Source organism: Pseudomonas fluorescens NCIMB 11764 (assembly GCF_000293885.2).
Classification (GTDB): domain Bacteria; phylum Pseudomonadota; class Gammaproteobacteria; order Pseudomonadales; family Pseudomonadaceae; genus Aquipseudomonas; species Aquipseudomonas fluorescens_B.
On the sequence record NZ_CP010945.1, the window covers coordinates 3,378,923 to 3,494,265 of the forward strand.

Annotated in this window: 97 protein-coding genes, 12 tRNA genes and 2 pseudogenes (1 of these 111 cut by a window edge); 71 read left to right on the forward strand and 40 right to left on the reverse strand. The window is 60.0% G+C overall.

Annotation, left to right across the window (positions count from 1 at the left end; all coding sequences use genetic code 11):
* Nucleotides 1-133 precede the first annotated feature (133 nt).
* The 3 genes and pseudogenes from B723_RS15505 to B723_RS15515 all read left to right on the forward strand — a co-directional run bounded on the left by B723_RS15505 (nt 134) and on the right by B723_RS15515 (nt 1,397).
* Nucleotides 134-860, forward strand: a pseudogene (locus tag B723_RS15505) (peptidase C39 family protein).
* 95 nt (nt 861-955) lie between these two features.
* Nucleotides 956-1,162 (forward strand): DUF6021 family protein, encoded by a 207-nt coding sequence (locus tag B723_RS15510; RefSeq protein ID WP_017337580.1) that lies wholly within the window; start codon nt 956-958, stop codon nt 1,160-1,162.
* Nucleotides 1,163-1,181: 19 nt separating this feature from the next.
* On the forward strand, nt 1,182-1,397 hold the full coding sequence (locus tag B723_RS15515) for a hypothetical protein (RefSeq protein ID WP_017337581.1): 216 nt from the start codon (nt 1,182-1,184) through the stop codon (nt 1,395-1,397).
* Between the two features lie 50 nt (nt 1,398-1,447).
* Here B723_RS15515 and pbpG read toward each other — a convergent pair whose 3' ends face one another.
* Both pbpG and folD read right to left on the reverse strand, forming a co-directional pair.
* Nucleotides 1,448-2,386: a D-alanyl-D-alanine endopeptidase gene (gene pbpG / locus B723_RS15520; RefSeq protein WP_017337582.1), complete on the reverse strand. Its 939-nt coding sequence runs from the start codon at nt 2,384-2,386 to the stop codon at nt 1,448-1,450.
* Nucleotides 2,387-2,625: 239 nt separating this feature from the next.
* The gene (folD, locus tag B723_RS15525; protein WP_017337583.1) at nt 2,626-3,480 is read right to left on the reverse strand and encodes a bifunctional methylenetetrahydrofolate dehydrogenase/methenyltetrahydrofolate cyclohydrolase FolD; all 855 of its coding nucleotides are present in this window, start codon (nt 3,478-3,480) and stop codon (nt 2,626-2,628) included.
* Between the two features lie 275 nt (nt 3,481-3,755).
* Between folD and B723_RS15530 the strand changes: the two genes are divergently transcribed.
* The 12 genes from B723_RS15530 (at nt 3,756) to B723_RS33465 (ending at nt 14,538) form a co-directional block, all read left to right on the forward strand.
* Nucleotides 3,756-3,832, forward strand: a tRNA-Arg gene (locus B723_RS15530).
* Between the two features lie 32 nt (nt 3,833-3,864).
* Nucleotides 3,865-3,940, forward strand: a tRNA-His gene (locus B723_RS15535).
* Between the two features lie 54 nt (nt 3,941-3,994).
* Nucleotides 3,995-4,079: transfer RNA gene (locus B723_RS15540), tRNA-Leu, on the forward strand.
* Nucleotides 4,080-4,157: 78 nt separating this feature from the next.
* Nucleotides 4,158-4,233 (forward strand) — tRNA-His (locus B723_RS15545).
* A 400-nt stretch (nt 4,234-4,633) separates the two neighbouring features.
* Complete coding sequence (tig, locus tag B723_RS15550; RefSeq protein WP_017339699.1) at nt 4,634-5,944, forward strand: trigger factor; 1,311 nt, start codon at nt 4,634-4,636, stop codon at nt 5,942-5,944.
* 93 nt (nt 5,945-6,037) lie between these two features.
* Nucleotides 6,038-6,673 carry an ATP-dependent Clp endopeptidase proteolytic subunit ClpP gene (gene clpP, locus B723_RS15555; protein WP_017339698.1) on the forward strand — a complete coding sequence of 212 codons (636 nt, stop codon included), beginning with the start codon at nt 6,038-6,040 and terminating at the stop codon, nt 6,671-6,673.
* 112 nt (nt 6,674-6,785) lie between these two features.
* Nucleotides 6,786-8,069 carry an ATP-dependent Clp protease ATP-binding subunit ClpX gene (gene clpX, locus B723_RS15560; RefSeq protein WP_007946893.1) on the forward strand — a complete coding sequence of 428 codons (1,284 nt, stop codon included), beginning with the start codon at nt 6,786-6,788 and terminating at the stop codon, nt 8,067-8,069.
* A 161-nt stretch (nt 8,070-8,230) separates the two neighbouring features.
* A complete protein-coding gene (gene lon, locus B723_RS15565) occupies nt 8,231-10,627 on the forward strand; it encodes an endopeptidase La (RefSeq protein WP_052909694.1) in 2,397 nt (798 codons plus the stop codon).
* Nucleotides 10,628-10,774: 147 nt separating this feature from the next.
* Nucleotides 10,775-11,047 (forward strand): HU family DNA-binding protein, encoded by a 273-nt coding sequence (locus tag B723_RS15570; protein ID WP_002552737.1) that lies wholly within the window; start codon nt 10,775-10,777, stop codon nt 11,045-11,047.
* A gap of 233 nt (nt 11,048-11,280) precedes the next feature.
* Nucleotides 11,281-13,152, forward strand: a complete 1,872-nt coding sequence (locus B723_RS15575; RefSeq protein ID WP_017339695.1) for a SurA N-terminal domain-containing protein — start codon at nt 11,281-11,283, stop codon at nt 13,150-13,152.
* Between the two features lie 232 nt (nt 13,153-13,384).
* Complete coding sequence (locus B723_RS15580) at nt 13,385-14,194, forward strand: DUF2242 domain-containing protein (protein WP_017339694.1); 810 nt, start codon at nt 13,385-13,387, stop codon at nt 14,192-14,194.
* Nucleotides 14,195-14,391: 197 nt separating this feature from the next.
* Entirely contained in the window at nt 14,392-14,538 is a 147-nt protein-coding gene (locus tag B723_RS33465; protein WP_191623712.1) for a hypothetical protein, read from the forward strand.
* Nucleotides 14,539-14,541: 3 nt separating this feature from the next.
* Here the strand turns inward: B723_RS33465 and B723_RS15585 are convergent, their stop codons facing one another.
* Together B723_RS15585 and B723_RS15590 are read right to left on the reverse strand one after the other, a co-directional pair.
* Nucleotides 14,542-15,582, reverse strand: coding sequence for an AraC family transcriptional regulator (locus tag B723_RS15585; RefSeq protein ID WP_017339693.1), 1,041 nt, complete (start codon nt 15,580-15,582; stop codon nt 14,542-14,544).
* A 3-nt stretch (nt 15,583-15,585) separates the two neighbouring features.
* Nucleotides 15,586-16,716 carry a carbon-nitrogen hydrolase family protein gene (locus B723_RS15590; protein ID WP_017339692.1) on the reverse strand — a complete coding sequence of 377 codons (1,131 nt, stop codon included), beginning with the start codon at nt 16,714-16,716 and terminating at the stop codon, nt 15,586-15,588.
* Nucleotides 16,717-16,926: 210 nt separating this feature from the next.
* On the opposite strand from B723_RS15590, the gene B723_RS15595 reads away from it, so the two are divergent.
* Nucleotides 16,927-18,966: an FAD-dependent oxidoreductase gene (locus B723_RS15595; RefSeq protein ID WP_017339691.1), complete on the forward strand. Its 2,040-nt coding sequence runs from the start codon at nt 16,927-16,929 to the stop codon at nt 18,964-18,966.
* A 189-nt stretch (nt 18,967-19,155) separates the two neighbouring features.
* Nucleotides 19,156-20,073, forward strand: coding sequence for a 1-aminocyclopropane-1-carboxylate deaminase/D-cysteine desulfhydrase (locus B723_RS15600; RefSeq protein ID WP_017339690.1), 918 nt, complete (start codon nt 19,156-19,158; stop codon nt 20,071-20,073).
* Between the two features lie 7 nt (nt 20,074-20,080).
* Here the strand turns inward: B723_RS15600 and B723_RS15605 are convergent, their stop codons facing one another.
* The 3 genes from B723_RS15605 to B723_RS15615 form a co-directional block, all read right to left on the reverse strand.
* Nucleotides 20,081-20,629, reverse strand: coding sequence for a cytochrome b (locus B723_RS15605; protein ID WP_017339689.1), 549 nt, complete (start codon nt 20,627-20,629; stop codon nt 20,081-20,083).
* Between the two features lie 178 nt (nt 20,630-20,807).
* Entirely contained in the window at nt 20,808-21,635 is an 828-nt protein-coding gene (phnX, locus tag B723_RS15610; protein WP_017339688.1) for a phosphonoacetaldehyde hydrolase, read from the reverse strand.
* 166 nt (nt 21,636-21,801) lie between these two features.
* Nucleotides 21,802-22,911 carry a 2-aminoethylphosphonate--pyruvate transaminase gene (locus B723_RS15615; protein WP_017339687.1) on the reverse strand — a complete coding sequence of 370 codons (1,110 nt, stop codon included), beginning with the start codon at nt 22,909-22,911 and terminating at the stop codon, nt 21,802-21,804.
* Nucleotides 22,912-23,020: 109 nt separating this feature from the next.
* On the opposite strand from B723_RS15615, the gene B723_RS15620 reads away from it, so the two are divergent.
* A complete protein-coding gene (locus B723_RS15620) occupies nt 23,021-23,878 on the forward strand; it encodes a LysR substrate-binding domain-containing protein (RefSeq protein WP_017339686.1) in 858 nt (285 codons plus the stop codon).
* A gap of 115 nt (nt 23,879-23,993) precedes the next feature.
* On the opposite strand, the gene B723_RS15625 is transcribed toward B723_RS15620, so the two are convergent.
* Nucleotides 23,994-24,698, reverse strand: coding sequence for a murein L,D-transpeptidase catalytic domain family protein (locus B723_RS15625; protein WP_017339685.1), 705 nt, complete (start codon nt 24,696-24,698; stop codon nt 23,994-23,996).
* 81 nt (nt 24,699-24,779) lie between these two features.
* Between B723_RS15625 and B723_RS15630 the strand changes: the two genes are divergently transcribed.
* Together B723_RS15630 and B723_RS15635 are read left to right on the forward strand one after the other, a co-directional pair.
* Nucleotides 24,780-26,522 carry a L,D-transpeptidase family protein gene (locus tag B723_RS15630; RefSeq protein WP_031319028.1) on the forward strand — a complete coding sequence of 581 codons (1,743 nt, stop codon included), beginning with the start codon at nt 24,780-24,782 and terminating at the stop codon, nt 26,520-26,522.
* Between the two features lie 107 nt (nt 26,523-26,629).
* A complete protein-coding gene (locus B723_RS15635) occupies nt 26,630-27,031 on the forward strand; it encodes a hypothetical protein (protein ID WP_017339683.1) in 402 nt (133 codons plus the stop codon).
* A 51-nt stretch (nt 27,032-27,082) separates the two neighbouring features.
* Here the strand turns inward: B723_RS15635 and B723_RS15640 are convergent, their stop codons facing one another.
* Nucleotides 27,083-27,925, reverse strand: a complete 843-nt coding sequence (locus B723_RS15640) for a LysR family transcriptional regulator (RefSeq protein ID WP_017339682.1) — start codon at nt 27,923-27,925, stop codon at nt 27,083-27,085.
* 109 nt (nt 27,926-28,034) lie between these two features.
* On the opposite strand from B723_RS15640, the gene B723_RS15645 reads away from it, so the two are divergent.
* The 5 genes from B723_RS15645 (at nt 28,035) to B723_RS15665 (ending at nt 33,172) form a co-directional block, all read left to right on the forward strand.
* Entirely contained in the window at nt 28,035-28,739 is a 705-nt protein-coding gene (locus B723_RS15645) for a haloacid dehalogenase type II (RefSeq protein WP_017339681.1), read from the forward strand.
* 17 nt (nt 28,740-28,756) lie between these two features.
* Entirely contained in the window at nt 28,757-29,548 is a 792-nt protein-coding gene (locus B723_RS15650) for an aldolase (protein ID WP_017339680.1), read from the forward strand.
* Between the two features lie 65 nt (nt 29,549-29,613).
* A complete protein-coding gene (locus B723_RS15655) occupies nt 29,614-31,185 on the forward strand; it encodes a sensor domain-containing diguanylate cyclase (protein ID WP_017339679.1) in 1,572 nt (523 codons plus the stop codon).
* A gap of 253 nt (nt 31,186-31,438) precedes the next feature.
* Nucleotides 31,439-32,233, forward strand: coding sequence for an exodeoxyribonuclease III (locus B723_RS15660; RefSeq protein ID WP_017339678.1), 795 nt, complete (start codon nt 31,439-31,441; stop codon nt 32,231-32,233).
* A 111-nt stretch (nt 32,234-32,344) separates the two neighbouring features.
* Nucleotides 32,345-33,172 (forward strand): arylamine N-acetyltransferase family protein, encoded by an 828-nt coding sequence (locus tag B723_RS15665; RefSeq protein WP_017339677.1) that lies wholly within the window; start codon nt 32,345-32,347, stop codon nt 33,170-33,172.
* Here the strand turns inward: B723_RS15665 and B723_RS15670 are convergent.
* Both B723_RS15670 and B723_RS15675 read right to left on the reverse strand, forming a co-directional pair.
* Nucleotides 33,169-33,486, reverse strand: coding sequence for a BrnA antitoxin family protein (locus B723_RS15670; RefSeq protein ID WP_017339676.1), 318 nt, complete (start codon nt 33,484-33,486; stop codon nt 33,169-33,171). The genes B723_RS15665 and B723_RS15670 overlap by 4 nt on opposite strands.
* A 3-nt stretch (nt 33,487-33,489) precedes the next feature.
* Complete coding sequence (locus B723_RS15675) at nt 33,490-33,771, reverse strand: BrnT family toxin (RefSeq protein WP_017339675.1); 282 nt, start codon at nt 33,769-33,771, stop codon at nt 33,490-33,492.
* 245 nt (nt 33,772-34,016) lie between these two features.
* Between B723_RS15675 and B723_RS15680 the strand changes: the two genes are divergently transcribed.
* Nucleotides 34,017-35,534 carry a nucleobase:cation symporter-2 family protein gene (locus B723_RS15680; RefSeq protein WP_017339674.1) on the forward strand — a complete coding sequence of 506 codons (1,518 nt, stop codon included), beginning with the start codon at nt 34,017-34,019 and terminating at the stop codon, nt 35,532-35,534.
* 72 nt (nt 35,535-35,606) lie between these two features.
* On the opposite strand, the gene B723_RS15685 is transcribed toward B723_RS15680, so the two are convergent.
* The 15 genes from B723_RS15685 to antA form a co-directional block, all read right to left on the reverse strand.
* Nucleotides 35,607-36,842: a dienelactone hydrolase family protein gene (locus tag B723_RS15685; protein ID WP_017339673.1), complete on the reverse strand. Its 1,236-nt coding sequence runs from the start codon at nt 36,840-36,842 to the stop codon at nt 35,607-35,609.
* A gap of 28 nt (nt 36,843-36,870) precedes the next feature.
* A complete protein-coding gene (locus B723_RS15690) occupies nt 36,871-37,659 on the reverse strand; it encodes an SDR family oxidoreductase (RefSeq protein WP_017339672.1) in 789 nt (262 codons plus the stop codon).
* The gene (locus B723_RS15695) at nt 37,656-38,249 is read right to left on the reverse strand and encodes a cysteine hydrolase family protein (protein ID WP_017339671.1); all 594 of its coding nucleotides are present in this window, start codon (nt 38,247-38,249) and stop codon (nt 37,656-37,658) included. Before B723_RS15695 ends, B723_RS15690 begins: the two co-directional genes overlap by 4 nt.
* Nucleotides 38,249-38,782 (reverse strand): aromatic-ring-hydroxylating dioxygenase subunit beta, encoded by a 534-nt coding sequence (locus tag B723_RS15700; protein ID WP_017339670.1) that lies wholly within the window; start codon nt 38,780-38,782, stop codon nt 38,249-38,251. Before B723_RS15700 ends, B723_RS15695 begins: the two co-directional genes overlap by 1 nt.
* A complete protein-coding gene (locus tag B723_RS15705) occupies nt 38,772-40,103 on the reverse strand; it encodes an aromatic ring-hydroxylating dioxygenase subunit alpha (protein WP_017339669.1) in 1,332 nt (443 codons plus the stop codon). Before B723_RS15705 ends, B723_RS15700 begins: the two co-directional genes overlap by 11 nt.
* A gap of 17 nt (nt 40,104-40,120) precedes the next feature.
* Nucleotides 40,121-41,065 carry a PDR/VanB family oxidoreductase gene (locus B723_RS15710; protein WP_017339668.1) on the reverse strand — a complete coding sequence of 315 codons (945 nt, stop codon included), beginning with the start codon at nt 41,063-41,065 and terminating at the stop codon, nt 40,121-40,123.
* 129 nt (nt 41,066-41,194) lie between these two features.
* Nucleotides 41,195-41,989: an alpha/beta hydrolase gene (locus tag B723_RS15715; RefSeq protein WP_017339667.1), complete on the reverse strand. Its 795-nt coding sequence runs from the start codon at nt 41,987-41,989 to the stop codon at nt 41,195-41,197.
* Nucleotides 41,990-41,995: 6 nt separating this feature from the next.
* Nucleotides 41,996-42,682, reverse strand: coding sequence for an ABC transporter ATP-binding protein (locus B723_RS15720; protein ID WP_017339666.1), 687 nt, complete (start codon nt 42,680-42,682; stop codon nt 41,996-41,998).
* The gene (locus B723_RS15725; protein ID WP_017339665.1) at nt 42,675-43,424 is read right to left on the reverse strand and encodes an ABC transporter ATP-binding protein; all 750 of its coding nucleotides are present in this window, start codon (nt 43,422-43,424) and stop codon (nt 42,675-42,677) included. Before B723_RS15725 ends, B723_RS15720 begins: the two co-directional genes overlap by 8 nt.
* On the reverse strand, nt 43,421-44,437 hold the full coding sequence (locus B723_RS15730) for a branched-chain amino acid ABC transporter permease (RefSeq protein ID WP_017339664.1): 1,017 nt from the start codon (nt 44,435-44,437) through the stop codon (nt 43,421-43,423). Before B723_RS15730 ends, B723_RS15725 begins: the two co-directional genes overlap by 4 nt.
* 10 nt (nt 44,438-44,447) lie before the next feature.
* The gene (locus B723_RS15735; RefSeq protein WP_017339663.1) at nt 44,448-45,359 is read right to left on the reverse strand and encodes a branched-chain amino acid ABC transporter permease; all 912 of its coding nucleotides are present in this window, start codon (nt 45,357-45,359) and stop codon (nt 44,448-44,450) included.
* A 66-nt stretch (nt 45,360-45,425) separates the two neighbouring features.
* On the reverse strand, nt 45,426-46,586 hold the full coding sequence (locus tag B723_RS15740) for an ABC transporter substrate-binding protein (protein ID WP_017339662.1): 1,161 nt from the start codon (nt 46,584-46,586) through the stop codon (nt 45,426-45,428).
* A gap of 104 nt (nt 46,587-46,690) precedes the next feature.
* The gene (gene antC, locus B723_RS15745; protein WP_017339661.1) at nt 46,691-47,713 is read right to left on the reverse strand and encodes an anthranilate 1,2-dioxygenase electron transfer component AntC; all 1,023 of its coding nucleotides are present in this window, start codon (nt 47,711-47,713) and stop codon (nt 46,691-46,693) included.
* Nucleotides 47,714-47,732: 19 nt separating this feature from the next.
* Complete coding sequence (gene antB, locus B723_RS15750; RefSeq protein WP_017339660.1) at nt 47,733-48,224, reverse strand: anthranilate 1,2-dioxygenase small subunit; 492 nt, start codon at nt 48,222-48,224, stop codon at nt 47,733-47,735.
* 2 nt (nt 48,225-48,226) lie between these two features.
* The gene (gene antA / locus B723_RS15755) at nt 48,227-49,630 is read right to left on the reverse strand and encodes an anthranilate 1,2-dioxygenase large subunit (protein ID WP_017339659.1); all 1,404 of its coding nucleotides are present in this window, start codon (nt 49,628-49,630) and stop codon (nt 48,227-48,229) included.
* A 359-nt stretch (nt 49,631-49,989) separates the two neighbouring features.
* Between antA and B723_RS15760 the strand changes: the two genes are divergently transcribed.
* From B723_RS15760 to B723_RS15770, 3 genes are all read left to right on the forward strand, one after another.
* Complete coding sequence (locus tag B723_RS15760) at nt 49,990-51,240, forward strand: OprD family porin (protein ID WP_031319027.1); 1,251 nt, start codon at nt 49,990-49,992, stop codon at nt 51,238-51,240.
* A gap of 259 nt (nt 51,241-51,499) precedes the next feature.
* The gene (locus tag B723_RS15765) at nt 51,500-52,513 is read left to right on the forward strand and encodes an AraC family transcriptional regulator (protein ID WP_017339657.1); all 1,014 of its coding nucleotides are present in this window, start codon (nt 51,500-51,502) and stop codon (nt 52,511-52,513) included.
* Nucleotide 52,514: 1 nt separating this feature from the next.
* Entirely contained in the window at nt 52,515-53,510 is a 996-nt protein-coding gene (locus tag B723_RS15770; RefSeq protein ID WP_017339656.1) for an AraC family transcriptional regulator, read from the forward strand.
* Between the two features lie 242 nt (nt 53,511-53,752).
* On the opposite strand, the gene B723_RS15775 is transcribed toward B723_RS15770, so the two are convergent.
* Nucleotides 53,753-55,270: an efflux transporter outer membrane subunit gene (locus B723_RS15775; RefSeq protein WP_050558261.1), complete on the reverse strand. Its 1,518-nt coding sequence runs from the start codon at nt 55,268-55,270 to the stop codon at nt 53,753-53,755.
* Between the two features lie 87 nt (nt 55,271-55,357).
* On the opposite strand from B723_RS15775, the gene B723_RS15780 reads away from it, so the two are divergent.
* From B723_RS15780 to B723_RS15790, 3 genes are all read left to right on the forward strand, one after another.
* Nucleotides 55,358-55,978 (forward strand): TetR/AcrR family transcriptional regulator, encoded by a 621-nt coding sequence (locus tag B723_RS15780; RefSeq protein ID WP_017339654.1) that lies wholly within the window; start codon nt 55,358-55,360, stop codon nt 55,976-55,978.
* 177 nt (nt 55,979-56,155) lie between these two features.
* Complete coding sequence (locus tag B723_RS15785) at nt 56,156-57,277, forward strand: efflux RND transporter periplasmic adaptor subunit (protein WP_017339653.1); 1,122 nt, start codon at nt 56,156-56,158, stop codon at nt 57,275-57,277.
* Nucleotides 57,274-60,360: an efflux RND transporter permease subunit gene (locus B723_RS15790; RefSeq protein WP_017339652.1), complete on the forward strand. Its 3,087-nt coding sequence runs from the start codon at nt 57,274-57,276 to the stop codon at nt 60,358-60,360. The genes B723_RS15785 and B723_RS15790 overlap by 4 nt, the downstream gene beginning before the upstream one ends.
* Before the next feature lie 297 nt (nt 60,361-60,657).
* Here the strand turns inward: B723_RS15790 and B723_RS15795 are convergent.
* A pseudogene (locus B723_RS15795) lies at nt 60,658-61,284 on the reverse strand (tyrosine-type recombinase/integrase); the annotation flags it as partial.
* Between the two features lie 158 nt (nt 61,285-61,442).
* Nucleotides 61,443-61,518: transfer RNA gene (locus B723_RS15800), tRNA-Asn, on the reverse strand.
* A gap of 227 nt (nt 61,519-61,745) precedes the next feature.
* Between B723_RS15800 and B723_RS15805 the strand changes: the two genes are divergently transcribed.
* Nucleotides 61,746-61,976 (forward strand): hypothetical protein, encoded by a 231-nt coding sequence (locus B723_RS15805; protein WP_008007186.1) that lies wholly within the window; start codon nt 61,746-61,748, stop codon nt 61,974-61,976.
* Here B723_RS15805 and B723_RS15810 read toward each other — a convergent pair.
* Both B723_RS15810 and B723_RS15815 read right to left on the reverse strand, forming a co-directional pair.
* Entirely contained in the window at nt 61,973-62,182 is a 210-nt protein-coding gene (locus B723_RS15810) for a hypothetical protein (protein WP_017339649.1), read from the reverse strand. The two genes, B723_RS15805 and B723_RS15810, sit on opposite strands and share 4 nt — an antisense overlap.
* 238 nt (nt 62,183-62,420) lie before the next feature.
* Nucleotides 62,421-63,617, reverse strand: coding sequence for an amino acid aminotransferase (locus tag B723_RS15815; RefSeq protein WP_017339648.1), 1,197 nt, complete (start codon nt 63,615-63,617; stop codon nt 62,421-62,423).
* Between the two features lie 338 nt (nt 63,618-63,955).
* Here B723_RS15815 and uvrB point away from each other — a divergent pair, with 338 nt between their 5' ends.
* A complete protein-coding gene (uvrB, locus tag B723_RS15820) occupies nt 63,956-65,971 on the forward strand; it encodes an excinuclease ABC subunit UvrB (protein ID WP_017339647.1) in 2,016 nt (671 codons plus the stop codon).
* Between the two features lie 126 nt (nt 65,972-66,097).
* On the opposite strand, the gene B723_RS15825 is transcribed toward uvrB, so the two are convergent.
* Both B723_RS15825 and B723_RS15830 read right to left on the reverse strand, forming a co-directional pair.
* On the reverse strand, nt 66,098-67,588 hold the full coding sequence (locus B723_RS15825) for an MDR family MFS transporter (RefSeq protein WP_193393025.1): 1,491 nt from the start codon (nt 67,586-67,588) through the stop codon (nt 66,098-66,100).
* A gap of 49 nt (nt 67,589-67,637) precedes the next feature.
* Nucleotides 67,638-68,687: an HlyD family secretion protein gene (locus tag B723_RS15830; protein ID WP_017339645.1), complete on the reverse strand. Its 1,050-nt coding sequence runs from the start codon at nt 68,685-68,687 to the stop codon at nt 67,638-67,640.
* A gap of 220 nt (nt 68,688-68,907) precedes the next feature.
* Between B723_RS15830 and gltX the strand changes: the two genes are divergently transcribed.
* The 10 genes from gltX to B723_RS15880 all read left to right on the forward strand — a co-directional run bounded on the left by gltX (nt 68,908) and on the right by B723_RS15880 (nt 74,852).
* The gene (gltX, locus tag B723_RS15835) at nt 68,908-70,389 is read left to right on the forward strand and encodes a glutamate--tRNA ligase (protein WP_017339644.1); all 1,482 of its coding nucleotides are present in this window, start codon (nt 68,908-68,910) and stop codon (nt 70,387-70,389) included.
* A gap of 236 nt (nt 70,390-70,625) precedes the next feature.
* A tRNA-Ala gene (locus B723_RS15840) sits at nt 70,626-70,701 on the forward strand.
* Nucleotides 70,702-70,780: 79 nt separating this feature from the next.
* Nucleotides 70,781-70,856, forward strand: a tRNA-Glu gene (locus tag B723_RS15845).
* A 53-nt stretch (nt 70,857-70,909) separates the two neighbouring features.
* A tRNA-Ala gene (locus B723_RS15850) sits at nt 70,910-70,985 on the forward strand.
* An 80-nt stretch (nt 70,986-71,065) separates the two neighbouring features.
* Nucleotides 71,066-71,141: transfer RNA gene (locus B723_RS15855), tRNA-Glu, on the forward strand.
* Between the two features lie 184 nt (nt 71,142-71,325).
* Nucleotides 71,326-71,865 carry a TetR/AcrR family transcriptional regulator gene (locus tag B723_RS15860; protein ID WP_017337622.1) on the forward strand — a complete coding sequence of 180 codons (540 nt, stop codon included), beginning with the start codon at nt 71,326-71,328 and terminating at the stop codon, nt 71,863-71,865.
* Nucleotides 71,866-71,896: 31 nt separating this feature from the next.
* On the forward strand, nt 71,897-72,730 hold the full coding sequence (locus B723_RS15865) for an alpha/beta fold hydrolase (protein WP_017337623.1): 834 nt from the start codon (nt 71,897-71,899) through the stop codon (nt 72,728-72,730).
* A 48-nt stretch (nt 72,731-72,778) separates the two neighbouring features.
* Nucleotides 72,779-73,216 (forward strand): acyl-CoA thioesterase, encoded by a 438-nt coding sequence (locus B723_RS15870; RefSeq protein ID WP_017337624.1) that lies wholly within the window; start codon nt 72,779-72,781, stop codon nt 73,214-73,216.
* A gap of 109 nt (nt 73,217-73,325) precedes the next feature.
* On the forward strand, nt 73,326-74,285 hold the full coding sequence (locus tag B723_RS15875; RefSeq protein ID WP_017337625.1) for a tRNA dihydrouridine synthase: 960 nt from the start codon (nt 73,326-73,328) through the stop codon (nt 74,283-74,285).
* A gap of 120 nt (nt 74,286-74,405) precedes the next feature.
* Entirely contained in the window at nt 74,406-74,852 is a 447-nt protein-coding gene (locus B723_RS15880; protein WP_017337626.1) for an Hsp20 family protein, read from the forward strand.
* Nucleotides 74,853-74,940: 88 nt separating this feature from the next.
* Here the strand turns inward: B723_RS15880 and B723_RS15885 are convergent, their stop codons facing one another.
* Together B723_RS15885 and B723_RS15890 are read right to left on the reverse strand one after the other, a co-directional pair.
* Entirely contained in the window at nt 74,941-78,219 is a 3,279-nt protein-coding gene (locus B723_RS15885; RefSeq protein ID WP_017337627.1) for a PAS domain S-box protein, read from the reverse strand.
* Between the two features lie 66 nt (nt 78,220-78,285).
* Nucleotides 78,286-79,176: a LysR family transcriptional regulator gene (locus B723_RS15890; protein WP_017337628.1), complete on the reverse strand. Its 891-nt coding sequence runs from the start codon at nt 79,174-79,176 to the stop codon at nt 78,286-78,288.
* Between the two features lie 147 nt (nt 79,177-79,323).
* On the opposite strand from B723_RS15890, the gene leuC reads away from it, so the two are divergent.
* From leuC to B723_RS16000, 22 genes are all read left to right on the forward strand, one after another.
* A complete protein-coding gene (leuC, locus tag B723_RS15895; protein WP_017337629.1) occupies nt 79,324-80,742 on the forward strand; it encodes a 3-isopropylmalate dehydratase large subunit in 1,419 nt (472 codons plus the stop codon).
* Between the two features lie 10 nt (nt 80,743-80,752).
* On the forward strand, nt 80,753-81,397 hold the full coding sequence (gene leuD, locus B723_RS15900) for a 3-isopropylmalate dehydratase small subunit (protein WP_017337630.1): 645 nt from the start codon (nt 80,753-80,755) through the stop codon (nt 81,395-81,397).
* A gap of 135 nt (nt 81,398-81,532) precedes the next feature.
* A complete protein-coding gene (locus B723_RS15905) occupies nt 81,533-82,300 on the forward strand; it encodes a class I SAM-dependent methyltransferase (RefSeq protein ID WP_017337631.1) in 768 nt (255 codons plus the stop codon).
* A gap of 51 nt (nt 82,301-82,351) precedes the next feature.
* Complete coding sequence (gene leuB / locus B723_RS15910) at nt 82,352-83,434, forward strand: 3-isopropylmalate dehydrogenase (RefSeq protein WP_017337632.1); 1,083 nt, start codon at nt 82,352-82,354, stop codon at nt 83,432-83,434.
* Between the two features lie 68 nt (nt 83,435-83,502).
* Nucleotides 83,503-84,615, forward strand: coding sequence for an aspartate-semialdehyde dehydrogenase (asd, locus tag B723_RS15915; RefSeq protein ID WP_017337633.1), 1,113 nt, complete (start codon nt 83,503-83,505; stop codon nt 84,613-84,615).
* Between the two features lie 244 nt (nt 84,616-84,859).
* Entirely contained in the window at nt 84,860-85,870 is a 1,011-nt protein-coding gene (locus B723_RS15920) for an aspartate-semialdehyde dehydrogenase (RefSeq protein WP_017337634.1), read from the forward strand.
* A 206-nt stretch (nt 85,871-86,076) separates the two neighbouring features.
* The gene (locus B723_RS15925) at nt 86,077-88,713 is read left to right on the forward strand and encodes a FimV/HubP family polar landmark protein (RefSeq protein ID WP_017337635.1); all 2,637 of its coding nucleotides are present in this window, start codon (nt 86,077-86,079) and stop codon (nt 88,711-88,713) included.
* Between the two features lie 309 nt (nt 88,714-89,022).
* Nucleotides 89,023-89,847: a tRNA pseudouridine(38-40) synthase TruA gene (gene truA / locus B723_RS15930; protein WP_031318628.1), complete on the forward strand. Its 825-nt coding sequence runs from the start codon at nt 89,023-89,025 to the stop codon at nt 89,845-89,847.
* A 63-nt stretch (nt 89,848-89,910) separates the two neighbouring features.
* Entirely contained in the window at nt 89,911-90,534 is a 624-nt protein-coding gene (locus tag B723_RS15935) for a phosphoribosylanthranilate isomerase (protein ID WP_017337637.1), read from the forward strand.
* Nucleotides 90,535-90,743: 209 nt separating this feature from the next.
* Nucleotides 90,744-91,664, forward strand: coding sequence for an acetyl-CoA carboxylase, carboxyltransferase subunit beta (accD, locus tag B723_RS15940; RefSeq protein WP_008028281.1), 921 nt, complete (start codon nt 90,744-90,746; stop codon nt 91,662-91,664).
* A complete protein-coding gene (gene folC, locus B723_RS15945) occupies nt 91,661-92,968 on the forward strand; it encodes a bifunctional tetrahydrofolate synthase/dihydrofolate synthase (RefSeq protein WP_017337638.1) in 1,308 nt (435 codons plus the stop codon). The genes accD and folC overlap by 4 nt, the downstream gene beginning before the upstream one ends.
* Nucleotides 92,952-93,623: an SPOR domain-containing protein gene (locus tag B723_RS15950; RefSeq protein ID WP_017337639.1), complete on the forward strand. Its 672-nt coding sequence runs from the start codon at nt 92,952-92,954 to the stop codon at nt 93,621-93,623. The genes folC and B723_RS15950 overlap by 17 nt, the downstream gene beginning before the upstream one ends.
* Nucleotides 93,624-93,722: 99 nt before the next feature.
* Nucleotides 93,723-94,283 carry a CvpA family protein gene (locus B723_RS15955; RefSeq protein WP_017337640.1) on the forward strand — a complete coding sequence of 187 codons (561 nt, stop codon included), beginning with the start codon at nt 93,723-93,725 and terminating at the stop codon, nt 94,281-94,283.
* A 41-nt stretch (nt 94,284-94,324) separates the two neighbouring features.
* Entirely contained in the window at nt 94,325-95,830 is a 1,506-nt protein-coding gene (gene purF, locus B723_RS15960) for an amidophosphoribosyltransferase (protein WP_007905939.1), read from the forward strand.
* 64 nt (nt 95,831-95,894) lie between these two features.
* Nucleotides 95,895-97,106 carry an O-succinylhomoserine sulfhydrylase gene (locus B723_RS15965; protein ID WP_017337641.1) on the forward strand — a complete coding sequence of 404 codons (1,212 nt, stop codon included), beginning with the start codon at nt 95,895-95,897 and terminating at the stop codon, nt 97,104-97,106.
* On the forward strand, nt 97,103-97,879 hold the full coding sequence (locus B723_RS15970) for an SDR family oxidoreductase (RefSeq protein ID WP_017337642.1): 777 nt from the start codon (nt 97,103-97,105) through the stop codon (nt 97,877-97,879). The genes B723_RS15965 and B723_RS15970 overlap by 4 nt, the downstream gene beginning before the upstream one ends.
* Before the next feature lie 115 nt (nt 97,880-97,994).
* Nucleotides 97,995-98,070 (forward strand) — tRNA-Val (locus tag B723_RS15975).
* Nucleotides 98,071-98,124: 54 nt separating this feature from the next.
* Nucleotides 98,125-98,201: transfer RNA gene (locus B723_RS15980), tRNA-Asp, on the forward strand.
* 88 nt (nt 98,202-98,289) lie between these two features.
* Nucleotides 98,290-98,366: transfer RNA gene (locus B723_RS15985), tRNA-Asp, on the forward strand.
* 250 nt (nt 98,367-98,616) lie between these two features.
* Nucleotides 98,617-99,126, forward strand: a complete 510-nt coding sequence (locus B723_RS15990; protein WP_017337643.1) for a sigma-70 family RNA polymerase sigma factor — start codon at nt 98,617-98,619, stop codon at nt 99,124-99,126.
* Nucleotides 99,123-100,067: a FecR domain-containing protein gene (locus tag B723_RS15995; RefSeq protein WP_017337644.1), complete on the forward strand. Its 945-nt coding sequence runs from the start codon at nt 99,123-99,125 to the stop codon at nt 100,065-100,067. Before B723_RS15990 ends, B723_RS15995 begins: the two co-directional genes overlap by 4 nt.
* Before the next feature lie 67 nt (nt 100,068-100,134).
* On the forward strand, nt 100,135-102,552 hold the full coding sequence (locus tag B723_RS16000; protein ID WP_017337645.1) for a TonB-dependent receptor: 2,418 nt from the start codon (nt 100,135-100,137) through the stop codon (nt 102,550-102,552).
* A gap of 118 nt (nt 102,553-102,670) precedes the next feature.
* On the opposite strand, the gene aldA is transcribed toward B723_RS16000, so the two are convergent.
* The 4 genes from aldA to B723_RS16020 are packed head-to-tail and all read right to left on the reverse strand — an operon-like array spanning nt 102,671 to nt 107,424.
* Nucleotides 102,671-104,095 (reverse strand): aldehyde dehydrogenase, encoded by a 1,425-nt coding sequence (aldA, locus tag B723_RS16005; protein WP_017337646.1) that lies wholly within the window; start codon nt 104,093-104,095, stop codon nt 102,671-102,673.
* 16 nt (nt 104,096-104,111) lie between these two features.
* Nucleotides 104,112-104,912: an aldolase/citrate lyase family protein gene (locus tag B723_RS16010; protein WP_017337647.1), complete on the reverse strand. Its 801-nt coding sequence runs from the start codon at nt 104,910-104,912 to the stop codon at nt 104,112-104,114.
* A gap of 14 nt (nt 104,913-104,926) precedes the next feature.
* A complete protein-coding gene (rhmD, locus tag B723_RS16015) occupies nt 104,927-106,111 on the reverse strand; it encodes an L-rhamnonate dehydratase (protein ID WP_008067008.1) in 1,185 nt (394 codons plus the stop codon).
* Between the two features lie 17 nt (nt 106,112-106,128).
* Nucleotides 106,129-107,424, reverse strand: a complete 1,296-nt coding sequence (locus B723_RS16020) for an MFS transporter (protein WP_017337648.1) — start codon at nt 107,422-107,424, stop codon at nt 106,129-106,131.
* Nucleotides 107,425-107,548: 124 nt separating this feature from the next.
* Here B723_RS16020 and B723_RS16025 point away from each other — a divergent pair, with 124 nt between their 5' ends.
* The 5 genes from B723_RS16025 (at nt 107,549) to B723_RS16045 (ending at nt 114,249) form a co-directional block, all read left to right on the forward strand.
* Complete coding sequence (locus B723_RS16025) at nt 107,549-108,490, forward strand: LysR family transcriptional regulator (protein WP_017337649.1); 942 nt, start codon at nt 107,549-107,551, stop codon at nt 108,488-108,490.
* A gap of 184 nt (nt 108,491-108,674) precedes the next feature.
* Complete coding sequence (locus B723_RS16030) at nt 108,675-111,506, forward strand: xanthine dehydrogenase family protein molybdopterin-binding subunit (RefSeq protein ID WP_017337650.1); 2,832 nt, start codon at nt 108,675-108,677, stop codon at nt 111,504-111,506.
* Nucleotides 111,499-112,038, forward strand: a complete 540-nt coding sequence (locus B723_RS16035) for a (2Fe-2S)-binding protein (protein ID WP_017337651.1) — start codon at nt 111,499-111,501, stop codon at nt 112,036-112,038. Before B723_RS16030 ends, B723_RS16035 begins: the two co-directional genes overlap by 8 nt.
* A 2-nt stretch (nt 112,039-112,040) precedes the next feature.
* Nucleotides 112,041-113,276: a cytochrome c gene (locus B723_RS16040; RefSeq protein ID WP_017337652.1), complete on the forward strand. Its 1,236-nt coding sequence runs from the start codon at nt 112,041-112,043 to the stop codon at nt 113,274-113,276.
* 1 nt (nt 113,277) lies between these two features.
* A complete protein-coding gene (locus B723_RS16045; protein WP_017337653.1) occupies nt 113,278-114,249 on the forward strand; it encodes an XdhC family protein in 972 nt (323 codons plus the stop codon).
* A gap of 119 nt (nt 114,250-114,368) precedes the next feature.
* On the opposite strand, the gene B723_RS16050 is transcribed toward B723_RS16045, so the two are convergent.
* A protein-coding gene (locus B723_RS16050) for an NAD(P)/FAD-dependent oxidoreductase (protein WP_017337654.1) crosses the window boundary here: on the reverse strand, nt 114,369-115,343 show its 3' portion. 309 nt of this gene lie beyond the right edge of the window; the window shows 975 of its 1,284 coding nt (coding positions 310-1,284); the start codon falls outside the window, past its right edge — the gene reads right to left on this strand; it ends in the stop codon at nt 114,369-114,371.

Here is a 115,343-nt window from a genome sequence, read left to right on the forward strand (position 1 = left end):
ACTCTCTGCAAGTGACAGTCTAGTCGCTGCCATGTTTCAGGCTATTGACCAAAGGTCGCCTTCATCAACCAGTTCGCTCTATCGAATGCACTGAACTGCCGGTTAAGGCTATACCGCTGCTGCGTGGCGTCCTATGATCGACGGCCAGGCCGGGAGCAGAATGACGGCGATTGAACAACGGAGTGATGAGGGTGCGGGTAATGTCGCGAATTCGAATGGCAGCACTGATTGCCGGTTGTGTTGCGGGTCTGGCCGGCTGCGCGGGAAGCGTTGCGCCTGAGGTCAAGCGGCTGCCGGAACGGGTTGAGCTCAGCGGCACGTTCTACCGCGGGCAAGATTATCAAAGCGGACCGCAGGTCCTGGCGAGCATGCTGTCGCAACAGGGCATTGTGATTACACCGGGTTTGCTCGAAAAACCCCTGCACGTACCGGGCGCCGAAGCGCAATTGCAACAGAACATGCAAAACCTCGCCCGCGAGTACGGCATGGTCGTTTATCCCCTCGACAGCCATTTGCCTGCGCTGCTGACCCAGGTCGCGGCAGGCTATCCGGTGATGGTGCGTTTCACCGAGGGCTCGGCCTTTTGGGCGGAACCGCGTTACGCGATTCTCGCCGGGTACAACCGTCAGAAGCGGACCGTCCTGCTGCGCGCCGGGATGAATCGTCGGGAATTGATGAGCTTCGGTTCGTTTGAGTCGGCTTTCAAGGACGCCGGCGGTTGGGCGGTGCTGATCCAGAAACCGAACCAGATTCCGGCCAATGTCGATCAGCAACGCTGGTTGAAAGCGGCGAGTGACCTGGCTCAGGCCGGTCAGGAGCAAGCGGCGGCTCGTGCGAAGAAGGCACTGGGCGCTCAGTAGCTTTCCGTTCGTCATCTGCATTGCACTGCTGCGCGCGGTTGGCCTCTGAGGAATAAGGGCCCGGATTTTTCCGGGCCAGTTCCAAGGAGGCATTCATGACAAATCCCACTGCACCCACCGGCCCGCATTCGTCTGAGCATTCATCAGGCGACGAGTTGGGTTTTGACCCTGATTCGCCGGACCTCGCCGATCCGCAGGTCGATCCTGTCGGCCCGGCCAAGGCGCCCAAGGATGTAAAGCCTGGCGAGGATACCAAGGCCCCCGCGAAACCTTACGACCCGCTGGCAAATCTGAAACCCTGACGTTCAGTGCGAGGTGTATATGTCGACCGATTCGAGTTTTGACGACAAGCGTCCGGACAGTGTTCCCACCACCCCCGAAGACGACATTGATCCGGTGATGGACCCTGACAGCCCGATGCGCGACCCATTGGCCAGGCCTGTGGTGGTGCCGACCGAACATCCGCAGGGCAGAAGGGATCCGAGTGCCGGCGATGGCATTCCGGATGACGACCAGATGCCGCTGCCGAATGATTAACGCGGACGAAAAAAAGCCCCGACTGATCGGGGCTTTTGCTGTCAGCGTCGTTACTTCGAGGCTTCAACCACACCGCTCTGACGGTGCTTGAGGTTCTTTTCCGATTTGTATTGCAGGGCCACGGAAGGAACGTCGGCGCCCTTGCCGGTCTCGACCCAGTTGCGAATGCGACTGGCATCGGCAAAGTGCGTGTACTTGCCGAAGGCGTCGAGAATCACCAGCGCCACCGGACGATTGCCCATGCTGGTCACCAGCACGAGACAATGGCCGGCCTCGTTGGTGAAGCCGGTTTTCGTCAGCTTGATGTCCCAGTTCGGCTTGCCGACCAAATGGTCGGTATTGCGGAAGCCCAGGCTGTAGTTGGGTTTGCGGAACGAGACGGTTTTTTCCTTGGTGGTGCTCAACTCGGTCAATAACGGGTACTTGTGCGCGGCGATCAGCAATTTGCTCAGGTCGCGGGCGGTAGAGACGTTACGAGGGGAGAGGCCGGTTGGTTCGACGAAGTGGGTGCTGGTCATGCCCAACGCCTTGGCCTTGGCGTTCATCGCGGCAATGAATGCGACATAGCCGCCCGGATAGTGGTGGGCCAGGCTTGCGGCGGCGCGGTTTTCCGAGGACATCAGGGCGATCAGCAGCATTTCCCGGCGCGGCAATTCGCTTTTGAGTTTCACCCTGGAAAATACGCCTTTCATTTCTGGCGTATCGCTGATGTTGATATTGATGTACTCGTCCATGTTCTGCCTGGCTTCGACCACCACGAGACCGGTCATCAATTTGCTGACGGAGGCGATAGGGACAACCACATCGGGGTTGCTGGCATAGATGACTTTGTTGGTCTGCATATCCAGCAGCAACGAGCTGCCGGAAGCCAGCTTGAGTTGTTTCGTATCTCGAGGTGCCGCGGTGGTATCGGCAGCATTGACCGTTGGCGTGATGAACGTCCCTGTAATTGCAAAAAATAGGCTCAGGATGGAAAGACGGATTTTCACGCTGGCAGACTCATAAGGTGTGGATTTGCCGTTCTGTAACGGGCTGTTTCTTGAAAACCGACGCATTTTAGGAGTATGGCTGAAGAACTGTCGATGGTTGTTCAATCAACCGGTGAAAGTCCTTGAACCCCCCCACAAAACAGCGGGTTTCCGGCGAATGGTAGCGTTCATTCTCCGGGCAAAAAGAACCCCGCCATTGGCGGGGTTCTTTTGTTCATCGCTGATGCTCAAGCGTGAACTCAGCTGTGCAGGGTTTCTGCCGCGTACAGCGTGTTTTCCAGCAGGCAGGCGCGGGTCATCGGGCCCACGCCACCGGGTACTGGCGTGATCCAGCCAGCGCGGGGCAGGGCGGTTTCGTAGATGACGTCGCCGACCAGTTTGCCGTCTTCCTGACGGTTGATGCCGACGTCGATCACGATGGCCCCTTCCTTGATCCACTCACCCTTGACCAGGCCCGGTTTGCCGGCGGCGACAACCACCAGATCGGCGCGACCGACGTGGCCCGCCAGATCCTTGGTGAAACGGTGGGTGACAGTCACGGTGCAACCGGCCAGCAGCAATTCCATTGCCATCGGACGGCCAACAATGTTGGAGGCGCCGACAACCACGGCGTCCATCCCGTAAAGATCGGCACCGGTGCTTTCCAGCAGTGTCATGATCCCTTTTGGCGTGCACGGGCGCAGCAGCGGAATACGCTGGGCGAGGCGGCCGACGTTATAAGGATGGAAGCCGTCGACGTCTTTGTCCGGACGGATGCGCTCCAGCAATTTGGAAGCATCCAGGTGTTCAGGCAAAGGCAGCTGAAGCAGAACGCCGTCGATTGCCGGGTCGTCGTTCAGGCGATCGATCAGATCGGTCAGCGCTTCTTGAGTGGTTTCGGAAGGCAGGTCGTAGGCTTGGGAAATGAAGCCGACCTCTTCACAGTCTTTACGCTTGTGCGAGACATAAACCTGAGAGGCGGGATCGCTGCCGACCAGGATCACCGCGAGGCCCGGCGTGCGCAGGCCTTGCTGGCGACGCTCGGTAACGCGTTTGGCGATCTGCTGGCGCAGGCTGGCGGCGATCGATTTGCCGTCGATTAGTTGTGCAGTCATTGCGCGTGATTAACCATCGAGAGGGGAAAAAAAGAGAACGCATTCTCGCATGTCATGAGGTGAGGGCAAAGGCGCTTGGTCTGCAAATTCCCCTAACCCCTTTAATTAAATGAATTTTTTTTAAAAAGGATTTGACGACCCCCGGGGGGCTCTATACTATTCGTCGCACTTGTCGGGCACAGCCTAGCACTGGTTAAGAAGGCTGCGCGGAATTACGGTTCTGCAAAGCTGAAAAGCACTTAGTTTGTAGTCCTCCAAGAGTACAGATTAATAAGGCGCCCGTAGCTCAGCTGGATAGAGCATCCGCCTTCTAAGCGGATGGTCGCAGGTTCGAGTCCTGCCGGGTGCGCCATTAGGCAGCTTTGGCACAAGTAGCGCGATATGGTGGGCGTAGCTCAGTTGGTAGAGCACGGGATTGTGACTCCCGTTGTCGTGGGTTCGATCCCCATCGTCCACCCCATATTTCGAAAGGCGCCAGATTAACAGTCTGGCGCCTTTGCTTTAACGGCTATACGCGGATGTGGTGGAATTGGTAGACACACTGGATTTAGGTTCCAGCGCCGCGAGGCGTAAGAGTTCGAGTCTCTTCATCCGCACCAAATAAAGCTTCTCTCATGCCGGTTGGCCTGGTTGGAGCTCAACAAAGAAGTTGTTTGGCTTTTTTGTTACGCAATATGGTGGGCGTAGCTCAGTTGGTAGAGCACGGGATTGTGACTCCCGTTGTCGTGGGTTCGATCCCCATCGTCCACCCCATATTTCGAAAGGCGCCAGATTTAACAGTCTGGCGCCTTTTTTGTTTCAGTGTTTTGAGTATCGGCGGCTGCGGTTCCGGGTCGCAAGGGCAGGGCGTTTCGTCGTATTTATGTTTCTCGATGATGCCGCGTTGCCCGCCGGCCTTGCTTGCAGGGTTGGCTGTCAGGGCGATGATCGGCAACCGCTTCTATATATAGAAGGGTTGGCGCAGAGCCTTGGCGTGATGGGTTGTATTTGCCACCGGGGCGAGATGCATTCGTGCATTCGTCCCTCTAAATTGCCTGCTGCGTTTTTACCCGTTTTCAGTAGGGTGACTTCTTGAGTTTGACCTACTAGAATGCATGCCCTTGATTCTGGGGTCGGAAACGGCCGGCCAACGTCTGTGCAACGAGGAATATCCATGCAAGTTTCTGTTGAAAATACTTCTGCTCTTGAGCGCCGCATGAGCATCACCGTGCCGGCTGAGCGCATCGAGACTCAGGTCAACAAGCGTCTGCAGCAGACCGCCCAAAAGGCCAAGATCGCTGGTTTCCGTCCGGGCAAAGTGCCAATGAGCGAAATCAAGCGCCGTTTTGGTGCTGATGCGCGTCAGGAAGCTGTCGGCGACGTCATCCAGTCCTCGTTCTACGAAGCTGTTGTCGAGCAAAAGCTGAACCCGGCTGGCGCTCCTTCCATCGAGCCAAAATCCCTGGAAGCTGGCAAAGACCTGGAATACGTCGCGATTTTCGAAGTGTTCCCTGAGTTCACCGTTGCCGGTTTCGAAGGCATCACCGTAGAGCGCCTGAGCGCTGACGTGGCTGACGCTGACCTGGACAAAATGCTGGACGTCCTGCGCAAGCAGAACACCCGTTTCGAAGTGGCCGATCGCGCTGCCCAGAACGATGACCAGCTGAACATCGATTTCGTCGGCAAGGTCGACGGTGAAGTGTTCGCTGGCGGTTCCGCCAAAGGTACTCAGCTGGTTCTGGGTTCCGGCCGCATGATTCCTGGTTTCGAAGACGGTCTGGTTGGCGCTAAGGCCGGCGAAGAGCGCGTTCTGAACCTGACGTTCCCAGAGGACTATCAGAACCTCGACCTGGCGGGCAAAACCGCCGAGTTCACCGTGACCGTGAACACTGTTTCCGAGCCGAAACTGCCAGAACTGAACGAAGAATTCTTCGCTCAATTCGGCATCAAGGAAACCGGTCTGGAAGGCTTCCGCGCCGAAGTTCGCAAGAACATGGAGCGTGAACTGCGTCAGGCGATCAAATCCAAGGTCAAGAATCAGGTAATGGACGGTCTGCTGTCCACCAACCCGATTGAAGTGCCAAAGGCTCTGCTGTCCAACGAAGTTGACCGTCTGCGCGTGCAGGCTGTTCAGCAGTTCGGCGGCAACATCAAGCCAGACCAACTGCCGGCCGAGCTGTTTGAAGAACAAGCCAAGCGCCGCGTTGTACTGGGTCTGATCGTGGCTGAAGTGGTCAAGCAATTCGACCTCAAGCCTGACGAAGCTCGCGTTCGCGAAATGATTCAGGAAATGGCTTCGGCTTATCAAGAGCCTGAGCAGGTTGTGTCCTGGTACTACAAGAACGACCAGCAACTGAACGAAGTCCGTTCGGTTGTGCTGGAAGAACAAGTTGTGGATACTGTTCTGCAGAAAGCTAGCGTGACCGACAAATCGGTCTCTTACGAAGAAGCAGTCAAGCCGGTAGAAGCTCCACAAGCCGACTGATCGTTTTTGCGGTAGGAACTACACACCATAAGCCAGCCTTCGTGCTGGCTTATGCGTATTCAAGACATAACTATTTGGGAGTGACTGCAGAGCATGTTCCGTAATTCGTATATTCAGCAGAACTCTGATATCCAGGCCGCAGGCGGCCTGGTCCCGATGGTTGTCGAGCAGTCCGCTCGTGGCGAGCGCGCCTACGATATTTACTCGCGTCTTCTCAAGGAGCGAGTGATCTTTCTGGTTGGTCCGGTAGAGGACTACATGGCCAACCTGATTTGTGCGCAACTGCTGTTCCTTGAAGCGGAAAACCCGGACAAGGACATCCATCTCTATATCAACTCCCCGGGCGGTTCGGTGACGGCGGGCATGTCGATCTATGACACCATGCAGTTCATCAAGCCAAACGTGTCGACCACCTGTATCGGTCAAGCGTGCAGCATGGGCGCGTTCCTGCTGACGGCCGGTGCTCCGGGCAAGCGTTTCTGCCTGCCGAACTCGCGTGTGATGATTCACCAGCCACTGGGCGGTTTCCAGGGCCAGGCATCGGATATCGAAATCCATGCCAAGGAAATCCTCTTCATTCGCGAGCGTCTCAACACGCTGATGGCCAAGCATAGCGGGCGCACGCTCGAAGAAATCGAGCGCGATACCAACCGCGACAATTTCATGAGCGCAGAAGCCGCGCGTGAGTACGGCTTGATCGATGAAGTGATCACCCAGCGCCCCGCTTAAAATAAGCAGCTCAAAATAAGGTGGGTCGGCTGGTCCGATCACCAGCGGGCTTGAAAAAGCCCGCAATAGCCTTCATCTTGTGTTGCAAGCCTATCGGATTTGGATCGAACGAATGACTGACACCCGCAACGGCGAGGACAACGGCAAGCTGCTCTATTGCTCCTTCTGTGGCAAAAGCCAGCATGAAGTGCGCAAATTGATTGCCGGCCCCTCGGTCTTTATCTGCGACGAGTGCGTCGACCTGTGCAATGACATCATCCGAGAGGAGGTGCAGGAAGCCCAGGCTGAAAGCAGCGCGCATAAATTGCCTTCGCCTAAAGAAATCAGCGGCATCCTTGATCAGTACGTGATTGGTCAGGAGCGTGCGAAAAAGGTTCTGGCCGTAGCGGTGTACAACCACTACAAACGCCTGAACCAGCGTGACAAAAAGAATGACGACGTCGAACTCGGCAAAAGCAACATCTTGCTGATCGGCCCGACAGGCTCGGGTAAAACCCTGCTTGCCGAAACACTGGCCCGCTTGTTGAATGTTCCGTTCACCATCGCCGACGCAACCACCCTCACCGAGGCGGGTTACGTGGGTGAAGACGTCGAGAACATCATTCAGAAGCTGCTGCAGAAGTGCGATTACGACGTGGAAAAAGCCCAGATGGGCATTGTCTACATCGATGAGATCGACAAGATCTCGCGCAAGTCTGACAACCCGTCGATCACCCGGGACGTTTCCGGTGAAGGCGTGCAGCAGGCCCTGCTCAAGTTGATCGAAGGCACGGTCGCTTCTGTTCCGCCCCAAGGTGGTCGCAAGCATCCGCAGCAGGAATTCCTTCAGGTCGACACCCGTAACATCCTGTTCATCTGTGGCGGTGCGTTCTCCGGTCTGGAAAAGGTTATTCAAAACCGTTCCACCAAGGGCGGCATCGGTTTCAACGCAGAAGTGCGCAGCAAGGAAGAAGGCAAGAAAGTCGGTGAATCCCTGCGTGAAGTCGAGCCTGACGATCTGGTCAAGTTCGGTCTGATCCCGGAATTCGTCGGTCGTCTGCCGGTCCTTGCCACGCTGGACGAGCTTGATGAAGCTGCATTGATGCAGATCCTCACCGAGCCGAAAAATGCTCTGACCAAGCAGTACGCCAAGTTGTTCGAGATGGAAGGTGTGGACCTGGAATTCCGGGCCGACGCACTGAAATCGGTCGCCAAACGTGCCCTGGAACGCAAAACCGGTGCCCGTGGACTGCGTTCGATTCTCGAAGGTGTATTGCTCGACACTATGTATGAAATCCCCTCGCAGTCCGAGGTGAGTAAAGTAGTGATCGATGAAAGCGTTATAGAAGGCAAGTCCAAGCCACTGTATATCTACGAAAACAGTGAGCCGGCTGCCAAGGCCGCGCCAGACGCTTAAGCGTCACGCAGCTGGAATAAAGAAGGGGCCTTCGGGCCCCTTTGCTTTTTGCGCGTTTTAACCCTGTCTTTGCGCTTGTTTTTTTTGAAGGCAGCCCCCATCTTGGTTTCAAGCTTACTTCCATCTGTTTACGGCCTTATGGCCGCCGTAGAGGCGAAATCATGAAGACAACCATCGAATTGCCTCTCCTGCCATTGCGTGATGTTGTGGTTTATCCGCACATGGTTATCCCGCTGTTCGTGGGGCGCGAGAAATCCATCGAAGCCCTCGAGGCTGCGATGACGGGCGACAAGCAGATCCTTCTGCTGGCTCAGAGAAATCCTGCTGACGATGATCCCGGTGAAGATGCACTCTATCGCGTAGGTACGATTGCTACCGTTCTGCAGCTGCTCAAGCTGCCTGACGGCACGGTCAAGGTTCTGGTCGAAGGTGAGCAGCGGGGCGCTGTGGAGCGCTTCAGCGAAGTGGACGGCCACTGCCGTGCCGAAGTCTCATTGATCGACGAAGTCGACGCGCCTGAACGCGAGTCGGAAGTGTTTGTCCGCAGCCTGCTGGCTCAGTTCGAACAATATGTGCAGCTGGGCAAGAAAGTCCCCGCTGAGGTCCTGTCGTCGCTCAACAGCATCGACGAGCCAGGCCGCCTGGTCGACACCATGGCCGCACATATGGCCCTGAAAATCGAGCAGAAGCAGGAGATCCTCGAAATCATCGATTTGTCGGCCCGGGTCGAGCACGTCCTGGCGTTGCTGGATGCCGAGATCGATCTGCTGCAAGTCGAAAAGCGCATTCGCGGCCGCGTCAAAAAACAAATGGAGCGCAGCCAGCGCGAGTACTACCTGAATGAGCAGATGAAGGCCATTCAGAAAGAACTCGGCGACAGCGACGAAGGCCACAACGAAATCGAAGAGCTGAAAAAGCGCATCGATGCTGCTGGCCTGCCGAAAGATGCCCTGGCCAAGGCCCAGGGCGAACTGAACAAGCTGAAACAGATGTCGCCAATGTCCGCGGAAGCCACCGTGGTGCGTTCGTATATCGACTGGCTGGTTCAGGTGCCGTGGAAGGCGCAGAGCAAAGTGCGCCTGGACCTGGCACGTGCTGAAGATATCCTCGACGCGGACCACTACGGTCTGGAAGAAGTCAAAGAGCGGATCCTCGAGTACCTCGCCGTGCAAAAGCGCGTGAAGAAGATTCGAGGTCCTGTGTTGTGCCTGGTCGGTCCTCCTGGTGTGGGTAAAACCTCCCTGGCGGAGTCGATTGCTCATGCGACCAACCGCAAATTCGTACGCATGGCCCTCGGCGGTGTGCGCGATGAAGCGGAAATCCGTGGTCATCGCCGGACTTATATCGGTTCGATGCCAGGAAGATTGATTCAAAAAATGACAAAAGTGGGCGTCCGCAACCCGCTGTTCCTGCTCGATGAAATCGACAAAATGGGCAGCGACATGCGCGGCGATCCAGCGTCGGCGTTGCTGGAAGTGCTCGATCCGGAGCAGAACCACAACTTCAACGATCACTATCTGGAAGTCGACTACGACCTGTCCGATGTGATGTTCCTGTGCACCTCGAACTCCATGAACATTCCGCCGGCGCTGCTCGACCGGATGGAAGTGATTCGTCTGCCGGGCTACACCGAAGACGAAAAGATCAACATCGCCGTCAAATACCTTTCGCCGAAGCAGATCACGGCCAACGGTCTGAAGAAAGGCGAGCTGGAATTCGACGCCGAAGCGATCCGCGACATCATCCGCTACTACACCCGCGAAGCCGGTGTACGTGGACTGGAGCGCCAGATTGCCAAGGTTTGCCGCAAGGCGGTCAAAGAGCATGCGCTGGAAAAACGCTTCTCGGTGAAGGTCACTGCCGACATGCTGGAACACTTCCTCGGCGTGCGCAAATTCCGCTATGGCCTGGCTGAATCGCAGGATCAGATCGGTCAAGTGACCGGGCTGGCATGGACTCAAGTGGGCGGCGAGTTGCTGACCATCGAAGCCGCTGTGGTACCAGGCAAAGGGCAACTGATAAAGACCGGTTCGCTGGGTGACGTGATGGTCGAATCGATCACTGCCGCGTTGACCGTTGTCCGCAGCCGCGCGAAGAGCCTGGGGATTCCCCTGGACTTCCACGAGAAGCGCGACACGCACATCCACATGCCGGAAGGGGCCACCCCGAAGGATGGCCCTAGCGCCGGTGTAGGCATGTGCACGGCCCTGGTGTCGGCATTGACCGGCATTCCGGTGCGTGCTGACGTGGCCATGACGGGTGAAATCACCCTGCGCGGTCAAGTGCTGGCGATTGGTGGTCTGAAAGAAAAACTGCTTGCGGCTCACCGTGGCGGGATCAAAACGGTGATCATTCCTGAAGAGAACGTACGCGATCTGAAGGAAATTCCTGACAATATCAAGCAAGATCTGCAGATTAAACCGGTTAAATGGATTGACGAGGTCCTGCAAATTGCGCTGCAATACGCGCCGGAGCCCTTGCCCGATGTAGCTCCGGAGATAGTTGCAAAGGATGAAAAACGCGAGTCTGACTCTAAGGAAAGAATTAGCACGCATTAGTACGCATTTGCCTGGGGGGCTTGTTGACAGCTTTTTAGAGCCCTTGTTATAAAGCGGCTCTTAAGTGTCTGTAGGCCATTCAGCACTCGTTTTTGCTTTCACCAAAAAACTTAGAATCATACTCAAATAGATATAAGGGGACTTAGAGTGAACAAGTCGGAACTGATTGATGCTATCGCTGCATCCGCTGATATCCCGAAAGCTGCTGCTGGCCGTGCGCTGGACGCTGTAATCGAATCCGTCACTGGCGCTCTCAAGGCTGGCGACTCTGTTGTTCTGGTTGGTTTCGGTACTTTCTCCGTGACTGATCGTCCAGCTCGCATTGGTCGTAACCCACAGACCGGTAAGACACTGGAAATCGCAGCAGCCAAAAAACCAGGTTTCAAAGCCGGTAAAGCACTGAAAGAAGCTGTCAACTAAGTTCGATTCAGGTTTTTGCCTATCCGGGTCGGGGTCATGCCTGACCTGGCAGCGGAGCGGTAGTCCAGTCGGCGAGTCGCCGGTCCGAGACGCCGAGGGTCGCAAGTTCGAACCCTTGGTCCGTTCCGCCAGTTACGAGAAGGCGCATCCTCGGATGCGCCTTTCTTCTATCCGGATTCTACCCACGCTCCACGGTTGCCTAATTTTGAAGTTCAACCGTTTCTGGGGGACGCATGCTGCAGAATATCAGGGACAATTCACAAGGCTGGATTGCCAAGACCATTATCGGGGTCATCGTTGCACTGATGGCTTTGACCGGTTTCGACGCCATTTTTCAGGCCACTACCCATCGTAACGATGCGGCCAAGGTCAACGGCGAGGAAATCAGCCAGAACGAGCTGAGCCAGGCGGTCGATATGCAACGCCGTCAGCTCATGCAACAGCTGGGCAAGGATTTCGATGCTTCCTTGCTCGACGAAAAAATGCTGCGCGAATCGGCCCTCAAAGGCTTGATCGACCGCAAACTGCTGCTGCAAGGCGCAGAAAACTCGAAATTCGCTTTTTCCGAAGCGGCTTTGGACCAAGTGATCCTGCAAACCCCTGAGTTCCAGGTGGACGGCAAGTTCAGCTCCGAGCGTTTCGATCAGGTTATTCGTCAGCTCGGCTACAGCCGCATGCAATTCCGCCAGATGCTGGCTCAGGAAATGCTGATCGGTCAGCTGCGCGCGGGTCTGGCAGGTAGCGGTTTCGTCACCGACGCACAGGTTCTGGCCTTCGCCCGTCTGGAAAAACAGACCCGCGATTTCGCGACCCTGAACGTCAAGGCTGACCCGGCGGCTGTGAAGCTGACCGACGATGAGGTCAAGGCCTACTACGACGAACACGCCAAGGAGTTCATGACGCCGGATCAGGTGATCATTGATTACCTCGAGTTGAAGAAGTCTTCCTTCTTCGATCAGGTCACCGTCAAGGACGAAGACCTGCAGGCGGCGTATCAGAAAGAAATCGCGAACCTGTCCGAGCAACGCCGGGCGGCGCACATTCTGATCGAAGTGAACGATAAGGTGACCGAGGCGCAAGCCAAGGCCAAAATCGAAGAAGTCCAGGCCCGTCTGGCCAAAGGCGAGAAGTTCGAAGCCCTGGCCAAGGAGTTCTCCCAGGACCCGGGTTCGGCGAACAACGGTGGTGACCTCGGCTACGCAGGTCCTGGTGTCTACGATCCGGCCTTCGAAACAGCGCTGTACGCGTTGGCCAAGGATCAGGTTTCGGCACCGGTCCGCACTGATTTCGGTTTCCACCTGATCAAGCTGTTGGGCGTCGAGGCTCCGGAAGTTCCGACCCTCGCCAGCCTGAAAGACAAGCTGACCCGTGAACTGAAAACCCAGCAGGTCGAGCAGCGTTTCGTCGAGGCGACCAAGCAGCTGGAAGACTCGTCGTTTGAGTCCTCCGATCTGGCTCAGCCGGCACAGGACCTGAAACTGACCATTCACACCTCCAAGCCGTTCGGCCGGGAAGGTGGCGAAGGCGTGACAGCCAACCGTGCGGTGATCACTGCCGCGTTCAGTCCTGAAGTGCTGGATGAGGGTGCCAACAGCACCGCCATCGAACTCGATCCGGAAACCGTGATCGTGTTGCGCGCCAAGGAGCACTTGAAGCCTGCGCAATTGCCGCTGGAAAGCGTGTCTGCCGCCATCCGAGGGCAATTGGCCAAGGAGCACGCCAGTGCTGCCGCCAAGACCAAGGCTGACGAGCTGATCGCCAGCCTGCGCGAAGGCAAGGCGCCACTGGACAAGGCGATTGAGGGTCAGAGCTGGAAAGTCACCGCAGCAGCGACACGCGCTCAGGAAGGGATCGACCCGACTGTGCTGCAAGCGCTGTTCCGCATGCCTAAACCAGCCGCCAAAGACAAGCCGACCTTCGGCAGCGTGACCCTGGCCGATGGTAGCCTGGTGATCGTGCGCCTGAACGGCGTCAATGAAGCCGCTGCGCCGACCGAAGAAGAGAAGGCTCAATACCGTCGCTTCCTCGCCTCGCGCATTGGCCAGCAAGACTTTGCGGCTTACCGCAAGCAGCTGGAAGCCGAAGCGGACATCAAGCGTTTCTGATGCCTGACTGAGTTTCCCGCGCAACACAAAGACCCCGGCCGAAAATCCGGGGTTTTTTGTGGGTGACGGAAAAGTGGGCAGGCGCTCCCCGTCGCCTGGTTTTTTACTGAACGACTTTTTCCTGTAAATGGCAGTCATTACACTTGTAACTGTTTCAAGACACTAATCGGTGCGACGCTAAGCATCGATCTGTTGCACAATACGCCCCGGACCGTTTTCTTCAGGATGTTCAATGTTTAAATCATTTCCCGTGCGGGTTGTCGGGCTGGCTCTGGTGCTGGCGGCCGCGGCCGGTTGCTCGTCGAAAAAAGCCCCCATCTATGAGCATGAGAACTTCGACGACTCCGGAACGTTTTCGCGCAACTATCCGGTGACCGATGCGCAAACCTGCGAAGCCGCCCGTCGGGCGTTGCTCAGTCAGGGCTACATCATTACCAGCAGCGATCCGAAACTGATCAGTGGTCACAAAAGCTTCCAGCAGACTGGCGATACCCACATGGAGATCAGTTTCAGTGTGGTCTGTGCCGATGATGGCAGCGAAGGTCACCACGCCACCATGTTTGCCAACGCACTGCAGGATCGCTATGCGCTGAAGAAAACCAACAATTCCGCCAGCCTTGGCGTGGGCGTGCTGGGTTCGGTATCGATGCCGATCGGCTCGTCCGATGATTCGATGGTCAAGGTTGCCAGCGAAACCGTATCGTCGGCGAAGTTCTACGAGCGCTTCTTCACCCTGGTGGAATTGTTCCTGCCGCCGGAAGCGAAAAAAGCCGCGCACATCGTCGAGAAGCCGAAAACCGACCTGGGCGTGCCTGAAACCAAGGCCGCACCGGCGGCATTGGCGCCGGAGCCTGCGCCCGCCGCAGAACCTGCACCGGCACCAGCCGCGGAGCCGGTTGCACCCCCACCAGAACCCGCACCGGTTGCCCCGGCCGAAAACACTGAATCGGCGCCGTCGACGGAAAACGTCACGCCACCGCCGCAGTCGGATTTGCCTCCTCCGAGCGAACCGATTCCAGCCATGCCGGTCACCAGCCAGTAATCGCTCCTGACGTTCCGGGATCAGCCCACAGCTCGTTGATCCCGGAACAGCGTTCAATTGATCCGCGTCAACCCAGGCCGTATTCCTGCAGCCTGTATCGAAAAAATCCTGTGATAAATTCCTGACCGCCTGCTACGTTTTATTCAGTAGCGACGAAGCGTCGTGCCTGCGTCATTTTTCTTTCACTCGGGCACTTTATGCTCAAGGCGCTGGTCATTTATTCAAGCGTTTTTTCAATGAGCTGTGGGAGATTCACAATGGACGATTATCAAGAAGAGCTGCTCGAGTTTCAGGCGTTTGAACTGGACCCGCTGGAACCCGCCGAAGACGCTACCGAGCTGTAAGCGTCAGGCGGATTGGCGGTGACTGCGGCGAAATTCGCCGGGAGTCTGGCCGCTCCAGCGTTTGAAAGCGCGTTGAAACGCTTCCGCTGAGGCAAAGCCCAGCAGGTAGGCGATTTCACCGAACGCCAGTTCGGTGTCACGAATGTAGGTCATGGCCAGGTCGCGACGGGTGTCGTTGAGAATTGCACGAAACTGCGTGCCTTCCTCGGCGAGTTTGCGGCGCAAGGTCCAGGTAGGCAGCTTCAGGCGTGCCGCCACTTCTTCCAGGTCGGGTTCCCGGCCACCATTGAGCAACGGCCCCAGTAACTGAGTGATGCGTTCACGCAGGCTGCGGGTGCGTGTCAGTTGTTCCAGTTCCCGTTCACACAGTTGCAACAGGTGCCGCCACGTACTCGGGCAGTGCAGCGGGTTGCGCTGGGCGAGGCTGTCCAGGCTCAGGCGCAGCTGGTTCTGTTCGGCGCTGAACTGGATTGGGCAATCGCCCAGCACCGCATAAGCGTCGTGGTAATCCGGTTCGTCGAATTCGATTTCGATGCGTTCGGCGCTCAAGGGAACAGGGCTGACGCTGGACAATTGCTGCAACCATCCGGCGATGATCGAATCCACCACGAAGCGGTTGTAGGCGTTGTAAGGACTGATGGAATAGAACCGCAGCCAGGCGCCTTGGGCGTCTTCGTGGAAGCTCGATTGACCGCGATAGTTGGAGCCGTACAAGGCTTCGAAGCGAATCAGGCAACGTGCCGCTTCCCGTACTGTCGGCGCCTGCGCGGCGGTGACTCCGGCCAGGCCGGCCTGGCTCAGACGGCTGAGCTGGCCCATGCGCAAACCCAGCGCCGGGTTGTCGGTCAGTTGAATCGCGCCGTGGCCCAGGCGCATGTAACGCGGGATCGACAGCCGGGCGCAGGCTTCGCCAAGCCGCGCGGGGTCGAGGCCATACTGGTCGAGCAGGGGCTGAGGATCGATGCCGTGACTGCGCACCGCGTCGGCCAGGCTATGAACAAAGCCGACCGACAAATCGCCCAGACGCATCGGCAACGGTTTCATGGCTTACAACCAAAGATTCAGCAAGCGCGCGCCACGGACATTTCCACCGACGAAATGCTGGCCGTTGCTGCTGAGAAAGCTCTGCCCGGCGCTGCCCTGATCCCAGAATTGCCCGCGCAGGAACACACTCACGCCGGCAATGGCCTGGCTGCTGGGCGGTTGAGCGGTCAGTGTCAGGCGATGCCAGGCCTGGCCTTCGCTGAGCTCGCCAGCCTTGAGACTGACGGAGCCGGGCGTCGACAAACCTTTGTAACCGCGCCATGGCTTGTCCCAGGTCCCGCGACCACTGACGAACGCCGGTACCGCGACCAACTGCGCACCCTGATCGTCGAGTTTGCGGTAGTTGCCCGGGTACCAACTGTCGCTACCGATCAGCACGCCCAGACGGCCGGCCGGGGTGTCGACGACGCTGAGCGTGTGTTCGCCATTTGCTTCGATTACATCATGCTCGGCGAAAATCGGGTGCATCTGGCGCTGTGGCTGGCCAATCGGCAGACCATCGCGACCGAACACCACGCTGCTGTTGTACAGCGCGCCGCGACCGATTTTCAGGGTGCCGTCGATGATGCTCGGCTCAGGCAGCACGATGGAGCCCGCCACCAGTGTCACGTGAAATTCTTTCGCCAGACCACCGAACAGCGCCTGGTACTCCTTGGCCATGCCTTTGGCTTTCATGCGCAGGTGCGCATCGTCCAGGCGGTTGTCGCCCTTGGCGCTGATCAGGGCGCGGACGAACTGCAAGGGATTGCTCACCGCCAGCCAGTTCATGGCTTCCTTGATGGTGGTGGCCTGGTACAGCTCGTCTTTTTCGCCACTGACCATCAACCAGGTGCCGACATGTTCAGGCAGCACGACGATGGTTTTTTCATTCAACAAGCCCTGTTCCTGGGCTTTCTGCAGATAGGCCGCGAGTTTGCGGTGCAGGCGTTCGGCGCTTTGATAGTCGGTGGGGAAGAGTTCCGGCTGGATGCCCAGCAGGTTGCCGCGATCGGCAGGGGTGCCTTGATCGATGGCGAGATCGATTCGCAGGTCCGACAGGTAATGACCCACCGGACGGTCCGCGGCCCACATGGCGTAGGTTGTCAGGGCGGCAATCAATGCCATGGAGAAAGTCAGGTACAGAAGTTTGCGCATGGGAAAACAGTCGACGGCCGTTTGCAGGGTTCGCTGACTAGGGTAGGGCTCATGTCGGCGCTTGCCAAGGGCTGCTGCGCATTTGGATCAATAAGTTGTCAGTTACGGTCATTGAGCGGCCGGGGGAGTGCTCATAGTCTGTTACACAAGACAGAGGGGCGCCAAAGAGCGCCCACACTTTTTCCGTGATCGCTCGTTGTGGAGTTACCGATGACCGCCGCTCATTACCCGCACCTGTTGGCCCCGCTTGACCTGGGTTTTACCACGCTGCGCAACCGTACCCTGATGGGCTCGATGCACACTGGTCTGGAGGAGAAACCCGGCGGTTTCGAGCGTATGGCTGCCTACTTCGCCGAACGTGCCCGTGGCGGCGTTGGCCTGATGGTCACGGGGGGTATCGGCCCGAACGACGAAGGCGGTGTGTACTCTGGCGCGGCCAAGCTGACCACTGAAGAAGAAGCGCTCAAACACCAGATCGTGACCCGAGCGGTGCACGAGGCGGGCGGCAAGATCTGCATGCAGATTCTTCACGCCGGTCGTTATGCCTACAGCCCGAAACAGGTTGCGCCGAGCGCCATCCAGGCGCCGATCAACCCGTTCAAGCCCAAGGAGCTGGACGAGGAGGGCATCGAGAAGCAGATCAACGATTTCGTCACCTGCTCGGCCCTGGCGCAAAAAGCCGAGTACGACGGCGTCGAGATCATGGGCTCCGAAGGTTATTTCATTAACCAGTTCCTCGCGGCCCACACCAACCACCGCACCGACCGTTGGGGCGGCAGCTACGAAAACCGTATGCGCCTGCCGGTGGAAATCGTCCGTCGCGTGCGCGAAGCCGTTGGCCCGAATTTCATCATTATCTTCCGTCTGTCGATGCTCGACCTAGTGGAGGGCGGCAGCACCTGGGAAGAAATCGTGACGCTGGCCAAGGCCATCGAGCAGGCCGGCGCGACCCTCATCAACACCGGTATCGGCTGGCACGAAGCGCGGATTCCGACCATCGCCACCAAAGTGCCGCGTGGGGCGTTCAGCAAGGTCACCGCCAAATTGCGTGGCTCGGTGAGCATTCCGCTGATCACCACCAACCGTATCAACACCCCGGAAGTGGCCGAGCAGATATTGGCGGAAGGCGATGCCGACATGGTGTCGATGGCGCGGCCATTCCTGGCCGACCCGGACTTCGTCAACAAGGCCGCCGCGGGCCGTGCCGATGAAATCAACACCTGCATCGGTTGCAACCAGGCGTGCCTCGATCACACGTTCGGCGGCAAGTTGACCACGTGCCTGGTCAACCCGCGGGCCTGTCATGAGACCGAACTCAATTACCTGCCGGTGCAGCAGATCAAGAAGGTCGCGGTGGTCGGTGCCGGCCCTGCGGGTCTGTCGGCTGCAACCGTGGCTGCCGAACGTGGCCATCAGGTGACGCTGTTCGATTCGGCCAGCGAAATCGGCGGCCAGTTCAACATCGCCAAGCGCGTGCCGGGCAAGGAAGAGTTCTTTGAAACCCTGCGCTACTTCAACCGCAAGTTGCAGACCACCAACGTCGAGGTCTGCCTGAACACCCGCGTTGACGTGGCGAAACTGGTGGAAGGCGGTTACGACGAGATCATTCTGGCGACCGGTATTGCTCCAAGAACGCCGGCGATTCCGGGTGTCGAGAACGCCAAGGTGCTGAACTACCTCGATGTGATTCTGCAACGCAAACCGGTGGGTAAACGTGTCGCGGTCATCGGCGCGGGCGGTATCGGTTTTGATGTGTCGGAATTCCTGGTGCATCAAGGCGTGGCCACCAGCCTCGACCGCGAAGCGTTCTGGAAAGAGTGGGGCATCGACACGCATCTGGAAGCCCGTGGTGGTGTGGCCGGCGTCAAGGCCGAAGTGCATGCGCCGGCCCGTGAAGTGTTCCTGCTGCAACGCAAGAAATCCAAGGTCGGCGACGGCCTGGGCAAGACCACCGGCTGGATTCACCGCACGGGTCTGAAGAACAAGCAGGTGCAGATGCTCAACAGCGTCGAATACTTGAAGATCGATGACGAAGGCTTGCACATTCGCATTGGTGAAACCGGCGAGCCGCAAGTGCTGGCGGTGGACAACATCGTGATTTGCGCCGGGCAGGATCCGTTGCGTGAGTTGCACGACGGGTTGGTCGCGGCCGGGCAGAACGTGCATTTGATTGGCGGCGCGGACGTGGCGGCAGAGCTGGACGCGAAGCGGGCGATCAATCAGGGCTCGCGGTTGGCTGCGCAGTTGTAATCACCGCAATCCCTGTGGCGAGGGAGCTTGCTCGCGCTCGGCTGCGCAGCAGCCGTAAATCAGTGATGGTGATTAACCTGACACAACACCATTGCTGATAAAAGGAGTCCTTCGGACTCCAGCGGGCGCAAGCTCCCTCGCCACAAATTGGCTGCTAAGATGCTGGCTGTTTACCCAGAGCCGGCATCGATGTTTCTCCCTCCCAGTGACTGGCTACCCCAAGCCCCGCTCGAACCCCTTCGTCTTGATTGGCTAAGCCGATCGAGCATCGAACTCGCCATCCTGCGCCTCGACCAGATCGACCCTCTGATCAGCGGCAACAAGTGGTTCAAGCTCATCGAACACCTCAAAGCCGCCGACCTCGCCGGTGCCGAAGGCATCATCAGCCTGGGCGGTGCTCATTCCAATCATCTGCATGCACTGGCGGCTGCCGGCAAACGCTTCGGGTTCAAAACGGTGGGTTTGCTGCGCGGTCATCCGCAAGAAACCCCTACGGTCAAAGACTTGCAAGCATTCGGCATGCAGTTGCACTGGCTCGGTTATGGTGGTTATCGCGCGCGGCACGAGGCGGGTTTCTGGGAACCCTGGCGGGCGCAATATCCCGATCTGCTTCCGGTGCCCGAAGGTGGCGGAGGATTGCCCGGCGCAAAGGGCTGCATGCGGCTGAAGGTGATGGCCAGTGAGCAACTGAACAGTCTGGGCTGGAGCGGCTACGACGGTTGGTGGCTCGCCTGTGGAACCGGCACCACGCTGGCCGGCCTGGTGCTGGCCGAAGCGGGGGAGCATCCGGTTTACGGCGCGCTTGCTGTGCCCGACGACCATGGTGTGGCGCAGCAGGTCGAATCGATTGTGCAAGAAGCAGGCTTGCGCGACCCGGTGTGTGAACTGTTTGACGCCAGTCGCGGCGGCTTCGCCAAAGTCGATCCGTTGTTACTGGACTTCATCGCGCAGACCGAACAGGCCAGCGGCATTCCCCTCGAGCCGCTGTATACGGGCAAAGCGCTGTTGGCGCTCAAACAGCACGTCGAGGCGGGTCGATTTGCCAAGGGCACTCGCCTGATCTTTGTCCACACCGGCGGCTTGCAGGGCCGCCGCGGGCTTCAATAAAAGGCGTTCAACCGCGCTTGGGCATCATCCGCAACAAGGTGTTATCGCCCACCACATAGTGATGATAGAGCCCCGCCACGGCGTGCAGCCCGATCAGCCAATAACCGATGGTGCCGCCGAGCACATGCCAGCCTTCGATCTGCCTGGCCAGCGCCTTGTCCTCTGACACCAGCAGCGGCAAGTCAAAGCCATAGAACATCACCTGATGCCCCTTGGCACTGGTGACCAGCCAACCGAGGATCGGCATCGCGATCATGAAAATGTACAGCGCCCAGTGCATCAACCTGGCGAGGATGGTTTGCCAGTGCGGTGAGGCGGGGAAGATCTGCGGTGCCGGGCCGAGGCTGCGGGCGAACAATCTGAGCCAGACCAGCACGAATACAGTCAGCCCCAGCATGAAGTGCGATTCGGTGATCAGCGTTCGGCCACCGCTGCCTTTAGGAAAGATCCCGCGAAATTCGATGCAGGCATACACCAGCGCCAGCAGGACCAGCATCAACCAGTGCAGGGTGATCGAGACGGTGCTGTAGCGTGAATCGGAGTTTTTCCACGGCATTCGGTGTTCCTCACAGGTCGGGTCAAGCCACCGTTCTTGGTCGACGGTGCACTTTCACTGTAATCCTGTTTCGCCGGGTTTGCCTGACGCCAGTGGCGGTTCAATGCTCTAGATCAGGTGATCGAGCAAAAAAAAGCGCCGCGTTCCCTTGTAGGAACGCGGCACTTTGGCTGGTGAATCAGTAGCTTTGCGGCATTTCACCCTTGGCCAGACGCTTGTTGATGTCGGCGATCACTTCCGGCAAATCGGTGATGGTGTCGATCATGTAGTGCGGGCGCGAACCTTCGAACAGCGCGTGGATACGCTTGCGCTCGCTCGCCAGTTGATCGCTGCCGAGGGCGCGATAACCTTCGTAGTCAAGGCCCAGCGCGTTGCCCGAGCAGATCAGCGCGACGGTCCACATACCGGCGCGACGGCCCTCGAGAATGCCGGGCACGGTGTCGTCGATCTTCACGCAAGCAGCAACATCGTCGATGCCCAGGGCGATGACGTTGGCCAACGCCTGAGCCGGCCATGGACGGCCGTTAGGCACTTCGTCGGTAGCCACCACGTGATCAGCGATGTAGCCGTTGGTGGCAGCCAGCTCGACCACTTTGTCCATGACCTGTTTCGGGTAACCGGAGCACGAGCCGATCTTGATCCCTTGCTGGCGCAGGTTGGCAATAGTGTCCAGCGCGCCCGGAATCAGTGCCGAGTGCTCGGCGATTTTCTCGATCTGCAACGGCATGAAGCGCTGGTAGATGGCGGTGACGTCATCATCGGTCGGCGTGCGGCCGAATGCCTTGCGATAGCGTTCGGCGACTGCCGGCTGATCGCACAGGGTGCGGATGTGATCCCACTTGCCCATGCCCATGGGACCACGGGCTTCTTCGATGGACACCTGGACGTCGAATTCGGCGAAGGCCTCGACAAAAATCTGCGTGGGAGCGAAGGAACCGAAGTCGACGACGGTACCGGCCCAGTCGAGGATGGCGGCCTGGAGTTTGGTTGGGTTTGTGTAGTTCATGGTGATCAAATCCTGTGGCAACTGATTAATGAGGAGCTGCTTTTGGTGGGAGCGGCGGTGCGACGATTCGACTTGCTCGCGAAAGCGGTGCAGCGAGCGACATTTATGTTGAATGTCAGTCCGTATTCGCGAGCAAGCCCGCTCCTCCAGGGGAAATCGGTGTGGTTTAGATCTCTAACACTTCCATCTCGCGCAGCACGTCGGCAATCGCCGCCACGGCCGCGTGCATCTCGGTCTGGTTGACGTGGCCGATGCAGCCGACGCGGAAGGTTTCGACCTGGGTCAATTTGCCGGGGTACAGAATGAAACCCTTGGCCTTGACGCGTTCGTAGAATTCCTTGAACTGGTAGCGCGGGTCTTTCGGCGCGTGAAAAGTGACGATGATCGGCGCCTGGATGGCGGCGGGCAGGAAGCTGCGCAAGCCAAGTTTCGCCATGTCATCGAGCAACACTTTGCAGTTGTCGGCGTAGCGCTGATGCCGGACCGGCAAGCCACCTTCTTCGTTGTATTGCAGCAGGGCCTCGTGCAGCGCGGCGACCACGTGGGTCGGCGGTGTGAAGCGCCACTGGCCGGTCTTGGCCATGTAGGTGTGCTGGTCGAAAAGGTCCATCGCCAGCGAGTGCGAGTTACCGGCGGCATTGGCCAGCGATGCTTTGCGAGCGAAGACGAAACCCATCCCCGGTACGCCTTCCAGGCATTTGCCCGAAGCGGCGATCAGCGCGTCGAACGGCACCTGTTGCGCATCCACCGGCAGCGCGCCGAAAGAACTCATGGCGTCGATGATCAGGCGTTTGCCATGTTGCGCAATGACCTGGGCGATTTCCGGCAGCGGGTTGAGGATGCCGGTGCTGGTTTCGCAGTGAATCAGCGCGACGTGGGTAATGCTGGCGTCGGCCCGCAGCAGACGGTCAACGTCGGCGGCAGTGGTGGGTTCGTCTTCGGCGGTTTCAAACGTGCTGAAGGAACGGCCGAGCACTTCGCAGATTTTCGCCAGGCGTTTGCCGTAGGCGCCGTTGATCAGCACCAGGACTTTGCCGTCACGCGGCACCAGCGTGCCGATTGCCGCTTCGACCGCGAAGGTGCCGCTGCCTTGCAGAGGCACGCAGTGGTGGCTGTCGCCGCCGTTGATGATCGCCAGCAATTGCTCGCAGAGGCTGGCGGTCAGTTGATTGAAGCGGTCATCCCATGAACCCCAGTCGACCATCATCGCCTGGCGGGTGCGGGCCGAAGTCGTCAACGGGCCGGGGGTGAGCAGGATGGGTTCGGCAGTACTCATTCTCGTGTCCTCGCAATCGATGGGATGAAGCTACGGGGCTTAAATTGCAATTTGCCGTGCTATCAATCAAATTGTTTGTTGTTATGCCAGCCATCAGTGAGGGTTATTCATGAACCTGTTCCAGCTCCGCGCCTTTGATGCGGTGGCCCGCGAGGGCAGCTTCACCCGGGCCGCCGCGCGGCTGTTCATTAGCCAGCCGGCAGTCACCGGGCACATCAAGGCGTTGGAGGAGCACTACCAGATCACTTTGCTGCGGCGCACCGCCCGTCGGGTGGAGCTGACGGAGGAGGGCACCAAACTCGCAGCGATCACTCGGGCGATGTTTGGTCTGGCTGAAGAAGCGCAGGTAATGCTGGAGGCCAATCGTCAGTTGCTCACCGGCCGCCTGGAAGTGGCGGCGGACGGGCCGCACATGGTCATGCCGATGCTGGCCAGTTTGCGCGTGCGTTATCCGGGGATCACCGTGAACCTGCGCCTGGGCAATGCCCAGGAAACCCTCGCGGCGTTGTTATCGGAACATGCCGACGTGGCAGTGCTGACGGAGGTCGAGCCGCGCAAGGGTTTGCATTTGCAGGCACTGAGCGAGTCGCGGATATGTGCGCTGGTGCCCGCCGGTCATCCGTGGGCACAAAAGTCGAAGGGCGTGCAGCTCAAGGAACTGGATCAGGTCATCATGGTATTGCGCGAGCCAGGTTCGATCACCCGGCGCACGTTTGATGAAGCCTGTGTTCAGGCCAAGGTAAACCCGCGGGTGTTGCTGGAGCTGGACAGTCGCGAGGCCGTGACCGAGGCGGTCGCGGCGCAATTGGGGGTCGGGGTGGTGTCATCGGTGGAAGTCAGCCATGACCCTCGGGTAGCGGCGGTGCCGATCATGGGTGAGGGATTGGTGAATCGGCACATGATCGGGTGTATGGAGCGGCGCAGGGACTTGAGGTTGATACAGGCGTTTTTCGGGTTGGCGCCGTAGGTGCTGTCTTCTGCAGCTTCTACAAAGGGGCTGCCCACCACCGATTATTTTGTCGTGTTGGGGAGCTTGGATCGTCGCGGGTACCGGTCACTCGTTGTCACTTGGACAGTAAGCGTCAACGGTTGGTTGTGGATTTCGACGCCGTGGCCACGGTCCCGCTACCGCAATTGATGTACGAAGATTTCTTCAACCAGCGCTGATCCGGGTAGTACGAAAACAGCAACTGCCCGTCTTTCATCGAATCAATCAGCTTGTGTGCAATCGCCGGCCGTACCGCCGGGCAGCCCAGGCTTCTGCCGATTCGGCCATTGGCCCGTGCAAGCACCGGGCTGACGTAAGGCGCTCCATGAATCACGATTGCCCGGTCAAACGCATTGTCGTTGAAACCCGGCTCCAGGCCTTCCATGCGCAGCGAATAACCGTTTTGCCCGACATAGCTCTGTTGCGTGCGATACAGCCCGAGACTGGTGGCAAAGCTTTCATTTTGATTGGAGAAATTGACGGCCATGTTCTCGCCGCTGTTGCGGCCGTGGGCGACCAGTTCATGAAACAGCAACTTGCGCTTCTTCAAATCGAACACCCACAGGCGCTGTTCGGTCGAGGGCAGGGAATAATCGATCACCGCAAGTCTTTGGACAGGCGCAGCGCCTTGGGCGATGCTGCATTGCGAGGCGCGAACGGCGAGGTTAATGACGTTGGCGTTGGCTTTCGGGGCCGCTTTGATGAGGGCGGCCGCGAGCGAATCGGCGTAGGCTAACGGTACGGACATTGCAGTCAATAGCAGGGCCGGCAGCAGATAGCCAATACGTAGTGGCGCCATATAGATGTCTCATCATGTTAAGTTCGAGTCTAGCAGTGCATTGAAAGCCAGGCGTTGAATGCGGGAGATTAAGGATTATCCATGGTGCTTTTAACAAGGTTATTCGTCATAAGCCGCGTATTTTTTATGGGCTTTCTGATCAGCGGCACAGCGCTTGCGGAAACTTCGCCGATTGAGCCGACAATTGCGCCTAGCTCCGTTATCGAGGCGGAAGCAGGCGATAACGTCGGTCAGGCGATTCAGACCTCGCTTGAGCCGCTGAAAACCGCGTTTCCGCCGTTGCTGACCGCGCCGCGTCATCGGCGGGTGGATGTCAGCCGTCTGGTGATGGATTTTTATACGCATCGCGCTTATCGCGCAGCGTGGACCGATGACCGCGACGTCGCACAATTGATCGCCAGCTTGAGCGCGACTGACGCCGATGGTTTGAACCCGACGGATTTTCATATTGATGAGCTGATCCGATCCCGGACCACGATGCAGACTACGCCCGTCACCCCCGAGCAACGGGCGGCCTTTGATTTGGCGACGACGCATACATTTATTACCGCGCTGCTGCAGCTGCGGCGGGGCAAGGTCGATCCCGCGCGGCTCGACATTCATTGGAATTTTGACGCCGATGGCGTCGACCCGCGCGACGACGTCAATGCTTTCTTCGCGGCGCTCGACAATCACGATGTAGCGAAGGCATTTGCCATCGCTCCGCCGCAAGAAGCGGTGTACGTGGGATTGCGTCAGGCGCTGGCGCAATTGCGTGGTATTCGGGACCGGGGCGGCTGGCCGCAAGTGGTTGGAGACCATTCGCTCAAGCCTGGCATGGACGAACCGGCTGTCGCGCAGTTGCGCGCGAGGATGGTCGCGGCAGGTTTTCTCGATCCGCGATTGATCCATGGTACGAAGTACGATGGCGCCGTCACCGCCGCAGTGAAAAAGTATCAGAACGAGCAATACCTCGGAGCGGATGGGATAGCGGGGGCGACGACGCTGGCGGCTTTGAATGTGCCCGTTGACGCACGCATTGATCAGGTTCGGGTGAACATGGAGCGGGCGCGCTGGCTGCTTTACAAGCTTCAAGGCACGTTCGTTATCGTTGATATTGCCGGCTACAAAGTAGCGATGTACCGCGATGGTCAGCCGATCTGGCGATCCCGGGTGCAGGTTGGTAAAGCGGCGCGCAATACGCCTATCTTTCAGGCGCAGATCACCTACGTCACGTTTAATCCGACCTGGACGGTGCCGCCGACGATCCTCAAGGAAGACGTGCTGCCGAAGATCCAGAGCAATCCCGGCTACCTGGCCGCCAACCGTATTCGTGTGATCGATCGCGAAGGCCACGAACTGGATCCTGCGGCCGTTGACTGGACCAACCCGCGTGGCATCAGTTTGCGCCAGGATGCCGGGCCCGATAGCTCATTGGGCCAGGTGGTCATCCGCTTTCCCAACAACTACGCGATTTATCTTCACGACACGCCGCATCGCGAGCTGTTTGCCAAGACTGTCCGCGCGACCAGTTCGGGCTGCATCCGGGTGGAGAACCCGCTGCAACTGGTGGAGTTGCTGTTCAACGACCCGGTTAAGTGGAACAGCGCCGGTATTCAGAAACAGCTGGCCAATGGCAAGACCGAGAATATTCGGCTACCGGTGAAAGTGCCGGTGTTGTTGGCCTATTGGACAGTCGATCTGGGCAGCGACGGGCGCGTCTCATTCAAACCGGATGTGTATGGCTACGATGAACCCTTGCTGCGGGCATTGAATCGACCTTCGCAAATGCCGGTGTTGAATCTACATGCGGCGACAGCATCGGCGGGAACTGGGCAGCCGTAGGGGAAATGGCCGTCAACCGTTCGGCACTTGCGCCGGGGCGCCAAAACAGCATCGCCTAATCTTTGATTTACTGGAAATTCTTCCGGTACTTACAAGGAAGGTGTGGCATGACTTCATTAAAGTTCGGCGCGTCCATCCTGTTGGTCTGCCTGGCAGGCTGCGCAACCACTCCGCGTAGTAACTACGAGCCACCGCCGGTGCCTGCATCGGCGGTGGCCCTTGATGACGCGCAGATAACCAGCACGCTGGTGGGAAGGAAATTTTACGGAACCACCCGAGAAGGCAGTCACCCTTATTCGATGAGTTTTGCGCCGAACGGAGTCGAGACATTCGAGATGGCGCCCTACAAACCGGAGAAGGAAAAGTGGACGCTGAAGGACGGGGTGATTTGTATTGAAGCGAAAGGCTACCCAACCGAATGCGGTCAGGTGAAGACCGCTAACAATGAGTATTGGTTTGTCGATCCGAAGAGCGGCAGAGTCAACGCGCACTTGAAACTGACGCCTTGAGGTTGAGCCGCATAGAGAAACGGGCGTTCATCTCACGCCCATTTCTCCTGTTCATGCCTTGCCCAGCGCCTCCCGCAAAAACTCCACCAGCCCTCGCTGCAATCCGGTCAGCGCGCCTTCGCGACTGATCAGCGCCAATTCTGTCGGCGGTAATTCGGGCAGATCAGTGCACACGGTGTGCTCTGGCAACACCGCCGAAGCGGGCAGCACCGACAGGCCCAATCCGGACGCCACCGCCGCCTGAATTCCCGTCAGGCTGTGGCTGCCAAACGCAACCCGCCACGGTCGCTGTGCCACATCCAGCAGGCGGATTGCCCGTTGCCGATAAATGCAGCCTTGTGGGAACAGCGCCAATGGCAAGACGCCCTGGGCGGAGTCGACCCCCGCACCTTTGACCCACACCAGCGCTTCCGGCCACGCCGCCCAGCTTGGGCCGCTGTCCGGTTCACGCTTGACCAGTGCAATGTCGATGGCGCCCGTCGCGAGCTTTTGCTTGAGATCGGTGCTCATGCCGCTGACGGTTTCCAGCCGCGCTTCAGGTCGGCTGCGGTTGAAGCCGGCGAGGATCACAGCCATACGCCGTGCATCGAAATCCTCCGGTACGCCAATGCGCAGTATTTCCAGGTCGAGATCACTGGCGAGGGCTTCCACCGCCTCCGAGGACAGGGCCAACAGCCGCCGGGCATAGTGAATCAGCAGCTCGCCGTGCTCGGTGACGCTGATGTTCTGTCCTGTGCGGTCGCGAAGCAGCAGCGCATGCCCGACCAGTTCTTCCAGTTTGCGAATCTGTTGGCTCACGGTGGATTGGGTGCGGTGTACGCGTTCTGCAGCGCGGGTGAAGCTGCCTTCGTCCACCACGCAGACGAAGCTCTTGAGCAGTTCGAGATCGAGCATGGCGGGCTCCTTTGATATTCGATTTATCACTGACGAGTCGATATTAATTTAATTTCACACTATCACCGTTCGCTCGTAACCTGAAGATCACTTTTCAGAGGATATGACCATGGCACTCAAAAACGCTCCACGCCCCGAGTGGCTGACCTTCGATTGCTACGGCACGCTGATTCAATGGGATGAAGGTTTGAAAGCCGTGGTCGCGCAGATCCTGCGCGACAAGGGTGATCACACCGTCGATGTCGATCGCCTGATCGAGGTGTATGACCGGCACGAACACCGGCTGGAGCAGACACCGCCGCATCGTGCGTTCCGGCAGTTGAGCAGCCTTGGGTTGCAAATGGCGCTGGAGGATCTGGGGTTGGCGAGCTCGGACGAAGACAGTCAACGGCTGGCAGCGGCAATCCCGAAAATGCCGCCGTTTCCCGAGGTGATCGACACGCTTGCCCGGCTCAAGACGATGGGCTTCAAGTTGTGCATCGTGTCCAACACCGATGACGACATCATCGCCGGCAACGTGGCGCAACTCGGTGGCCACATCGATCGGGTCATCACCGCCCAGCAGGCCGGCGCCTACAAGCCCGATCCGCGGTTGTTCGACTACGCTCACGCGCAGCTGGGCGTCAGTCGTGATCAGGTGGTGCACATCTGCGCGAGCCCGACGCTGGACCACACCGCCGCGCGCGATATGCATTTTCGCTGCGTGTGGATCGACCGCGGCACCGGTCGCCAATTGCTGCCCGACTATCAACCCGATGCGATATTGAGCGCGCTGGATCAAGTCCTGCCCTTGTTCGAATCCCTTGGCTGGTAAACCCCGGAGTCATTGTCATGGCACACACTCTTGCAGGCGGTTCCCGTTCCGCCCGTTACACCGACCTGAACCTGGACTTGCCGGCTGTCATCACGGCGCGCTCGGAATTGGCGGCGTGCTTTCAACTGGCGGCACTGCATGGGCTGGAGGAGGGGATCTGCAATCACTTTTCCGCCATGGTGCCGGGGCGCGATGATCTGTTTTTCGTGAACCCCTACGGCTACGCGTTTGCAGAAGTCACTGCGGACAACCTGTTGGTCTGCGACTTCCACGGCAACGTCGTGGCCGGCGAAGGCCAGCCCGAGGCGACCGCGTTTTACATCCATGCGCGCCTGCACAAACTGCTGCCGAGGGTCAAAGTGGCGTTCCACACGCACATGCCCCACGCCACGGCGTTGTGCTTACTGCAAGGCCCGCCGCTATTGTGGCTGGGGCAAACAGCGTTGAAATTCTACGGGCGTACGGCGGTGGACGAGGATTACAACGGCCTGGCCCTCGATGAGTCCGAAGGTGACCGGATTGCCAGCGTCATGGGCAATGCCGACGTCCTGTTTTTGAAGAACCACGGCGTGATCATCGCAGGGCCGACCATCGCCGAAGCCTGGGATGATCTGTATTACCTGGAACGCGCCGCCCAGGTGCAATTGATGGCGATGGCGACCCAGCGCGATCTCAAGCCAGTGCCTCCCGCCATTGCGCAACGTGCCTACGAACAAATGCGCCTGGGAGATGCAGAAAGTGCTCAAGCACATTTGCGCAGTGCAATGCGACGCCTGCCCAAAGGACAATTGCCCCGCACCATCCCGTAGACTAAGCTCGCAAACATTAAGGGTTTTGGGCCTTCGCCCATGCCTTACCCTTGCAGGACGAGCTTTTGCCTATCTCCGGTGACGACCCGCGCGACGCCAGTGGCGTCAATTTGAAACGGTTACCCCTGCGCAAGGCGGCGGTGCTGTTTATTGTCGTGGTGTGTCTGTGCCTGTGCGGTTTGCTTTATCTGCAACTGGAGCAATCGCGCCGGCACGATCTGGCGGTGGCCGAAGTGGCGTCTTCGAACCTCACCCGCGCCATGGCCCAGCAGGCTGAAGACACGTTCATGAAGGCCGACCTGGTACTGACCAGCCTGGCGGACTGGATTCAGGTTGACGGGTTCGTCCCGGCGCAGATCCCGCGTCTACAGAAAACGTTTGCCCGACGGGTACAGACACTCAGTCAGTTGCACGGGATCTTCCTGTTCGATCAAAAGGGGCAATGGGTCGTCACCTCATTCGAGGATCTGCCCCGCGGCCCCGGCGTGGCGGACCGCGACTATTTCCTGTTTCACCAGCAGAACGTATCGTCCCTGGCGCACATCGGCCCGGCGATTCGCAGTCGCGTGAATGGCGAATGGATCATTCCGGTTTCCAAGCGGGTGAATGACAAGGACGGCCATTTCCAGGGCGTGTTGCTGGCCGGCATCAAAATGTCCTACTTCGATCAGTTTTTCAAAAGCTTCAGCATCGATGACGACGGCTCTATTTTTCTGGCGCTGACTGACGGAACGCTGCTGGCGCGACGGCCGTTTGTGGAAGCGCAGATTGGCCAGTCACTAGCCAAAGGGGAGATTTTCAGCAAGTACCTGGCAGGCGCAATGTCCGGCAACGCCATGATCAGTTCTGTACTCGATGGCACTGTCCGCTTGCAAGGCTACCGGCAACTCGACGCCTATCCGCTGGTGGTGTCCGCGGCCTCGTCCCGGGATTCGATTCTCAAGGGCTGGTATGACACGGCGTTTAAATCCAGCGTCATTGTGGCGCTGGTTGTGCTGGGCGTGGGGCTGTTCGGTTGGGTGTTCGTGCGCCAGGTGCGCCTCGGTGAACGGGTCGAGAAGGATTTGCGCAAGGCCAAGGAGGCGCTGAAGCTGATCGCGACCCATGACAGTCTCACCGGCCTGGCCAATCGCCGACTGTTCGAACAAGCGCTGGACCTCGAGTTTGGCCGTGGAATCCGGCAGTCGAGTTCGTTGAGCCTGATCATGCTCGATATCGATTACTTCAAGCGCTACAACGACGCTTACGGCCATGTCGCGGGTGACCATTGCCTGGCCGAAGTGGCGAGGGTGGTGAAGAGTTGCTGCCATCGAACCACCGATCTGGCGGTGCGTTACGGCGGCGAGGAATTCGCTGTGTTGCTGCCGAATACGGATATTCAGGGTGCGATGGTCATTGCCGAGCAGATCCGCCGCAGCGTCATGACCCGGAACATCAATCACAGCGCCGCGCCCAGTGGTTATGTGACGGTCAGTCTCGGTTGTTATGCCTTCGTACCGACGCGCCTGGACAGCACCGAAGTGCTCATTGAACGCGCGGACGCGGCGTTGTATCAGGCCAAGCATTCCGGACGAAACCGTTCGGCGGTGCTGTCGATGGACGGCGGTGTCGGGGAACTGATGCGCTCGGATCGTTGAGATGAGGTCGGCTTGCGCGCGGTCAGCTACCGCCAGTTTCGCCTCCCGCACCTGAGCGACTGGAGCTGCCCGTTTCGCCGGAGCTGTCGCGTGAAGAGCCCGAGCCGCCATCGCCCTTATTGCCGCCGTCGCTGCTGTGGCCGCCGGAAGGCTCACCGGGATTATTGTTGGGCGCCATCGTCGATCCGGCCGACGCAACCACCGGAATGCGTGGATGTCACACACTGAACACACATGTCCGGAGCGCTGGCCCATGAAGAATCTGCGAGTCGCAACGTTCAACGTCAATGGCATGCGCGCCCGGCTGCCAAACCTGCTGGCCTGGCTGGAGCGGGAGAAACCGGACATCGCCTGCCTGCAGGAGCTCAAGTCGGTGGACAGTGCATTTCCTGCCGCAGAGCTTGAGGCTGCCGGCTACGGCGCGATATGGCAGGGTCAAGCCTCGTGGAACGGGGTGGCGATTCTGGCCCGGGATGCGCAACCGCTGGAGAGTCGCCGTGGTTTGCCGGGTGACGACGGTGATACCCACAGTCGGTATCTGGAGGCTGCTGTGCACGGTGTCCTGGTGGGCTGCCTGTATCTGCCAAACGGCAATCCGCAGCCGGGGCCGAAGTTCGATTACAAGCTGGCCTGGTTCGAGCGGCTGATTGCCTACGCCAAGGATCTCCAGAGCAGCGAACACCCGGTGGTGCTGGCCGGTGACTACAACGTGGTGCCGACTGACCTGGATATCTATAACCCACGGTCCTGGCTCAAGGATGCGCTGCTGCAACCGGAAAGCCGCGAGTGTTATCAACGGTTGCTGGATCAGGGGTGGACCGACGCCCTGCGCCATCTGTATCCGGAGGATCGGCTCTACACCTTCTGGGACTATTTCCGACAGCATTGGCAGAAAAATTCCGGGTTGCGCATCGATCATCTGTTGCTCAACCCGGCGCTGAGCCCTTATCTGCAAGACGCGGGTGTCGATGCGTGGGTGCGCAACGAGCCACATGCCAGCGACCATGCCCCGACGTGGATTCAACTGGGTTCACGCAAGCGCCGTTGATTGTATATGCGTGGCTATTGGCGAAATCAATTGTCGGGCGGACCGCTTTTTCCCTTATACATGGCGCCCATCGGCGGAGAGATCCGCGGCCCCATGCATAAGGATCGAGCAATGAGCGAGCTACGTCTGAGCAATCTTGCGTTGTACCTGCAACGTCTGGGTTTCGACGCGCCACCGGCGCCAACCCTGGAAACCCTGCGTCAGCTGCAGTTTCGTCACACCGCTGCGTTCCCGTTCGAAAACCTCACCACGTTGTCTGGCGAGCCGGTACTCATCGACTTGCCGTCCATCGAGCAAAAAGTCCTGCACGATGGCCGCGGTGGTTACTGCTATGAACTCAACAACCTGTTCCTGGCCCTGCTTCAGGCGCTGGGTTTCGACGCTTGCGGCATTTCCGGCCGCGTGGTCATGGGCCAGCCCGAGGGGGCGTGGACCGCGCGTACGCACCGCTTGAGCCTGGTCACCCTGGGGGGCGTGCGCTACATCACCGATGTGGGATTCGGCGGTATGGTCCCCACCGCGCCGCTGCTGCTCGACACTCCGGAGGAGCAACTCACGCCTCATGAACCTTATCGGATTGAACGCCACGCAGACGGCTACACCCTGCGCGCCAATGTCGCTGGTGAGTGGCGCGCGATGTACATCTTCGACCTGCAACGCCAGGAAGACATCGATTACGCCGTCGGCAACTGGTATGTCTCAACCCATCCCGAATCATCTTTTGCCAAACAGCTTATGGTGGCGCGGACAGGGGAAGGGTGGCGCCGTACGCTGAACAATGGCAGTTTTGCCATCCACCGGATCGGCAGCGAGAGCGAGCGGCGGCAGATCACTGAGGTGGCTGATCTGGTCCGGTTGCTGGCGAGCGAGTTCGGGATCCGGGTGCCTGAGCACGCACATTTGAAGCAGGTGCTTGGGCGGTTGATCGAACAGGACTAGGGGCGGACGTCAGGCTCCATCAATTGACGGATTTCGCTGACGGCATCCAGCAACTTCTTTTCCAGGCTTTTCAGATCGGAGGGCGTTATGCCCTTTTTGAGATGCCCGGTCCCGGCAGGTGTGTTTCTGTCGCTGAGCAACGCGTGTCGCAGTGTGTTGTTGATCACCGTCTGGTAGCCATACCCCTCGCTTTCCGCAAGCGTGCGAGCGGCTTCTATGACCGTTTCATCCAGCATGATGGTAATGCGGGTCTTGCCTTTGCCGGGGGCAACCGCCCCACGCTTGGCATTGCTGAAGTCGTATTCATCTTTCATTACTCAAGCCTCCAAATATTGGCGACGCTCGTTTTTTGTGGCGAGACGCGCGGAAATGATTCGAACGAAATTCGGCTCACGGTAGGTGTACGCGACGACCAGCAGGCGACCTTTGGCGTCCAGCCCCATGATGATCCATCGTTGCTCGTCATGAAGATCATCCTGGAGCGTCAGCGCCCGTTCGTCATGGAACACGGCGTCAGTCTCTGCGAGGCTGATGCCTTGGTGCTTCAGTTTGTTCGCCGCGTTTTTTGCCTTGTGATACTGAATTTCGAATGGCTTCATTATGCATACTTTATATGTATAAAAAAGGGAGCGACGCTACCGGTGGTCGCCAGGAACTCAAAAGACTAGCGGGGGAGCGAACGAGGCTCGGGACGGATATATTTCAAGGTTTATTGAAGGATGCTGCGGGTGGGGATGGACACCTGTCCATAATCTGACTGGTGAGTTGTATACAACTCTATAGACATTTGTCCTGAGTCTTGCATACAGTGTGCGCATAACAAAAACCAGGGAACCCCCCAACCATGAAAACGCCCCATGTTTCACACCAACGGCCTGAGGACGAAAACCTCGGAGTCGGCGCGAATATGGCTTACGGCCTGCAACATGTTCTGACCATGTATGGCGGTATCGTCGCGGTGCCTTTGATCATCGGCCAGGCGGCCGGGCTCTCGCCGGCGGACATCGGCTTGTTGATTGCTGCTTCATTGTTTGCGGGGGGCTTGGCGACGTTGCTGCAGACCCTCGGTTTACCGTTTTTCGGTTGCCAGTTGCCGCTGGTGCAGGGCGTGTCGTTCTCTGGCGTCGCGACGATGGTGGCGATCGTCAGCAGTGGTGGCGAGGGCGGGTTTCAGTCGATTCTCGGGGCGGTGATTGCCGCGTCGTTGATCGGATTGCTGATCACGCCGGTGTTCTCGCGCATCACCAAATTCTTCCCACCGCTGGTGACGGGCATCGTGATCACGACCATTGGCCTGACGCTGATGCCGGTGGCCGCGCGCTGGGCCATGGGTGGCAACAGTCATGCACCAGACTTCGGCAGCATGGCGAACATCGGTCTGGCGGCAGTGACGCTGGTGCTGGTGCTGTTGCTGAGCAAGGTTGGCAGCGCGACCATTTCCCGGCTCTCGATTCTGTTGGCGATGGTGATCGGCACAGTCATCGCGGTGTTTCTCGGCATGGCAGACTTCTCGTCCGTCACCCAGGGCCCGATGTTCGGCTTCCCTACACCGTTCCACTTCGGCATGCCGACCTTCCACTTCGCAGCGATCCTGTCGATGTGCATCGTGGTCATGGTGACACTGGTGGAAACCTCGGCGGACATCCTCGCCGTCGGTGAAATCATCGACACCAAGGTCGACTCCAAACGCCTGGGCAATGGCCTGCGCGCCGACATGCTGTCGAGCATGATCGCGCCGATCTTCGGCTCCTTCACCCAAAGCGCGTTCGCCCAGAACGTCGGCCTGGTGGCGGTGACCGGGATCAAGAGCCGTTTCGTGGTGGCCACCGGCGGCTTGTTTCTGGTGATCCTCGGCCTGCTGCCATTCATGGGCCGAGTCATCGCCGCCGTGCCGACTTCCGTGCTGGGTGGTGCCGGAATCGTGCTGTTTGGCACCGTGGCGGCCAGCGGCATTCGCACACTGTCCAAGGTCGACTACCGCAACAACGTCAACCTGATCATCGTCGCCACCTCCATCGGTTTCGGCATGATCCCCATCGCTGCGCCGAATTTCTACGACCATTTCCCAAGCTGGTTCGCGACGATCTTCCACTCGGGCATCAGCTCTTCGGCGATCATGGCCATCGTGCTGAACCTGACCTTCAACCACCTTACTGCCGGTAACTCGGATCAGCAGTCGGTGTTTGCGGCGGGTACTGAACGGGTCCTGCGTTATCAGGATCTGGCCGCGCTGCGCGAAGGGGATTACTTCAGCGAAGGCAAGTTGCACGACTGCGACGGTAAAGAGGTCCCGGTGGTGGAGGTGGATCATGGGCATGGAGAACCACGGGCGGTGCCTGCGAAAAGCAGTGAGCATGTCTGACGTTTGAGCGTATGAAAAAAGGCCGATCTGTTGAGCGACAGATCGGCCTTTTTACAGATCAGAAGGTCGCAGTCATTCTTGCTCGCTTTGCGTCCAGCGCCCCATCAACGTATTGGACGGCAGTTGTTCATCCAATAGCTTTCTTGCCGTTTCCACTCCCGCCACCGGCAGCCCTTCAGGGTTCAACAAGCCAATCTGCACCAGCACACTGGCCTGGTCCCAGTAGATGTGCTCGTGGTACAGCTTGTCCCCGCGGAACTTGATCACACCCAGCATCGGAATCTCGACGTACCGGCCGGTCGGTGCGACGTTGGGCAGCATCCAGTCAATTTCAGTGCTGTGGGTGAAACACATGATGAACTCATCCACGATCTGCAATGCGCCGATGGTGCGGGAAATCGGGATGAGCTTCATGTCTGGCGGATTGCCGTGGACAAAATGGTGTTGATAGAAGCGGCTGAGTTCCCTGGCGCCGACGCCGCCGGTCATGGTCGGGATATGGTTGACGTAGGGTTCGGCGACCATGGTAGCCATGGTGGCGGGTACGTCGCGGGTCTCGAATTCGTGGCGGATGTGTTCTTCCCACAGGGCTGACAGGTTGAAGTGGGGGCCGATCTCGCGCTTGAGTGCGGCGATGCTGCGTTCATGGGCCATCAGCGTGGCAGGCTTGTCATAGTGTGAGCCCCCGGCCCTGGCGAAGGCATGGTCGACGCCTGGGTATACGTAGATTTCGGCTTTGTCGTTGCCGGCCAGGTGCTCGCTGATCCGGGCGCGGGCATTGGCGTCGCAGTAGCCATCATTCTCGGCAAAATGCAGTACCAGCCGGCCCTTCAGGTTTTTCGATTCGTGCAGCAGGTGTTCGATACCCATGCCGTAGTAGCCGACCGAGCAGGCCACATCGGTACGCGCGGCGGTCAGCCAGGCCAGTTTGCCACCCATGCAGAAGCCGACATAACCCAGGCCCGAACCTTCGACTTCAGGCAGGGCACGCAGGGCTTTGAAGCTGGCGTCGATGTCGGTGATGGCCTTGTCCACGTCCAGACGCTGAAACAGGTCGATGGCAACGGCGAAATCCGCTTCGGTGTAGCCCAGGTCAACGCCCGGTTGCAGGCGCCAGAACAGGTCCGGCACCAGTGCCACGTAGCCCTCTTCGGCATAGAAATCGGCCACCGCGCGCATATTGGCGTTGACACCGAAAATCTCCTGGCCGATCACCACCCCGGGGCCCTTGCCGCTGGCTGGCAGAGCCAGGTAACCGCCGAACGTGGCGTTGCTGTCCGTTGCCCGTATCTCAATCATCTTGCCCATGTTTTCTACCTCACTCGGTTATCAGGTTTTATTGGCTGTCACGGTGTTGTTGAAACCACACTCGCGGCGACACGCCACGGTCTGGCCCGAGGATCGAAAAGCCGCCGTCCACCGGCACGTCGACACCGGTCATCCAGCCGGCGCCGGCACTGCATAGAAAAGCCACCACGCTTGCGATCTCATGACCCCGGCCAATGCGCCCGAGCGGATGGAAAGGTGCCCCGACCCGATCGGCCAAGTGCGGATCGTTGTCGCTGAGGTCGGCGACGCTGGGCGACCAGGTCCAGGCCGGGGATACGCTCAGCACCCGGACTTGCTCCGGGGCCAGGGTCACGGCCAGGTTTTTCGTCAGTTGCAGGATGCCGGCCTTGGAGGCGGGGTAGAGTGCACGCCCGGCTGCGCCGAATTTACCGCCGGTGCTGCCAATGTTGATCACTACGCCGCCGCTGGGCAGATGCACCGCGGCCTTTTGGGTAAAGATCGCCGCCGATACCAGATTGACGTTCAGGGTTTTCAGCCACTGTGCGCGGTCAGAGGCCAGTCCCTGATCGGCGTACAGGCACGCGTTGTTGACCAGAATGTCGAGCCTGCCGAAGTGGGCCAGCGTGGCCGTGATGCACGCGTCGATATCTTCGTCGCGCTCCACGTCGCAGGCTGAAAACCCGCATCCCATTGCTTGCGCCAATGCTTGACCGCTATCGGCGTTACGCCCCACCAGCATCACCTGAGCGCCCTCGGCCAAGAGCTGTCGAGCGATGTCCATACCCAGTCCCTGAGTGCTGCCGGTCACAATCGCCACTTTGCCTTCGAGCATCATGCCCAGTCCTCCAGTGCTTCGTTGACGTGACTGATACGGGCGATCAGCGCCATGCTCGCCAGCGAGGCCGCATGCGTGCCGCTGTCCGCACTGGCGCAGGCATCTGCCGCCACCGTCACTTCGAATCCGCAATCCACCGCATGGCGCACTGTGCTTTCCACCACCGAGTGTGTCGCCACGCCAGCGATTAGCAGGTGCGTAGGGTTGAACTGGCGCACCACGGTTTCCAGCGGTGAGCCATAAAAAGCATTGATCCGGTTGTGGGTGACGACGAATTCATGGCGGCTGTCCAGCGGCGCCAGGGCGCTGAAAAACTCCGCTCCCCAACTGCCTTCCCGGGCAGCGCCAAGGGTGGCGACAGTGCGCAGAATCGGCGCGTTCTGGATCAGGTCGGCATAGTCCGGTCGGAACGCCACGCGCACGTGAACGATCGGCCATCCCTTGGCGCGTGCGCCGGCCAGTAATCTGCCGGCGGCATCGAGCAGTGCAGCACGCAGGCTGTCATCGGACCCCAGCCCGACCCTTATCTTGCCGTCGGGGTGCAACACGTCATTCTGATAGTGCAGGGCGATCACCACCGGGGCGTTCATCACACGAAGACCTCAAGGTTGGCGAACACATCGTTGCAGTTGATGAGGTCGACGCGCTTGAGCTGGATCTGCCAGCCACCATTGTCCTGAACGGCCAATTTATAGGTGTAGCGACCCGCGAGTTGACGTTGCTCCAGGCGCCACTCGCTGTACTGGAAGCTGGCGCTGACCACCAGCAGCCCCTGGGTGTCGAGACCCTCGACCATCACATTGCCGACCAGGTGCGCGGTCTGGGTTTGCGGTTGCTGGGACCAGTTGCGGGCGTTTTCCACCCGCCGAATCCGCACCTCGCGCAGCATGCGGTTTTCCCAGAACAGCGAGATATGATCGAACGGGTTGGCTTGCTCATGCTTGTGCGGCACCCAGTACATGCCGGTGTCGGTAAACAGCTTGTCCCACTCCCAGAAACGCCGCTCGTCCAGCAGGCGCGCCTCGCGGTAAAGAAACTGTTCGATCTGGCGCAGGGTCTCGACGGGAACCTGGGCGGGGGTCAACTGGCGCGTGTCGACGTCGATTCGGCGGTCAAGCAGCATGGGTGCTCTCCTTGGCGATCAGGGTGGCGGTCATGAACTGTTTCCAGGCGGCAAACTGGTTGCGCATCGGCAGTTCGCTGGTGCCGTTGGTGGACACCGCGCCGTCCTCCAGCGGCCTGTCGGTGCCAACATAGCGGTGCATGCTGATCCACTCGCCACCGCGGGTCATGTTGCCTTCCTGGCAGCGGGCATAGACTTCGACATCGTCGGGCATCACGTTGGAGGAGGGCGAGTTGATGACGTTGGCGTAGGTCAGCGCGCGGTCGAACACGGCATCCGGAGCACCCTTGCAGCGGAAGGTCTGGATCTCGACCATGGTCCGGTCCACGGCGATGGGGCGGATCACCCGGAACTGCATGAACACTGTGTGCGGCGAGCCGCTGCCGTAGATCACCGTGTTGTGACGGTTCATGCCCAGGATTTCCTTGGCGCGTTGCTCGCCGTAGGCCTGGCTCAGGCATTCGAAGTGAGCGCGGGAGACCTCGTCGCGTTCGGCAGCGCCCGGGTCGAAGATCGCTTCCATGTAGCCGTGGCCGTTATGGTAGGCGCGCAGTTCGAGTTTTTCCCAGAAGTCGTAGGGTTCGCCATTGCCGTCCATGATCAGCAGCTCGAAGGGCATTTCACCGATGGCCTGGGCTTCGTCACGCGCAGCGTCTACCGACGATTCATGGGTCACACGGGCGTGCATGGTGTCGTGCAGGTTCTCGTAGAACACCTTCCAGTTTGAGCGCTGCTGAACACGGAAGATGCCGCCGGCCACCTCGACTTCGCCGACCGGTGAACGGTCGCAGAGGTTGTCGATGGAGGTGATGACGCCACCCAGAAATGCTTTCAGGTCCGGTCCGAACGCCGCCTGGCTGGCGAACACGAAGCCGCGATAGGTCTCGACGCGGGCAAGGCTGACCATGGAGAAATCCGGGTGTTTGGGGTCGTAGCAGGTGCCTTCGAAACCGCTCTTGAGCGGTGCCGACAAATGCTGGCCGTCGAGTTTGAAGGTCCAGGCGTGATACGGGCAGCGGAAGAATTTGCCGACACTGCCATCACCGTCGGCCACCAGTTTGGCGCCCTTGTGCGGGCAGCGGTTGTACAGCACGCTGACCTGCTGGTTGGCGCCGCGCACCATGATCACGTCCTGATCACCGATACGCGTGGTGTGGTAGTCGCCGGGGTTCTTGACCTGGCTTTCATGGCCGACGTAGATCCAGGCGTTGCCGTAGATGCGCTCCATCTCCAGCTTGAACAGGGTCGGGTCGGTGTAGACGCTCTTGTGGACGCTGTCCTCACGGATCAAGGCAGCAATTTGCTCGTTGGTCGGTATCACGGGATGTCCTCGGTTTGTCACAGATCGAGCACCAGCAGCGCGCTGCGGGCACGGGAGACACAAGTGCAAAAACTGCCGCTGGCGCGGTCACGCTCCGACAGGCAGATATCGCGGTGATCGGGTTGCCCGTCGATGACCTGGGCGACGCACACGCCACAGTCACCCCGTCGGCAGTCGAACATCGGGTCCAGGCCGGCCTGGAGCATGGCGTCCAGTACGCTTTGCCCGGCGGCCACTTGCAGGCTCACGCCGCTTTCGCGCAGGTGCACCTCAAAACCTTGATCGCCGGCCATTTCCAGGGCGCCGCTGAACAGTTCGTAATGCAGGTGATCTTCTGCCCAACCCTGTTCTCGAGCGCAGGCCAGCACGCTGTTGAGCAGGGCGGTAGGGCCGCAGATGTAGAGGTGCAGGCCGGGTCTTGGCGCGCTCAGGATTGCAGCGGCCGGAAGGCGCTTTTGCGGGTCGCCGCCGCTGATCCAGCAATGGTTGTCCTGGCAGGCGCGGGCCTCTGGCAGATAGGCCATCTGTGCTTCATCGCGACCGGCGTAGTGCAGGGTGAAGGGCTTGCCCGCTGCTCGCAGCGACCGGGCCATGCCAAGCATGGGCGTGATGCCGATGCCGCCGGCGATCAGCAGTGCATGTTCGGTGTGCTCATGCAGTGGAAAGTGGTTGCGTGGCGATTCGGCCAGCAGTTCATCGCCGACCTTGAGCGAGTGCACCCAACGCGATCCACCTGTACTCGACACTTCGAGCTGGACGGCGATTTCGTAGTGCTCGCCGTCGGGCAGGTTGACCAGCGAATAGGCCCGGCGTTGAGTGCGATTGCCGGGTACGTGCAACTCAAGGTGCGCCCCGGCGGTGAAACCCGGCAGTGGCCGGGCGTCGCAGGATACCAGCAGGACGCGGCGGATTCTGGGGGTCAATAGCTCGATGTGTTCGACCCTGAGCGAGAGGCTGGACATACGCAATTCCTGTCTGAATTCGTAGCCACTGTATGAAGCTTGAGGAGGGCAAAAAAGCCGTTAAAGGCAAACCGGTATCCACTTCTGGCGAGAGTGAATTGCAGGAGCGAGCGCGCTCCTGCAGGCAGGCTAACGCTTGAGGTGCACAAGCAGGGCCCGCAAGTGTTCGCCATCCGCCTGGGCCAGATCGTCCAGCACAGCGAAGTGATGACACCCTGCAAGTTCGACTAGGCTCACGGTCTGCCCGGCCTCGCGACAGGCACTGGCGTACTCGCGCGAATGTCGAATCAACTCCGGCAATTCATTCGCGCCCACGGTCACCAGCAACGGTGCTCCATCGCCGATCAGCCTTTGCGGGCTAAAGCGCTGGATATCCTCTTTGCTCAGTTGCAGCTTGTCGTTCAACCAGCAGCGGCTGATGGGGTCGAGCTCCATCAGGCCGCTGATCGGCAGGGCCAGGGTCACTAGCGGATGTCGGCGATGCAGCGCGGTCAGATGGCCTCCCGCCGAGTGCCCGCAAAGCACCACCTGTCGACCGATGTTCAAGGCTTCACGGTGCGCCATCAGGTGGTCCAGTGCCTTGGCGATCTGCCCGACGATGGTGCTCATGTTCGCCTCGGGCGCCAGGGTGTACTCGAGCAGTCCGACGTTGAAGCCGGCCTCGATCAGCCCCTCGGCGATAAAGGCGTAGTCGTCCTTGTCCGAGGCCTGCCAGTAACCGCCATGAATGAACAGCAGTGTCGGCGCCCCGGCATCCGCGTGGGCGTACCAATCGAAACGCTCGCGCGGGGCATCGCCATAGGACATGCCACGTTGCCAGGCGTGACTCGCATAGGTCTCGGCGCTGCGTTGGCGAAAACGCTGCATGATCTGTGGAAAATCACCCACTGCTGCGACGTTGTTGTAAGCCTGATCGAGGTCCATGGCTGCTCACACTCCCAGGTAGCGTTGCGACAGTTCGGGTTGAGCCGCGAGCTCCACAGGCGTGCCATCCCAGACCTGCCGTCCTTTCTCAATGATGTGATGACGGTCAACTACCCGAGCCATTTCCTTGAGGTTCTTGTCGATCACCAGAATCGTCTCACCCTCGGCCTTGAGGGTGGCCAGGCAACGCCAGATCTGCTCGCGGATGATGGGGGCCAGGCCTTCAGTGGCTTCGTCGAGAATCAACAGGCTGGGGTTGGTCAGCAGCGCGCGGCCCACCACCAGCATCTGTTGCTCGCCACCGGACAGGGTGCGAGACAGCTGGTCCTGTCGCTCCAGCAGGCGCGGGAACAGTTCATAGACCCGCGCCAGGTCCCACTTGCCCCGCGTGGCGGTGGCCAGCAGGTTTTCCCGCACACTCAAGGTGCCGAAGGCGCGGCGGCCTTCCGGCACCAGTCCCAGGCCGGCCTTGGCGATGCGATAGGGCGCAGCACCACGCATTTCCGTGCCGTTGATACGGATGCTGCCGGCACTGGGCTTGAGCAACCCCATGATCGATTTGACCGTGGTGGTCTTGCCCATGCCGTTGCGGCCGATCAACGACACCACCTGGCCTTGCTCGATACTCAGGTGCATGTCGAACAACACCTGGCTCAAGCCATAGCCCGCTTTCAAGCCTTGAACGTCAAGCATGTTCTTCTCCCAGGTAGGCGGCCCGCACTTGCGGGTCGTTGCGCACTTGTTCGACGCTGCCGGTCAGCACCGTCTGACCGTAGACCAGCACAGTGATACGGTCGGCGAGGGCGAAAACCGCGTCCATGTCATGTTCCACCAACAGGATTGCGTAGCGGCCCTTGAGGCTGTGCAGCAACTCGGTCATGCGCGCGGATTCGTCGGCCCCCATCCCGGCCATAGGCTCGTCGAGCAATAGCACCGATGCTTCCTGAGCCAGTGCCAGTGCGATCTCCAGTTGCCGTCGTTCGCCATGGGAAAGCTCGTGGACCGGGTCTTGCGCGCGAGCGCCCAGGCCCACTTGCTGCAAGTAGCCCAGCGCCGGTTCCAGCAGGCGAGTGTCGCGGCTCAGCGGACGCCACATGCCGAACGTCTTGCCGTCACGAGCGGCGATAGCCAGGGCGACGTTCTCCAGCAGGGTGAACTCGGTGTACAGCTGACTGACCTGGAATGCCCGCGCCAGTCCCAGGCGCGGCCGCTGCCAGGCTGGTACGCGGGTGATGTCCTGACCATTGAGATGGATCTGGCCATGGTCTGGGAAAACTTCCCCGGCGATCTGCGCGATCAGCGTGGATTTACCGGCGCCGTTCGGGCCGATGATGGCGTGCAACTCGCCTTCGGCCAGTTCAAGGCTGGCGCCGTTGGTGGCTTTCACCGCACCGAAGGCCTTGTGCAAATCCTGAATCGACAGTTTTGCGCTCATGGGCGTGCCTCCACGGCGGTGTTCGATTTGACGGCAACCACGTTCTGTTTGCGCTGCAGCAAGCTCAGCAGCAGTCCGTAAACGCCTTTTTTGCCGAACAGCACCACCAGCAACAACAGCGGGCCGAAAATCAGCATCCAGTGTTCGGTCCACTGGCTCAGCACTTGTTCAAGGCCCAGGTAGGTGGCCGCGCCCAGCAGCGGGCCGAGCAGGGTGCCGACGCCGCCGAGGATCACCATCGCCATCAACTCGCCGGACTTGTGCCAGGCGCCCATGTCGGGGCTGACGAACAGCGCGTAGTTGGCCCACAGAATTCCCGCCAGGCCACCGCCGGTGCCCGCGATCACAAAGGCCGTCAGGCGATAGCGCAAGGGTTTGAGGCCCAGGCTGACGCTGCGCCGCTCGCTCTGCTTGAGCCCGCGTAGAACAAAACCGAAACGCGAATTGACCAGTCGCCGGCACAACAGCAACCAACCGGTCAGCAGCGCTACACACAGGTAGTAGAAGTGGTTGGCGTCGCCCAGGTCCAGTGCGCCGAGGGTATTGCGCTCGTTGAGCAGGATGCCGTCGTCACCGCCGTACAGCGACAGCGAGCCGAGCACGAAGTAGAGCATCTGGCCGAACGCGAGGGTGATCATGATGAACTGCACGCCGCTGGTACGCAGCGACAGATAACCCACCAGCAACGAAAGCAACGCACATACCAGCAGGGCCAGAGGCCACACCACCAGCGCGCTGTTGCTGCCTTCCCAGCCCCACAGCGGCATGCCTTGTGACGTGTGGAAGGCAACGATGCCGACGATGTAACCGCCCAGTCCGAAGAACGCCGCATGGCCAAAGCTGACCATGGCGCCGTAGCCGATCAGCAAGTCCAGGCTGATGGCCGCCATGCCGTAGATCGCAAGGCGGGTGAAGAAGCTGACCAGGTAGGGTTCGTGCAGCCAGTGGGCCAGCAGCGGCATGCAGGCGAAGGTCGCCAGGCACGCAAGGTCAATGATAAGGCGTGGTGACATAGCGTTCTCCTCAGGCACGGGCCGGCAGCAGGCCGCGCGGACGCACCAGCAGCACCAGGGCCATGACGATGTAGGCGCTGGCGGAAATCAGCCCGGCGCTCAGGGTGCCGCTGGTTTCGCTGGGCAGCAGTTGGTCCAGCAGCGGCGGAATGTAGGCACGGCCCAGGCTGTCGACCATGCCGATCAGCAGGGCCCCGACCAGCGCACCGCGCACCGAACCGACACCGCCGACGACGATGACCACGAAGGTAGTGATCAGGATCTTTTCGCCCATGCCGATTTCCACCGACAGCAGCGGTGCCGCCATGAAGCCGGCCAGGCCGCACAGTACGCAGCCGAAGACGAACACCAGGGTGTACAGTCGAGCGATGTTGACGCCCAGCGCGCCGACCATTTCATGGTCGTCGGCACCGGCGCGAATCAGCATGCCGAGGCGCGTGTGGTTGATCAGCAGCCACATGCCGACCGCCACCACCAGCCCTGCGGCGATGAACAGCAGTCGGCTGACCGGGTACATCAATCCCGGCAGCACTTGGACAAAACTGGAATACCACTCGGGCGTGGGCATCGCCGGTGGGCTGCGACCGAAGATCAGGGTCAGCAATTCGTTGCTGAAAAACACCACGGCCAGCGTCGCCAGCACCTGATCCAGGTGATCGCGTTTGTAGAGGTGACGCATGATCGACGTTTCAATCAGCGCGCCATAGCAGGCCGAGCCGATCAGCGCGGCCAGGCCGCCCAGCCAGAACGAGCCGGTCGCCATGGCGGTGTAGGCGGCACAGAAGGCGCCGACCATGTAAAAGGCACCGTGGGCGAGGTTGATCACGCCCATGATGCCGAAAATCAGGGTCAGGCCCGAGGCCAGCAGAAACAGCAAGGCGCTGTATTGCAGGCCGTTGAGAATCTGTTCGAGCAATAACATGACTGCGTTCCTCATGAAAACGCCCTGCAGGTTTCTGCAGGGCGAGGACGGGGGCTCAGGTGCCGGTCAGATCGAGCATTGAGCGGCGTAGCTGTCGACGTGGCGGGTCGCGAGCGTCTTGATCGGCACTTCGATCAGCTTGCCGTCGGCGCCGGCCTGTACTTGCAGCAGGTACCAGTCGATCACCGGGTGCTGGTTCTGGGCGAAGCTGAAGTCACCGCGAATGGAGTCGAACTTGACGTTCTTCATGGCCGAGCGGAAGGCCGCCTGGTCTTTCAGATTGCCCTGGGAGGTCTTCAGGGCGGCGCCGATCAGTCGTGCCGTGTCGTAGGTCTGGGCGGCATACACCGTCGGGGCGCGCTTGTATTTCTCGGTGAAGGCTTTGACGAAGGCCTGGTTGGCCGGGTTATCCGATTGCGGGTTCCACAGGGTGACGATGTTGGTGCCCTTGGCCACATCGCCGGTGGCGGCAAGCATGCGTTCATCCATGGAGAACACCGGCACCACCATTGGGATTTGCGCCGACAGGCCCGAACCGCCGTACTGCTTGGCGAAGTTGATGCCGCCGCCGCCCGGGTGAAACTGGAAGATCGCATCCGGCGCCAGCGCACGCACGCGCGCCAGTTCCACCGAGAAGTCGAGCTGGTTGAGCTTGGTGTAGATCTCGGTCACTTCGCCCTTGAAGGTGCGCTTGAAACCGGCCAGTGCGTCACGGCCGCCCTGATAGTTGGGCGCCAGAATCACCATCTTCTTGTAGCCCAGCTCGTTGGCGGCGACACCGGCCATCTCGTGGGGGGTGTCGTTCTGGTAGGAGGCGACGAAGTAGTTGGCCATGCACTTTTCACCGGCCAGGGTCGAGGGCGCGGTGTTGTTGCTGACGTAGAAACCGTCCTTGGTGGCGGTGTTGATCACGGCCGCCAGCACGTTGGAAAAAATCACCCCGGTGTACAGCGAAATACCGTCCAGGCTCATGCGGTCGGCGATCTGCTTGGCCTTGGCCGGTTGCAGTCCGTCATCTTCCACAATGAGTTGCACCGGCACCCCGCCGAGCTTGCCGCCCTCCTGATCGATCGCCAGCTGGAAGCCGTCCCGCGAGTCTTCGCCCAGGTAGCCGGCGGGGGTGGAGAGGGTGGTGATGAAGCCGATTCGGACAGGCTCCACGGCCTGGGCAGCCGTCGCTGCACAGAGGGAGGTTGCCAGACATGCACGCAATACCAGGTTTTTCATGAGGCGGCCTATGAAGTAGGTCGTGCCAACGCACGGTGGATATCGATGAGGGCAGTGATTCAGTGTTCGGTCGGGCCGATTGATTGTTGTTATGGGGTGCCGTGTCAGCTGTTGCTCTCGGTGAACTTCTCCAGATAAAGGCGGCTTTGATCCAGGCCTTGCTGCTGTCGCCAGTCCTTGATCGACTCGACCATCGGCGGCGGGCCGCACAGGTACAGGTCGAACGGCTGGTCGCGCAGCTCGGCCAACTCCAGGTGTTCGGCGATATAGCCGGTCTTGCCCGGCCAGTCGGGGTTGGGATTGCTGACCACGGGCGTGAAACGGAACCCGGGGATGCGTGCGGCATAGGCCTCGATGCGCGAAACCTCGCACAGGTCCGCAGCCTCGCGCACGCCGTAGTACAGATGCACCGGATGGCCGCAGCCGTGCTGGTCGGCGATCTGGTCGAGCATGCCCAGGAACGCCGACAGCCCGGTGCCGCCGGCCACCATCACCAGCGGGCGGTCGATATGACGCAAGTAGAAAGCACCCAGCGGTGCTTCCATGTGGATCACGTCACCGACCTGGCAACGATCGCGAACGTAATCGGTCATCACGCCGCTGGGCAGCAAGCGAATGAGGAACTGCAGGTTGCTGCTGCCCGGCGCGCAGGCAAAGGAATACGAGCGCCGATGCTCGGTGCCCGGTACTTGCAGGCGCGCGTACTGGCCTGGCAGGTAGTCGAGCGCCGCACCCGCTGCACCGACTTCCACATGCACGATGGCGGTGGTCGGGGATACCTGTCGCACTTCGCTTACGGTGCCTTGCAGGCTGCTCGGGCCGCTGCTGCCGCAGAGACTGGAATCGAAGTCGAAGTAGAAGGCAGCGTCGGACTGCACACGCGTCTGGCAGGTCAGCACCTTGCGCTCGGCCAGGTCACTGGCCGACAGTGCTTCATCGTCCACATAGTCCTGAGTGTACTGCCCGGATTCGCAGCGGCCCTGGCAGGTCGCGCAAACCCCTTCGCGGCAGTCCAACGGAATCTTGATTCCGCTGCGCAGGGCCGCGTCGAGCAGGATTTCATTGTTCTGCACGTTGCAGAAGAGTGTTTTGCCATCGGCGAAACTGAAGGCGACCTTGTACGTCATGAGCGTTAATCCGCAGGGTTCAGAGATGGTAGAAATCGAGCACTGAGTTGATCGTGTCGTTGAGCAGCACTGCGTGTTTGCGGGCGATCTTCCAGCTCTCGCCGTCGGGGCGCAGGCGGTAGGTCGCGCGGCCGAAGAACTGCTCGGCGGTTTGCATGCGGTAGTACAGGGTGCTCCAGTTGACCCGGACCTCCAGCTCATCATCCTGTAGCGGCGCGATTCGCACGTTGCTGATCAGGTGCAGGGTGCGCGGCATCGGGATGGTCGATGCCGCCTTGCCGGTGCGAATGCGGAACACCCGGTCTTCCAGGCCACCCCGGTTGGGGTAGTAGATCAGCGACATGCCTTTTTTCGGGTCGGTGGTGTAGACGTGCTCCGAATCCCATTGCGGCAGGTGGAATTCGCTGTCATCGCTGAACATGGCCAGGTAGGTGTCCCAGTCCTGGGCATCGCAAGCCTCGGCGTTGCGGTAGAGAAATTGCTCGACGCGGTATTGCAGTTGCGAATTCATGTTCACACCTCACGCAGTTTCAACGGTTGTTGTTCGGCCGCCTTGCGCGCCAGGCCCTCCAGCAAAAAGCGCTGCCAGTTAGCGTGCTGGTTGACGTACAGGCCTTCATGGGTGAACTCGGTGCCCGTCAGCGCCGGGGCGATGCCAATGGTTTCGCTGTTGCGGGTAGCGCCTTCGACCCATTTGCCCTGGCCGCGGGAAATGTCGCTCCAGCGTTCCAGGCGAGCCTGGAAGCCACGCTGGGCTTCACGGAACTCCACCAGGTCATCGGGGGTGCCCATGCCGGATACGTTGAAGAAGTCTTCGAACTGACGAATGCGGTTTTCCCGATCGGCGTCCGACTCGCCGACCACGCCCAGGCAGAAGCTGTTGATCTCGGTCTTGTTCCAGGCCAGCGGGCGGATGATGCGCAGCTGCGAGCTGATCTGGTCGAGGAAGAACATGCTCGGGTAGACGTTCAGGTTACGCAGGCGGTGCATCATCCACTCGGCCTTGCCCTGGCCGTGTTCCTTGACCAGGCGCGGCATGATGGTGGCGTAGCCCGGGCGCACGGCAGGGTTGGGCATGTCGCTGAACAGAACGCTGTGGCCGTTGTTGAAAGCGAACCAGCCGTCGTCGGTTTCCTTGTCGCCGGCCCCCAGCTTGCTGTAGTCCAGGGTGTCGCTGGAATTCAGGCCTTTCTCGGCGTTGACCTGTTGGCGGTGCTGCACGGTGGCCACGTAGTTGTAGTGGACGGTGCTGACGTGGTAACCGTCCAGGCCGTTCTCGTTCTGCAATTTCCAGTTGCCGTCGTAGGTGTAGGCCGACTTGCCCGGCAGCACTTCGAGCTGGCCGGTAGGAGACTGCGCCACCATCATGTCGAAGAACACCTTGGCGTCACCGAGGAAGTCTTCCAGGGTGTCGGTGCCCTCCACGTCGAGGCTGATGAACACGAAGCCGTTATAGCTTTCGATACGGGCCTTTTTCAGGCCGCGGGTAGCCTTGTCGAAGCCTTCGGGGTATTCGCCCGGCGCCTTGACCTTTACCAGCCGGCCGTCGCTTTTGTAGCACCAGGCGTGGAAGGGGCACGTAAAAGTCGACTGGTTGCCCTTGCCAACGCGGGTAAGGGTGGTGCCACGGTGCTGGCAGGCGTTGATCAGGGCGTTCAGACGACCTTCACCGTCGCGGGTGATGATCAGCGGCTGGCGGCCGGCACGCATCGTCATGAAATCGTGATTATTGGCGATCTCGCTTTCGTGGCAGGCATAAATCCAGTTCTTCTCGAAAATCAGTTCCATTTCCAGATCGAACAATTCCGGGTCGGTAAACATATCGCGAGCGATGCGATAAACACCGTCTTCCGGACGGAAGTCCAGGCAACTTTCTATATAACTTTTCCACTGTTCGATACTTCGTGCAGTTGTCATATCCCAGTCCTCGGCCAATGGGCTAATTCACGCCTTCATTAAATGACGTGGCGATGGACAGGGTCTATCCGCTTATTAGTGGAAACCCATCCGGAAAATAAGCCTTGATCTTGGGTTGCTGGTGGTTTTATCCCGTAAACACTGGGTTGTGTCGCATATGAAGGCTGAGCAAACGGCTAATTGTCTTCCAGTAACGGGATAGCCGCTGGGGAACTTGTTGCGGCTTAATTTCAATCGAAGCACCACCAGAGTGTCTCGCTGCAGGTCACTGGAAACTGCCATTACTCATGGCCCTGGTTTTAACCAGAAGTGCCTTCTATTCATGTGTTGCTCTAAACGCGGCAGGGGGAAGAAATAATATGTTGCATAAAACGTGGTTAGTTCGAGGGATTCAAACAGTTGGCTTGTTGACGCCAATACTGGCGCAGGCCGACGTGGTCTCTGACAGCCGGCTCACACTGGGTACCCGCAACTTTTACATCGATCGGGATTTCAAACAGGACAACCCACCCCATTCACGGGTGGGCAGTTGGACTCAGGGTTTCGACCTGCGTTTCGCCTCCGGCTATACCGAAGGCCCGGTGCAGTTCGGCCTGGATGCCGAGGTGCAGTATGCCTACAGACTGGATGGCGGTGGCGGGCGCGGCGATGACTCCATCATCCCTTACAGCCGGAGCCGTCAGGAGCAGGCCGATGAGTATGGCCGTGGCGGGGCGACGCTGAAAATGCGCTATTCGAAAACAGAGCTGAAAGTCGGTGAACTGCGGCCGTTACTGCCGGTGGTGATCATTGACGATTCACGCCAGTTGGTCACGACCTATCGCGGTGGTCTGCTCGAATCCAAGGAAATCGACGGCCTGACATTGACCGCCGGGCGGCTGACGCAGATCGGTGCGCGTAACTCCTCCAACTACGAAAAACTGTACCTGCAGACCGGCTCGGGTGTGCGCCACGGCAGTGACGGGCTCAACCTTGCCGGTGCCAGTTATGCTTTCACTCCGTCGCTGACCGGTACTTACTTCTACGCGCAACTGGAAGACATCTACCAGCAGCACTACCTGGGCATCACCCATCTGGCAGACCTGGGCGACGGCTATGCGCTGAAGACTGATCTGCGTTACTTCAACAACAGCGAAGACGGCGACGCTCTCTACGGCGACATTGACAACCGTTCCTATGGCGCCATGACATCGCTGAAAAAGGGCGGTCACCGATTCGGCGTGGGATACCAGCGCATGCTCGGCGACAGCAACTTCCCGACACTGGGCGGTTATGTGCCGCAACCGTTCCTGGTGAACTGGTCGCGGGTGGCGTTCATCAAGCCCAACGAAAAATCCTGGCAACTGCGTTATGACTACGACTTTGCCGCCATGGGTCTGCCGGGCCTGAGTTTCATGACCCGATACTTGAAAGGCAGTTCGGTGGACCGCGGTGACAACCTCAGCCAGGCAGCGGAGCAGGAGCGCAACCTGGTGCTGTCTTACGTGGTGCAAAGCGGTCCGCTCAAAGGCGTGGGCGTGGAGGCCGGCAACGTCGTCGCCAAATTCAGCCACGGCAATGACTGGGTGGAAAACCGCCTGATCACGACTTACACCTGGAAATTTTGGTAACGTCCTGCCCTGAAATCGGACGCGGTTGCGCGCGGAAGTGACGCATCGGGTAGCGTTTTACCCATTGCGTCGACCGCTCTTGGCACCATCGCTGTGCGCGTCAAGGCCGCGCAACGCGTTCGATATCCAGATAGTTTCCGATTACTGGCCGAAAAGTGCGGATTTCGCCTGTTCGCACCGGCTGGGCATAGCCCTTGCAAATCCAATGAGAATACGCGCCGAAGAGCGTGTCGATGTTCATTGCCGTGGGTGCACCGTCATGACCGAACCAAATGTTGTCCAGTTTCGAGATATCCGCATAGATCGCTACGACCTGGCTGGTGCCCGGGCGTGGATGGCCGGCATTTGCGGGCCGCACGAACTGCAGACCTCGCAGCCGAACCGGATTCAGTTTCACCACAAGGCCAATGTCTTCAAATCCATGTCCACGACCTTGGGCCGGATGGAATACGGCACAGACGTGACCATTGGCGTCGAGGATGCCGAACACCTCAATTGCTACAGCCTCAGCCTGCCGATTCGCGGCGAGCAGGAGTTGGTCAAGGATGGCCGTCGGTTGTACTCCAATCAGGATCAGGGACTGATCGTGACACCGCACGAAACCCAGACACTGAGCATGGCAGGTGACTGTCACAAGATCTCCGTGGTGATCACCCGCATGGCCATGCGCCAGACACTGGAAGGCATGCTGCAACGCCCGTTGGAAATGCCGCTGAAGTTCGAGCCGGTGATGGATGCGGTCAACGGCGCCTCTGCCTCCTGGTGGCGGCTGGCCCGTTACTACATCGATGAGCTGGAGCGCGGTCACGACCTGTTCAGTCAGGTGTTTTTCACCCGCGATATCGAAAGCGCGCTGATCAAGGGGCTCATCCTTTCCCAGCCCAATAACTACAGCGCCGAACTTCGTGATCAACTGGGCGTCAAGTTGCCGTATTACCTGGTGCGCGCAAAGGATTTCATAGAAAGCAACGCCCGCGAAGACATCCACCTGGAGGACATCGAGGCGGCGGCGGGTGTATCCCGCTTCAAACTGTTCGAAGGCTTTCGCAAGCACATGGGTGTCTCACCCATGGCTTACCTGAAAAAGTTTCGCCTCGGCGCCGTTCGCCAGGAAATCCTCGAAGACGCCTCGGTGCGCAACATCTCCGTGATCGCGATGTGCTGGGGGTTTTCGCATCTGGGCCGGTTCGCCAGCGAGTACCGCAAGCTGTTCAACGAAACGCCCAGTGCCACTTTGCAGCGCAGCGAAGCCCGTCGCAACCGGTCGCTTTGACATGACGACTTTCCACGCGGCCACCGCCAACAGCGTGGGCCTGAACCTATCGCTGATGTGCCGCGAACCGGTCTTTACCAGTCGCTCGGCGCTGGAAACCCAGCGTTTGATGGGGCAGGCGCTGGTGGAACATGAGCTGGATTGGCCGCGGGGTGGCGTCGATACGGCGTTCTATCGCGGCCAGGTCGCCAGTTGCGAACTGTATGCGCTGCGTTACGGCGGCCAGGTAGAAATCCGGCCACAGCCTTTCGAAGATTTCGTGCTGGTACAAATGCCGCTGCGAGGCAGTGCCACTCTCGAGTCCGACGGCATGGGCTATGACGTCAGCCCGGGAGAAGTAGCGATCCTGTCTCCGCGCAATCAGGCTCGAGTGGTGTGGGAGGAGGGTTGCGAGCAACTGATCCTCAAACTGCCACGGGCATTGCTCGATGCCAGCCAGAATGCGCTGGCCGATGACTTGCCGTCGGGCTTCACGTTAGCGCCGGTCAGCCGTCTGGAACGGCCACTGGCGGTGCGCTGGTTTCGTCTGGTCAGCGAGTTGCTGGAGCACTTGCCCGAGGGCGAATCGAGTGCACCGCCTTCACGCTGGTTGCAGCATCTGGAGCAAAGCCTGCCTCTGTTTCTGCTCAGCCATTGTGGCGTTGCTCAACAAGAGTCGCCTTTGCCGCGGCAGCCCTCCCGTCAACTGCAAAAAATCGACGCCTGCATGCGCGAGCACCTTGTTCAAGGCATCTCCCTGGCTGAACTGGCGGTTGCTGGCGGGGTGAGCATTCGCAGCTTGAACACCTTATGCCAACGCGAATACGGCCAAAGTCCGATGGACCGCTTGCGCGGATTACGGCTTGAAGCCGCCAGGGAGTACTTGCTGGCGAGACCGCACACCAGCGTGACCGAGGTAGCGCTGGAGTTCGGGTTCGGGCATGTGGGGCGGTTTGCCAATTACTATCGGCAGCGCTTTGGAGAGTTGCCGAAGCAGACGATGAGGTCTCAGGCATGAGAGGGGTGAGGGGCGATTCCGGTTGGCCTGTTGCAGGCCAAGATTTCTGGATAATCATGCCGAAACGAAAAAAACCGCCATTAAGGCGGGTTTTTGGTGTTCAGAGATTTTGAAAGCCTTCTCCGAACCTTGTCTGGCTCACGACCTGGACTCGAACAGAATAATAAGCATTTGTTCTACAATGAAATTATTCTGGTTTTTAGTATATATATCCTTACGATTATCCTAATCCAGCCCGTTTTTTATTGGAGTTCTTTCGATATCCCTGGATCAGGAAAAAACATTCGAGTTTCCGCTCTTTTTGAGACAACGCGAGCATCTGAGTCATCTCGCTGCCAACCGCCGCCCAATGCTTTGAACGTGGCCACTGCAGCGCGAGCCGATTCAGTTTGTGCCTGGGCTCTGCCATCAGATGCCGCTAGGAGATGTTCATTGGCATCCAGCACTTCGATCAAGCTGACCACGCCTTTTTCATAGGCGGCAAACGATGTCGCTCTGGCTTTCGCATACGCCGACTCGCCCTGGGCGAGCTGGGTCGATTGTTGCTCGCGGTTGATCCGTGCCGAAACAGCGTTTTCCACATCTTCGCAGGCCCGCAGAACGGACTGGCGGTAAGCGGCCAAGGCTTCGGCTTCCTGGCCCTTTGCCAAATCAATCTGGGCGTTGATGCGGCCAAAATCGAACAGCCGCCAGCGTAATCCCAGTGCGGCCGAAGCCTGACTGGCGCCGTTGCTGAACAGGTTTGCGCTGGATACCGATGTAGCACTGCCGAGCAGCGCAGCCACAGACAGTTTGGGGTAGTACTCGGACATGGCTTCGCCGATGCGCGCGCTGGATGCCGCAAGACGGCGCTCCGCGACGATCAAGTCTGGACGCCGACGCAGCAGGTCGGCTGGAGCGCCCATGTCCGAGAGGCCTGGCACCTCAGGGATGGGCGCCAGCTTAGCCAACTGCGCGCTGTAAGTGCCGGGCACCTTGCCCAACATGACATCCAGCGCATTCATTGCCGTGTCAATGCCCGCTTGCAGTACCGGCACGGTGGCCCGCGCTTGGTTCAGCGCGCCTTGGGTCTGGTTCAACTGCAGTTCAGCCGCCAGGCCTTTTGCGTAGAGATGTTCGATGGTGGTGAGCAGTTGTTGTCGTGTGTCTACTTGCTGCCGGGCAATTTCCAGGCGTGCTTGCAGGCCACGGATGCTGATGTAAAGGTCGGCTGTTTGCGCGACCACTGCCAGGCGTGTGGCAATCGCTCCGGCTTGCGAGGCCTGATAATCGGCGAAGGCCGCTTCTTTACCTCGGCGCAGCCCGCCAAACACATCCAGCTCCCAGCCGGCATTCAAGTTCGCCTCATAGGCACTGCCGTAGCGATTATAGGAAGGGTCTGAGTTCAGCACTTGGCCCAACGGCGTCTCCAATGACTGACGGGCTCGGGCCGCTTGACCATTGACGGTAGCCGACGGCAGGAGGGCTGCGTTAGCTGCGCCCAAACCGGCGCGAGCCTGCTCGATCCTTGCGTTTGCCTGGGCTAAATCGAGGTTCTGTTCAAGTGTTCGATTTATCAGCTGACTGAGTATTGGGTCATTAAATGCGTTCCACCAAGCGGCGAGATCGTCATTTGCGGCGCCCAGTTGTCGTGCCTTGGACGTTTGCGCGGAGAAATGCTCGGGCAATTCCACACGGGGTTTTGAGTAGTCGGGGCCCACTGCGCAACCTGCAACCATACCCAAACACAGTAAAACGGCGAAACGAGGAGGAGGGTGCATGCGATACCTGCGAAAGGGTCGGTTTGTGACGATATTACAATTTGGTCACAAGTTGTCAACCACCTTTGGGATGAGTAAGCTGCTCGCATGAATCAGCCATCAGTTTCTTCGCCCAGCGCCCGTGGCCCAGCCGATCACGACATTCGAGACCAGATTGTCGCGGCGGCCAACGAACATTTCAGTCAATATGGTTATGGCAAAACAACGGTTTCTGACCTGGCCAAGGCCATCGGCTTTTCCAAGGCTTACATCTACAAATTCTTTGAATCCAAGCAGGCGATTGGTGAAGCAATCTGTACAAATTGCCTGACTGAAATCGTTGCGGCAGTGGAGCAAGCCATCAATGTAGACGGCATCTCGCCGACTGAACGTTTTCGGCGCCTGGTCAAAACCTTAATCGCTACAGGTGTGAGCCTGTTCTTTAACGACCGTAAACTCTACGACATCGCAGCGTTCGCCGCGTCGGAGCGATGGCCCAGCTCACAAGTCTATGACGCTCAGATCAAGAGCTTCGTGTTGCAAATCGTGCGTGAGGGGCGAGAGCTCGGCGAGTTTGAACGCAAGACTCCGCTGGACGAGACGGTAGAGTCGATTCATCTCGCTCTGCGGCCTTTCATGAATCCTCTGCTATTGCAGTACAACCTCGATTTTGTTGAAGAAGCCCCTTCTCTCATCTCCAATCTTGTTCTGCGCAGCCTGATGCCTTAAACCTCTGCTGACGGATGCGCTGCGCATCCGTATCAGCGTGTGCGCCTGAAAAAACTAGATATCGAGCCTCTTTGCTTTGCTCTGATCAAGTGGGCGATGTTCATTCGTCTCGGTAGTGACTATTGACATAAATGGTCACTTGAATAAGCATGGTGTATCCGCTACCGAGAGGTCTTTATGATCCAGCGCCACCGCATGTCAGCCATTTTCATTGTCTTGTTGCCGTTTGCCCTAGCGGCCTGCAACGAGACCACGCCTGCCGATCCTCGCCTTCAAGTGCCCTTGGTGCGCATCGGCGTGGTTCAACCCTCCGCGCCTGCGGCACGGGTATTCACCGGTATCGTCGCGGCCCGAGTTCAGAGCGATCTCGGTTTTCGGGTACCTGGGAAGGTCTTGGAGCGTTTGGTGGATGCTGGACAGAGTGTCAAGCGCGGGCAGCCACTTATGCGAATCGATGCCAACGACCTGACGCTGACCGCGCGGGCACAGCAGGAAGCGGTACTGGCCGCCATGGCCCGAGCTCGGCAGGCCTCCGATGACGAGCTTCGCTACCGTGATCTGGTGTCCGTCGGAGCGGTATCTGCTTCAGCTTACGCAGGGTTCAAAGCAGCTGCCGACTCGGCGAAAGCCCAACTCAACGCTGCCCAGGCCCAGGCTGATGTGGCGAAAAACGCGACCGGTTATTCGACGTTGCTGGCGGATGCTGACGGGGTGGTAGTGGATACCTTGGCGGAGCCGGGGCAGGTAGTTGGCGCAGGGCAGGTGGTGGTACGCGTTGCCCATTCAGGGCAGCGCGAGGCCGTGATCCAGTTACCCGAGACGCTACGTCCTGCGCTGGGCTCGGCGGCGACGGTTGAGCTATACAGCCAGCACCAGACTGCAGGTAAAGCGCGGTTACGCCAGTTGTCCGACTCTGCCGACCGACAGACCCGAACGTTTGAAGCGCGTTATGTGCTGGAGGGGGCACTCTCCAACGCCACCCTCGGATCGACGATCTCAGTGGTTATCGCTGACACGGATGTTGCTGATGCCAAGGAATTACAGGTGCCCATGGGGGCCCTCTACGACGCTGGTAAAGGCCCGGGGGTCTGGGTGGTGGGCGGGGAAGCGGAGCAGGTGGCATGGCGCCCGATCAAGGTTCGCGGCCTGAATAATGAGGCCAGCGTGCGCGTGACGGGGGATCTGCAGGTGGGTGATCGAGTTGTCGCATTGGGTGCTCACTTGCTGAGCGAGGGAGAGAAGGTCAGGACTGAACTCGCCGATGCTCCGCAAAATTCAGTGGTTGAGGTAAGTCGATGAGCGGCTTCAATCTTTCGGCGCTGGCCGTACGCGAGCGCTCAATCACCCTGTTTTTGATCCTGCTGATTTCTGTGGGTGGGTTGTACGCCTTCTTCAAACTGGGGCGTGCGGAAGATCCCGCATTCACCATTAAACAAATGACGGTGGTCACTGCCTGGCCTGGGGCGACGGCCCAGGAGATGCAAGACCAGGTGGTAGAAAAGCTGGAAAAACGCATGCAGGAGCTGCGTTGGTACGATCGGACCGAGACCTTTACCCGGCCCGGTTTGGCATTCACTACGGTGTACCTGCTCGACAGCACGCCGCCCTCAGCGGTCCAGGAGGAGTTTTACCAGGCGCGCAAGAAAATCCTGGATGAGCAGAAGGGGTTGCCGTCTGGGGTGATCGGCCCGATGGTCAATGATGAGTATTCCGATGTCACTTTCGCGCTCTATGCGCTCAAGGCCAAGGGCGAGCCCCAACGTCTGTTGGTGCGCGAAGCCGAGAGCTTGCGCCAGCGTCTGCTGCATGTGGCGGGTGTGAAGAAGGTCAACATCATCGGTGAACAGGCCGAGCGCATTTTTGTCGAGCTGTCCTACGAGCGTCTGGCGACACTGGGCATTTCTGCACGAGACATCTTCAGTGCGCTGAACACGCAAAACATGATAACCCCGGCAGGTTCGGTAGAAGCGAAGGGCCCACAGGTTTTCATCCGCCTGGATGGCGCGTTTGATGACCTGCAGAAGATTCGCAATACCCCGCTGACAGTGCAGGGCAGAACCCTCAAGTTGTCCGATGTGGCTGAGGTCAAGCGCGGTTATGAGGACCCCGCGACATTCCTGGTACGCAACAACGGCGAGCCGGCACTGTTGCTCGGCGTGGTCATGCGCGATGGCTGGAACGGCCTGGATTTGGGGAAGTCGCTGGATGCTGAGGCAACAGCGATCAATGAGCAGATGCCTTTGGGCATGAGCCTGACCAAGGTCACGGATCAGGCGGTGAATATTGGCGCCTCCGTCAACGAGTTCATGGTGAAGTTTTTTGCTGCCTTGGGCGTGGTGCTGCTGGTGTGTTTTCTCAGCATGGGCTGGCGTGTCGGCGTTGTGGTTGCCGCGGCGGTGCCGCTGACTCTGGCGGCCGTGTTCATTGTCATGGCGGCCACGGGCAAAGACTTCGATCGAATTACCCTGGGCTCTTTGATTCTGGCGCTGGGACTGCTGGTGGACGATGCAATCATTGCCATTGAAATGATGGTGGTGAAGATGGAGGAGGGCTACGACCGAATCAAGGCCTCCGCTTATGCCTGGAGCCACACGGCCGCGCCGATGTTGTCGGGGACGTTGGTGACGGCGATCGGCTTTATGCCCAACGGTTTTGCCAAGTCGACCGCTGGTGAGTACACCGCGAACATGTTCTGGATCGTTGGCATTGCGCTGATCACTTCCTGGGTGGTGGCCGTGGTGTTTACCCCTTACCTGGGCGTCAAACTGCTGCCGCAGATCAAGGTGCCTGAAGGCGGGCATACGGCGATTTACGGTACACCGAACTACCGGCGTTTCAGGCGCCTGTTGGGCAGTGTGATCCGCCGCAAAGGCCTGGTGGCGACATCCGTCGTGGGCTTGTTTGTTGTTGCGATTCTGGGCATGGGCGTGGTCAAGAAGCAGTTCTTTCCAACATCCGACCGACCTGAGGTGCTGGTTGAGGTGCAGATGCCTTACGGCACCTCTATCGAACAGACTGATGTGGCGGCGGCCAAGGTCGAGGCGTGGTTGGCTCAGCAGCCGGAGGCCAAGATCGTCACTGCTTACATTGGCCAGGGCGCGCCGCGCTTCTACTTGGCGATGGCCCCTGAACTACCCGATCCATCCTTCGCAAAAATCGTCGTCCTGACCGCGAATCAGCAAGAGCGTGAGGCGCTCAAGCTCCGCCTCAGACAAGCGGCGGCCGATGGCTTGGCGCCTGAAGCTCGGGTGCGGGTGACGCAGTTGGTATTTGGTCCTTATTCACCGTATCCGGTGGCCTTTCGGGTGATGGGCGCCGACCCCGCGGTGTTACGAGATATCGCCGCGCAGGTGCGTGCGGTCATGAGCGTCAGCCCCCTGATGAGGACCGTCAACACCGACTTAGGCGAGCGCGCACCGGCACTTCATCTCACGCTGGATCAGGATCGCCTGCAAGCATTCGGCTTGACCTCGACCGATGTCGCGCAACAGCTGCAATTCCTGCTTACGGGGGTGCCTGTCACCGAGGTGCGTGAAGACATTCGTTCGGTTCAGGTGGTGGCTCGCTCGGCGGGTGAAACGCGTCTGGATCCGTCGAAAATTGCCGCCTTCACGCTGACCGGCGTCCAAGGCCAGCGCGTGTCGCTGTCCCAGGTAGGGGCGGTGGATGTGCGCATGGAGGAGCCCATCCTGCGGCGTCGTGATCGGACGCCGACCATCACCGTGCGCGGTGACGTGGCTGAAGGTCTTCAGCCTCCCGATGTCTCCAGCGCCTTGATAACGCAGTTGCAACCCATCATCGAAAAGCTGCCGGCGGGCTACCGCATTGAGTTTGCCGGCGCGATCGAGGAGTCGGGTAAGGCAAACAAGGCATTGCTGCCGTTGTTCCCGATCATGATCGCGCTGATGTTGCTGACCATCATCATTCAGGTGCGCTCGATGTCGGCAATGATGATGGTGTTCGCCACCGCGCCTTTGGGCCTGATTGGTGTGGTGCCAATTCTGCTGCTGTTCCAGCAGCCGTTCGGGATCAACGCCTTGGTGGGATTGATTGCCTTGTCAGGGATTCTGATGCGCAACACGCTGATCCTCATTGGCCAGATTCACTCTAATAAGCAAGCCGGTCTGTCGCCTTATGACGCAGTGGTCGAAGCCACTGTGCAGCGTGCACGGCCAGTGATTCTCACGGCGTTGGCGGCGATGCTGGCGTTCATTCCGCTGACCCATTCGGTGTTCTGGGGAACGCTGGCCTACACCCTGATTGGCGGTACGTTTGCTGGCACCGTGCTGACCCTGGTGTTCCTGCCAGCGATGTACGCCCTCTGGTTCAAGATCAAGCCTGAGTCCGCGCATGAGCTTGCAGCGAACACTCATGTTGCTTGATACCTGCGTGTCTGGATCGTCTCAAAAAGGAGAATCGATATGAGCTCGTTGGCCCAGATTACTTAGCAGTTTGATCCCGCTGCGCCCTTTGTGGCTCCGGCCAACTGGCTCCAGGGAAGAACTGTGTTTGACGGGCTATCTCCAGCCTGTCATTGCAGGCGGTGTTGTTTGAGGCATGGCCGGATTGTGAGCTCGCCAGACCGTAGCGATTTTTACCTAGCGTGCAGTGAACTCAGTGCAATAGTTGTTTCTGCTGTCCCACCTTCAGAGATTACCGCGTTCCTTGTGGCTCATCTGCCGCTCGATGGCTGTGTCCGTCCACAAACCTGACTCGATCAGTGCGCTGCAGGCCACGGTGATAAGCCGGAGGCGCTTTGCCTCGTGCATGATGCTCTGCAGGTAGTTTTGTACCCTTAAAGCAATGTCTATCGTTCCGCGCTTCTTGATCGCTTCCAGGGGCCGCATAAGGTCGTGGGTTTCCAGGTCGACAATGGCGCGAGCGCCGATCAGCGGGAAGAGGTGAGTTTTGAGGCGACTCATCACTGTCTTGGAATAGTCCGGTGCCCACTTGGCTGACATTTCCGTGTGCCGGTCCAGCGCAACGCTTTCAAAGGTGCGGCCTTTGATCAGAGCGTCCGTCCTGGCTTGGTTCTTGGCTCATTTGGGGGCAATTCCATCCGCCAGCATTTGCTTCACCTCCAAGCGTTTGCGGCGCGCATCGGCGAGGCCAACGATAGGGTAGTTGCCGAATGAGGTCAGTCCTTCCCGTCCGTCAGGTTTGACATATCTGAGACGCCAGCCTTTGCGACCATTGGGTTGGACTTGAAGGTAAAGGCTGTCGCCGTCGAAAGGCTTGTAGGCGCGGTCTTTGGGCTTGGCCGAACGGCAAGCGGAGTCGGAGAGTGGAGCAGTGGTGCGCGACATAAGGGTATTCCCTTTTATCGAACTGACCTTTATCCCAAGATCTGCCCTTAAAACGCCGCGCACCCACCGGAATCCGACGGAACGCCAAAACGAAAAAACCCGCCATAAGGCGGGTTTTTGGTGTTCAGAGATTTTGAAAGCCTACTCCGAACCTTGTCTGGCTCCACGACCTGGACTCGAACCAGGGACCCAGTGATTAACAGTCACTTGCTCTACCAACTGAGCTATCGCGGAATGGCGTGTATGTTACTGATTCAAAAAGAGAAGTCAAGCACCTGCTGACAACTTGAGGAATTCATCGGGACGGACGGTGGTTTATCGGCGATTGGCGGTTACCAGAACGGCACCAGAGGTCTACCATGGCCGCCCGGAAGTGGTTACACGCGCTGCCGGCCATTCGCCGAAAAGGTACGCGCCATGAATCACCCAGCCCTCACACTTCGCAACAACGAGGTGTCCGCATGAGCATCGCTCAGATCAGCCTGCCCAAAGGGGTCGGTCCGCACGCCGAAAAACTGTTCGACGCCATCACTCAGGCCAGCACCGCTGACGAATTGAATCGCGCAGGCGGCAAGGCCGAAGGTTTTGTCCTGGGCCTGGAAAGCACCAAGGCCATCAAAAGCCAGGTCGCCGAATCGCTGTACGTCGCCTATGACGATGCAGCCAGCCAGCGCGCGACCGAACTGGCTTAACCGCCGAACGTCACGGTGGCGAGCATCAGTTTGGCGTAAAGCAGCGTCGCACCCAGCTGCACCAGCCACAAGGCCAGGCCGCCGAGGAACACACCCGCAGCCACTTGCAGCACCAGGTTACTGCTGCGTTTGGCCGGGACGCGGGGGATGAAGTCATTCAGGTCATCCAGGTCATCGCGCTCAGCGCGCAGGTCATCGTTTTTCATGTGGGTTCTCGTCAGAATTCCGGAATGTACATAGAACTTGTGGAAGCGGGCTGGCCCGCGATAGGGCCCTCACATTCAACACAGTTGTTGGTTGACCGGCCACCATCACGGGCAAGCCCGGCTCCCACAGTAATATGATGTGCAGTCTAGAGCGCTCGACCATGAGGTTGAGAATTATCTGAGCCAATAAAAAAACGGGAAGCCCAGAGGCTTCCCGTTTTTCGTATTACCGTACGACTCAGATCACCGCAACGATGGCCTTGGTCACGACATCAATGTTGTTCTGGTTCAACGCGGCGACGCAGATGCGGCCGGTGTCCAGGGCATAGATGCCGAACTCGTTGCGCAGACGGGTGACTTGCTCAACCGTCAGGCCGGAGTAGGAGAACATGCCGCGCTGACGCCCCACAAAGCTGAAATCGCGCTGTGGCGCGTTTTTCGCCAGCAGGTCAACCATCTGGGTGCGCATGCCGCGAATCCGCAGGCGCATTTCGGCCAGTTCTTCTTCCCACTTGGCGCGCAGCTCCGGGCTGTTCAGCACAGCGGCGACGATGCTTGCACCGTGGGTCGGCGGGTTGGAGTAGTTGGTGCGGATCACGCGTTTGACTTGCGACAGCACGCGCGCGCTTTCCTCTTTCGATTCGCTGACGATCGACAGGGCGCCCACGCGCTCGCCGTACAGCGAGAAGGATTTGGAGAACGAGCTGGAAACGAAGAAGGTCAGGTCCGATTCAGCGAACAGACGCACGGCGGCGGCGTCTTCGTCGATGCCATCGCCAAAGCCCTGGTAGGCCATGTCGAGGAACGGTACGTGACCCTTGGCCTTCACGGCTTCCAGAACGTTTTTCCAGTCCGCCGGGCTCAGGTCCACGCCGGTCGGGTTGTGGCAGCAGGCGTGCAGCACAACGATCGAGCCGTTCGGCAGGGCGTTCAGGTCTTCCAGCAGGCCGACACGGTTAACGTCGTGGGTCGCGGCGTCGTAGTAGCGATAGTTCTGCACCGGGAAACCGGCGGTTTCGAACAGCGCGCGGTGGTTTTCCCAGCTTGGGTCGCTGATCGCCACGACAGCGTTCGGCAGCAGTTGCTTGAGGAAGTCGGCACCGATTTTCAGTGCGCCAGTACCGCCAACGGCCTGAGTGGTGATGACACGGCCAGCAGCGATCAGCGGCGAGTCATTGCCAAACAGCAGTTTCTGAACGGCCTGGTCGTAAGCCGCGATGCCATCGATCGGCAAGTAGCCACGGGAAGCGTGTTGAGCGACGCGAATCGTCTCGGCTTCGACAACGGCGCGCAGGAGTGGAATTCGCCCCTCCTCGTTGCAGTAAACACCGACCCCCAGGTTGACCTTGTTGGTACGGGTATCGGCGTTGAATGCTTCGTTGAGGCCCAGGATTGGATCGCGTGGTGCCATTTCGACAGCGGAGAACAGGCTCATTTTTGCGGCGGCTCTGAATGGAGAGTGGAGGGACGTGTCGCGCTCCAGCCGAATGCACTAGAGCGGTGCACAAACGGGGAGCTAGTATAGAGGTCATCTGCGATTGATGGCGACAGTCGATTTGGCTTTTACCGTAAGTTTTCCCGATTATTTTTCGACCGTTAGTCGATTGATCCCGTCAAAGACTTCAAGGGATGTAGGACGTTTGCCTTGAAAGCGAGGGCAATCGGCTCCACATTGAGCGCAATCCAGTTTTTTCCTCGGGCGACGTCGGTCGTTTGTGGTCTTTTTCGTAGCTGTCCGGCTTGACCGGACGGGCGCGACCCAGAGGGTATTTCATGTCTGAATTCCAGCTAGTCACCCGCTTCGAGCCCGCCGGCGATCAGCCGGAAGCCATTCGCCTGATGGTCGAGGGCATTGAAGCCGGGCTGGCGCACCAGACATTGCTCGGTGTGACCGGCTCGGGCAAGACGTTCAGCATTGCCAACGTCATCGCCCAGGTTCAGCGCCCGACACTGGTGCTGGCGCCGAACAAGACCCTGGCCGCGCAGTTGTACGGTGAATTCAAGGCGTTTTTTCCGAACAACGCCGTCGAATACTTCGTGTCCTACTACGACTACTACCAGCCCGAAGCCTACGTGCCGTCCTCGGACACCTTCATCGAGAAAGACGCCTCGATCAACGATCACATCGAGCAGATGCGACTCTCGGCGACCAAAGCGTTGCTGGAGCGCAAGGACGCGATCATCGTCACCACGGTGTCGTGCATCTATGGTCTGGGCAGTCCGGAAACCTATTTGAAAATGGTGCTGCACGTGGATCGGGGTGACAAGCTCGATCAGCGCGCTTTACTGCGTCGCCTGGCGGACCTGCAATACACCCGCAACGACATGGATTTCGCCCGAGCGACCTTCCGCGTGCGCGGTGATGTGATCGACATCCACCCGGCAGAATCCGATTTCGAAGCGATCCGCATCGAGCTGTTCGATGACGAAGTCGAGAGCCTGTCGGCCTTCGATCCGCTGACCGGCGAGGTGATTCGCAAGCTGCCGCGCTTCACCTTCTACCCGAAAAGCCACTACGTGACGCCGCGAGAAACCCTGCTCGGCGCCATTGAAGGGATCAAGGTCGAGTTGCAGGAGCGCCTGGAATACCTGCGCTCCAACAACAAACTGGTGGAAGCGCAACGTCTTGAGCAACGCACGCGCTTCGACCTCGAGATGATCCTCGAGCTGGGCTATTGCAACGGCATCGAAAACTACTCGCGCTACCTCTCGGGCCGTGCGTCCGGCGAGGCGCCGCCGACCTTGTTCGATTACTTGCCGGCCGACGCCTTGTTGGTGATCGACGAATCCCACGTCAGCGTGCCGCAGGTCGGTGCCATGTATAAGGGCGACCGCTCACGTAAGGAAACGCTGGTGGAGTACGGCTTCCGTCTGCCCTCGGCGCTGGACAACCGGCCGATGCGTTTCGACGAGTTCGAAGGCATCAGCCCGCAGACGATTTTTGTCTCGGCCACGCCGGGCAACTACGAGGCTGAACATGCGGGCCGGGTGGTCGAGCAACTGGTGCGCCCGACCGGTCTCGTGGACCCGCAAATCGAAATCCGTCCGGCGCTGACTCAGGTCGACGATTTGCTGTCGGAAATCACCAAGCGCGTCGCCCTCGAAGAGCGGGTGTTGGTCACCACGCTGACCAAGCGCATGTCCGAAGACTTGACCGATTACCTGGCCGACCACGGCGTGCGGGTGCGTTATCTGCACTCGGACATCGACACCGTGGAACGGGTCGAAATCATTCGCGATTTGCGACTCGGAACCTTTGATGTGCTGGTGGGGATCAACCTGCTGCGTGAAGGCCTGGACATGCCGGAGGTCTCGCTGGTGGCGATCCTTGATGCGGACAAGGAGGGCTTCCTGCGTTCCGAGCGCTCGCTGATCCAGACCATCGGTCGCGCGGCGCGTAACCTCAACGGTCGGGCGATTCTGTACGCGGACCGCATTACCGGCTCCATGGAGCGGGCCATCGGTGAAACCGAACGTCGACGCGACAAGCAGATTGCCTTCAACCTGGCCAACGGCATTACGCCGAAAGGTGTGTTCAAGGACGTTGCCGACATCATGGAAGGCGCCACCGTGCCAGGCTCGCGCAGCAAGAAGCGCAAGGGCATGGCCAAGGCCGCCGAGGAAAGCGCCAAGTACGAAGCGGAATTGCGTTCGCCGGGAGAGGTCGCCAAGCGCATCAAGGCCCTGGAAGAGAAGATGTACGCCTTGGCGCGCGACCTGGAATTCGAAGCGGCGGCGCAGATGCGCGATGAAATTACCAAGCTGCGGGAGCGGTTGATTGCTGTTTGAGATTTGCAGTGCCTGTCAGGCCGCCATCGCGAGCAGGCTCGCTCCCACAGTTGACCCAGTCAGCGCGATCCAATGTGGGAGCGAGCCTGCTCGCGATGAGGCCAGTCTTGACGACACAATACTCAACTAGTGCGCCTCGCCAGCCTTCAACCCCGCCGGTAATTGCTTGGTCAGCAACACCGCAATCATGCTGATCCCCAGCGCAATCCCGACAAAATGAAACGCATCGTTATAAGCCATGATCGACGCCTGTTGATGGGCGATCTCACTGAGCTTGCCCAGCGCCGCCGTTTCACTGCCAAACCGGTCGGTCAGCGACGCCATGCGCTCGGCGACCTGCGGGTTGCTCGGCACGATGGATTCACGCAAATAATCAAAGTAGGTCTTGGTCCGCGCATCCAGCAAGGTGGCGAGGAGGGCGATGCCGATTGCGCCGCCGAGGTTGCGCAGGATGTTGAACAGGCTCGACGCCGAGCCCGCATCCTGCGGCAGGATGTACGCGGTGGCGATCAGCGAGATGGTCACCATGATCAGCGGCTGGCCGAGTGCGCGGATGATCTGGATCTGATTGAACTGCGGTCCGGCAAAGTCCGGGTTCAGCACACCCGAGGAAAAACTCGCCAGGCCGAACAACCCGAAGCCCAGCGTGCACAGCCATTTCGGCGAGACGTATTTCATCAGCTTGGGCACCAGCGGAATCAGGAACAGCTGTGGCACGCCCATCCACATGATCACTTCGCCGATCTGCAGGGCGTTATAGTTCTGGATCTGCGCCAGGTACAGCGGCAACAGAAAGATCGAGCCGTACAGCCCGACGCCCATTCCCAGGCTGGAAATACTCGATAAACCGAAGTTGCGATTGCCCAGGATGCCGAGGTTGATCAGCGGGTTGGGCTTGGAAAATTGCACGATCACAAAGGTGATCAGGCTGATCAGGGCGATGCTGCCGAGCGCAACGATCAGGTCCGATTCCAGCCAGTCCTTGCGATGGCCTTCTTCCAGAAACACCTGCAAACAACCGAGTCCGATACCCAGGGTGACAATCCCCGTGTAGTCGGTGCTTTTCAGCAGTTCCCAGTGCGCTTCTTTTTTCTCCAGGCCATACATCAGGCCGGCGATCATGATCAGGCCCGGCGGGATGTTGATGTAGAAGATGTATTCCCAGCCCCAGTTCTCCGTCAGCCAGCCGCCGAGTGTCGGTCCGATGGACGGCGCGAACGTTGCGGTCATGGCGAACATCGCCATGCCTTTGGCGCGGTGGTGCTCGGGAAGCTTGATCAGCGTCAGGGTGAACGCCAGAGGAATCAACGCGCCGCCGGTGAAGCCTTGCAGTGCGCGGAAAATGATCATGCTTTCCAGGCTCCACGCCATCGAGCAGAGCAGGGACGCGGCAAGGAATCCAAGCGAAACCCATACCGCCAGTCGACGCGCCGAGAGCAGCTGCACCAGCCACGCCGTCAGCGGAATCATGATGATTTCCGCGACCAGGTACGACGTGGAAATCCAGGAGCCTTCTTCCAGGGTCGCCGACAGCGCGCCCTGAATATCCTTGAGCGACGAATTGGTGATCTGAATGTCGAGCACCGCCATGAACGCGCCGAGCATCACACTCATCACCGCGATCCAGTCCCGCCGGGTCGGTTCGCCGGCCGGGCGGATCAGTTGATCACCGGCCATCGTCAGGGGCGTCTTTGATGTTCACTTTGGCGGTAACCGACATGCCCGGACGAATCTTTCCGTGCAGCGGGTTGTCCGCGGCGAACGTCAGTTTTACCGGAATCCGTTGTACGACTTTGGTGAAATTGCCGGTGGCATTGTCCGGCGGCAACAGGCTGAACTGCGCGCCTGAGGCCGCGAACAGGCTGTCGACCCGCGCTTCAATCGGTGTGTCGCTGTAGGCGTCGAACGTCAGTTCGGCTTTCTGGCCGGGCTGCATGTGGCCGATCTGGGTTTCCTTGAAGTTCGCCTGAATCCAGATGTCCTGATCCGGGACGATCGACAGCAAATAAGCGCCGGCCTGCACATACTGGCCTTCGCGGGCGGCGCGCTGGCCGATCAGGCCGCTGATGGGGGCGTGGATTTCGCTGCGGGTCAGGTTCAGTTCAGCCTGGGCCAGATCGGTTTTGGCGTTGGCGATCATGGCGTCGAGGCGCTTGATTTCGGCGCTCAGGGAATTGACTTGCTGGCGCTGGCTTTGAGCATCCGCCTGGGCTTTGGTTACCTGTGAGCGGGCGATGTGGTTGTCGGCGGAGAGGGTGGTGACCCGCTCTTCGGAAACGTAGCCCGGTTTGCGAAGGGTTTGCGCGCGGGACAAATCGATTTGCGAGCGACCGAGGCTGGCTTGACTGGAGGCCACTTGCGCCTCGCTCGCGGCAATCAGGCTGGCTTGCTGGGTCAGTTTGCTCTGGGCTTGCAGGCGTTCGGCCTGGCGAGTGGCGAGGGCTGCGTTGGCGCGGTCGACGGCGAGGTGGAAGTCATCGCCTTCGAGCTTGATCAGCAACTGGCCTTTCTCGACGTGCTGGTTGTCCTGCACCAGCACCTGATCGATGCGCGCGCCCAACTGGCTCGACACACGGGTGATCTCGCCCTGGACGTAAGCGTTGTCGGTGCTCTCATAAAACCGTCCCTTGAAGAACCACTGGGCAAAGAAGCCGCCGGCAATCAGCAGGACGATCAACAGGAAAATAAACAGGCGACGCTTGAGTTGGGCAGGCATGGGGCAAACTGTAGTCGAGAAATTGTAAGGAAAGTTATCAGCAGGCGAATCTGGCATACAGTCGATAGTGGGTAAATGCCATCGGCTGATAATCCATCATTCATCCCGGCCCGAGCCCGTTGTAGACGCAAACTTGGCTTAAATGCCCTGTTCGCTGGAGCCGGGCGGGCAACGCCTGTTACCATTCGCCCTTTGTTTTATCTTCATTTCGAGACTTGCCATGACCACCGTCCGCACGCGCATCGCGCCATCGCCTACCGGGGACCCCCACGTAGGTACCGCTTACATCGCTTTGTTCAACTACTGCTTTGCCAAGCAGCACGGCGGTGAGTTCATCCTGCGGATCGAAGACACCGATCAATTGCGTTCGACCCGCGAGTCCGAACAGCAGATTTTCGACGCCCTGCGCTGGTTGGGGATCGACTGGAGCGAAGGCCCGGACGTCGGCGGCCCGCACGGTCCGTACCGTCAGAGCGAGCGCGGCGACATCTATCAGAAGTACTGCCAGCAACTGGTCGAAATGGGTCACGCCTTCCCGTGCTTCTGCACCGCCGAAGAACTGGACCAGATGCGCGCCGAGCAAATGGCTCGCGGTGAAACCCCGCGATACGACGGCCGTGCACTGTTGCTGTCCAAGGAAGAGGTCGCGCGCCGCCTGGCCGCCGGCGAGCCACATGTGATCCGTATGAAAGTGCCAAGCGAAGGCGTGTGCGTGGTGCCGGACATGCTGCGTGGCGACGTCGAGATCCCGTGGGATCGCATGGACATGCAAGTGCTGATGAAGACCGACGGCCTGCCGACGTACTTCCTGGCCAACGTGGTCGATGACCACCTGATGGGCATCACCCACGTCCTGCGCGGCGAAGAATGGCTGCCTTCGGCACCGAAACTGATTCTTCTGTACGAATACTTCGGTTGGGAGCAACCGGAGCTGTGCTACATGCCGCTGCTGCGTAACCCGGACAAGAGCAAGCTGTCCAAGCGCAAGAACCCCACCTCTGTGACGTTCTACGAGCGTATGGGCTTCATGCCGGAAGCGATGCTCAACTACCTCGGGCGCATGGGCTGGTCGATGCCGGACGAGCGCGAGAAGTTCTCGCTGCAGGAAATGGTCGACAACTTCGACCTGAGCCGCGTCTCCCTCGGCGGGCCGATTTTCGACATCGAGAAGCTGTCGTGGCTCAACGGCCAGTGGCTGCGTGATTTGCCGGTGGCAGAGTTCGCTTCGCGCCTGCAAACCTGGGCACTCAACCCTGAATACATGATGAAGATCGCGCCGCACGTGCAGGGTCGCGTCGAGACTTTCAGCCAGGTCGCACCGCTGGCCGGATTCTTCTTCGCCGGGGGCGTGAACCCGGATGCCAAGCTGTTTGAATCGAAGAAGCTGTCGGGCGACCAGGTGCGTCAGCTGATGCAACTGATTCTGTGGAAGCTGGAAAGCCTGCGTCAGTGGGAGAAGGACAACATCACCGCGACGATTCAGGCGGTGGTCGAATCCCTCGAGCTGAAACTGCGTGACGCCATGCCGCTGATGTTCGCTGCCATCACTGGCCAAGCCAGTTCGGTATCGGTGCTGGATGCGATGGAAATCCTCGGCCCGGACCTGACGCGTTTCCGTCTGCGCCAGGCGATCGACCTGCTGGGCGGCGTGTCGAAGAAAGAAAACAAAGAGTGGGAAAAACTCCTCGGCAACATCGCCTGATCCACACAGGAGGAGCTGGCGCAGGCTGCGATCTTTTGATCTTGCTCATCGGCGTAGCCAAAAAGATCGCAGGCTGCGCCAGCTTCTACAGACCCGTGTTCTTTCCGAAGTCCCCCGTTTTCCGGGGGGAGGGCGGTAAGTGATTGTTATGTCGGCAAAAAACTTTGGAAATTGTTAAAAATAAATTTGACACGTTTCCAAAGCGCCATTAAGATTCGCCCCGTCCTCAGCGATGAGGGGCTATAGCTCAGCTGGGAGAGCGCTTGCATGGCATGCAAGAGGTCGACGGTTCGATCCCGTCTAGCTCCACCAATTTACACTTCAAGGTCTGGCCACACCGGCCTTGAAGCGATCAACACTCAGCGTTGATCTGTTGTATAGAAGGGTTTGCGTCCCCTTCGTCTAGTGGCCTAGGACACCGCCCTTTCACGGCGGTAACAGGGGTTCGAGTCCCCTAGGGGACGCCAGTTTTACAGAAGCGATGTTGCAAGATGTCGCTCCGCCGCGAGGCGAAAAATCCGGGGCTATAGCTCAGCTGGGAGAGCGCCTGCATGGCATGCAGGAGGTCAGCGGTTCGATCCCGCTTAGCTCCACCAATTTTACAGTTCAAGGTCTGGCCACACCGGCCTTGAATCGATCAGCCCTCAGCACTGATCAGTTGTATAGAAGGTTTTGCGTCCCCTTCGTCTAGTGGCCTAGGACACCGCCCTTTCACGGCGGTAACAGGGGTTCGAGTCCCCTAGGGGACGCCACGATTACCCGCTCTGCGGGATTTTATAAGGGTCATTCAATTATTGAATGGCCCTTTTGTTTGTCTGGCGTTTGGCCAAATCCCCTCATTTCTTTCAAGCTGTGCTTCAGACCAACGGTCACACCCACGACTTGCGTAAAATTATTATGAGAATAATATTCTAGTCGTAATATTCGGAGGCAACGATGAACGATAAAAAAGCTCAAACCCGCGAACGCATCCTCAAGGCCGCCAGCGCAGCGCTGATTCAGCGCGGCCCGGCCGAACCGAGCGTGGGCGAAGTGATGGGCGCAGCCGGCCTGACGGTGGGCGGCTTCTATGCGCACTTCGAAAGCAAGGACGCAATGATGCTGGAAGCGTTCAAGCAACTGCTCGGTCATCGCCGTGGCCTGATCGCCGACATGGACACCGAATTGACCGGCGAAGAACGTCGCGCCTTGGTCGCTGCGTTTTACCTGTCACGAAAACACCGTGATTCCTCTGAGTCGGCATGCCCGATCCCGGCGTCTGTCGGTGAGCTGGGTCGCCTGCCGGACGCGTTTCGCGTGGCGTTGAATGAGCATGTGGAAATGATGGTCGCGCAGTTGGCGGCCAGCCCGGAAGACACCGACAAAGCCTTGGCCGACATGGCCTTGATGGTGGGTGGTTTGGCTCTGGCGCGAGCGTTGGGGCCGGGAGAGTTATCCGATCGATTGCTGCGTGCCGCCAAGTCGGCGGTGATATGACCTGAAGGCAATGGCCTGAGGAGTGAGAGCGATGAGCACGTTAAAGTGGGTTCGTGGCGTTAATGGCACCTTGGGCTGGTTTGCACCGAAACTGGTCGCAAGCAAAATGCGACTGGCATTCATGACGCCGCGGGATCTGCCGCCGCGAGACTGGGAATTGCCTCTGCTGGCGAAATCCGAGCGCATCACTTTACGCTTCGGCCTTTCAGCGTTGCGCTGGGGGCAAGGCCCGGCGGTGTTGCTGATGCACGGTTGGGAAGGCCGGCCGACGCAGTTTGCCAGCCTGATTACCGCGCTGGTGGATGCCGGTTACACCGTCGTCGCGTTGGATGGCCCTGCCCATGGTCGCTCACCGGGCAATGAAGCAAACGTCGCGCTGTTCGCCCGGGCCATGCTTGAGGCCGCCGCCGAGTTGCCGCCGCTGCAGGCGGTCATCGGTCATTCGATGGGCGGTGCCAGTGCCATGCTCGCCGTTCAGTTGGGTTTGCGCACTGAAACCCTGGTGACGATTGCTGCGCCGGCGCGAATTCTCGCGGTGCTGCGTGGTTTTGCCCGTTACGTGCGACTGCCGCCAAAAGCCCGTTCGGCGTTCATCCGCCAGGTAGAGAAAGACGTTGGCATGCGTGCCGCTGCACTGGATGTCTCGCACTATCAACTCGACATGCCCGGGCTGATCGTTCACGCCGAAGACGACTGCTTCGTTCCGGTCAAGGAGTCCCAGCTGATCCACGAAGCCTGGTTCGACAGCCGTCTGTTGCGACTGGAAGAAGGCGGTCATCAACGGGTATTGGCTGACCCTCGGGTGATTGATGGCGTGTTATCACTGCTGGCCGGCCGCAGCCTGCAATCGCGCCAATCGGCCTGAGCATCCGTTACACTGCCCCGGTCGACATAATCTGACCGGGAGTGAGGCATGGGCTGGGATCGGGCAACGCCATTTATCATTGATCTGGAGGTGGGCGCCGAGGACATCGACGGGTTGGGTCACGCGAACAACGCGGTGTATGTGACCTGGCTCGAGCGCTGCGCCTGGCGCCACTCTCAGCGGCTTGGCCTGGACCTGGTCGAGTACCGGCGGCTTGATCGGGCGATGGCGGTGGTGCGGCACGAGATCGATTACCTGGCTGCGGCCTATGAGGGCGATGAGTTGCAACTGGCGACCTGGATCGTCGATTGGGACCAGCGTCTGAAAATGACCCGGCACTTCCAGCTGAAACGCCCCAGCGACAACACCACGTTGCTGCGGGCGCAGACCACGTTTGTCTGTATCGAATTGTCCACGGGCAAGCCCAAGCGCATGCCCGCCGAATTCATCGAAGGCTACGGCCCGGCGTTGCAGGTTCCGAGCTGACACGATCGCTGTGGCGAGGGAGCAAGCTCCCACGCCATAGCGGTATGAACAAGTCTTTCGACAGGCAATCCAGTAAACTGCCGCACGTTTTTCGTCGAGTGTGTTTTTCATGCAAATTGCTTTGGCACCCATGGAGGGGTTGGTCGACAACATCCTGCGGGACGTGCTGACCCGTGTGGGCGGTATCGATTGGTGCGTCACCGAGTTCATCCGGATCAACGATCAGTTGCTCACACCTGCCTATTTCCACAAGTTCGGCCCTGAATTGCTGACGGGCGCACGCACGGCGTCTGGCGTGCCTTTGCGCGTGCAGCTATTGGGCTCCGATCCGGTGTGCCTGGCGGAAAACGCCGCGCTGGCCTGCGAGCTGGGCTCCGAAGTCATCGACCTGAATTTCGGTTGCCCGGCCAAAACCGTCAACAAGTCGCGCGGTGGCGCGGTGTTGCTCAAAGAGCCTGAGCTGCTGAATCAGATCGTCGAGCATGTCCGCCGCGCCGTTCCAGCGCACATTCCGGTCACTGCGAAAATGCGCCTGGGCTTCGACAGCCCTGACGGTTCGCTGGTCTGCGCCACGGCCCTGGCCGAAGGCGGCGCGGAACACATCGTGGTGCATGCGCGGACCAAGATGGACGGTTACAAACCACCGGCACATTGGGAGTGGATTCCCCGAGTGCAGGAGGTGGTCAAGGTTCCGGTGTTCGCCAATGGTGATATCTGGAGCGTCGAGGACTGGCGCCGTTGCCGAGAAATCAGCGGCGTGGAAGACATCATGCTCGGCCGCGGGCTGGTGTCGCGTCCGGACCTGGCCCGGCAAATCGCTGCCGCCCGTGCCGGTGAAGAAGTGGTCGAAATGAGCTGGGCCGAACTGCTGCCGCTGATTCAGGATTTCTGGCTGCAAGCCAAGGCGCAGATGACGGCGCGCCAATCGCCGGGTCGCCTGAAGCAGTGGCTGGCGATGCTGACGCGCAATTATCCCGAAGCGGTTGAGCTGTTCACCGTCCTGCGCCGTGAAACCGAACTGGATCAGGTCTCGCGTTTGCTGGGGTTACAGGTGTTGGAGGCGGCTTAAAAAAATTTGAAAAAATCTCTTGAAAAGCAATCGGCGGTCCTTATTTAAGGATTACGCGATGCCGAATTCGGGTCGCGGAGACAAAAAAACTTGCTGATATGTTTTCAGGAGATTTGAATCATGAGCACTGCATTTTCCATGGCACCACTGTTCCGTTCCTCGGTCGGTTTCGATCGTTTCAACGACCTTTTCGAAACCGCACTGCGCAATGAGCCAGGCAGCACCTATCCACCTTACAACGTTGAAAAACACGGCGACGACCAATACCGCATCGTCATAGCGGCCGCCGGTTTCCAGGAAGAAGACCTGGAACTGCAAGTGGAAAAAGGTGTGCTGACCATCAGTGGCGGCAAACGTGACGCGAACGAAGACGTCACTTATCTGTACCAGGGCATCGCGCAGCGGGCCTTCAAACTGTCCTTCCGCCTGGCGGACCATATCGAAATCAAGGCCGCCGGCCTGAGCAACGGTCTGTTGAGCATCGACCTGTTGAGGGTGGTTCCGGAAGAGGCGAAAGCCAAACGTATCCCGATCAACGGGACGCAAAAACCAGCACTGCAGCACTAAGGCAGGGCAATGAAAAGGGCGCCAATGGCGCCCTTTTTTTTCTTTTTCCATGTAGGAGCTGCCGAAGGCAGCTCCTACACCGTCCGCTTTATTTCAGAAGCTTCTGAAACGCCTCCACCGGCAGCGGCGAACTGTGCAAATACCCTTGATAAAAATGGCAACCCAGCCCCTGCAAGAACTCAAGCTGCTCCGGGGTTTCCACCCCTTCGGCAATCACTTTCAATTGCAGGCTGCGAGCCATGGCGACGATGGCGCGGATGATTTCGGCATCGTTGGGGTCGGTGGTGGCGTCGCGGATGAATGACTGGTCGATTTTCAGCGTGTCCACCGGCAGTCGCTTGAGGTAGGTCAGCGAGGAATAACCGGTGCCGAAGTCGTCCATGGCGAAGCTCACGCCGATTTTTTTCAAGCGACGCATTTTGCTGATGGTGTCTTCCAGATTCTGGATGACGATGCCTTCGGTGATTTCCAGTTTCAGCAGCGAGCAGGGGAGGCCATGGCTGAAGAGGCTGTGCTCGATGCGCTCGACGAAGTCGTTCTGGCGGAATTGCCGCGGGCTGATGTTCACGCACAGGCTGAAATTCAATGGGTCGATCAGGCCCTTTGCGATCAACTTTTTAAAGGCCGCGCACACTTCGTCGACGATCCAGGTGCCGACCTCCAGAATCAACCCGCTGTCTTCCAGCACCTTGATGAATTCGGTCGGCGATTGGGCGCCGAGTTCCGGGTGGCACCAGCGCACCAGCGCTTCGGCGCCGACGATACGGTTGTCGCGAGCATCCACTTGAGGCTGGTAATGCACCTCGAACTCGCCCCGGGAAAGGGCCAGGCGCAAGTCGGTTTCCATGCGCAGGCGTTCACTGGCGGCCTTCTGCATGGTGTTGTGGTACATCTGCGTGGTGTTGCGCCCGGAATCCTTGGCCCGATAAAGCGCAATGTCGGCGCGTTTGAGCAGGTCGGTCGGGGTCGAGCCGTGATCGGGAATCAGCGCGATGCCGATACTCGGCGTCACTTGCAGGCGTTGACCATCAAGGAACATCGGTTCGGACAACAGCTCGCGCAAGGTGTCCGCGAGGTCACGGACCTGGGCGCTGACTTCATTACGCGAGCCTTCCAGGCCGCTGAGCAACACCACGAATTCGTCGCCGCCCAGCCGGGCGACGGTGTCTTCCATGCGCACGCTGGCTTCAAGGCGGGCGGTGATGATCTTCAGCACCGTGTCGCCCACCGGGTGGCCGAGCGAATCGTTGATGTGCTTGAAGTGGTCGAGATCGAGAAACATAAGGGCGCCACGCAGGTTGTGGCGTTTGAGTAGGGCGATCTGCTGGCTCAGGCGGTCCATCAACAGTGCGCGGTTCGGCAGGTTGGTCAGCGGGTCGTGGTAGGCCAGGTGACGGATCTGCGCTTCGGCGTTTTTCAGCAGGCTGACGTCCCGCGCGGTCAGCAGCAGGCAAGCGGTTTCGTTGAGCGTGATCGGTTCCACCGACACTTCGACGGTCAGCAGTTCGCCGCGCTTGTTGCGGCCGAGCATTTCCTGGTGATGCACCCGGCCCTTGATCTGTAGCTCGGCCAGCAGCGCCGAGCGTTGTTTTTCTTCGGCCCAGATGCCGACCTGGTAGACCGTGCGGCCGACCACTTCATCGGCGCGATAGCCGGTCAGTCGGCAGAAACCATCATTGACCTCCAGATAACGCCCGGTGTCGCGCTCGGTGATGGTGATGGCGTCAGGGCTGGAGTGGAAGGCCTTGGCGAACTTCTCTTCGCTGGCCTTGAGCGCCGCTTCCGAACGTTGTTGCTGGGTGATGTCGCGCAAGGTGGTGACGATGCACGGCTGGTCGCCGACGCTGATTTGTCGACTGGATATCACGCAGGTCAGCGATTGGCCGTCCTTGTGCTGAACGAGGATGGCCACGTTGTTCAGGCCCTGTTCGCGGATGACTTGCTCGATCCGGCGCAGGCTTTTTGCCGACGCGTCCCACAGGCCGATTTCGTCGGCGCTGCGGCCAATCACCTCGACGGTGCTCCAGCCGAAGGTCTGGGTAAAACTGGAGTTGATCTCGATGAACTGGCCGGTGTCCTGGCGAGTGACGCAGATCGGGTCCGGACTGACCTGGAACAGGGTGGCAAACTTTTCTTCGGAGGCGACCAGTTTCTGTTCGCGCTCGACCTGATCGGTGATGTCCAGCAAGGTGCCGGCCATGCGCAACGGGGCGCCGTTTTCATCGCGATAGAGGCGGGCGCGGCTTTCCAGGTAGCGCGAAGTGCCGTCCTCAAGTTGCACGCGGTAGGTCAGCTGATAGTTGCCCGCCGGGCCTTCGCGCAGGCTGCGGTAGGCATCGCGCATGCTGTCGCGCTCTTCGCCGGGCACACCTTCGAAAAACGCTTCGAACGACTCATGGAACGGTATGGGATCCAGCCCGTGCAGTTGCGCGGCCCGGGCCGAGCCGTAAAGCATGCCGCTGGGAATGTGCCAGTCCCAAGTGCCGAGTTGTGCCGAGTCCAGCGCCAGATCAAGGCGTTCCTGGCTGTCTTTCAGGGCGAGCTCGGCGATCTTGCGCTCAGTGGTGTCGAGGAAGGTGCTGAGCAGAAAGGGCTGGCCCTCGAGTTCGACTTTCTGCGCGCTGAGGATGCCGTCGTGGACCTGGCCATTGCTGGCCCGAAACTGCACTTCCATACTGACCAATTCGCCTTTGGCCTTGGTCGCCTTGACCAGTTTCTCCCGTTGCTCAGGGTGAACCCACAAACCCAGTTCAATGGTGGTGCGGCCAATCGCGTTTTGCACCGGCCAGCCGAACAGGCTTTCGAAATACTGGTTGGCTTCGGTGATCAGGCCGTCTTCCTGGCGGGTCAGCAGCACCATGTTCGGACACAGGTGAAACAGCGTCGCGAAACGTTTTTCCGAGCTGCTCAGGGCCTGTTCACGCTGGCGCTGATGGGTGATTTCGCGGATCACCCCGATCATGCGCGGCCGACCGTGTTTATCCGGCAGCAAACTGCCATTGATCTCCAGCCAGTGCAGGCTGCCATCGGGCCAGCGGATGCGGTGGTGCATCGCCTGCTCCAGCGGGGCGCCGGCAATCACCGCGTGGAACGCGCGAATGGTTTTGGCCCGATCTTCGGGCGGCAGCAGGTCGAGGTATTCCAGGTCGGCCGGCAACGGCTGCCGGGGATCGAAGCCGAACAAAGCCTGCGTGCCCCGCGACCAGCTGATCTGCCCGCGCTCAATGTCCCAATACCAGGCGCCCAGCCGTGCGCCGTTGAGGGCGGCCAGCAACTGCGGCGCGCTTTCCCAGCTCTGCTCGGACCGTTTCGGGTCAAGCGCCTGTATACGTGGCATCGGCGGAATACGGTCAACAGATTTCGGCATTGGCAGGCCTTGGGCTGAATTGGGCGTTAGGCACAGGAATTCGCGGCTCTATAGGCGTAGCACAAGTTAGCCTGGAGTCCCTGGCAAATCGATTTGTGCATCCAGCAAGGCCATGAAGGCCCGTGCTGCGTTCGACAGCGTCCGTTCGGTGTGCAAGATATAGCCTAGCTGGCGAGACAGTTGTATGCCCGGCAAAGGTATTCGTGCAACTTGATCGTCGAGCATGGTGCGCGGCAACACGCTCCAGGCCAGGCCGATCGAGACCATCATCTTGATGGTTTCCAGATAATTCGTGCTCATGGCGATATTCGGCGTCAGGCCTTGCGCTTCGAACAGGCGCTGGACGATGTGGTGAGTAAAGGTGTTGCCGCCGGGGAATACGGCCGGGTGCAGGGCAATGTCCGCCAGGGTCACCGCGCCATTGCTGATCAATGAATGCTCCGGGGCGACCACGAAATCCAGCGGGTCGTCCCACACCGGCGTGGCCTTGACCAGCGCGTGGGGCTCCGGCGCGAGGGTGATGACCGCCAGTTCGGCACGGCCGTGGAGAATTTCTTCGTAGGCCACTTCCGAATCGAGGAACTGGATATCCAGCGCGACTTGCGGGTAACGGCGGGTGAATTCCCTCAATAAGGGCGGCAAACGGTGCAGGCCGATGTGGTGACTGGTGGCCAGGGTCAGGCGGCCGCTGACTTCGCCGGTCAGGTTGGTCAGGGCGCGGCGGGTGTCGTCCAGCACGTTCAGAATCTGATAAGCCCGTGGCAGCAGGGCGCGACCGGCCTCGGTCAGCCCGACTTCGCGGCCCAGGCGGTCAAACAGGCGCACCTTCAACTGCTGCTCCAGCCCGGCAATGCGTTTGCTGATCGCCGGCTGTGTCAGGTGCAGCCGTTCACCGGCGCCGGAGAAGCTTCCGGTCTCGGCGATGGCAATAAAGGCATTGAGGTTGGCGAGGTCCATTGCTGTATTCCAGTTGGTTATCCAAAGCATAAAAAATATGAATTTGAGTTATTTAATGTAACCCCCTAGGATCGACCTCACAAGCCAAAGGGTTATTGAAATTCTCAAGACCCGGGGCATAGAAACAAGCTGATGAGGAACCGTCTGATGGCCGGCAAAACGCTCTACGACAAGCTCTGGGATTCGCATTTGGTCAAGCAGCGCGACGATGGCTCTGCGCTGATCTACATCGATCGTCACATCATCCACGAAGTGACCTCGCCGCAAGCCTTTGAAGGCCTGCGTCTGGCCGGGCGCAAGCCTTGGCGCATCGATGCCAACATCGCGACCCCGGACCACAACGTACCGACCACGCCGGAGCGCAAGGGCGGCATTGACGCCATTGTCGACCAGGTCTCGCGTTTGCAGGTTCAGACCCTCGACGACAACTGCGATGAATATGGCATCGTCGAATTCAAGATGAATGATGTGCGTCAAGGCATCGTGCACGTGATCGGCCCGGAGCAGGGCGCGACCTTGCCGGGCATGACCGTGGTTTGCGGCGACTCCCACACCTCGACCCACGGCGCATTCGGTGCTCTGGCTCACGGTATCGGCACTTCCGAGGTCGAGCACGTACTCGCCACCCAGTGCCTGGTCGCCAAGAAAATGAAGAACATGCTGGTGTCCGTCGAAGGCAAATTGCCGTTCGGCGTGACGGCCAAGGACATCGTTCTCGCGGTCATTGGCAAGATCGGCACCGCCGGCGGTAACGGCCATGCGATCGAGTTCGCCGGTAGCGCGATTCGCGATCTGTCGGTCGAAGGCCGCATGACCATCTGCAACATGTCCATCGAGGCCGGCGCTCGCGTAGGCCTGGTGGCAGCGGATGAAAAAACCGTGGCTTATGTGAAGGGTCGTCCATTTGCCCCGAAAGGCGCGGAATGGGACTTGGCTGTCGAAGCCTGGAAAGACCTGGTGACGGATAAAGACGCCACGTTCGACACCATCGTCGAGCTCGACGCGACCGAGATCAAGCCGCAAGTCAGCTGGGGCACCTCGCCCGAGATGGTGTTGGCCGTTGACCAGAACGTTCCCGATCCTGCGAAGGAAATGGACCTGGTCAAGCGTGGCTCCATCGAACGCGCTTTGAAATACATGGGTTTGACCGCCAATCAGGCGATCACCGACATCCAGCTCGACCGTGTTTTCATTGGCTCCTGCACCAACTCGCGGATCGAAGACCTGCGCGCTGCAGCCGTCATCGCCAAGGGCCGCAAAGTGGCTTCGACCATCAAGCAGGCCATTGTGGTGCCAGGTTCGGGTCTGGTGAAGGCGCAGGCCGAGTCGGAAGGCCTGGACAAGATTTTCCTCGACGCCGGTTTTGAATGGCGCGAGCCGGGTTGCTCGATGTGCCTGGCGATGAACCCGGACCGTTTGGAGTCGGGCGAGCATTGCGCATCGACCTCCAACCGTAACTTTGAAGGCCGTCAGGGCGCCGGTGGTCGTACCCACCTCGTGAGCCCGGCCATGGCCGCCGCCGCCGCTGTGAACGGTCGTTTTGTCGACGTCCGTGAATTGATCTAAGGAGCGCAGCATGAAAGCTTTTACCCAGCACACTGGTCTTGTCGCGCCTCTGGATCGTGCCAACGTCGACACCGACCAGATCATTCCGAAGCAGTTCCTGAAGTCGATCAAGCGCACCGGTTTTGGCCCGAACCTGTTCGATGAGTGGCGTTATCTGGATGTGGGCCAGCCGTATCAGGACAACTCCAAGCGTCCGCTGAACAAGGACTTTGTCCTCAATGCCGAGCGTTATCAAGGCGCCAGCGTGTTGCTGGCCCGCGAAAACTTCGGTTGCGGCTCCAGCCGTGAACACGCGCCATGGGCGCTGGAAGAGTACGGTTTCCGCAGCATCATTGCGCCGAGCTACGCCGACATCTTCTTCAACAACAGCTTCAAGAACGGCTTGCTGCCGATCATCTTGAGCGACGCTGAGGTGGATGAGCTGTTCCAGCAGGTTGAAGCGAATCCTGGCTACCAGTTGCAGGTGGATCTCGAAGCTCAGACCGTGACCCGGCCAGATGGCAAAGTGTTGAGCTTCGAAATCGACGCATTCCGTAAGCATTGCCTGCTCAATGGCCTGGACGACATTGGTTTGACCTTGCAGGACCACGAGGCGATTGCGACGTTTGAAGCCAGGCACCGGGCTAGCCAGCCCTGGTTGTTTCGCGACGCGTAAGTTTGCGTAAGGCGTGATGACGCCATCGCCAGCAGGCTGGCCCCACATTGATTTGCGGCGTTCACAAAACCCTGTGGGAACGAGCTTGCTGGCGATGACGACAGTTCAGACAACACACATATCAAGGATATGACTATGACCAGCACCGCCCAGCACACTCAGGTTGTACAAAAGCAATTCGGTGAACAGGCCGCAGCCTATCTGAGCAGCGCCGTGCACGCTCAAGGCACCGAATTCGCACTGCTGCAAGCCGAAGTGGCCGGGCAGGGCGATGCCCGAGTGCTGGACCTGGGTTGCGGCGCCGGCCACGTGAGTTTTCACGTGGCCCCGCTGGTCAAGGAAGTGGTGGCCTACGACCTGTCCCAGCAAATGCTCGACGTGGTCGCCGCCGCCGCCGTTGACCGCGGTTTGAGTAACGTGACCACGGCCCTCGGCGCCGCCGAACGCCTGCCGTTCGCCGATGGCGAGTTCGACTTCGTGTTCAGCCGTTATTCGGCGCACCATTGGAGCGATCTCGGCCTGGCCCTGCGCGAAGTCCGTCGGGTACTGAAGCCGGGCGGCGTGGCGGCGTTCGTCGATGTGTTGTCACCGGGCAGTCCGTTGTTCGACACTTATCTGCAAAGCGTCGAAGTGCTGCGCGACACCAGCCATGTGCGCGATTATTCCGCCGGCGAGTGGTTGCGCCAGGTCAGCGAGGCGGGGCTGCACACTCGCAGCACCACGCGCCAGCGCCTGCGTCTGGAGTACAACAGCTGGGTCGAGCGCATGCGCACGCCACAGGTGATGCGCGCCGCGATCCGCGAGTTGCAGCAGTCCATGGGCAATGAAGTGCGCGAATATTTTGAGATTGAACCCGATGGTTCATTCAGTACCGATGTGCTTGTGCTGATGGCCGAGCGATAGAATTTTTCCGGGTGTGCTCAAGGGCACACCGACTGAAGACATGAGGAAAGCATGAGCAAGCAGATTCTGATTCTCCCGGGTGACGGCATTGGTCCGGAAATCATGGCCGAAGCGGTCAAGGTGCTGGAACTGGCCAACGACAAGTACAACCTGGGCTTCGAGCTGAGCCACGACGTGATCGGCGGCGCCGCCATCGACAAGCACGGCGTGCCACTGGCCGACGAAACCCTGGAACGTGCCCGCGCAGCCGACGCTGTCTTGCTGGGCGCCGTGGGCGGTCCGAAATGGGACGCCATCGAGCGTGACATCCGTCCTGAGCGCGGCCTGCTGAAAATTCGTGCGCAACTGGGCCTGTTCGGCAACCTGCGCCCGGCAATCCTGTACCCGCAACTGGCCGAGGCTTCCAGCCTGAAAGCCGAAATCGTTTCCGGTCTGGACATCCTGATCGTTCGCGAACTGACCGGCGGTATCTACTTCGGCGCGCCACGCGGCACCCGTACCCTGGAAAACGGCGAGCGTCAGTCCTACGACACGCTGCCGTACAGCGAAAGCGAAATCCGCCGCATCGCCCGTGTCGGTTTCGACATGGCCATGGTACGTGGCAAGAAGCTGTGCTCGGTGGACAAGGCCAACGTCCTGGCTTCCAGCCAGTTGTGGCGTGAAATCGTCGAGGAAGTGGCCAAGGATTACCCGGAAGTCGAACTGAGCCACATGTACGTCGACAACGCCGCCATGCAACTGGTGCGTGCACCGAAGCAGTTCGACGTGATCGTCACCGACAACATGTTTGGCGACATCCTGTCCGACCAGGCGTCGATGCTCACCGGTTCCATCGGCATGCTGCCCTCGGCGTCCCTGGACACCCACAACAAGGGCATGTACGAGCCGTGCCACGGCTCTGCGCCGGACATCGCGGGCAAAGGCATCGCCAACCCGCTGGCGACCATTTTGTCGGTGTCGATGATGTTGCGCTACAGCTTCAACCAGCAGGGCGCGGCGGATGCGATCGAGAAAGCCGTCAGTCTGGTTCTGGACCAAGGCCTGCGTACGGGTGACATCTGGTCGACCGGTTGCACTAAAGTCGGTACGCAGGAAATGGGTGACGCAGTAGTCGCCGCGCTGCGGAATCTGTAATCTCTCGGGCCCGCTGCAACTTTCACTCTTGAAAGCAGCGGCCCACTTTTTAAGAAGGTGTAGTTGCGATGAAACGTGTAGGTCTGATCGGTTGGCGCGGTATGGTCGGTTCCGTGCTCATGCAGCGGATGCTGGAAGAGCAGGATTTCGATCTTATCGAGCCGGTGTTTTTCACCACTTCCAATGTCGGTGGCCAAGGCCCGTCCGTGGGCAAGGACATTGCTCCGCTCAAGGACGCTTACAGCATTGAAGAGCTGAAAACCCTCGACGTGATTCTGACCTGCCAGGGTGGCGACTACACCAGCGAAGTCTTCCCGAAACTGCGCGAAGCCGGCTGGCAGGGTTACTGGATCGACGCCGCTTCCAGCCTGCGCATGCAGGATGACGCGGTGATCGTGCTGGACCCGGTGAACCGCAAGGTCATCGATCAGCAGCTCGACGCGGGCACCAAGAACTACATCGGCGGCAACTGCACCGTCAGCCTGATGCTGATGGGCCTGGGCGGTCTGTTCGAGGCCGGTCTGGTCGAGTGGATGAGCGCTATGACTTATCAGGCGGCCTCCGGTGGCGGCGCGCAGCACATGCGTGAACTGATCAAGCAAATGGGTGTGACTCACGCCTCTGTCGCCGATCAACTGGCCGACCCGGCCAGTGCCATCCTCGACATCGACCGCCGTGTCGCCGAAGCCATGCGCAGCGACGCGTACCCGACCGAAAACTTCGGTGTACCGTTGGCCGGCAGCCTGATCCCGTGGATCGACAAGGAACTGCCGAACGGTCAGAGCCGCGAAGAGTGGAAAGCCCAGGCCGAGACCAACAAGATCCTCGGTCGCTTCAAGAGCCCGATCCCGGTGGATGGCATCTGCGTACGCATCGGCGCCATGCGTTGCCACAGCCAGGCGCTGACCATCAAGCTGAACAAAGATGTGCCGATCGCCGACATCGAAGGGCTGATCAGCCAGCACAACCCATGGGTCAAGCTGGTGCCGAACAACCGCGACATCAGCATGCAGGAGCTGAGCCCGACCAAGGTCACCGGCACCCTGAATGTTCCGGTGGGTCGTCTGCGCAAGCTGAACATGGGTTCGCAGTTCGTCGGCGCGTTCACCGTCGGCGACCAGCTGCTGTGGGGCGCGGCCGAGCCGCTGCGTCGCATGCTGCGGATTCTGCTTGAGCGTTGATTGATTGAAGCAATGAAAGAGCCCGTGCCTTGAAAGAGGTGCGGGTTTTTTTATTCCCGGTAGTCTGACATTGATCAGGTGCTTGCCATCCACCCCTCTCACCCCAGAGTTTATCTCTAGGCCTAGACACAAGCGGGCTTGCTCGCGAAGGGGCCGGAACAGACGCCGCAGACCCAGGCCGAATTGCCTGCACGCCACCCACCCGGTAAAGTGCCGCTCCCCCCGTTTCGCCAGAGGTAGAACCATGAGCCAGTCCTTTGATATTGCCGTGATCGGCGCCACCGGTACTGTTGGCGAAACGCTGGTGCAGATACTCGAAGAACGCGACTTTCCGGTCGGCAATTTGCACCTGCTGGCCAGTAGCGAATCCGCCGGGCATTCGGTGCCGTTTCGCGGCAAGAACGTGCGGGTGCGGGAAGTCGATGAGTTCGACTTCAGCAAAGTGCAGTTGGTGTTTTTCGCCGCAGGCCCGGCGGTGACCTTGAGTTTCGCCTCGCGCGCCACGGCCGCCGGGTGCTCGCTGATCGATCTGTCCGGCGCCTTGCCGGCCGATCAGGCGCCGCAAGTGGTGCCGGAAGCCAATGCCCGGGTGTTGGCCGGCCTGAAAAAGCCATTCCAGGTCAGCAGCCCAAGCCCGTCGGCCACCACATTGGCCGTGGTGCTCGCACCGTTGCTTGGTCTGCTCGACTTGCAACGCGTCAATGTGACCGCCAGTCTGGCCGTTTCTGCCCAGGGCCGCGAAGCCGTTACTGAGCTGGCACGCCAAACCGCAGAACTGCTCAATGTGCGTCCGCTGGAGCCGACTTTTTTCGATCGGCAGATGGCTTTCAACCTGCTGGCGCAAGTCGGCAAGCCGGATGATCAAGGCCATACGCTGCTGGAAAAACGTCTGGTGCGTGAGCTGCGTCAGGTCATGGCTTTGCCTTTATTAAAGATTTCCGTCACTTGCATTCAAGCCCCGGTGTTTTTTGGCGATAGCTTTAGTGTGACCTTGCAGTCAGCAAGCGTCGTGGACCTGGCAAAAATCAACGAAGCGCTGGAAGACGCACCCGGTGTAGAGCTGGTGGAAGCCGGTGATTACCCGACCGCTGTCGGCGATGCGGTAGGGCAGGATGTGGTCTACGTCGGTCGGGTTCGCGCTGGAATCGACGACCCGTCGGAACTTAATTTGTGGCTGACGTCAGATAACGTACGCAAAGGCGCGGCGCTCAATGCTGTGCAGGTGGCTGAATTGTTGATAAAAGACCTGCTGTAAAAGATACTTGGCAACAAATTACAGAATGATTCTAGCCGGGCGATGCCTGGCCGGATTGCTGAAGGCGAGCTACCCTGCGGGGCTTTCCGGGGCATGCAAGAAAAGTTCGCGCGCGACGACACTTCGCCGTCGCGCGCAATGCCTTGCGGCAGCGACTATCAACACCTTCTCGCTGGCCGAGGAATGTTCAAACAAAGGATGAGGCTATGGTTCAAGTTCGCAAACTGGTGTTAGCAATAGCGGCCGCCTCGGCGCTGTCCTCCGGTATGGCGCATGCCCTCGGACTCGGGGAGCTGACCCTGAAGTCGTCGGTGAACCAGCCGCTGGTGGCGGAAATCGAATTGCTCGACGTCAAGGAACTCACCGCTGCCGAAGTGGTGCCGAGCCTGGCGTCGCCCGAAGATTTCGCCAAGGCCGGTGTCGACCGCCAGGCATTCCTCAATGACCTGAGCTTCACCCCGGTGCTCAACGCCAGTGGTAAAAGCGTCCTGCGTGTGACCTCCAGCAAGCCGCTGTCCGAACCGATGGTGAAATTCCTGGTTCAGGTGATGTGGCCCAATGGTCGCCTGCTGCGCGATTACAGTGTGCTGCTCGATCCATCCAAATTCTCGCCGCAAACCGCTGAAGCGGCTGCGCAACCGGCGCCGACCCAGACGGTCACTGCCCCCGTGACGGGCGCCGCCAAACCGACCGAATACACCACCACGCCGCGCGATACCCTGTGGGAAATCGCTGCGAAGGCGCGTAATGGCGGCTCGGTTCAGCAAACCATGCTGGCCATCCAGGCGCTGAATCCGGATGCGTTCATCAACGGCAACATCAACCTGCTGAAGACCGGTCAGGTCCTGCGCCTGCCGGATCAGGCGCAGGCCACCAGTGTGCCGCAACCCAAAGCCATTGCTGAAGTCGCCGCGCAGAACACCGCGTGGCGTCAGGGCCGTCGCTATGTAGCCAAGCCTGGAACAGGGCAGCAGCAACTCGACGCGACCAAACGCGCTCGCGGTGAAGGCACTCCTGCGCAGGCTGCCAAGGACAATTTGAGCCTGGTGTCCGCCGAGTCCGGCAAGGCCGGTGGCAAAGGTGCGGGCGGCGACGCCAAAGCCTTGAACAACAAGCTGGCCGTGACCCAGGAAAGCCTCGACACGACCCGTCGTGACAACGCTGAACTGAAAAGCCGCATGACCGATCTGCAAAGTCAGCTGGACAAGCTGCAACGCCTGATCGAGCTGAAGAACAATCAACTGGCCAAGTTACAGGCTGAAGGTGCTGCGGGTGCGCCGGCTGCTGCGACGACGGCGCCGGCCATCTCGGCCGAATTGAGCCCGACCCCTGCGCCTGTCGAAGGCGCGCCGGCGACGCCAGCCCCTTCGGCGACGGCCCCTGAAGCAACGCCGGCCCCGGCCGAGACGCCTGCCGAGCCAGCGCCTGCAACATCTGACGACCAGAAGTTTAATGAACTGCTGACCAATCCGTGGTTGCTGGGCATGGTCGGTGGCGGGGCGGTGGTTCTGCTGCTGTTGCTGCTATTGCTGGCCCGTCGCCGCAAAGCCCAGCAGGAAGCCGAGAAGCACCTGCGCATGGCGCGTGCGTTGTCCGAGGAGCAGGAGTTCTCTGCTGATCTGGACTTGCCTGAAAGCAGCTTTGAAGGTCTGGAAGTGCCGCCGCCAAGCGTGAAGCTCGCGACTGCACCGGCTCCTGCGCCAGCGCCGACCCCGGCACCGGCTCCAGTGATTGCACCGGTGGTGGTAACGCCACCGATCGCCGCGCCACTGGTCGCGCCTGCCGCTGATCGCGATGACGACGTGCTGACCAAGGCGCAGTCGCACATGGCTGCCGGTCGCCTGAATCAGGCGGCTGCGTTGCTGGAAGACGGCATCAAACAAGAACCTCAGCGCAGTGACCTGCGTCTGAAGCTGATGGAAGTCTACGGTCAGCAGGGCGATCGCGATGCGTTCGTGGCCCAGGAGCGTCAGCTCGTGGCCAACGGCGAAAACTTTGCCCGTGTCGAAGAGCTGAAAAGCCGCTTCCCGGCCATGGCGGTCGTCGTGGCGGGTGGCCTGGCGGCTGCGGCTGTCGCCGCCGAACTGGACGCCCAGTACGTCAAGGACCTGCTGATGGACGAGCCCGAAGCCCCGGCCCCGGCCCCGGCACTGGCTGATGACGATTTCGATAGCGCGTTTGATCTGAGTCTGGATGATCTGGAAAATGCTTCTCCGGCGGTGGCTGAGCCTGAGCCGACGCCTTCGCCAGAGGCTTTGGCCGAACTGGATGAATTCCCGCTGGACGACGACCTGAGCTTTGAGTCGGTGCTGCAGCAGCAGACTGAAATCAAGGAAAATCTCGACGACCTGTCGGACTTCGACCTGGACATGGACCTCGGTGGCGACGCGTCGCCAGCGACCCTCGCTGAAGACGATTTCCTGTTGAGCCTGGATGACGACGTCAAGGACCTGCCTGCCGCTGAAGCGCCGGTCGTTCCTGAGGTGGCGCTGGACGATCTGGAGCTGCCGGCTGATTTCGATCTGTCGCTGGCCGATGAAATGGATGCTCCGGACGCCTTCGCGGCAGAGCTGGATGACGTCAACGCCGAGCTGGATCGTCTGTCCCAGAGCATCAGCGAGCCGACCTTCACCGCGGAAGACGCATTGGCCTCCGCCGCGGACGAACCGGAATTCGATTTCCTCTCTGGCACCGACGAAGTCGCCACCAAACTCGACCTGGCCCAGGCCTACATCGACATGGGCGACGCCGACGGCGCACGGGACATCCTCAACGAAGTCGTGACCGAAGGTGATGCGGGTCAGAAGAGCGAAGCCAAGGAAATGCTTGCGCGTCTGGCTTGATTGATCGGTAAAGCGTAAACAAAACGGCAGCCCTTTGAGGCTGCCGTTTTTGTTTCTTGGGAGTGGCGCAATTCAATGTGCGAGCCGGCAAGCCCGCACCGACATTTGATTTTCTTAAGCCAGCAAATCCTCATAAAACGCACCGAACGGCCGGGTAGGCTATCTATATAAAGAGGTCGGCATGGGCGCTGCAACGGCACAAACGGCACGCGCCTCTGGCGTCCCGGTCCGACGGCCTTATAATGCCCGCCTTTGCGTTGATCAGCAGGCTGTTACTCCTTGGCAAATATAGATAACCCGGCTGCCGAAATGGCGGCTGACGGCTTTTTCCGCATCGCCTTGGGCGTTGAATACAAAGGCTCGCGTTTTCGCGGCTGGCAGCGTCAGGCGTCCGGTGTGCTCACAGTGCAGGAGACCCTGGAAAAGGCCTTGTCCAAAGTCGCCGACTCACCGGTGTCGCTGCTCTGCGCCGGGCGCACGGATGCGGGCGTGCATGCCTGCGGTCAGGTGGTGCATTTCGACACGCAAGTCGAGCGTTCGATGAAAGCCTGGGTCATGGGCGCCAACATCAACTTGCCCCACGACGTCAGCGTCAGTTGGGCCAAGGTCATGCCCGCGCATTTCCATGCTCGGTTCAAGGCCATCGCCCGGCGCTATCGCTACGTGATCTACAACGACCAGATCCGCCCGGCGCACCTGAACGAAGAAATCACCTGGAATCACCGCCCCCTCGACGCCGAGCGCATGGCCGAGGCCGCGCAGTACCTGGTCGGCACCCACGACTTCAGTGCTTTTCGTGCGGGTCAGTGCCAGGCCAAGTCGCCGATCAAGGAATTGCATCACCTGCGTGTCACGCGCCACGGCAAGATGATCGTGCTGGATATTCGCGCCAGCGCTTTCCTGCACCACATGGTGCGCAACATTGCCGGAGTACTGATGACCATCGGTGCCGGCGAGCGTCCGGTGGAGTGGATGAAGGAAGTGCTGGAGAGCCGGATTCGCCGTTCCGGCGGGGTGACGGCGCATCCATTCGGCCTGTACCTGGTGCAGGTCGAGTACCGCGACGAGTTCGAATTGCCCGAGCGTTACATCGGTCCACACTTCTTGACCGGTTTCGCCGAACTTGACGGCTGACGCCCTCGAACGCATTTGTTACCATCCGGGACTTTCCCGGATTTGCCCTGAGGTTTTATCGACATGTCAGCCGTTCGCAGCAAGATTTGCGGGATTACCCGCATAGAAGATGCGTTGGCGGCAGTCGAGGCCGGGGCTGATGCCATCGGGTTTGTGTTTTACGCCAAGAGCCCACGGGCCGTGACGTTTCAGCAGGCGCGCGACATCATCAGGGCGCTGCCGCCGTTCGTGACCACTGTGGGGTTGTTCGTCAACGTCAGCCGTTGCGAGTTGGGCGAACTGCTCGATGCCGTGCCGCTGGACTTGCTGCAGTTCCATGGCGACGAAACCGCTGCCGATTGTGAGGGGTGGCACCGGCCGTACATCAAGGCGCTGCGGGTCAAGGCCGGCGACGACATTGCCGCGGCATGCAATGCGTTCCCAAGTGCCAGCGGTATCCTGCTCGACGCTTACGTTGAAGGCGTACCCGGCGGAACCGGCGAAGCATTCGACTGGTCTCTGATACCTCAAGGCTTGAGCAAACCGATCATCCTGGCGGGCGGCTTGACGCCGGATAACGTCGCCGAGGCGATTGCCCGGGTTCGGCCTTACGCCGTGGACGTCAGCGGTGGGGTGGAGGCGAGCAGGGGCATCAAGGATCACGCAAAGATTCAGGCATTCATCAAGGCTGTACGCAGTAGCACGTAGTTGATGTGACGGCTGGCAGACTGCCGCCGTCCCAAAATGCACTGCGCTGCACAAAGCAGGCACGGCTGAGGATTGATGGGTTGTACGCAGGTCATGCTTCATTGACCCGGCTATCCACCGATCATCGCCACACACATGAATTTAGCTCAAGGGCATACGCGGGGCTGCGAACCAGAGCGTTCGGGCCGCCGGTACTGGAGAAAGAAAGCATGAGCAACTGGTTAGTAGACAAACTGATCCCTTCGATCATGCGTTCCGAGGTCAAGAAGAGCTCGGTGCCTGAAGGTCTGTGGCACAAATGCCCGTCTTGCGAGGCTGTGCTGTATCGTCCGGAGCTGGAAAAGACCCTGGACGTTTGCCCCAAGTGCAACCATCACATGCGTATCGGCGCGCGCGCCCGTATCGACATTTTCCTCGACGCCGAAGGCCGCAGCGAGCTGGGTGCGGACCTGGAGCCGGTCGACCGCCTGAAATTCCGTGACGGCAAGAAGTACAAGGACCGTCTGACCGCAGCGCAAAAGCAGACGGGCGAGAAAGACGCACTGATCTCCATGAGCGGCACGCTGCTGGGTATGCCGGTGGTGGTTTCGGCTTTTGAATTCTCCTTCATGGGCGGTTCCATGGGTGCCATCGTCGGTGAGCGCTTCGTGCGCGCCGCCAACTACGCCCTGGAAAACAAATGCCCGATGATCTGCTTCGCCGCTTCCGGTGGTGCGCGGATGCAGGAAGCCCTGATTTCCCTGATGCAAATGGCCAAGACCTCCGCGGTGCTGGCGCGTCTGCGTGAAGAAGGCATTCCGTTCATCTCCGTGCTGACCGATCCGGTCTACGGCGGCGTTTCCGCCAGCCTGGCGATGCTCGGCGACGTGATCGTCGGCGAGCCGAAAGCCCTGATCGGCTTCGCCGGTCCGCGTGTGATCGAGCAAACCGTTCGCGAAAAACTGCCGGAAGGCTTCCAGCGCAGTGAATTCCTGCTGGAGCACGGTGCGATCGACATGATCATTCATCGTCAGGAACTGCGTCCGCGTCTGGGCAACCTGTTGGCGCAACTGACCGGCAAGCCGACGCCGAAATTCGTTGCTGCACCCATCGAGCCGATCGTGGTTCCACCGGTGCCAGCCAACATATGACTGAACGTACCCTTGGCGAGTGGCTCGCCTACCTTGAGCAGTTGCACCCTTCGGCCATCGACATGGGCCTTGAGCGCTCGCAACAGGTAGCGTCCCGCATGGGGCTGGGCAAGCCGGCGCCTCGGGTGATCACGGTCACTGGCACCAACGGCAAGGGTTCTACCTGCGCATTCGTGGCTTCGTTGCTGCGGGCGCAGGGTCTGAAAGTCGGTGTCTACAATTCCCCGCATCTGCTGCGTTACAACGAGCGGGTGCAGGTCAACGGCGTCGAAGCGACTGACGCTGAGCTGTGCGAGGCCTTTGCTGCGGTAGAGGCGGGGCGTGGCGAGACTTCCCTGACCTATTTCGAAATGGGCACCCTGGCGGCGTTCTGGCTGTTTCAACGGTCCGGGCTTGATGCCGTGGTGCTGGAAGTCGGCCTGGGCGGACGTCTGGACACGGTCAACGTGGTGGATGCCGACATGGCGCTGGTGACCAGCATCGGCGTTGATCACGCCGATTATCTGGGTGACACCCGTGAGTCCGTGGCTTTTGAGAAAGCCGGCATCTTCCGCCAGGGCGCGCCTGCGCTCTGTGGCGATCTGAATCCTCCTCAACCTCTGCTGGACAAGGCGCGCGAGCTGGCCTGCCCGTTTTTCCTGCGGGGTCGTGATTTTGACCTCGGCGTTACCGATCACAACTGGCAATGGCGCGGTCTCGACGCTCAGGGGCGAGTAGTCGAGTTGCATGATCTGCCACTGCTCGATCTGCCGATGGAAAATGCCGCACTGGCGCTACAGGCTTATCTGTTGCTCGGTTTGCCTTGGGTGGACGCGCAGATTATTGCTGCGCTGAAGGCCACGCGGGTTGTCGGTCGTCTCGATCGCCGCCAGTTTGACTGGCAAGGCAAGCGCCTGAACCTGTTGCTGGATGTGGGGCATAACCCCCACGCAGCCGAATACCTGGCCCGCCGTCTGGCCAGTCGTCCACCGGTCGGCAGGCGTCTGGCGGTGTTCGGGTTGTTGGCGGACAAGGATCTGGATGGTGTTGTCAGCGAATTGAATGCTAGTGTCCAGCACTGGGCTGTTGCGCCGCTGGATTCACCGCGGGCGCGGCCGGTTGCCGATTTGCATGGGTCGTTGCAGAACCTTGGTGCTTCGGTAACGTCCTATGACAGCGTGGCCGCTGCCCTGGAAGGGCAGTGCGCGCAAGCGACGAGCGACGACGAGATTCTGTTGTTCGGATCATTTTATTGTGTCGCCGAGGCCCTTGAATGGCTGGCCCGGCGCTCCACGGAGGAAGCGGCAAATGGCATTGCTGGATAAGGCCTACAAACAGCGCATGGTCGGCGCCCTGGTGCTGGTGGCACTGGCAGTGATTTTCCTGCCGATGCTGTTTTCCCGTCAGGATGAGCAGCGTCAGGTCACGGTCGAAGCGCCGGCTGCGCCGCAAGTGCCTGCGGTGCCGCAGGTTCAGGTTGAGCCGGTGGTCGTGCCTGAGCCTCAAGCCTTGCCGCAAGAGCCTGTGCCGAGTGATGACGAAATCGCCCAGCAGGAAGAGCCAGAGATGCCGATCGCACCGACGGCTCCCGTTGCGCCTGCACCTGCGCCCGCCGCCAAGCCGGTTACACCGCCTCCGGCACCGGCTCCGGTCAACAAACCAACGACTGCGCCAAGCCAGCCGATCACTGCCGCACCGGGTAAACCGGACACGACGCAAAGCCGCGTCGACGCCAATGGCCTGTCGGTCAGCTGGTCCGTGCAACTGGCCAGCCTGTCGAATCGTGCCAGCGCTGAAAATCTGCAAAAAAACCTGCGCAGCCAGGGTTACAACGCCTACATTCGCACGGCTGACGGCAAGAATCGGGTATTCGTCGGGCCGCTGATCGAGCGGGCAGAAGCCGATCGTCTGCGTGACTTGTTGAACCGTCAGCAGAACCTCAAGGGTTTTGTGGTGCGCTTCCAGCCTGAGCGCGGTTAAAAACTATCGCCCCGATTTGAAATGCACTGACAATCGCAGCTTACCGATAAGCATGGGCTCTGCTAAAATGCGCCGCCTTATCCGTCTGTAGGCTGCACTGTGCCATTTACCTGGGTTGACTGGGCGATCGTTGCAATCATCGCCATCTCCGCATTGATCAGTCTGAGCCGCGGCTTCGTCAAGGAAGCATTATCGCTGGTGACCTGGATCATCGCAGGAGTCGTTGCCTGGATGTTCGGTGGTGCATTGTCCGAGTACCTCGCCGGATACATCGAAACGCCATCGGCTCGCGTGATCGCGGGCTGCGCAATAATGTTTGTCGCCACGCTGATCGTAGGCGCAATGATCAATTATCTTATCGGCGAGTTGGTTCGCGTTACCGGGTTGTCCGGGACCGATCGATTCCTCGGCATGGCCTTCGGCGCTGCGCGTGGCGTGTTGCTGGTGGTCGTGGCGGTCGGGCTGTTGAGCCTGGGGCCGGTACAGCAGGACGGGTGGTGGCAACAGTCGCAGCTCGTGCCAAAATTTCTATTGGTCGCAGACTGGTCCAAAAACCTGATCCTCGGGTGGAGCAGTCAGTGGCTTGCCAGCGGTATCAGCGTACCCGCTGAAATACCGTTCAAGGAGCACCTCTTGCCGACGGCCAAAACGCCTCAGTGAGTTGTGTTCAGTTCAGATCCATTAAGTAGGGGTTGCGTCGCATGTGTGGCATCGTCGGTATCGTCGGTAAGTCGAACGTCAATCAGGCGCTGTATGACGCGCTAACCGTCCTCCAGCACCGCGGCCAGGACGCTGCCGGTATCGTGACCAGCCATGACGGCCGGTTATTCCTGCGCAAGGACAATGGCCTGGTGCGTGACGTGTTCCATCAGCGTCACATGCAGCGTCTGGTCGGCCACATGGGCATTGGCCATGTGCGCTATCCGACCGCGGGCAGCTCGACCTCGGCCGAAGCTCAACCGTTTTACGTCAACTCGCCTTACGGCATCACCCTGGCGCACAACGGTAACCTGACCAACGTTGAACAGCTGGCCAAGGAGATTTACGAATCTGACCTTCGCCACGTCAACACCAACTCCGATTCGGAAGTGCTGCTGAACGTGTTCGCGCACGAACTGGCCCAGCGCGGCAAGCTGCAGCCGACCGAAGAAGACGTGTTCGCTGCCGTCACTGACGTGCACAACCGCTGCGTCGGTGGTTACGCCGTCGTGGCGATGGTGACCGGCTACGGCATCGTCGGTTTCCGCGACCCGCACGGCATCCGCCCGATCGTCTTCGGCCAGCGTCACACCGACGAAGGCGTCGAGTACATGATCGCCTCCGAAAGCGTGTCCCTGGACGTGCTCGGTTTCACCCTGATTCGCGACCTGGCACCAGGCGAAGCGGTCTACATCACTGAAGACGGCAAGCTGCACACCCGTCAGTGCGCGACCAACCCGTCCCTGACTCCTTGCATCTTCGAGCACGTCTACCTGGCGCGCCCGGACTCGATCATCGACGGCGTGTCGGTCTATAAAGCCCGTCTGCGCATGGGTGAGAAGCTCGCCGAGAAGATCCTGCGCGAGCGTCCGGATCACGACATCGACGTGGTCATCCCGATTCCGGACACCAGCCGCACCGCAGCGCTGGAGCTGGCGAACCACCTGGGCGTCAAGTTCCGCGAAGGCTTCGTGAAGAACCGCTACATCGGCCGTACTTTCATCATGCCGGGCCAGGCCGCACGGAAAAAGTCGGTACGCCAGAAGCTCAACGCCATCGAGCTGGAGTTCCGCGGCAAGAACGTGATGCTGGTGGACGACTCGATCGTTCGCGGCACGACTTGCAAGCAGATCATCCAGATGGCCCGCGAAGCCGGCGCCAAGAACGTCTACTTCTGCTCCGCGGCGCCGGCCGTTCGCTACCCGAACGTCTACGGCATCGACATGCCGAGCGCTCACGAGCTGATCGCGCATAACCGTTCGACTCAGGACGTAGCGGATCTGATCGGCGCAGACTGGCTGATCTATCAGGATTTGCCTGACTTGATCGAAGCGGTGGGTGGCGGCAAGATCAAGATCGAGAAGTTCGATTGTGCGGTGTTCGACGGCCAGTACGTGACCGGCGACGTCGACGAGGCTTACCTGAACAAGATCGAGCAGGCACGTAACGATGCCTCCAAGGTCAAGACGCAGGCAGTCAGCGCGATCATCGATCTGTACAACAACTGAGTAACTACCGGCCCTGAGGGGCCGGTTTTGTATCTACTAGAAGAGCAAGGCAAGGAGTGACAGCATGAGTCAGGATTGGGATGCCGGTCGGCTGGACAGCGACCTCGAAGGCGTAGCGTTCGATACCCTGGCCGTACGCGCCGGTCAGCACCGCACGCCGGAAGGCGAACACGGTGATCCGATGTTCTTCACTTCCAGCTACGTCTTCCGTACCGCCGCCGACGCGGCCGCGCGCTTCGCCGGGGAAGTGCCGGGCAACGTTTACTCGCGTTACACCAACCCGACCGTTCGCGCGTTCGAAGAGCGCATTGCCGCGCTGGAAAGCGCTGAGCAGGCCGTAGCGACCGCCACCGGCATGGCCGCGATCATGGCGGTGGTGATGAGCCTGTGCAGTGCTGGCGATCATGTGCTGGTGTCGCGCAGCGTGTTCGGTTCGACCATCAGCCTGTTCGAGAAGTACTTCAAGCGTTTCGGCATCGAAGTCGATTACGTGCCTCTGGCGGACCTGTCCGGCTGGGATGCGGCAATCAAGGCCAATACCAAATTGCTGTTCGTCGAATCGCCGTCCAACCCGCTGGCGGAGCTGGTGGATATCGCCGAGTTGTCGAAAATCGCTCACGCCAAAGGCGCGATGCTGGTAGTGGACAACTGCTTCTGCACGCCTGCGTTGCAGCAGCCTCTGAAGATGGGCGCGGACATCGTCGTGCACTCGGCGACCAAGTTCATCGACGGCCAGGGTCGTTGCATGGGCGGCGTCGTGGCCGGTCGTAGCGAGCAGATGAAAGAGGTCGTCGGTTTTCTGCGCACTGCCGGGCCAACCTTGAGCCCGTTCAATGCCTGGATTTTCCTCAAGGGCCTGGAAACGCTGAGCCTGCGCATGAAGGCGCACTGCGCCAATGCCCAGCAACTGGCCGAATGGCTGGAGCAGCAGGACGGTGTCGAGAAAGTCCATTACGCTGGCCTGAAAAGCCACCCGCAGCACGCGTTGGCTCAGCGTCAGCAGAAAGGTTTCGGTGCCGTGGTGAGTTTCGAGGTCAAAGGTGGCAAAGAGGGCGCCTGGCGCTTTATCGATGCGACCCGGTTGATTTCGATCACCGCCAACCTCGGTGACAGCAAGACCACCATCACCCACCCGAGCACCACCTCCCACGGCCGTCTGGCGCCGCAGGAGCGTGAAGCGGCGGGCATTCGTGACAGCCTGATCCGAATTGCGGTCGGTCTGGAAGACGTGGCCGACCTGCAGGCCGATCTGGCGCGCGGGTTGGCTGCCTTGTGATCGAGTTGTCCATCCCGACGACCGGTTCCAATGGCCGCGTTGCACTGGTAACCGGTGCCGCACGAGGCATTGGTCTGGGGATTGCGGCCTGGCTGATCAGCGAAGGCTGGCAGGTGGTGTTGACGGACCTGGACCGGGTGCGTGGTTCGAAAGTGGCGAAGGTTCTGGGTGATAACGCCTGGTTCATCGCCATGGACGTCTCGAACGAGGGGCAGGTCGCGCTGGGTGTTGCCGAGGTGCTGGGGCAGTTCGGGCGTCTGGATGCGCTGGTGTGCAATGCGGCAGTGGCCGATCCGCACAACATCACCCTGGAAAGCCTCGATCTGGCTTACTGGAATCGGGTACTGGCGGTGAATCTCAGCGGGCCGATGCTGTTGGCCAAGCACTGTGCGCCGTACCTGCGTGCTCACAGCGGTGCGATCGTCAACCTGGCCTCGACCCGTGCCGGGCAGTCGGAACCCGACACAGAGGCTTACGCGGCGAGCAAGGGCGGGCTGTTGGCCCTGACTCATGCGTTGGCGATCAGCCTGGGTCCGGAAATTCGCGTCAATGCCGTCAGTCCTGGCTGGATCGATGCGCGGGACCCTGCGGTGCGGCGTGCCGAACCCCTCACCGAAGCTGACCACGCGCAGCATCCGGCGGGCAGGGTAGGGACGGTCGAGGACGTGGCGGCGATGGTTGCCTGGCTGCTGTCGAAGAATGCGGGTTTCGTCACGGGCCAGGAATTTGTGGTCGATGGCGGCATGACCAAGAAGATGATTTACAGCGAGTGACAGGGCAGCGGCGTTGGCGCGAATGACTCGATTTTGTCTTTTTCAGAAAAACTTCAAGCGGGCTATTGACTTAGCTTCGTTAGGTGCGTAAATTTCGCGGCCTCAGAGAAGCAAAGGGTGATTAGCTCAGCTGGGAGAGCGTCTGCCTTACAAGCAGAATGTCGGCGGTTCGATCCCGTCATCACCCACCACTTCTTGAGAGTCTTGCGAAAGCAAGATGGAAGCTGAAAAGCCTCCACCGACGCGCAGCGGTAGTTCAGTCGGTTAGAATACCGGCCTGTCACGCCGGGGGTCGCGGGTTCGAGTCCCGTCCGCTGCGCCATATTTTCCGGGTCAGGTTTACCTGGCTCGAGATTGAAAGCCTCGAAGCTTTCGATCAGACGAGTTAGGACGCAAGTCCAAAGCGATACGCAGCGGTAGTTCAGTCGGTTAGAATACCGGCCTGTCACGCCGGGGGTCGCGGGTTCGAGTCCCGTCCGCTGCGCCATATCTGCCTCAAGGCCCACTGAACGCCTTGGAGCTACGAAGAAAGCCTTTGGTTTACTTCGAGTCGATAGCAAAGACCCTGGTCGAAAGACCGGGGTTTTTTGTGTCTGAAATTTGGCTTTTTATGCCACTCCAGCCTTTCCAGAGCCAACTTTCTGCCCGTGCGGTGCATAAAGGACTTGGTTCCCGGCTTCGATATTAATTAGAATCACTCTCATTTACGATAACTCCTTGGCACAGGGCTTCTTGAGATGAGTGATGCAGTGATGCCGAAGGAGCAAACCCTTCACGACCTGTACCGCGATCACCGGGGCTGGCTTGAAAGCTGGTTGAGAAGACGCATGGGCAACGGCTGTGATGCGGCGGACCTGAGCCAGGATACGTTCCTGCGTTTGCTGGCCAGCTCCCAGCGGATCGCCGACCTGCAAGAACCCCGTGCCTATCTGCTGACGGTGGGCAAACGCCTTCTGAGCAATTTCTACCAGCGTCGCAGTCTGGAGCAGGCCTATCTGGCCGCGTTGGCGTCGATGCCCGAAGAGTGTGCGCCATCACCTGAGCAGCGCTGGTTGCTGCTGGAAACCCTGCAAGCGCTGGATGAACTGCTCGACGGACTGCCGAGGGCAGTGCGACGGGCGTTTCTCTGGAGTCAGCTCGAAGGGTTGAACTACCAGCAAATCGCCGAGCGCCTGGAGGTGTCCGAGCGCACGATCAAACGCTACATGGCGCAAGCCTACGAGCATTGCCTGTTGGTGGACCTGTGAACAGTCAAGCGTCCGATGCCCGTCAGGCTGTCCGTGCTGCGGCGCAGTGGCTTGCGTTGTTGGAATCGGGCGGCGCCAATGAGCAGGACCGGGCGAATTTGCAACGTTGGCGTGAGACCTGCGCCACTCACGAGCACGCCTGGCAGAAGGCGCATGCCTTGCGTCAGCGTTTCACCGACCTGCCTTCAGGGCTGGCGCTGAGCAGTCTGGATCGTCCTGATCCGGGGCGGCGCGTGGTGCTCAAGCGCGCATTGGGCGCCGTGGCGTTGGTGCCGACGGCCTGGCTGATCAGCCGACAATTGCCTCTGGATGTCTGGCGTGCCGATCTGCACACGGCCACTGGCGAGCGCAAAAAAGTGCAGCTCGCCGATGGCAGCTCCTTGCAACTCAACACCGCCAGTGCCGTCGATGTGGATTTGCAGAGCCGCCGTGTGAAACTGATCGAGGGCGATCTGTCGCTGAAGGTGCCGGGGACTGCGCCGCTGACGATCCAGACGAAGTTCGGCAATGTCATCGTCAGTCAAAGCGAAGTCTGCGTTCGCCAGCACGCGCAAGGCTGTCGAGTGTCGGTGTTCAACGGATCCGTGCAGTTGCAGCCCTTGCAAGGGCCGGCGCTGGCAGTGCGCGGTGGCCAGCAGGTCAACCTGCAAGCGGTGGGTGTCGGAGCGATCACGCCATTCGATGCGCTGGCTCCCGGTTGGCGCGAAGGTGTGCTGATGGCCAGGAACCAGCCGCTGGGGGATTTCCTCCGCGAACTCGGCACCTACCGTCCGGGCGTTCTGCGCTGGGAGCCGGAGCTGGAAACACTGCGCGTCACCGGCAGTTTCCGGCTGGACGACACTGACCGCGTCCTCGCGCTGCTTGCGGCCAGCCTGCCGCTAGAGGTGCATTCCCGAACCCGCTACTGGGTCACGTTGCTGCCGCGCAAAAATAGTGTGTGAAGCCTGTCCCCTTTTTTCGACTCGCTTGTCATTCAAGGCATGTGAACGAATCAAGAGAGCCATTTCAATGTCCGCAACCTGCCATCCACGCCCGGCTTCTTTGCGCCTGCGTCCGTTGTTGCACCTGAGCCTGTTGTTGGGCCTGAGTGCCAGTCCGTTGTTCATCACCTCCAGTTGGGCCGACGACAGTGCCCGGCGCAGTTATCAGGTACCTGCCGGCAGCCTGAGCGATGCGCTGACCCGTTTCGCCGGGTTGGCTGGCGTCAATCTCTCGGTAGACCCTGCGTTGGTGAGCGGTCGCAACAGCACCGGTCTTTCCGGCGAATATGCCGTGGAGGAGGGCTTTGCGCGATTGTTGCAAGGTTCCGGTCTGCAACTGCAGCCGGTGGGCGAACAGGCTTACATCCTGACTCCGGCGCCAGAAGGCAGCAGCCTGCAGCTGGCCCCCACCTCGATTCTTGGCGCCACAGGCGGGGCCGACGGCGAGGTGTATGCCGGTGGCCAGGTCGCGCGCCGCGGTTCCCAGGGCTTGCTGGGCTCGAAAGACTTCATGGAAACGCCGTTCAGCATGACCACTTACACCAGTGAGGTGGTCAAGAATGTGCAGGCGCGTACCCTGGGCGAACTGATCGCCAGCGATCCTTCGGTTCGCGCCACCAACCCGGCCGGTGGGCGCTATGAGCAGTTCACCATTCGCGGGTTCAGCCTGTTCAACAGTGATGTCGCCTATAACGGTCTCTACGGCGTTCTGCCGACCTACACGATCGACATGGAAATGGCCGACCGCGTCGACATTCTCAAAGGCCCGAGCCAGCTCATCAACGGCATCTCGCCGCGAGGCGCCGTTGGTGGCGGGATCAACGTGGTGCCCAAGCGCGCGACGGACAAGCCGATCACTTCGTTCACCGGCAACTACGCGTCCGACAGCCAGACCGGCGGCGCCGTGGATATTGGCAGGCGCTTCGGTGAAGACAACAAGTTCGGGATTCGTTTCAACGGCGTGAAGCAGTCCGGCGACACCGAATGGGATCACCAGAATGTCGACCGCGAGATGGCCGTACTGGGCCTGGATTTTCGCGGTGAACGCCTGCGACTCTCGACCGACCTGGGGCGTACCGAGCGTGATACCGACGCACCGCAAGAGCGCGTGCAAGTCGGCGCCAACGCACAGGTTCCGCACGCCAGCGACGTACGTCACAACTATGCGCAACCCTGGAGCAAGGCGAGTACCAATGATACGTTCGGCACGGTGAACGGCGAATTCGATGTCAGCGATAACGTCATGTTGTACGGCGGCGTAGGCGCGCGTGAAAGCAATCATGACTTCCTCCGTCACGCCGTTTCAGTCACCAACAACAAGGGCGACTTCGCCGTTCAGCCCCGTGACTTCACCCGAGACGAAAGTGTCCGCACGGCTACCGCCGGGGTGCGCAACTGGTTCCACACCGGCCCGGTGAGCCATGAGGTCAACCTGGCGGCCAGCTATTTCTACATGGACTTCGAAAATGGCGGCGCCCGGTATGCCAATGCCAACAGCAACCTCTACAACCCCGTGGAAACGCGCACGCCGGTCACGCCCACTCGACTCGATTCGAAGGTCTACACCGAGAATCGCTCCACCGGTGTGGCGTTGTCCGACACCCTGGGCTTCTTCGATGACCGGCTGCTGCTGACCCTCGGCGCTCGATGGCAGCGCGTGAAGGTCGACGACTGGACGGCTGATGTCAAAGGTGACACCGCCTACGATGAGGAAAAGGTCTCGCCGTCGGGCGGTATCCTGTTCAAGGCGACCGATAAGCTGTCGCTGTATGCCAACTACATGGAAGGCCTGAGCCAGGGCAAGATCGCCCCGTCGACCTCGATCAACGAGGACGAGATCTTCCCGCCGTTCGTCAGTCGCCAGGTCGAGGTCGGCGCCAAGTATGATGCGGGTCAGTTTGCGGTGACCGCTGCGGTGTTCCGGATTAAGCAGCCAGCCTATGAAACCAACGCCACGACGCGCGTCTTTGGCCCGAATGGCAAACGTCAGAACGACGGTGTGGAGCTGAGTGTTTTCGGTGAGCCGCTCAAAGGTTTCCGCTTGCTCGGCGGTGTCATGTACATCGACAGTGAGTTGACCAATACCACCAATGGCACCTTCGACGGCAACCGCGCGCCGGCAACGCCCAAATACAACGTCAACCTCGGCGCCGAGTGGGACGTGCCGACCGTACAGGGCTTGACCTTGACCAGCCGCGGCATCTATTCCAGCTCGCAGTTCCTGGACCAGTCCAACAACAAGGAAATCGATTCGTGGGAGCGTTTCGACGTGGGCGCACGTTATGCGTTCAAGGTCGAGGACAAGAACATCACCCTGCGGGCCAATGTCGAGAACGTGGCGGACAAGCGCTACTGGAGTTCGGCCGGGGCTTCGGATGACAGCGAGCCGGGGTTGACGCTGTCGACGCCGCGAACCTACCTCCTTTCGGCGACTGTGGACTTTTAAGCAGTCAGCAAATTGTGGCGAGGGAGCTTGCTCCCGCTGGACTGCGTAGCCGTCCCCTCTGTGGGTGCTTCGCACCCGGACGGGAGCAAGCTCCCTCGCCACAGGTTCATTGCCAGTTTCAGCCTTGCAAATACACCGCATGCGTATGGGTGTACTCATACAACCCGTGCTTGCCATCCGCACCGCCAATCCCGGATTTACGCACCCCGGCATGGAAGCCCTGCATGGCCTCGAAATTCTCCCGATTCACGTAGGTTTCGCCAAAATCCAGCTCGCGCATCGCGTGCATGGTTTTGCTCAGGTCGCGGGTGTAGATCGACGACGTCAGGCCGTATTCGCAGTCGTTGGCCAGGGCGATGGCTTCGTCGAGGTCATCGATGATCTGAATCGGCAGCACCGGGCCGAAAATCTCTTCGCGCATGATGTCCATCGTAGCGTTGCAACCGGCGAGCACGGTGGGCTGGAAGTGGAAACCGTTCGGCAGATCGGCAATCTGCCCACCGCTGATCAAACTCGCACCCTGGCTCAACGCCGTGCGGACTTTACGGTTGACGCTGTCCAGGCCCTGACGGTTAATCAGCGGCCCCATTTCCACATCCGGCTGGGCGATCGGGTCGCCGAAGCGGGTAGCGCTCATGGCTGCCGCGATACGCTCGATAAACTGGTCCGCGACCCTGCGCTCGACATACACCCGCTCGGCGCAGTTGCACACCTGACCGCTGTTGATAATCCGCGAATCGCGGATGGCCTTCACCGCCAGATCCAGATCGGCATCCGCCAACACAATCGCCGGCGCCTTGCCGCCCAGTTCCAGATTGAGTTTGGTGATGTTCGGCGCGGCGGCGGCCATGATTCGCGAGCCGGTATCCACGCTGCCGGTGAAGCTGATCATGTCCACGCCCTTGTGCGCGCTGAGCGCCGCGCCGACTCGACCGTCGCCGCAGACCACATTGAACACGCCGGGCGGCAGGTCGGTTTTCGCCACCAGTCGGGCGAATTCGAAGCAGTTGTTCGGGGTTTCTTCGCTGGGCTTGATCACGATGGTGTTGCCGGTCAGCAGTGCCGGCGCCATTTTGCGGGCGATCAGGAAGAACGGAAAATTCCACGGCAGAATCCCGGCGACTACGCCTAGCGGCTTACGGAACAGAAAGATGTTTTCGTTCTGGCGGTCGCTGGTGATGATTTCGCCTTCGATGCGTCTGGCCCATTCGGCCATGTAGTCGAGGTAATCGGCGGTGAAGTTGACTTCGACTTCCGCCAGGGCGCTGATTTTGCCCTGTTCCAGCGTGATGGTGCGCGCCAGGTGCGCGACGTTTTCCCGCAGCTTGGCGGCGATGCGACGCAGATGCCCGGCGCGTTCAATCGCCGGTTTGCGCGACCAGTCTTTTTGCGCGGTGCGGGCGGCGGCGAGGGCGCGGTCTACGTCTTCGGCAGTCGAGGCCGGGACTTTCGACAGCACCGCGCCGGTGGCCGGGTTGATCACGTCGAGATGAGCAGCGCTGGCCACAAACTGGCCGTTGATGAAGTTTTCGTAGACAGGCATGGAGACGACTCCTTGATCAGTAGGTACGCGAAGGCGCTTGAGCGGTGGCCGGTGTGCGATAACGCGCCAGGGTGGCCATGGCGCTCTGACGCAGCAGGCTGATATCGATGGCCACCGCAATGAACTGACAACCCCAGCTCTGATAGCGGCGCGCGTCCTCTTCGTTCGGCGCAAGAATGCCGCAGGCCTTGCCGGCCGCCAGCGTGGCGTTCACCGCGTGTTGAATCCGTTCCTGGACTTCCGGGTGACCGGGATTGCCGGCGTGACCAAGCCCGATGGACAGATCCGCCGGGCCGATAAACACCGCATCGACGCCTTCGACGGCGGCAATCGCTTCGACGTTTTCAACACCCGTGCGCGATTCCACCTGAACGATCAGGCACAGCTGCTCATGCGCGGTGTTCAGGTAATCCGGTACGCCATCCCAGCGTGTAGCGCGGGTCAAACCGCCGCCGACGCCGCGAATACCGTGCGGCGGATAACGCATGGCGCGGACCAGTGCCGCTGCCTGCTCAGCGGTTTCGACCATCGGAATCATCAGCGTCTGCGCGCCGATATCCAGCAGTTGCTTGATCAGGTTGGCGTCGCCCGTCACCGCACGCACCACCGGTGCGGTGGCGTAGGGCGCCACCGCCTGCAGTTGCGCCAGCACGCCGGGCACGGTGTTCGGCGCGTGTTCGCCGTCGATCAGCATCCAGTCGTAACCGGTGGTGGCGACGATCTCGGCGGCGTAGCCCGTGGCGAAACCGGCCCAGATTCCATATTGGGTTGCCGGGTTTTTCAGGGCGGCCTTGAAAGCGTTGTGAGGCATGTTCATGACGGGGTCCTTACTCAGCGGTTGTACGGCCGATGCAGTTGGCATTCCGGGTTGAGCGTTACGCCAAAGCCGGGCTGGTCGAGTGCGGACAGGCGCATGCGGCCGTTCACCGGCACCGGTTCGCCGAGCAATTGCGGGTGGAACATCGGTACCACTTCGTCAGCCTTGGGCGCCATCATCAGGAACTCGGCGAACGGACTGTTATGCCGAGTGGCGACGAAGTGATAGCTGTAAACCGACGAGCCGTGAGGAATGACCAGCGCGTTGTGGGCGTCGGCCAGGGCGGAAATTTTCACCAGTTCAGTGATCCCGCCACACCAGCCGACATCCGGCTGGATGATGTCGCAGCAGCCCATCTCCAGCAGCATGCGGAAACCCCAGCGGGTCGCTTCATGTTCACCGGTGGTCACCAGCATGCCCTTGGGCACGTTGTTGCGCAGGGCGGCGTAACCCCAATAGTCGTCCGGCGGCAGGGCTTCTTCGATCCACTTCAAGCCATATTCGTGGGCGCCGACTGCGAGTTTGGTGGCGTAGTTGAGGTCCAGGCTCATCCAGCAATCGAGCATCAGCCAGAAGTCCGGGCCGACCCGTTCGCGCATGGTCGCCAGTTCTTCGAGGTTCTTGCGCAGGCCTTCCTCGCCTTCGGCCGGGCCGTGGTGCAACGGCATCTTGCCGCCGATGAACCCCATTTTCTGCGCCAGGTCCGGACGGGCGCCGGTGGCGTAGAACTGCAATTCGTCGCGGACCGCGCCGCCGAGCAACTGATGCACCGGCTCCTGGCGGATCTTGCCGAGCAAGTCCCACAACGCCAGGTCAACGCCGGAAATCGTATTGATGACGATGCCTTTGCGCCCGTAATACAGGGTCGACTGGTACATCTGGTCCCAGATTTTTTCGATGTCGGTGACCCGTGCACCTTCGAGAAAACGTGCCAGATGTTTTTCGACGATGTAGGCAGCGGGCTCGCCGCCCGTGGTCACTGCGAAACCGACGGTGCCGTCGCTGGCCTCGATCTCCACCACCAGCGTGCCAAGCACGTTGATGCCGAATGTGCGGCGGCTCTGGCGGTATTCGGGGTACTTGCTCATCGGCGTGGCAATGTGATCGTCGATCCAGTGGCCGTCCGCCTGATCGTGATAGTCCGCGCCGCCGCCTCTCAATGTGAAGGCGCGGACGTGTTTGATGGTTGGAATGCCCATGGTGTGACTCCTCAGGTTTAAACGGTGGCCGGTTTGCTGGAAGGCTTCTGCACGGGTGAACGGATGCCCAGGACCAGCAACGCGGCAATGACAGTGGTGCCGGCCAACACGTACAGACCGGCGGCCGGTGAATGGAAGGCGCCTTCGGCCCAGTTCTTCAGCACCGGGGCGATGAAGCCGCCGAGGGCGCCGAACGAGTTGATCAGGGCGATCCCGGCCGCCGCAGCGCTGCCGGCGAGGTAACTGGAAGGGAAGGTCCAGAACACCGGTTGCACGGCGATGAACCCGGAAGCGGCGAAGCACAGGGCGACGATGCCGAGGAACGGGCTGGCGAAGGTCACCGAGCAGGCGATCCCGGCTGCCGACATCAGCAAAGTCAGGCAAGCGGTGCGTCGACGTTCGCCGGTGCGGTCGCTGTAGCCGGGGATCAGGTACGCCGCGACTATCGCGCAGATCCACGGAATCGCCGTGACCAGTCCGACCATCAGTCCGACCTTGGTGCCCAGCAGTCCCCCGACCTGGGTGGGCAGATAGAACACCACGCCGTAGACACTGGCCTGAATCAGCAGATAAATCAGGCACAGGTACAGCACCGACGGCTGGCACAGGACGTTGAGCAGGCTGCGGCCGTGGTTCTGTTTGTGGCTGTCTTCTTGATCGAGGATGCCTTGCACTTGCTGGCGTTCTTCAACGGTCAGCCACTTTGCATCGGCCGGGCGATTGTCCAGGTACCAATAGGCCCAGACACCTACCGCCGTGGCCATCAGGCCTTCAACTGCGAACAGCCATTGCCAGCCGTGGACACCGGCAAACCCGTCCATCTCCAGTAACAGGCCGGACAACGGGCTGCCGAAGATGAACGCCAGGGGTGCACCGAAGTAGAAGAAGCCCATGGCTTTGCCACGCGCGGCGCTGGGGAACCAGTAGGTGAGGTAAAGGATGACGCCGGGGAAGAAACCGGCTTCGGCCACGCCCAGCAAGAAGCGCAGAACGTAGAAGCTGGTTTCGGTATGGGCGAAGACCATCGCGGCGGAGACCAGGCCCCAGGTGACCATGATCCGGCACATCCACAGACGGGCGCCGACGCGGTGCAGGATCAGGTTGCTCGGCACTTCGAGCAGCGCGTACCCGACGAAGAACACCCCGGCGCCGAAGGCGAACGCGGCGTCACTGATGTTGGTGTCGGCTTGAAAGGCTTGCTTGGCGAACCCGACGTTGGCGCGGTCGAGAAAAGCCATGATGTACATCAGCAGGAGAAACGGGAGCAGCCGCCAGGAAATTTTGGCGAGCAGAGGCGCAGGTAGAGTCTTCATCGCAGTTTTCCTTTGGTAGGGCATTTGTTCTTATGGGAAAGACTGTACGGCTGCGGATCGATGCGTTACAAATCGAATCTAGCTAACAACTGATACCCTCAGGGTATCGATAAAAAGGCCCGTCATGACGACACCCATCGTTTCCCGCAGCCTGCTCAACCGTCTGCGCTACAAGCATCTGCACATGCTGGTGGCGCTGAGTACCAGTCTGAACCTGCACCGCGCCTCGCAAAACCTGAACATGTCGCAACCGGCCGCCACCCGCATGCTGCATGAGATTGAAGACATGTTCGGCTGCGACCTGTTCGAGCGCCTGCCGCGCGGGATGCGGCCGACGGCACTGGGCGCCGAGTTGATCCGCTTCGCCGAGTCAGCCATCAGCGGCCTCGATCGCTGCGCCGAAGACCTGATCGCACGGCAGCAGGGCGGCTACGGCTATCTCTCCATCGGCACCATCATGGGCGCGGCACCGGACCTGGTGATGGATTCGATTGCCGAGATCAAGTCGCTGAATCCGCAACTGCGAATCCGCATCATGGGCGACACCAGCGACCAGGTGATTCAACTGCTGGAGCAGGGTCGCATCGACCTCGCCATCGCTCGACGCAATGCGGCCACTGACAGCGAGCACTACGCGTTCGAGCAACTGGGCAACGAACGATTGCTGGTGGTGGTGCATGCCGGTCATCCACTGGCCAGGCGCAAAAAACTCGAGCTGTCGGAACTGGTCAGCGGCTGGCCGTGGATCCTGCAACCGGAAACCAGTCCGGCGCGCATTGGGCTTGACCAGGCCTTGCAGCGCCTGGCCTTGCCGACACCTGCCGACATCATCGAATGCAGCTCGGTGTATTCCATGCAGCAGCTGATCCAGCTGACCGACGCCATCATGGTGTTGTCGGAAACCGCATTGCGCGACTACCTGAAAATGGGTCTGGTGGTGGCGCTGCCGGTAGAGCTGGACGTGCAATTGGCGCCGTTCGGATTGCTGTTGCGCAAGGGTGAACACATCAGTCGGGAGTTGGGTTTGTTCATCGATTTGCTTCGCCGCAAAGCAGCGGTTTTTTGATTCCTCGGTCAGATTTTTGTAACCAGTTGTTTTCTATAGACGCATAAATCTATAAAGTTAACCTTTCGGTCAACTTTGCACTGTCAACACAGCCCTTTGCAACGTCAAAAAGGGCTTCTGCAAGACTCGAGATTTCCAGAACATAACCAGAAGGGCGGGCCCATAACCGCCCAGAGGATGATCCATGTCCAACCGTGAAATATCCCGGCGCTCGTTCCTTCAGGGCGGGCTGGTGGCGGGTGTGAGCGTGACGCTGACACCGCTCGGCAGTCCGGCGCTGGCAGCCTTGATGGAAAACAGCGTGACCGTGCCGTCCGAGCAATGGCTCGGCAACAACGGCAAGGCGCGCTCGCGTAACGATGCCTTGTCCAAGGTCTGCGGCAGCAAAGTCTTTGCCCGCGACATCCGCGCCAAGGACATGCCGGGCTGGCCGCAGCAGCAGGGCCACGCCATGTTGCTGAAAACCATCAAGGCCGACCGCGTCTATGCGGGCTACGACCTGTCGTGGCTTGGTGCCGACTTGCAGCCCGATCGCATCGTCACCGCCGCGGACCTGGACAAGGACGGCATCGCTTTCCCGGAAGAGCACGCACCCGATCCGCTGCTGCCCGAAGGCAAGGTGCCGATGTTCATCGGCCACCCGGTGGCGATCCTGATCTGGAACGACTTCGAGCGCTTCCGTCAGGCCAAGGCGCAACTCAAATTCAATGACAAAGCGATTCGTTACGGTGCCCAGGTGCCGTTCTACGAAGGCGATCCCTACGGCAGTTTCCGCTACGTACGCGTCGGCGGCGCCACTTCGGCGGACGAAGACGAATTCGCCAGTCTCAAGGATTCGATCCTGTTTCCGATGCTGAAAAACCGTCGCCCGGTATGGAATTCCCAGCCGGACCTGCACGGCAACCTGACCGAGCGCGGTCTGTTTTACGCCGAGCGCATGAAGCAGCAGATCGATACGCCGCCAGACAACTGGCTGGTGTTCGACGAGCGCTACAAAACCCCGTCGATCGAACCGGCCGCAATGGAGCCGGACAACGGCAACGGCTGGTACGACCCGGCGACCAAGACCCTGCATTTTGTCGTCGCCACCCAGTGCCCGCTGGAAACCGCGACCGAGACCGCGAAGATGATCGCGCCGTCGCGTTTCGGCCTGGCCAACCTGCACATGCATCCGGGCTACACCGTCGGCTATGGCTCCAAAGACCACAACATTTTCGTCTACTACGCGGCCCTTGCGGCGTTGTACGGCGCCGGTGTGCCGGTGCGTCTGGCCAATGATCGCTACGAGCAATTCCAGAGCGGCATCAAGCGTCACCCGTTCGACATTCGCTACCAGCTGGCGGTGGACAAGACCGATCACAGCTTCAAGATTTTCCGCGCCGAGATGAGCGTCGATGGTGGCGGGCGGATCAACTACAGCCCATCGGTGGCGGCGGTTGGCGCCACGGCGGCGCAGTCGATCTACTACATGCCGCAGAACGATTTGCAGGTCACGGCTTATCACTCGCGTGCCGTTGAAGCGGGCTCGATGCGTGGCTACGGCACGCTGCAAAGCATGGCCTCCACCGAAATGATGGTGGATGAAATTGCCGGTCGCCTCGGCATCGACGCCATCGACCTGCGCAAGAAAAACGCCATGGTCTCGGGCATGAAAAACACCCAGGGCGCGGTGCCGGCGGGTGCCTTGCGTCTGCATGAAATTCTCGACAAGGCCTCCGTTCACGAGGTCTGGAAAAACCGCGACGCAATCAAACGGCAGCGCGAATCCGCAGACCCGGATAACTGGTATGGCGTCGGTTTTGCCATCTGCCAGAAAGACTTCGGCACCGGCTCCGAAGCACCGATGGCCAGCGTCGAATTCACCGCTGAAGGCCGCATCCATCTGCGCCACATCGGCATTGAAATCGGTACCGGCATGTCCACTTCGCAAGCACTGGTCGTGGCCGATTTCCTCGGCAACCCGGCGCACGAAGTGAAGACCGGCGAGACCGAATGGAAAGAGTTGCAACTGATCACCGGCGGCAACCCGTACATCATGAGTCAGGCCGAGCAGGACAACTTTCTGCGCAACCCGCGCTGGGTCGGCAAAGTGGCTTCGGCCTCGTCGGCGACCAACTCCGCGTACTACTTCAGCCACGCCACCCGTGAAGCGGCGCGCGTGCTGTTCAACCACGGTTTGTGGCCGGCAGCGTTGCAGATCTGGGGGCAGGGCCCTTACGGCGGCCAGGCCAATCCTTATGTGGTTCGTCGTGAAGACGCGCATTGGGTCGACGGCAAACTCACGGCCAACGGCATGCAGCCACTGAGCTTCGAGCAATTGGCGAAACACGCTCACGAAAAAGGGTTGGTGACCGGCGCAACCGTGCACGGTTTCAACCGCTGGAGCTGGGCCGAGGCCGAGTTCAGCATCGACGGCGTGCGTGAGCGTCTGCCGCTTGACGGCCTGGCGGTGAAGTACGGCGATGGCGCACCGAACGTGAAAAAAGCGCAGATGAACAGCGCCGGTTTCCATCTGCTCGATCGCCAGAACGTGCATTACCCGGACACTCAGTTGAACAACGCGGCGGTGACTTACTACAGCCCGGTGGCGACGCTGGTGGAATTGAAAGTGAACAAGGGTTCGGCCGAAGTGCAGGTGCTCAACCATCACTCGTGGGTCGAGTGTGGTCGGGTACTGGTGGAGGAGCTGGTCAAGGGCCAGGTCGAAGGCGGGATCGCCATGGGCATCGGCCACGCGTTGATGGAAGAAATGCCGCTGTACGAAGGCGGGCCGGGGGAGGGTGACTGGAACTTCAACCGTTACCGCTTACCGATGGCGCGCCACGTTGCGGTCTGGAAGCAGACGGCCGAAATCCTGCCGCCGCTGTCGCCGAGTGATCCATCGAAGGGCATCGCCGAAGTGGTGATGATCCCGGTGGTCGGTGCCATCGGTAACGCCGTGGCCCATGCCATCGGCAAACGGGTCCGCGACCTGCCCATCACTTCTGCCCGCATCAAGGAGGCCCTCAATGGCTGACCGTCCGCTTCAACTGACCCTCAACGGTCAATCCGTCGGCCCGGTGGCCATCCCTGATGACCTGCCGATGATCGACTACCTGCACGAATACAAAAACCTCACCGGCTCACGCCTCGGCTGCGGCCAGGGCATTTGCCACGCCTGTGTGGTGATCGTCGACCACCCCGACGGCACCAGCGAAGAAGTGCGCACCTGCATCACGGGCGCGCACTACTTCGAAGGCAAGAAAGTACGGACCATCGAAGGCCACGCGACCCGTGACGAACAGGGCAAGGTCACCGAACTGAACCCGATCCAGCAGCGCTTCGTCGATGAATTCGCCTTCCAGTGCAGCTACTGCGCCCCGGGTTTCGTGAATGCCGCGACCGTGTTGGTGGAGAAGCTGCAACGTCAGCCGATCGTCAAAAGCCAGCTGGAACAAGTGATCGAGGACAGCCTCGGTCACCACGTCTGTCGCTGCACCGGCTACGTGCGCTACTACAGTGCGACGCGCAACGTGCTGACCGATCTCGGCCTGGTCAAGGAGGGTTAAGCATGAAGCCTCTATTTTCCCGTCTGGCATTGGCGGTTGGCCTGGCTGCGCCGGTGTTGCTGGCGCAGGCGGATGATCAGGTTGTCCGCGGTGCCTATCTCGCTCGCGCCGCTGACTGCATGGCGTGTCACACCGCACCGGGTGGCGCGCCGTATGCGGGTGGCCTGCCGATCGTCTCGCCGTTCGGCACGATCTACGGCACCAACATCACGCCAAGCAAAGAGCACGGTATCGGCCTCTACAGCGATGATGAATTCTTCGCCGCGCTCACCGAAGGCAAGCGTCGCGATGGTGCGAACCTTTACCCGGCGATGCCCTACACCTCGTATCACTTGATGCCGCGTGAAGACTCCGACGCGATTCACGCGTACCTGAAAACGGTCGAGCCGATTGAGCGTGCAGCGCCGGTCACCAGCCTGAGCTTCCCGTTCAATGTGCGCCTGGGTTTGATGGGCTGGAACCTGCTCTATGGCAAGGACGTGAAACTGTCGTCGATCGAGGGCAAAAGCGAAGCCTTCAAGCGCGGCCAATACATGGTCGACGTGCTTGGCCACTGCGGCGAATGCCACACGCCGCGCGGTTTGCCCGGTGCGATGCAGCAAGACAAACGCATGACCGGCGGCCTGCTCAACGGCTATCTGGCGCCGAGCCTGCTGGCCGACGATCTGGCTGCACGTGGCTGGAATCATCAGGACCTGAGCTCGTTCCTCAAGCACGGCATGAGCGCCCAGGGCACGATGTTCAACGAGATGTTCCCGGTGTTCCACAACAGCACCCAGGGCCTCAATGACCCGGACCTGGCGGCCATGGCGACCTTCTTGCTCGGCGATCAGCCACCGGCGGCAAAAGTGCTGAACGAAGTGCCGTTCGAGAAACTGAGCGCCAGTGGCCAGCGCGGTCGTCAGGATTACCTCAATGTTTGCGCCGGTTGCCACGCGGTCAACGGCGAAGGCAAGCCGCACATCGCGGTCGCCATGCGCGGCAACACCACGCTGCGTCTGGAAGATCCACGCAACCTGGTGCGGGTGATCGACGATGGCATCGGTGAGCAGAAGTTTGCCGGGTTCGAACACATGCAACCGATGCCCGGTTTCGCGGAGAAGCTCAGCCACGAGCAACTCACCGATCTGTTGAACTACCTGCGTCAGGGCTGGGGTGGTCAGTCGGAAGACCTGGCGGTGGGGGATGTGCAGGCGCTGCGGGCTGATGCACCGCCGCTCGAGCACAAGGCGCACTGACATGCAGCATCTCGATCTGCAAGTGGTGCGCCGGGCGCTGGACTGGTCGACGGCCGGCCAGCGCTTCTGGTTGTGCACCGTGCTGGCCACCTATGGTTCAGCGCCCCGCGCGCCTGGATCGCTGCTGGCGGTGAATGCTCAGGGACAATGGATCGGCTCGCTGTCCGGCGGCTGCGTCGAGGAAGATTTCCTTGAGCGCGTCGCCGAGGGCGTATTTGATCAAGCCGTCAGCGTCGTGCGTTATGGCGAGGGCGATGATCCGCGTTCCCGGGTGAGCCTGCCCTGCGGCGGCGTGCTCGATGTACTGGTGGAGAGGCTGAACCCTGATTGCGAGGTTCAGGCGCATTTGCGGGAACTGGAGTCGGCGTTGTTGGGGCAGCGTCGGTTGATCCGCGAAGTCGATCTTGCCAGCGGCGCGCGCAGCGTGTTCGCCGATCGCGAGCAGGGCGTGCGCGTCGAGCGCGAGATCGACCGGGTTCGACTGCGGATCGGCGCAGCTCAGCGCTTGTTGCTCGCGGGATACTCCAGCGTCGCCCAGGCGTGTGCGGAGTTTGCGGTGGGCCTGGGTTTCGAGGTGATCCTGTGCGATCCCCGCGACGAAGTGCTGGAAGGCGTGGTGCTGGAAAATGTCGAGATCCGCCGTCAGTTGCCCTCGGTGTTCATCGCCGACGGTGGCTGTCACCGCGACACGGCGGTGGTTGCGCTGACCCACGATCCACGCATCGACGATTTGGCGATGATGGAAGCGGTCCGCACCGAGGCGTTTTACATCGGGGTGATGGGATCGATGCAGACGTCGCAGAAACGTTTCGAGCGGTTGCGCAGGATTGGTGGTTTGGGAGATGCGGAGTTGGCGCGGATTCATGCGCCGATCGGACTGAACCTGGGCAGCAAGACCCCTGCGGAAATTGCCCTCGCCGTACTCGCCGACATCATTCGGATCCGCAGCGGCATCCCACGAGATCGGCTCTGACCCCAAACCAATGTGGGAGCAAGCCTGCTCGCGAAGAGGCCGGCACATTCAACATTCATGTTGACTGTCTGGCCGCCTTCGCGAACAGGTTCGCTCCCACAATGGTTTTGCCGTGTCGGTCAGTACCCGAACTTGTCCCGCAACCCGTAATACCAAGCCCCCAGCGCCGCAAACGGCGTGCGCAGCAGTTGTCCACCGGGGAACGGATAGTGCGGCAAGCCAGCAAACGCATCAAAACGCTCAGCCTGACCGCGCAACGCTTCAGCCAGCACCTTGCCCGCCAGATGCGTGTACGTCACACCGTGACCGCTGCAGCCCTGGGAATAGTAGATGTTATCGCCCAGGCGCCCGACCTGCGGAAGACGCGACAGGGTCAGCAGGAAATTGCCGGTCCACGCGTAGTCGATCTTCACATCTTTGAGCTGAGGGAACGCCTTGAGCATCTTCGGCCGGATGATCGCCTCGATGTTCGCCGGGTCCCGCGCGCCGTACACCACGCCGCCGCCGAAAATCAGGCGCTTGTCACCGCTCAGGCGATAGTAGTCGAGCAGGTAATTGCAGTCTTCGACGCAATAATCCTGTGGCAGCAGGCTTTTCGCCAATTCATCACTCAACGGTTCGGTAGTGATGACCTGAGTGCCGCAAGGCATCGACTTGGCGGCAAGCTCCGGCACCAGATTGCCGAGATAAGCGTTGCCCGCGACGATGATGAACCTGGCCCGGACCTTACCCTGAGGCGTATGCACCACCGGGTTCGCGCCGCGTTCGATGCGCACTGCCGGCGATTGCTCATAAATAGTGCCGCCCAATGACTCGACCGCCGCCGCTTCGCCGAGCGCCAGGTTCAGCGGATGAATGTGCCCGCCACTCATGTCGAGCATGCCGCCGATGTATTGCTCGCAGTTCACCACTTCACGAATGCGTTTCTGATCCAGCAGCTCGAGCTGCGTGTGACCGAAACGCTCCCACAGGCGCTTCTGCGATTCCAGATGGCCCATCTGCTTCGCGGTGATCGCGGCGAACACACCGCCGTCCTTCAGGTCACACTGGATGTTGTATTTGGCGACCCGCTCACGAATGATCCGCCCGCCCTC

Bases quoted from the DNA above. Each gene is read 5' to 3' on its own strand.
- B723_RS15605 (WP_017339689.1), bottom strand. From the start codon at position 20,629: ATGCCGTGGAAAAACTCCGATTCACGCTACAGCACCGTCTCGATCACC.
- B723_RS15730 (WP_017339664.1), bottom strand. From the start codon at position 44,437: ATGTCACCACGCCTTATCATTGACCTTGCGTGCCTGGCGACCTTCGCC.
- B723_RS15510 (WP_017337580.1), top strand. From the start codon at position 956: ATGACAAATCCCACTGCACCCACCGGCCCGCATTCGTCTGAGCATTCA.
- B723_RS16030 (WP_017337650.1), top strand. From the start codon at position 108,675: ATGTCCAACCGTGAAATATCCCGGCGCTCGTTCCTTCAGGGCGGGCTG.
- uvrB (WP_017339647.1), top strand. From the start codon at position 63,956: ATGTCTGAATTCCAGCTAGTCACCCGCTTCGAGCCCGCCGGCGATCAG.
- B723_RS15965 (WP_017337641.1), top strand. From the start codon at position 95,895: ATGAGTCAGGATTGGGATGCCGGTCGGCTGGACAGCGACCTCGAAGGC.
- phnX (WP_017339688.1), bottom strand. From the start codon at position 21,635: ATGAACTACACAAACCCAACCAAACTCCAGGCCGCCATCCTCGACTGG.
- asd (WP_017337633.1), top strand. From the start codon at position 83,503: ATGAAACGTGTAGGTCTGATCGGTTGGCGCGGTATGGTCGGTTCCGTG.
- B723_RS16025 (WP_017337649.1), top strand. From the start codon at position 107,549: ATGACGACACCCATCGTTTCCCGCAGCCTGCTCAACCGTCTGCGCTAC.
- B723_RS15700 (WP_017339670.1), bottom strand. From the start codon at position 38,782: ATGCTGCTTGACCGCCGAATCGACGTCGACACGCGCCAGTTGACCCCC.
- folD (WP_017337583.1), bottom strand. From the start codon at position 3,480: ATGACTGCACAACTAATCGACGGCAAATCGATCGCCGCCAGCCTGCGC.
- B723_RS15875 (WP_017337625.1), top strand. From the start codon at position 73,326: ATGCAAATTGCTTTGGCACCCATGGAGGGGTTGGTCGACAACATCCTG.
- B723_RS15950 (WP_017337639.1), top strand. From the start codon at position 92,952: ATGGCATTGCTGGATAAGGCCTACAAACAGCGCATGGTCGGCGCCCTG.
- antA (WP_017339659.1), bottom strand. From the start codon at position 49,630: ATGACAACTGCACGAAGTATCGAACAGTGGAAAAGTTATATAGAAAGT.
- rhmD (WP_008067008.1), bottom strand. From the start codon at position 106,111: ATGGGCATTCCAACCATCAAACACGTCCGCGCCTTCACATTGAGAGGC.
- B723_RS15860 (WP_017337622.1), top strand. From the start codon at position 71,326: ATGAACGATAAAAAAGCTCAAACCCGCGAACGCATCCTCAAGGCCGCC.
- B723_RS15885 (WP_017337627.1), bottom strand. From the start codon at position 78,219: ATGCCGAAATCTGTTGACCGTATTCCGCCGATGCCACGTATACAGGCG.
- B723_RS15905 (WP_017337631.1), top strand. From the start codon at position 81,533: ATGACCAGCACCGCCCAGCACACTCAGGTTGTACAAAAGCAATTCGGT.
- B723_RS15650 (WP_017339680.1), top strand. From the start codon at position 28,757: ATGGCACACACTCTTGCAGGCGGTTCCCGTTCCGCCCGTTACACCGAC.
- B723_RS15690 (WP_017339672.1), bottom strand. From the start codon at position 37,659: ATGATGCTCGAAGGCAAAGTGGCGATTGTGACCGGCAGCACTCAGGGA.
- B723_RS15625 (WP_017339685.1), bottom strand. From the start codon at position 24,698: ATGGCGCCACTACGTATTGGCTATCTGCTGCCGGCCCTGCTATTGACT.
- B723_RS15870 (WP_017337624.1), top strand. From the start codon at position 72,779: ATGGGCTGGGATCGGGCAACGCCATTTATCATTGATCTGGAGGTGGGC.
- B723_RS15725 (WP_017339665.1), bottom strand. From the start codon at position 43,424: ATGAGCGCAAAACTGTCGATTCAGGATTTGCACAAGGCCTTCGGTGCG.
- antB (WP_017339660.1), bottom strand. From the start codon at position 48,224: ATGAATTCGCAACTGCAATACCGCGTCGAGCAATTTCTCTACCGCAAC.
- B723_RS15515 (WP_017337581.1), top strand. From the start codon at position 1,182: ATGTCGACCGATTCGAGTTTTGACGACAAGCGTCCGGACAGTGTTCCC.
- B723_RS15575 (WP_017339695.1), top strand. From the start codon at position 11,281: ATGCTGCAGAATATCAGGGACAATTCACAAGGCTGGATTGCCAAGACC.
- B723_RS33465 (WP_191623712.1), top strand. From the start codon at position 14,392: ATGCTCAAGGCGCTGGTCATTTATTCAAGCGTTTTTTCAATGAGCTGT.
- leuC (WP_017337629.1), top strand. From the start codon at position 79,324: ATGGCCGGCAAAACGCTCTACGACAAGCTCTGGGATTCGCATTTGGTC.
- B723_RS15640 (WP_017339682.1), bottom strand. From the start codon at position 27,925: ATGCTCGATCTCGAACTGCTCAAGAGCTTCGTCTGCGTGGTGGACGAA.
- B723_RS15735 (WP_017339663.1), bottom strand. From the start codon at position 45,359: ATGTTATTGCTCGAACAGATTCTCAACGGCCTGCAATACAGCGCCTTG.
- B723_RS15590 (WP_017339692.1), bottom strand. From the start codon at position 16,716: ATGCGCAAACTTCTGTACCTGACTTTCTCCATGGCATTGATTGCCGCC.
- B723_RS15720 (WP_017339666.1), bottom strand. From the start codon at position 42,682: ATGCTTGACGTTCAAGGCTTGAAAGCGGGCTATGGCTTGAGCCAGGTG.
- B723_RS15670 (WP_017339676.1), bottom strand. From the start codon at position 33,486: ATGAAAGATGAATACGACTTCAGCAATGCCAAGCGTGGGGCGGTTGCC.
- B723_RS15660 (WP_017339678.1), top strand. From the start codon at position 31,439: ATGAAGAATCTGCGAGTCGCAACGTTCAACGTCAATGGCATGCGCGCC.
- B723_RS16020 (WP_017337648.1), bottom strand. From the start codon at position 107,424: ATGAAGACTCTACCTGCGCCTCTGCTCGCCAAAATTTCCTGGCGGCTG.
- B723_RS15695 (WP_017339671.1), bottom strand. From the start codon at position 38,249: ATGAACGCCCCGGTGGTGATCGCCCTGCACTATCAGAATGACGTGTTG.
- tig (WP_017339699.1), top strand. From the start codon at position 4,634: ATGCAAGTTTCTGTTGAAAATACTTCTGCTCTTGAGCGCCGCATGAGC.
- B723_RS16000 (WP_017337645.1), top strand. From the start codon at position 100,135: ATGTCCGCAACCTGCCATCCACGCCCGGCTTCTTTGCGCCTGCGTCCG.
- B723_RS15780 (WP_017339654.1), top strand. From the start codon at position 55,358: ATGAATCAGCCATCAGTTTCTTCGCCCAGCGCCCGTGGCCCAGCCGAT.
- B723_RS15830 (WP_017339645.1), bottom strand. From the start codon at position 68,687: ATGCCTGCCCAACTCAAGCGTCGCCTGTTTATTTTCCTGTTGATCGTC.
- antC (WP_017339661.1), bottom strand. From the start codon at position 47,713: ATGACGTACAAGGTCGCCTTCAGTTTCGCCGATGGCAAAACACTCTTC.
- leuD (WP_017337630.1), top strand. From the start codon at position 80,753: ATGAAAGCTTTTACCCAGCACACTGGTCTTGTCGCGCCTCTGGATCGT.
- B723_RS15685 (WP_017339673.1), bottom strand. From the start codon at position 36,842: ATGGGCAAGATGATTGAGATACGGGCAACGGACAGCAACGCCACGTTC.
- purF (WP_007905939.1), top strand. From the start codon at position 94,325: ATGTGTGGCATCGTCGGTATCGTCGGTAAGTCGAACGTCAATCAGGCG.
- B723_RS15920 (WP_017337634.1), top strand. From the start codon at position 84,860: ATGAGCCAGTCCTTTGATATTGCCGTGATCGGCGCCACCGGTACTGTT.
- B723_RS15740 (WP_017339662.1), bottom strand. From the start codon at position 46,586: ATGAAAAACCTGGTATTGCGTGCATGTCTGGCAACCTCCCTCTGTGCA.
- leuB (WP_017337632.1), top strand. From the start codon at position 82,352: ATGAGCAAGCAGATTCTGATTCTCCCGGGTGACGGCATTGGTCCGGAA.
- aldA (WP_017337646.1), bottom strand. From the start codon at position 104,095: ATGCCTGTCTACGAAAACTTCATCAACGGCCAGTTTGTGGCCAGCGCT.
- B723_RS16045 (WP_017337653.1), top strand. From the start codon at position 113,278: ATGCAGCATCTCGATCTGCAAGTGGTGCGCCGGGCGCTGGACTGGTCG.
- truA (WP_031318628.1), top strand. From the start codon at position 89,023: ATGGCGGCTGACGGCTTTTTCCGCATCGCCTTGGGCGTTGAATACAAA.
- folC (WP_017337638.1), top strand. From the start codon at position 91,661: ATGACTGAACGTACCCTTGGCGAGTGGCTCGCCTACCTTGAGCAGTTG.
- clpX (WP_007946893.1), top strand. From the start codon at position 6,786: ATGACTGACACCCGCAACGGCGAGGACAACGGCAAGCTGCTCTATTGC.
- B723_RS15600 (WP_017339690.1), top strand. From the start codon at position 19,156: ATGTTTCTCCCTCCCAGTGACTGGCTACCCCAAGCCCCGCTCGAACCC.
- B723_RS15675 (WP_017339675.1), bottom strand. From the start codon at position 33,771: ATGAAGCCATTCGAAATTCAGTATCACAAGGCAAAAAACGCGGCGAAC.
- B723_RS15585 (WP_017339693.1), bottom strand. From the start codon at position 15,582: ATGAAACCGTTGCCGATGCGTCTGGGCGATTTGTCGGTCGGCTTTGTT.
- B723_RS15645 (WP_017339681.1), top strand. From the start codon at position 28,035: ATGGCACTCAAAAACGCTCCACGCCCCGAGTGGCTGACCTTCGATTGC.
- B723_RS16010 (WP_017337647.1), bottom strand. From the start codon at position 104,912: ATGAACATGCCTCACAACGCTTTCAAGGCCGCCCTGAAAAACCCGGCA.
- B723_RS15925 (WP_017337635.1), top strand. From the start codon at position 86,077: ATGGTTCAAGTTCGCAAACTGGTGTTAGCAATAGCGGCCGCCTCGGCG.
- B723_RS15815 (WP_017339648.1), bottom strand. From the start codon at position 63,617: ATGAGCCTGTTCTCCGCTGTCGAAATGGCACCACGCGATCCAATCCTG.
- B723_RS15880 (WP_017337626.1), top strand. From the start codon at position 74,406: ATGAGCACTGCATTTTCCATGGCACCACTGTTCCGTTCCTCGGTCGGT.
- B723_RS15635 (WP_017339683.1), top strand. From the start codon at position 26,630: ATGACTTCATTAAAGTTCGGCGCGTCCATCCTGTTGGTCTGCCTGGCA.
- B723_RS15805 (WP_008007186.1), top strand. From the start codon at position 61,746: ATGAGCATCGCTCAGATCAGCCTGCCCAAAGGGGTCGGTCCGCACGCC.
- B723_RS16040 (WP_017337652.1), top strand. From the start codon at position 112,041: ATGAAGCCTCTATTTTCCCGTCTGGCATTGGCGGTTGGCCTGGCTGCG.
- B723_RS15785 (WP_017339653.1), top strand. From the start codon at position 56,156: ATGATCCAGCGCCACCGCATGTCAGCCATTTTCATTGTCTTGTTGCCG.
- B723_RS15765 (WP_017339657.1), top strand. From the start codon at position 51,500: ATGACCGAACCAAATGTTGTCCAGTTTCGAGATATCCGCATAGATCGC.
- B723_RS15760 (WP_031319027.1), top strand. From the start codon at position 49,990: ATGTTGCATAAAACGTGGTTAGTTCGAGGGATTCAAACAGTTGGCTTG.
- B723_RS15865 (WP_017337623.1), top strand. From the start codon at position 71,897: ATGAGCACGTTAAAGTGGGTTCGTGGCGTTAATGGCACCTTGGGCTGG.
- B723_RS15775 (WP_050558261.1), bottom strand. From the start codon at position 55,270: ATGCACCCTCCTCCTCGTTTCGCCGTTTTACTGTGTTTGGGTATGGTT.
- lon (WP_052909694.1), top strand. From the start codon at position 8,231: ATGAAGACAACCATCGAATTGCCTCTCCTGCCATTGCGTGATGTTGTG.
- clpP (WP_017339698.1), top strand. From the start codon at position 6,038: ATGTTCCGTAATTCGTATATTCAGCAGAACTCTGATATCCAGGCCGCA.
- B723_RS15680 (WP_017339674.1), top strand. From the start codon at position 34,017: ATGAAAACGCCCCATGTTTCACACCAACGGCCTGAGGACGAAAACCTC.
- B723_RS15620 (WP_017339686.1), top strand. From the start codon at position 23,021: ATGAACCTGTTCCAGCTCCGCGCCTTTGATGCGGTGGCCCGCGAGGGC.
- B723_RS15615 (WP_017339687.1), bottom strand. From the start codon at position 22,911: ATGAGTACTGCCGAACCCATCCTGCTCACCCCCGGCCCGTTGACGACT.
- B723_RS16035 (WP_017337651.1), top strand. From the start codon at position 111,499: ATGGCTGACCGTCCGCTTCAACTGACCCTCAACGGTCAATCCGTCGGC.
- B723_RS15630 (WP_031319028.1), top strand. From the start codon at position 24,780: ATGGTGCTTTTAACAAGGTTATTCGTCATAAGCCGCGTATTTTTTATG.
- B723_RS15770 (WP_017339656.1), top strand. From the start codon at position 52,515: ATGACGACTTTCCACGCGGCCACCGCCAACAGCGTGGGCCTGAACCTA.
- B723_RS15715 (WP_017339667.1), bottom strand. From the start codon at position 41,989: ATGGACCTCGATCAGGCTTACAACAACGTCGCAGCAGTGGGTGATTTT.
- B723_RS15595 (WP_017339691.1), top strand. From the start codon at position 16,927: ATGACCGCCGCTCATTACCCGCACCTGTTGGCCCCGCTTGACCTGGGT.
- B723_RS15710 (WP_017339668.1), bottom strand. From the start codon at position 41,065: ATGTCCAGCCTCTCGCTCAGGGTCGAACACATCGAGCTATTGACCCCC.
- gltX (WP_017339644.1), top strand. From the start codon at position 68,908: ATGACCACCGTCCGCACGCGCATCGCGCCATCGCCTACCGGGGACCCC.
- B723_RS15790 (WP_017339652.1), top strand. From the start codon at position 57,274: ATGAGCGGCTTCAATCTTTCGGCGCTGGCCGTACGCGAGCGCTCAATC.
- B723_RS15935 (WP_017337637.1), top strand. From the start codon at position 89,911: ATGTCAGCCGTTCGCAGCAAGATTTGCGGGATTACCCGCATAGAAGAT.
- B723_RS15890 (WP_017337628.1), bottom strand. From the start codon at position 79,176: ATGGACCTCGCCAACCTCAATGCCTTTATTGCCATCGCCGAGACCGGA.
- B723_RS15810 (WP_017339649.1), bottom strand. From the start codon at position 62,182: ATGAAAAACGATGACCTGCGCGCTGAGCGCGATGACCTGGATGACCTG.
- B723_RS15580 (WP_017339694.1), top strand. From the start codon at position 13,385: ATGTTTAAATCATTTCCCGTGCGGGTTGTCGGGCTGGCTCTGGTGCTG.
- B723_RS15990 (WP_017337643.1), top strand. From the start codon at position 98,617: ATGAGTGATGCAGTGATGCCGAAGGAGCAAACCCTTCACGACCTGTAC.
- B723_RS15665 (WP_017339677.1), top strand. From the start codon at position 32,345: ATGAGCGAGCTACGTCTGAGCAATCTTGCGTTGTACCTGCAACGTCTG.
- accD (WP_008028281.1), top strand. From the start codon at position 90,744: ATGAGCAACTGGTTAGTAGACAAACTGATCCCTTCGATCATGCGTTCC.